This is a genomic window from Paracoccus yibinensis, assembly GCF_030846195.1.
Lineage (GTDB): Bacteria > Pseudomonadota > Alphaproteobacteria > Rhodobacterales > Rhodobacteraceae > Paracoccus > Paracoccus yibinensis.
On sequence record NZ_JAVCWH010000005.1, the window covers coordinates 226,468 to 319,829 of the forward strand.

Here is a 93,362-nt window from a genome sequence, read left to right on the forward strand (position 1 = left end):
TGAAATACCACAGGATCAACCCGACCACGGGCAGAATCGCGATCAGGGCGATCCACAGGATCTTGGTGCCCATGCTGGCATTCGTGTTGATGACGGACGCGATCGCCCAGACATCCAGCACGAAGATGATGATTCCGAAAACATAACCCATGCCAGTCCCCCTTTCGGTGCCAACCCGGAACCGCGCCGGGCGGTTCCTTATAGCACGTAACGTGACAGATCGGTCGACCGCGACAGATCGCCCAGATGGCGTTCGACATAGGCCGCATCGACCTGCACCGTCTCGCCGTCCTTGTCGGGGGCGCTGAAGGACAGTTCCTCGAAGACGCGCTCGATCACGGTATAAAGGCGGCGGGCGCCGATGTTTTCCACCGCCGCGTTCACCTCGGCGGCGATCCGGGCCAAGGCCGCGATGCCGTCGGGGGCAAAGCCCACGGTCACGCCCTCGGTCGCCATCAGCGCCGTGTATTGGCGGGTCAGGGCGTTGTCGGTCTCGGTCAGGATGCGGATGAAGTCGTCCTCGGTCAGGGCGCGCAATTCCACGCGGATCGGCAACCGGCCTTGAAGTTCCGGCAGCAGGTCGCTGGGCTTGGCGACGTGGAAGGCGCCCGAGGCGATGAACAGGATGTGGTCGGTCTTCACCGGCCCGTATTTGGTGGACACCGTCGTCCCTTCGATCAGGGGCAGCAGATCGCGCTGCACGCCCTCGCGGCTGACATCGCCGCCGCGCGCGTCCGAGCGGGCGCAGACCTTGTCGATCTCGTCGATGAAGACGATGCCGTTCTGCTGCACGGCTTCCAGGGCGGCCGCCTTGACCGCGTCGTCATCCAGAAGCTTGTCGGCTTCCTCGGCGATCAGCAGGTCATAGCTTTCGGCCACGCTGACCTTGCGCCGGACGCGCCGCCCGCCAAAGGCCTTCATCAGCCCCGACAGGTCCATCATGCCGCCCAGCGACTGCCCCGGCTGGCCGGGGATCTCCATCGCGCCGAAGGGGTTCGAGGTATCCTGCACCTCAAGCTCGATCACGGTGTCGTCCAGTTCGCCGCGCTTCAGCTTGTCGCGGAACATCTGGCGGGTGCCGTCGCGGGCGTCCTTGCCCGCCAAAGCCTCGATCACCCGGTCCTCGGCGGACTTGTGGGCGCGGGCCTTGACCTCCTCGCGCATGCGCTCGCGGGTGTCGATCATGGCGGCGTCGGTCAGGTCGCGGATGATCTGCTCCACGTCGCGGCCGACATAGCCGACCTCGGTGAACTTGGTCGCCTCGACCTTGATGAAGGGTGCGTTGGCCAGCTTGGCCAGGCGGCGGCTGATCTCGGTCTTGCCGACGCCGGTGGGGCCGATCATCAGGATGTTCTTGGGATACACCTCGTCCCGCAGGTCGTCGCCCAGCTGCTTGCGGCGCCAGCGGTTGCGCAGGGCCACCGCCACGGCGCGCTTGGCCTCTTTCTGGCCGATGATGAAGCGGTCCAGTTCGGATACGATCTCGCGCGGGGTCAGGTCGGTCATGGGTCTGCCTTTCGGTTTGAAGCGGCAGATATAGGCTTGGACCCGCAATTTGAAGGGATGCCTCCGACAGACTGTGCTTGATCGACGGGTCTGCCTGTCGGCATGATGGCGGTCATGACGCCGCCGACCACGCCAGCCTTGTCCTTCAGCCCCCTCACCGCCGCCGATCTTCCCCTGATCGCAGGCTGGATGGAGCAGCCCCATTGGCGCGCATGGTGGTCCAGCGATGTCGAGACAGAGCTTGGCTATCTTCGCGACATCGTCGAAGGGCGTGACAGCACTCGGGCTTTCCTGTTCCATCTGGACGGCAGGCCCACGGGATATATCCAGGTCTGGCGGATCGCTGACGCGCGGGTGGAACCCTGGCTGTCCGATGCGCCCTGGGTGATGGACTTGCCCGACGATGCGGTCGGCGTCGATCTGTCCATCGGACCGCCCGATCTTCTGTCGCGGGGTCTAGGGTCGCGCGTCCTGCGGGCCTTTGTGTCAATGCTGCGGTCGGAAGGGCACGAAACCATCATCATAGACCCGGACGAGACAAACCTGCGGGCGATCCGGGCCTATGGGAAGGCCGGGTTTCGCCCGATCGCGGAACTGGCTGACCGGACAGGGGACTGTCTTCTGATGCGTCACGAGGAACCCCAGGGCGCCACTGGCCTTACGGAACAATCGGGCGGGCGCCACGTTGCCCCCGGCACCCGAACACCGGAGGACAAGACATGCCTACGCCCGACGAACTGAAAGCCCGCCTTTGGAAAGCCCTTCGCTCTGACATGACCGTGATGCTGGGCTTGGTCGGCGGCGAACATGGCCATACCCGGCCCATGACCTCGCAGATCGAGGAAGGGGACAACGGTCCGCTGTGGTTCTTCACGTCGCGCGATAATGCCCTGGTGGAAAAGCTGTCGGGCGGCACGCAGGACGCGGGGGCGCATTTCGTGTCCAAGGGTCACGACCTCTGGGCCTCGATCGAGGGGACGCTGACCGAGGATACCGACCGGGCGGTGGTGGACCGGCTGTGGAACAGCCATGTCGCCGCCTGGTACGAACAGGGCAAGGACGACCCCAAGCTGGTCCTGCTGCGCTTCGATCCCCGAAAGGCCGAGATCTGGCTGGACGCGTCAAGCATCGTCGCAGGGGCCATGGTGGCGCTTGGCATCAGCGATCCCAAGGAAAGCTACAAGGACAACGTGGCGACCGTGCGGTTGTGATGCCCGTCTAGGCGCCCTTCAGCGGCCCTGTATTCCGCAGGGCCAAGGCCAAGGCCGCGCATCGGCGCGGCCTTTTGCCATTGTGCCGGCGGCTCAGCCCTCCAGGGTTTCGACCGTCAGCTTGCCGTTGGTATAGACACAGATGTCGGCGGCAATCGCCATGGCGTGACGCGCCACGCCCTCTGCGTCCAGGTCCGTTTCCATCAGGCCCCGCGCGGCGGCAAGCGCGAAGTTGCCGCCCGACCCGATGGCGGCCACGTCATGTTCGGGTTCCAGCACGTCGCCCGCACCCGTCACGACATAAAGCCCCTGGCCGTCGGTGACGATCAGCATGGCTTCCAGATTGCGCAGGTACTTGTCCATGCGCCAGTCCTTGGCCAGATCGACGCAGGCGCGCTGCAACTGGCCCGGCGCGGCCTCGAGCTTCTTTTCCAGCCGCTCCAGCAAGGTGAAGGCATCGGCGGTCGATCCGGCAAAGCCTACCACGACATCGCGCCCGCCCGGCGACAGGCGGCGCACCTTGCGGGCCGTGCCCTTCATCACCGTCTGGCCGACGCTGACCTGGCCGTCGCCCGCGACCACCACCTTGCCGCCGCGCCGCACCGCCAGGATCGTGGTGCCGTGCCAGCCGGGAAATCTGTCATCCGCCATAAGCTGTTCCTTCCATTTCGGCTTGCAGATATGGGCAGGGCACCGGCCTTGCAACCCATGGCCCCATCGCGACGCCCGTGAGCGGCTGCGGCCATGAAAAAGGGCGGCTGGCCCGCAGGCCGCCGCCCCTGGACTGTCGGGAAGCGATCAGATCGACTCGTCGATCCAGCTTTTCAGCGCGGCCTTGGGGGCGGCGCCCATGCGGTTCGACACGACCTCGCCGCCCTTGAACATGAACAGGGCCGGGATGCCGCGCACGCCAAGGGCTGCGGCCTGTTCCTGGTTTTCGTCGATATTGACCTTCACGATCTTGACCTTGCCCGCATATTCCTCGGACAATTCCTCCAATGCGGGGCCGATCTGCTTGCAGGGTCCGCACCATTCCGCCCAGAAATCCACGATGACGGGGGTATCGGACTGCCGGACTTCGGCGTCGAACTGGCTGTCGGTGACGGGCTGGGTGGCCATGGGAAACGCTCCTTCAAGGATGATGCCGAACGGGATGCGGCAAAAGACTGTCCCTCAACAGCTATGAAGCCAAGGCCCCCCGGTCAAGGGCCGGGGCAAGGGCGGCCATCGTCCGGTCCAGGACCAGATCGGGGATCGTCATCAGGCTGCGCGCGGCGGTCCACAGGATCGCCAGTTCGACGGGCCGGTCCGGCCAGATCATCCGCAGCGCCGCGCGATAGGCCCCCATCTGCCGCAGGATGCCGTCGGGGGTATCCTCGGGGCGGCCGGGGACGACCGCGTTCGACTTGTAGTCCACGGCCAGGATGCGCGCATCGGTCACGATCAGCCGGTCGATGCTGCCATGAACGGTGCCGATGCCCGGCAGGGGCGCGGTCAGTTCCACTTCGGACAAGACCTGCGCAGCAGGATCGGGGGCCATGATCTCGGCCAGGTCGGGGGCGGAGATGACGGCTGCGGCCTCGGCCAGCAGGTCCGCCTGTTCGGCCGCGTCGGGCAGGCCCCCCTCGGCCCCGGCCAGCAGGGCGCGGGCAAGACGCGGCCAGTCGGCGGCGGGATGGTGGGGCAGATGTTCCAAGAGCAGGTGCAGCCGCGTGCCGCGCAGCATGGCGGCGTCGGGGTCGGCACCAGGGGCAGGCGCGCCGATCACCTTGGCCCCGCCCAGGGCGGTCGCGGCGATCGCCAACTGGCGCGGCGGGGCCGGGGGCGCGCGGCGGCCCGCCCATTCCGGGGCCTGCGCGGTCGAGGCCAGCGTCACCTCGGACGCGACCGGCCCCTCGGGCCAGGTGCCGAAGGACAGCCGTTGCGCGCTGCCGATCCCGTCGATTTCGATCGTGCAGCGGTCCAGCGTGCAGCGTTCGACGCCGACCGAGATCATCGAGTGCCAAGACTCCAGCCCCGACCCGCAATCGCCCGCCGCCGCCACGATCAGCCAGCTTTCCGCCCGCGTCATCGCCACATAAAGCAGGCGCCGGCGCTCCTCCTCTTGCCGCTGCTCAAGATCGGCGACGGCGAGCGCGACGGGATCGGGACGGTCGACCGAAAGACCGCGCCATGCGGGGATGTCGCCCAGCCGGATCAGGGGCTGGCCCCGGCCCGGCCTGCGCTTGCGCGTTTCGGGCAGGATCACCACGGGACTTTCCAGGCCCTTGGACCCATGCACGGTCATCACCCGGATCAGCCCGTTCGCGCCGCCCGGCATCTGCCGCTTGATCTGCACGTCGTCGCTGCCCAGCCAGACCAGGAACCCCGTCAGCGACGGCGTTTCCACGCTGTCATAGGCAAGCGCCTGGGACAGAAGCTCGTCGATGCCGTCTTCGGCCTCGGGCCCCAGGCGGGCCAGAAGGGCGGCGCGTCCGCCGTGCCGGACCAGAAGCCGCGAGATCAGGTCATAAGGGCGCAGCACGTCGGCCTGGGTCAACAGGTCGTTGAGGATCTCATAGGCCTCGCGGTGCCGCGAGTTCCGCAGCCTTTGCCAAAGATGCTCTCGCCCCCGGCCCGCAGCCAGGCGATAAAGATCATCCTCGGACAGCCCGAACAGAGGCGATTTCAGCACGGCCGCCAGGCACAGGTCGTCTTCCGGGGTCGAGGCGACCGACAGCGTCGCGGTGATGTCGCGCACGGCCAGTTCGGCGGCCAGCTTCAGCCGGTCAGCCCCCGCCACGGGCAGGCCCGCCGCCTTCAGTTCCCGGATCAGGTCGTCGAACAGCCCCGCCCGCCGCTGGACGAGGATCTGGATGTCGCCCGGCCCGATGGCGCGGACCTGGCCTGTCTTGGCATCGGTGATGGGCGTGCCGATGATCGCCTTGACCTCGCGCGCGACGGCGCGGGCCAGTTGCGTGTCGGCCGCGTTTTCCGCCGGGGCATCGACCGGCGTGGTCCAGTCGCCGTGGTCGGGCTTTTCGGGTTCGGGCAGGGGCGGCCAGATGTCGACGCGGCCCGGCATGGCCCCGCGGAAGGCGATGTGGCGGGGCGGATCGCCCAGGCCCTGGGCCGCGTCGCCCTGGAACACCGTATCCACCAGCGACAGGATCGCGGGCGAGGACCGGAAGGAATGGGCCAGCCCGCGCTGCTGCATGGGCTGGTGCACGGCGTCGAAATCCTGGCGGAAGCGGTCGCGCACGGATTCGAAGACGGCGATGTCCGCCCCCTGGAAGGAATAGATCGACTGCTTGGGATCGCCCACCACGAACAGCGTGCGTGGCCGGTCATGCGCCCCCTGGCCGCTGGTGAATTCATCCGTCAGCCGCCGGATCACGCGCCATTGTTCGGGGCTGGTGTCCTGCGCCTCATCGACCAGGATGTGGTCGATGCCGCCGTCCAGCCGATACAGGACCCATTGCGCCATGCTGGATTCGTCCAGCAGGTCGGCGGTGCGGCGGATCAGGTCGTCGAAATCCAGCCAGCCATGGGTGGCCTTCTCGATGGCAAGGCGCCGGGTGAAATCATGCGCGAAACGGTGCAGGGCCAGCGTCTTTTCCGCCAAGGCCAGGCCCATCGACAGGGACCGGGCATCGGCCACGCGGCTCATCAGCGCCTCGAGATCGGCCATGAAGGCGGCGCAGGCGCCTTCGCGCAGCGCCTTGGTCGGAATGGATCCGATCTTGGGACCGAAGGGCACGCGGGCGGTCGCGCCGAACAGCAGGCATTTGCACAGAAGATGCAGATCGGGCAGGCCGGGGCTGCGCCAGTTGCAGCGCGCCAGCTGTTCGGCCAGCTTGGCGTCCGTCGCCCCGCCGCCCCGCAGGATCGGCACCAGGGCGACGACCAGATCGCCCTCGCCGCCCAGGAAGGTGCGCGACAGCAAGGTGGCCTGGTCCAGGTCGGGCGGCAGGCCCATCGACCGCCAGATCGGCGCGGCTTGGGGTTCGCGCGGGAAATCCGCCTCGGACAGGCCGGCCAGGAAGGCGTCCAGGTTGTCGCCCGTGACCAGGGCGGTCAGGTCGCGGATCGAGGGCGCGCCTTCGGCCGCCATTCCTTCGACGATATCGGCGCGCAGCGCGCGGGCGGACCGGTCGTCCAGTTCCATGAACCCCATGGGCACGCCCGCCTCCAGCGGAAAGCGGCGCAGAAGCGAGGCGCAGAAGCTGTGGATGGTCTGGACCTTCAGCCCGCCCGGCGTCTCGATCGCGCGGGCGAATAGGCGCCGGGCCTCGGCCAGGTCAGGCCCCGGCCCGGATGTCTCGTCCTCGCCCAGTTCCGCCAGTTCGCGCCGCAGGTCGGGTTCGGGCAGCATGGCCCATTGGCCCAGGCGGCGCAGAAGGCGGTTCTGCATCTCGGTCGCGGCGGCCTTGGTATAGGTCAGGCACAGGATGCGTTCGGGCGCGGTCCCCGCCAGCAGCAGGCGCGCCACCCGGTCGGTCAGCACGCGCGTCTTGCCCGATCCGGCATTGGCCGTCAGCCAGGTGGACCGGGCGGGATCGGCCGCCGCGATCTGGTTGAGAGAGGCTTCATCCATGCCCATCGCCCACCTTCGTCAGATGCGGCGCGTCGGCCAGCGACCATTCGCCGTATCGCGCCAGATGATCGTAATCGCCCGCATAGCTGGTCTGTTCGGGCGCCCGCATCGAGGCAAATCCGATCCCCCCCGCCAGATAGGCCGAAACCAGGCGCAGGAAGCCGTCCCAGTTCTCGGCCTCGAGCTGGGGGGAATAGTCGCGGGGATGGGTCTCTCCCTCGCCGCCAAGCTGGATATAGCTGATGCCCGCCACGTCCACCGGGCCAAGCGAATCGAAGCCGCCCCGCCGGGCCATTGCGGCCTCCAGGATCAGTTGCTTGTCAAAGGCCGCGATCTGCTTGTCCGTGGGCGGCTTGCCCGACTTGTAGTCATAGATCACCACCCGCCCGTCGTGCAGAAGGTCGATCCGGTCGGGCCGGGCGGTCAGGGTGAAATCCATCCCCGACAGCGTCACGCGGCCGCGCTTTTCCACCACGACCGGGCGCCCCTGGGACAGCCGGTCCAGTTCGTCCGCGACGATGCGGTCGGCGATGCGTTCCATGCGCGCGGCCCAGAAGGCGCGGGCGGCGGGCCAGGGCACGTCGCGCGCCAGCACGGTTTCCGTCAGGCGCAGGAACTGCGCCTTCAGGACGGCGTGCGGGGTATCGGGCGCGGGCTTCGATTCAAGCAGGGCCTCGACGATGGAATGCAGGGTCTGGCCGCGCAGCGAGGCGTCGGGTTCTGGGCGCAGCGGCGGCAGCGGGCGCAGGCCAAGGACGCGCTTGGCATAGACGGCATAGGGATCGCGGATCAGCAACGACACGTCGGTGACCGGCAATTCCCGGAACGGCAGCGCGGGCGGCACGGGCGAGGGGCGGGGCGCCGGCCTGACTGCGCCCGCGGGATGGGACACGGCGCGGGCGCGCGCCAGCCACAGGTCGCCCCGCGCGCGCATCGCCGCCAGGGCCTGCGGGCCGCGCCGTTCGGGCAGGCCGCCCATCAGGTTCGTCAGCCGGTTCAGCCAGCGCGACGGGATGGTTTCCGCCTCGGCGTCGCGGCGGGCGCGGGTCAGGATCACCTGGGGCAGGCCCATCACCTGCTGGAAGTCGTGGGCAGCCAGCCCGATCACGGTTTCCGGCAGGGGCAGTCCCGCCGCCGACCGCATCTGCCGCGACAACCAGGGATCGGGTTTCAGCGCCTGCGGCCAGCCGCCCTCGTTCAGGCCGGACAGGATGACAAGGCCATCGCCGACGATCCGCGCCTCTCGCGGGCCGCGGATATGCAGGTAATGGGCGTCGCCCTCGACGCGCACGGATTGCTGGCCCATTTCGTCCAGCAGCAGGGCGCAGAACTCGATCGCGCTCAGGCTTGGGCCGTGGCCCGCATGTTCGGCCAGATGGTCGATGGTGGCGCGCAGAAGCGGACCCCCCCGGTCGGTCCACAGCCGGGACGCCGCCGCATCCCCGTCCGGCCCCGCAGCCAGCGCATCCGCCAGCGACAGCAGGTCGCGCAGGCGATCAGGCAGGGGGCGGGGCGCGCGGTCGCGGGCCAGGGGCGTGATGCGGTCCAAGAGATCGGCCAGCCATTCGGCCCAGACCTTGCGCAGCCCGTCGCCTCGGCTGGCCCAGTCGCGCAGGCATTTGCCGTCGGGAAAGGCCGGGCCGTTGTGGCGCAGTTCCAGTTCCAGTTGCCGCGCCAGCAGCCGCGCCTCGTTCGCGCCGACCCTGGGGGATGCGGTGATCGTCATCGGATGCTTCAGCAGCACCAGCAGCCGGTCGATGGTCAGGGGCTGGCCGAACAGCGCCGCGACCTGGCGCAGGAACAGGCCCGGCGCGGTCAGCGTCAGCGGCTGGCCCGCGCTTTCGTCGGGGCGCAGGTGCCAGCGGTCCAGGGCGGCGTTCACGCGCCGGATCAGGTTGCCGTCCGCCGCGATCAGGGTGGCCGAATCGTGGCGTTCGGCGGCGTCGCGCAGGATCAGGGCGATCACCTCGGCTTCGGCCCCCGGCTGGTCGGCCTCGATCAGGGTCAGGCCTTCGGTGGGCGCCATCAGGTCGGGCAGGCGCGGGCCTTCGGCGATCCACTGGTCGGTCACCGGCGCGGGCCGCAGCGCAAGCGAGATCAGGCGGTTGCGCTGCGGCACCGGCGGGATCGTATCGGTCCAGCGTGCTGGGCGGCCCAGGCTGCGGATCAGGGGCGCGAAGCGGGATTGGGGGTGATCCTCGGTCCCCTGGTCCAGGCTGTCCCAGACCGATAGAGGCTGGTCGAAGTCGAAGCCGGGCAGCACCACCGCGCCCTCGGGCAGCCTTGCCACGGCCTCCATGAACAGGCGGGTGGCGCCGTGCGATCCGGTGGATCCGGCGACGATCACCGGACCGTCGGGCAGGTTGATCCCCTGCGCCCAGTCGCGCGCCATGGTTTCCGCCGCGTGCCGCTGGCGCGCCGCGCGGTCCACGGGCGCGCCGTCCAGGTGGAACTGCGCGGCGATGCGCAGGAAGGCCAGGGCGTTCTGCCAGTGCCGGGCGTGATCGCCGGTGTCGATGCCTTCCAGCGCGTCAGGCCCCAGCCCCTCGTATTGCATTTCCTGCATCAAGCCGGCCAGCGATCGCGCCAGGCTGGCGATGGAGTGGCCGGCCGCAAGATCGCGCCGCGCATCCAGAAGCCGGGCCACCAGCCGGGCCAGCTGCAGACGCCGGGCCAGGGGCGCGGCCTCGGCCTGGCCCAGCATCTCGGGGGTTTCCAGGTTCGTGACCGGCAAAAGGCGCGGCAGCAGCAGGGGGCCGCGCTTGTCGAAGGCGCATTTCATCTCGGCCAGGGTGCGCGAGGCATTGGCATAGATGGTGACGCGGGCCATCGCCTCGGGCGGGCGGCCCGCCATGCGGTCCAGAAAGCCGTTGACGAATTCGCGGGCGAAATCGGTGCCGGGCGGCAGCGCGTAAAGGCCGCGGAAGGAAGGTTCAACCATGCAGCACCCCCTCGGCCACGGGGATCGCCTCGGGATAGCCGACGTCGCACCAGCCGCCCTGGTGGATCAGCCCGCAGGCGCGCCCGTCGGCGATCAGCAGATCCCACAGGCGGTTGAGCGAAAACACCCGGTCGGGAATATCCGCCAGCCGGTCAGGGCGGATGATCTGCGCGCCGCCATAGACGTAATCGCCCCGGCGGCTGATGCGGCCGCCTGCATCCAGCGAGAAATCCCCTGCCCCCTGCCGCGCCCTTGCCCGGTCCACCGGCACCAGCATCAGAAGTGCGTCCATGTCGTCGCGCCATGCGGCATCCAGCGCGGCCAGCGGGTTCGGCCCGGTCCAGACCACGTCCGGGTTCAGCGTCATGACCGGCCCCTCGCCCAGCAGCGGCAGCGCCTGGCGCAGCCCGCCCCCGGTATCCAGGATCGTGCCGGACTCGTCGCTGATGGCCACGTCCTGCCCGGCCAGATGGTCGGCGATCTGGCCGCCCAGGTAATGCGTGTTCACCACCACCGGCCCCGCCCCGGCATCGCGGCCCAGATCAAGCGCGCGGTCCAGCAGGGTCCGGCCCGCGACCGGGATCAGCGGTTTCGGCAGGCTGTCGGTCAGGGGCCGCATCCGCGTGCCAAGCCCTGCGGCAAAGATCATCAGCGGGCGCATCGGGCGCGGATCCTTTCGATGACGGCGGCATCGGGCGCGGGCAAGGCGGCGACGGCATCGGCCAAGGGGGCAAGCGCCGGATGGGCCAGGTTGCGCCGGACATAGCGCCAGACGCGCGGCATGAAGTCCAGGTATCGCGGCTTTCCGTCGCGCAGGCACAGCCGGGTGAAGATCCCCAGGATCCGCAGGTTCCGCTGCGCCCCCAGCAGGGCATAGGCTGCCCGGAACCGATCCGGGTTCCGTCCGGTCGCGGCCAGATAGCGGGCGATGCAGGCGGCCTCGATCGCCGGGTCCACGTCGCGGCGCGCGTCCTGCAGGGCGGACACGAGGTCATAGGCCGGGTGACAGGCCACCGCGTCCTGGTAGTCGATCAGCCCCAACGCAGCATCGCCCCGCCAGATCAGGTTTTCCGCGTGGAAGTCCCGCAGGGACAGGACCGGTGGCACATCGGCGGCCAGGTCCGCGTGCAGGCGGGCGATCAGGGGCGCGATCTCCTCGCCGCCACTGCCGCCAGCCGCCTGCGGATACCATTCCGCGAAAAGCCCGACCTGTTCGGCCAGGGCCGGCCCGTCCAGCGGGGCCACGAAAGGGGGAACCGGGTGGCGGTGCAGGTCCACCAGGAAGTCGGTGATCCGGTCATAGATCGGTCCCGCCATCGCCGGGTCGCGTTTCAGCACCCGGGCCACCAGATCGTCACCCAGGTCCTGAACCAGCAACAAGCCCGCCGCCTGGTCCTGCGCCAGGATCGCGGGCGCGCCGAAACCGTGCCCCCTCAACCATTCCGTCATCGCCAGGAACGGCCCGCAGGACCCGCCGGGGTCGTCCATCAGCACCGCGCTGCCCCGCGCGCCCGCCAGCCGGAAATAGCGCCGGGCCGAGGCATCGCCCGCCAGCGGCACCACCCGCGCGTCGGCCCAGCCCGCGCCCGCCACGAAGGCCGCGCGGGCGGCGATCCGGGCGGCGTCGGGCGCGATCAGGGTGATGCTGCGCAGATCGGGATCGGGATGGGACGCGATGGACAGCGTCAGCGCGCCGTCGGGCAGCCGTTCCAGCCGGTCGGGCCATTCGATCAGGCAGATCGCATCCGTCAGCGCCTCGTCCAGGCCCAGTTCGGCCAGCTCCGTCGGATCGGTCAGGCGATACAGGTCGGCGTGCCAGATCTCGGACCCCAGGGGGTCTTCATAGGTCTGGACCAGCGTGAAGGTCGGGCTGGGCACGTCCTCGGCCGCACAGCCCTGGCGGGCGCGGATGAAGGCGCGGGCGAAATGGGTCTTGCCGGCGCCCACCGGCCCGTCCAGCAGGATCGTCTGGCCGGGCCGCATCGTGGCGGCCAGCATCCGCGCCAGGGCGGCGGTCAGGTCTTCGTCGGCAATCAGGCGCGTCGTCATGGCATTGTTCTAGCGGCTTCGTCGGGCGGGGGGAACCATCCGTGAACGGACCCCGTGGCATGTGGCGGCAAAGCCGCTAGACTGTGACCAAGAAAAGGAGTCCCCCGATGTTCCGCACAGCCCTTGCCCTGACGCTTGTCCTTGCCGGTCCTGCCTTCGCCACGCAGGAATACATCCTGCCCACCCTGTTCGACGTGACGGGCGTGGCTTCCGATGACGTCCTGAACATCCGGGCCGCGCCGAACGCCAAGGCCGCCATCATCGGCACCCTGGCGCCTGACGCGACCAGGATCGAGGTGGTCGAGGAACGCCAGGGCTGGGCGCGGGTGAATGCGGGCGAGGGGTCCGGCTGGGTTTCGGCGCGCTATCTGGCCTATCGCACCGATGTCTGGCAGCCAGGGGAGCTGCCGCCCGCCTTCCGATGCCTGGGGACCGAGCCGTTCTGGGACGCCAAGGTGGAAGGGGGCGATCTGGTCCTGCGCAGCCCCGAGGATCAGGCAGGCGACCGCCGCCCTGTGCAGAGCGTGCTGGACAGCGGCATTTTCCGCGATCCGTCGCGCGTGGTCGTGGCGCGCGACATGACGCTGTTTGCCCATCCGCAGATCTGTTCGGACGGCATGTCGGACCGGATCTTCGGGCTGGCGGCAACGCTGGTGCTGCATGGGGAGCAGCCGTCCATGCTGTCGGGGTGCTGCATGATCCAGCCTTGAGGGGGCCTTGGTGGGGTGGAACCCCACCCTACGGGATCTGCCGTGCCCTGTAGGGTGGGTTCCACCCCACCAGACCCGATCTCAATTCAACCCCAGCACGTCCTGCATGTCGTATTCGCCCGGCCCCTTGTCCTGGCCCCAGATCGCCGCGCGGATCGCACCCCGCGCGAAGATCGCCCGGTCGGTCGCCAGATGCCGCAGGACGATCCGTTCGCCCTCGCCCGCGAAGATCACGTCATGCTCGCCCACCACGTCGCCGCCCCGGATGGCCGAAAAGCCGATGCTGCCCGGCTCCCGCGCGCCGGTGATGCCTTCGCGCGCAGGCGTGCGCAGTTCGGCCAGCGTCGCCCCGCGCCCCTCGGCGGCGGCCTCGCCCAGCATCAGGGCGGTGCCGGACGGGGCATCGACCTTGTGCCGGTGATGGGCCTCGACCACGTCGATGTCCCAGTCGGTGCCCAGGGCGGCGGCGACCTTGCGGGTCAGGCCTATCAGCAGGTTCACCCCCAGGCTCATGTTGCCGGCACGGATGATCGGCGCGTGTCGCGCGGCAGCCTTGAGGCAGTCCAGATGCGCCTGTTCCAGCCCCGTGGTGCCGATCACATGGACCGCGCGGGCCTGCGCGGTCAGTTCGGCAAAGGCCACGGTCGCGGCGGGGGCAGTGAAGTCGATCACCGCCTGCGCCTGCGCAATGGTTGCCACCGCATCGTCGCTGACCGTCACGTCCAGGGCCGCGCCGCCCATGGCCTCGCCCACGTCGCGGCCCAGCCAGGGATGGTCAGGTCGTTCCAGCGCGCCCACCAGCCGCACTTCGGGGTGTTCGGCGATCAGGCGGATCAGCATCTGCCCCATCCGGCCCGAGGCGCCGGTGACGACGATCCCCGGCAGGGCGGGCGCGTCCGTGTTCTGCAAATCGCTCATGGGGCCTCCGGTGTTTTCCCGCCTCATATCCCGTTGCGGCGCGGCCCGCGACCCCCTACATCGGGACGCATGGCACAGAACCGCTTTTCCCATGGCTCCGGCCCCTCGCAACGCCAGCTTCGCGTGGGCGAGCTGATCCGCCGCACCTTGTCCGACGTGCTGCTGCGCGCCGACGTGCATGACCCGGACCTGAACCGCCATTCGATCACCGTGGGCGAGGTGCGCACCTCGCCCGACCTCAAGGTCGCCACGGCCTATGTGCTGCCCCTGGGCGGCAACGATGCCGAGGAGGCCTTGGCCGCGCTGCGCCGCAACGCCCCCGAACTGCGCCACCTGGTCGCCAAGGCCATGACGCTGAAATACGCGCCGCAGCTGCGCTTCCAGCTGGACGAGACCTTCGACCGCCTGGACGACACCCGCCGCATGTTCGCCGACGAACGCGTCCGCCGCGATGTCGAGGGGGCGGACGAGGACGGCGATGAGGATTGACCTGCGCCCCCTGGGCGTCGCGGTCGGAATGCTGGTTGCGATGGCCATCCCCGCCGCGGCGGACGGCTGCGGGCGCATGACCCATGACGGCCAGGGCTATGTCGTCTGCGAGGTCTCGGCCGCGCAGGAACCCGCGCTGCGGCTGTGGCAGGACGATGCCACGGGCCAGCCGCTGCGCAACTTCGCCAATGTGCGCGCGACGCTGGGGCAGGGCGAGAGCCTGGCCTTTGCCATGAACGCGGGAATGTATCACGCCGATTACCGTCCCGTGGGCCTGCTGGTCATTGACGGGGTGGAACTGCAGCCCCTCGTCACGGGCGCCAGCAACGACAATTTCGGGATGCTGCCGAACGGGGTCTTCTGCACCGGCGGGGCGCGGCCCTTCCAGGTGGTTGAAAGCCGCGCCTTTGCGCAAGCGCGTCCCGACTGCCGCCTTGCCACGCAATCCGGGCCGATGCTGGTGATCGACGGCGACCTGCACCCGCGCTTCCTGGTCGATTCGGACAGCCGTTATGTGCGGAACGGCGTTGGCGTCTCGCCGGACGGGCAGACGGCCTGGTTCGCGATTTCCGACCGGGCGGTGACCTTCCACGAGTTCGGCCGTCTGTTCCGCGACGGGTTGGGTGTGCGGGATGCCTTGTATTTCGACGGGTCGATCAGCCGACTTTACGCGCCGGGGGTGAACCGGGCGGATTTCGGGCGATCCCTGGGGCCGATCATCGGACTGGTGGACAGCGCCGGTTGACCTTGCGCGGGCGGCTGGCTATGCCGCCGCCTTTGCAAGGCAGGGGTTGGACATGGCACGCAAGAAGGGCCGCGGCATCAATGGCTGGCTGATCGTGGACAAGCCCGCGGGCGTCACCTCGACCGCCGTGGTGGCCAAGGTCCGCTGGGCGCTTGACGCGAAGAAGGCAGGCCACGCGGGCACGCTGGACCCCGATGCCACCGGCGTCCTGGCCGTGGCCCTGGGCGAGGCGACCAAGACCGTCGCCACCGTCACCGACGCACTGAAATGCTATGACTTCACGGTCAACTGGGGCGCCGAGACGACGACCGACGATGCCTCGGGCGAGGTCCTGCGCATCTCGGACGCCCGCCCCGACCGCGCCGCCATCGAGGCTGCGCTGCCTGCCTTTACCGGCAACATCATGCAGGTTCCCCCGGCCTTTTCCGCCGTCAAGGTCGATGGCGAACGCGCCTATGACCTGGCGCGCGAGGGCGAGGAACTGGAGCTGGCCGCCCGTCCGCTGTGGGTCGAAAGCCTAACGGTGCTGGACTGCGACCGCGACAGCGCGCGGCTGGAGATGGTCTGCGGCAAGGGCGGCTATGTCCGCTCCATCGCGCGCGACCTGGGACGGGCGCTTGGCTGCCTGGGCCATGTGGCCCATCTGCGCCGCACCTGGTCCGGCCCGTTCGAGGCCAGCGAAGGCGTGCCCTTCGACAGGATCGACCGCGAGGCGCAGGACTGGCTGGACACCCAGCTTCTGCCGCTGGAGGTCGCGCTGGCCGACCTGCCGATGCTGCGCGCCACGCCCGAAGGCGCGGTGCGGATCCGCAACGGCAATCCGGGACAGGTGACGGGCACAGCGGAATGGGGCGACCTGGTCTGGGTCGCGGATGCCAGGGGGCCGGTCTGCATCGGCAGGTATCAGGGCGGGCTGGTGCAGCCGGAGCGGGTGTTCAACCTGTAGGAAAATGCCCATTCTCGACCGGGCGGGATCAGGAAACGCATGTCGTTTCCCCCGCCCGCGCGCGACAGTGCCGCCAGAAACGTTGCCAACCCGCGACCACGGTAGGCCAGCGCCCGCCGGGGCGGGGCGGGCGCTGGCCGGGCCTTTGGGGCCCGGCGGTGATGGTGGCACCCGCAGCGCGCGGCGAAGGCGATGGCCTTCGCCAATCTCGGGCGCTCACCCCAGATAGGCCCGCAGCCCCGGCGGCGGGTTGTCCAAGAGGGGCCCGGTGGGCACCGGCGGATGCGCCACGCCGCCCTCCACCAGGATCGTCTGCGGCGCGAAGCTGCGGGCATCCTCGGGATCATGCGTGACCATCAGAACCGTGGCCCCGGTCCCATCGGCGATGCGGGCCAGCAGCGCCAGCATTTCCGCCTTCAAGGCCGGGCCAAGCGCCGCGAAGGGTTCGTCCAGCAGCAGCACCGGCCGCGCGCGCAGCAGCACGCGCGCCAGGGCCACGCGGCCTTGCTGGCCGCCCGACAGGTTCGCGGGACGGCGCGCCTCCAGCCCCTCCAGCCCGACCTCCTCCAGCACCTGCGTGACGCGGGCGCGCTGCGGGTCCGACAGGCGTAGGTCGGGGCGCAAGCCAAGGCCCACGTTCTGTGCGACCGTCAGATGCGGAAACAGGTTCTGGTCCTGGAACAGCATCGACACGGGCCGCTGCCCCGGCGGCAGGGCGGTGATGTCCTCGCCGTCTACACGGATACGGCCCCGGTCGGGGGCAAGGAAGCCGCCGACCAGCGACAGCAGCGTGGACTTGCCGGACCCAGAGGGGCCGATCACCGCCACCCGCGCGCCCGTGGGGACGGACAGGTCGGCGGACAGGGTGAAACTGCCGCGCGTGACGCGGATGCCGTCGAACTCAAGCAAGGCGGCCCCCTTGGTCAAAGATCCAGAACAGCCCGAAGCTGATCGCCATCAGCAGCACCGCGCAGGCCGAGGCATCGTCCATCCGATAGGAACTCATCAACTGGTAAAGCTGCAAGGGCAGGGTCGGCCGGTCGCTGGCAAAAAGTGTGATCACACCCAGGTCCCCCATTGCCAAGGCCGCCGCCAACCCCCCCGCAAAGCCCAGCGGCCGGGCCAGGCGCGGCAGGGTCAGGTAACGCAGCCGAGCCCACCCGCGCAAATCCAGCGAATCCGCCAGCCGCCCGTAATCCTGGTGCAGCGTCCGCGCCGCCGGGATCAGCGCCCGCAGCCCGAACGGCAGCGCCATCACCGCATTGATCGCCACCGTCACCGGCAGGGCCAGCGCCTGCGGCGAGAACCAGCCCCGCAACAGGATGAACAGCCCCGTCCCCAGCACCAGGGGCGAGGCGATCAGCGGCAGCATCCCCGCCGTCTCGATCCAGCGCATCCGCCCGCGCGCAAGCGACAGGGCCAGCGTCAGCGACAAGGTCAGCGCCAGCAGGGCCGAGATCAGCGCCATGACCACCGACCGTCCTGCCGCCTGCCAGACCTCGGGCGGAAGGACAGCGATCTGCGGCAGCCCGCGCAGGGTAACAGCCGCCATCGGCCAGATCAGGAACCCAGCCGCGGCTGTGATCACAAACATGTCGCTGATCCGGTGCCAGCCGCCTGGCGCTGCGGGTATATGGTCCGCGTCCAGACCTGCACCGAAGGCCGCCGGAATGGCGACCCACCGCGCCAGGGCCATCGCCGCCACGCAGATGGCGATCTGGACCAATCCCAGGCTCGCCGCCCGGCCCAGGTCGAAATCGAAGCGGAAGGCCTGGTAGATCGCCAGTTCCACCGTGGTCGCGCGCGGCCCGCCGCCAAGCGCCAGGGCCACGGTGAAGCTGGTCAGGCAGACCAGGAACACCGCCAGCCAGACGCCCGGCAGCACCGCACGCAGCATCGGCCGTTCCAGATGCCGCGCCACGTTGCGGGGGGCAAAGCCCAACGATGCGGCCAGCCGAAACCGTTCCGCCGGGATCGCCTGCCAGCCTTGCAGGACCAGCCGCACCGACAAGGGCAGGTTGAAGAACACATGCGCCAGGATCACGCCCTGCCAGCCATAGATGCTGATCTCGGGCAGGCCCGCGAAGCGCAGGACATCGTTGATGGCGCCATTGCGGCCAAAGACCGCGACCAGCCCCATGATCGCCACGATCACCGGCAGGATGAAGGGCGCGCCCAGCAGCGTCACCAGGGCCGACCGTCCCGGAAAACGCCGCCGGGCCAGGGCGCGCGCGACGGGGACCGCCAGTCCCGCCGACAGCGTGGCCGACAAGGCTGCCTGCCACAGCGTGAACCAGACCGCCCGCCAGTCCCAGGGACCAAGCCCCGCCAGTCCCTGCGCCGCCCAGGCCACAGTGGCCAGCGTGCCCAGGATCAGCGCCGACAGGCCGGTGGCGGCGATGGCGCCCCCGGCCTCGGCCCGGGTCAGCCGGAAAAGGCCCGCAGCCATTCGTCCAGCGCGGGCTGACGCAGCGCCTCGGCCTCGTCTTCGGAATAGAACAGGGTCTTTTCGGGGCGCGGCAGGTCGCGCATGACTTGGGGCCATTGGTCTTGCGGCAGTTTCGCAGGCAGCGACCAGTTGGCCAGTGGGATCACGGTCTGGAACTCGGGCGTCAGGATCCAGTCCATGAACTTCTGGGCCAGTTCCGGCTGGTCGGTGGTGCGGAGCTGGGCTGTCACCTCGGCCATGAAGTAGTGGCCTTCGGGGAAGATCGCGGCCTTCTTGGTCCGGTCGTCCTCCTCGGAAATGTGATAGGCGGGCGAGGTGGTGTAGGAGAGCACCATGTCCGCCTCTCCTTCCGTGAACATGCCGTAGGATTCGGACCAGCCCTTGGTCACGGTCAGCACCTTGGGGGCAAGCTTGGCCCAAGCCTGGGGCGCTTCATCGCCATAGACCGACTTCACCCACAAGAGCAGCGCCAGACCCGACACCGACGACCGCGGATCCTGAATCACGATCTTCAGGTCGTCGGGCGCCTCCAGCAGTTCGGCAAAGCTGGCAGGCGGGTTTTCCAGCCGGGTTTCGTCATAGACAAAGGCCGTCTCGCCCCAGTTGTAGGGCAGGAAGATGTCGTCCGTCCATTCGATGGGCAGCGACAAGCCCGTCGTGTCCTGCCCATGCGGGGCGAACAGGCCCGATGCGCGGGCGCGGGCCGTCACGTCGGTGTTCAGGCCGAAGACGATATCGGCTTCAGTCCGTTCGCCCTCCATCAGGATGCGCGACAGTTCGTCCCCGGTGACGAAGCGCAGGTCGCAGGCGCAGAAGGCCTCGAACCCTTCCTCGATCTTGGGGCCAGGCCCCCATTCGCTGGTGATGGATTCGCCCGCATAGACGGTCAGGACGGGCTTGTCCTGCGCGGTGGCGGGGGTGGCGGCCAGAAGGGCCAAAAGCAGGGGGAGTCTCAACGCTGCCTCCTTTCAAAAGGGAAAACGAAAGAAAGGACAGCGTCACCTTCCCTCCGCCGGTGTTAGCCGGATCAGGTTCAACGGGTCCGCTTTCGCGTCTCAGCCAGATGGCCCCCCGAGGTTCCGTTGAATGTAGGGATTTAACCGTGCCGCGCAAGCGGATAGAAACGCCGCCATGACGAAGGACGTGACCGACCAGCCCACCCCGATGATGGCGCAATACCTGGCGATCCGGGACGCCAATCCCGGCGCGCTGCTGTTCTATCGGATGGGCGATTTCTACGAGATGTTCTTCGACGACGCGGTCGCCGCCGCGAGCGCCCTGGACATCGCGCTGACGAAACGCGGCACGCATGCGGGGGAACCCATCCCGATGTGCGGCGTGCCGGTCCATTCCGCGGAAAGCTATCTGCTGACGCTGATCCGCAAGGGGTTCCGCGTGGCCATCGCCGAGCAGATGGAGGATCCGGCCGAGGCGAAGAAGCGCGGGTCGAAATCCGTCGTGGCCCGTGACGTGGTGCGCCTTGTCACGCCCGGCACCCTGACCGAGGAATCGCTGCTGGAGGCGCGGCGCCACAACTATCTGGCGGCATTCGCGCAGGTGCGCGAGGATTGCGCGCTGGCCTGGGTGGACATTTCCACAGGCGCCTTCCAGGTGATGGACTGCGCCCAGGCCCGGCTGGCTGCGGAACTGGCCCGTCTGGCGCCCCGCGAGTTGCTGGCTGCCGACGGGTCGGGGCTGGACGATCTGGCGAATGATGCCGGGGCGGCGCTGACTGACCTGCACGCAAGCGCCTTCGACAGCGCGGCGGGGCAACGGCGGCTTTGTGCGCTGTATGGGGTCGACACGCTGGACGGCTTCGGGTCCTTCACCCGCGCCGAACTGTCGGCCATGGGCGCCATCGTCGATTACCTGGAACTGACGCAGAAGGGCAAGCTGCCCCTGCTGCGCCCGCCGGTCCGCGAACGCGCGGGCGGGGCGATGGGGATTGACGCCGCCACCCGGCGCAACCTGGAACTGACGCAGGCGCTGTCGGGCGGGCGCGAGGGCTCGCTTCTGGCGGCCATCGACCGCACGGTGACGGCAGCGGGCGCGCGGCTGCTGGAACGGCGCATCAGCGCGCCCTCCCGCGATCTGGCGCTGATCCATGCGCGGCAGGATGCGGTGGCGATGCTGGTGGATGACCCGCGCCTGATGGCGGACCTGCGAACGGCCCTGGCGCGGGTGCCCGACATGGACCGGGCCCTGTCGCGGCTGGCGCTGGACCGGGGCGGACCGCGCGATCTGGCCGCGATCCGGGCGGGGCTGGCGCAGGGCGCGGCGATTGCGGCGCGGCTGCCGGGTGACGCCGCGCCGGTGCTGGCGGAGGCCGCGCGCGACCTGACGGGGCATGATGACCTGATCCGGCTGCTGGACGATGCGCTGGTGGCCGAGCCGCCCTTGCTGGCGCGCGACGGCGGCTTTGTTGCCAGCGGCTACGATGACGATCTGGACCAGACCCGGCGCCTGCGCGACGAGGGCCGGGGCGTGATCGCCGGGATGCAGGCGGATTATGCGGCTCTGGCGGGGGTGGGAAGCCTCAAGATCAAGCACAACAACGTGCTGGGCTATTTCATCGAGACGACAGCCACCCATGCCGAACGCATGATGGCCCCGCCCTTGAACGCGACCTTCATCCACCGCCAGACCACCGCCAACCAGATCCGCTTCACTACCGTCGATCTGTCGGAGCTTGAGACGCGGATCCTCAACGCCCGCGACCGCGCGCTGGAGATCGAGCGGGGCATCTTCGATCGCCTCCGCGCGGCGGTGCTGGACCGGGCCGCAGCCATCGGGCAGGCGGCGCGCGCCCTGGCCGAGATCGACCTGGCCGCAGCCTTCGCCGATATCGCCACGGGCGAGGGCTGGACGCGGCCCCTGGTCGATGACAGCCGCGCCTTTGTCATCGAAGGCGGCCGCCATCCGGTTGTGGAACGCGCCTTGAAGCGCAAGGCCGAAAGCTTCGTCGCCAACGACTGCGCGCTGACCGAAGGGCAGACCCCGGCGATCTGGCTGCTGACCGGCCCGAACATGGCCGGCAAATCGACCTTCCTGCGCCAGAACGCGCTGATCGCCGTGCTAGCGCAGGCAGGGGCCTTTGTCCCTGCCCGGCACGCCCATATCGGCCTGGTCAGCCAGCTTTTTTCCCGCGTCGGCGCCGCAGACGACCTGGCGCGGGGCCGGTCCACCTTCATGGTGGAAATGGTGGAAACCGCCGCGATCCTGAACCAGGCCGACGACCGTGCGTTGGTGATCCTGGACGAGATCGGGCGCGGCACCGCCACCTGGGACGGGTTGTCCATCGCCTGGGCGGTGATGGAGCATCTGCATGGCGTGAACCGCTGCCGCGCGCTGTTCGCCACCCATTACCACGAGATGACCGCGCTGTCGGCCAAGCTGGACGGCGTGGAAAACGCCACCGTTGCCGTGCGGGAGTGGGAAGGCGAGGTGATCTTCCTGCATGAGGTCAGGAAGGGCGCGGCCAACCGCAGCTATGGCGTGCAGGTCGCGCGGCTGGCGGGGCTGCCCGCATCCGTCGTGGACCGCGCCCGCGCCGTGCTGGACGCGCTGGAATCGGGCGAACGGGAAGGTCGGATGGGGGGCGCGGCCCGCCCCGCCGCCCTGATCGACGACCTGCCCCTGTTCCGCGCCGTGCCCCCCGCGCCGCCGCTGGCCCGCCCCAAGGAAAGCCTGCTGGAGGCGCGGATGAAGGACATTCACCCCGACGCCCTGACCCCGCGCGAGGCGCTGGATCTGATCTATGACCTCAAAGCCCTGAGCAAGGACACCGCATGAGCTTCAACACCTTCGGCCGCGCGTTCCGGTTCACTACCTGGGGCGAAAGCCACGGCCCCGCACTTGGCGCCACCGTCGATGGCGTGCCCCCCGGCGTGGCCCTGGACGAGGCCTGGATCCAGCAGTTCCTGGACCGCCGCCGCCCCGGCACATCGAAACACACCACGCAGCGCCGCGAACCCGACCAGGTCCGCATCCTGTCGGGCGTCTTCGAGGGCCGCACCACCGGCACGCCCATCCAGCTGATGATCGAGAACACCGACCAGCGGTCCAAGGATTACGGAGAGATCGCGCAGGCCTTCCGCCCTGGCCACGCCGACATCACCTATCACCTGAAATACGGTCACCGCGATTATCGCGGCGGCGGCAGGTCCAGCGCGCGCGAAACGGCGGCACGGGTCGCGGCGGGGGGCGTGGCGCAGGCGGTGCTGCGCGACCTGCTGCCGGACCTGCGGATCACCGGATACATGGTGCAGATGGGGACGCTGCACCTGGACCGCACGCGTTTTGACGCCAATGCCATCGGCGAAAACCCGTTCTTCCTGCCCGATGCCACAGCCGTGGACCAGTGGTCCGACTATCTGGACGCCATCCGCAAGGCGCAGGACAGCGTCGGCGCGGCCATCGAGGTGCTGGTCGAGGGCTGCCCGCCCGGCCTGGGCGCGCCGGTCTATGCGAAGCTGGACACCGATCTGGCGGCGGCGATGATGTCGATCAATGCCGTGAAGGGGGTCGAGATCGGCGAGGGCATGGGTGCCGCCGCCCTAACCGGCACCGACAATGCCGACGAGATCCGCATGGGCAATGACGGCCCGATCTATCTGTCAAACCACGCCGGCGGCATCCTGGGCGGCATCAGCACCGGCCAGCCGATCGTCGTCCGCTTTTCGGTCAAGCCGACCAGTTCGATCACAACTCCGCGCCGCACCATCGACCGCCACGGCAACGACATCGACCTGATCACCAAGGGCCGCCACGACCCCTGCGTGGGGATTCGCGCGGTGCCGGTGGCCGAGGCGATGGCTGCCTGCGTGATCCTGGACCACCTGCTGATGGACCGGGCGCAGACCGGGGGCCAGCGCGGCCTGATCGGCGATATGTCGCAAGACTGACGCGAAACTTTCAAAAACCGGCCGTCTGTCATAAAAGGGTCATGCTTCTTTCGCACAAGCGTCACCTGTGGCGCTTAGGTCACGCACAGCCCCAGCTTGGGCGTGAAGTAACAGGAGAGATCCATGTCCACCGTGAAATTCACCGTCTCGGCCCTGGCCGTGATCGCCGCCTCGGCCACCACTGCGGCCGCCCGCGATCAGGTCCAGGTGTCGGGGTCGTCCACCGTGCTGCCCTATTCGACCATCGTGGCCGAGCTGTTCGGCGAGAACATGGATTTCCCCGTTCCGGTGGTGGAATCCGGCGGCACCGGCGGCGGGCTGCAGAAGTTCTGCGAGGGCGTGGGCGCGAACACCATCGACATCGCCAATGCCAGCCGCCCGATCCGCGACGCGGAACGCGAAACCTGCACCGCCAACGGCGTGACCGACATCATGGAGGTCCGCATCGGCTATGACGGGATCGTCTTCGCCAACGCGGCCAGCGGCCCGGATTTCGCCTATACTCCCGCCGACTGGTTCAACGCCTTGTCCGCCAAGGTCGTGAAAGATGGACAGATAGTCGATAACACTGCCGCGAATTGGTCCGACGTGAACCCGGATCTGCCGCAGCAGGAAATCCTGGCCTTCATTCCCGGCACCAAGCACGGCACCCGCGAGGTCTTCGAGGAAAAGGTCATCCTGGCCGGCTGCGAGGAATCGGGCGCCATGGAAGCCTTTGTCGCCTCGGGCATGGACGAGGACGCGGCCGAGGAAGCCTGCACCACGCTGCGCACTGACGGCCGGGCCGTGGACATCGACGGCGACTACACGGAAACGCTGGCCCGCATCGAATCCTCGCCCAACGGCATCGGCGTGTTCGGCCTGTCCTTTTATGAAAACAACACCGACAAGCTGAAGGTCGGCACCATCGGCGGCGTCACGCCGTCCACCGAAACCATCGCCTCGGGCGAATACCCGGTGTCGCGCCCGCTGTTCTTCTATGTGAAGAAGGCGCATATCGGCGAAATCCAGGGCCTGCAGGAATTTGTCGAATTCTTCGTGTCCGATGAAATCGCCGGTCCCGATGGCCCGCTGGCCGAATACGGGCTGGTGTCCGATCCCGAACTGGCCGCGACCCAGGAAGCCGTCGCCGCCGGAACCACGATGCAGTGATGCCGGGGGGCGGCGCGTGTCTTGCGCGCCGTCCCGACCCTTTCGTTCTTCCCTGAAGGATTGCCCTTTATGCCGCTGTCATGGGCGTTGTTTGCAAGTTTCCTGCTGGCCGCGGCCGGTTACGTCGTCGGCCGCAGCCGCGCCTTTGCCACGGCCGGTCCCGATGTCCGCAGGCTGCACAGCCGCCCCACCTATCACGGGGCCAGCGTCGGATTGGCGGCCCTGCTGCCCGCGCTGGCGGTGATGGCTGCGGGGTCCATCCTTCGCGTGGCCGGCGTTCTGTCGGACCAGACCGGCCCGATCATCGGCATTGTCGCCCTGATCGCGGCCATCGCTGGCCTGGGCTTCGGCGTCATGCGCATCGGTCAGCAATACCAGGCCCGCAATGTGGTCGAACACATGGTCCTGGGCCTGCTGATGCTGTGTTCGCTGATCGCCATCGTGACCACTGCCGGGATCGTGCTGTCCCTGGTCTTCGAAACCGGGCATTTCTTCCGCGTCTATGACTGGAAGACCTTCTTCTTCGGCACCGAATGGACGCCGCGCTTCCAGGGCAATTCGCAACTGGGCATCGTGCCGCTGCTGTGGGGCACGCTCTATGTCTCGGCCATCGCGCTGCTGGTGGCGGTGCCCATCGGGCTGTTCGCCGCCGTCTATATGTCGGAATATGCGTCCCGCCGGGTGCGCGGCTTCGTCAAGCCCGCGATCGAGGTTCTGGCCGGTATCCCCACCATCGTCTATGGCCTGTTCGCCCTGATCACCGTGGGGCCGCTGCTGCGCGATTACTTTGCGCAGCCGCTGGGCCTGGGCAATTCGGGCACCTCGGTCCTGACCGCCGGGCTGGTCATGGGCATCATGCTGATCCCCTTTGTCAGTTCGCTGTCGGATGACATCATCAACGCCGTGCCGCAAAGCTTGCGCGACGGCGCCCTGGGCTTGGGATCGACGCCTTCGGAAACCGTGCGCCAGGTGGTGCTGCCCGCAGCCCTTCCGGGCATCGTCGGTGCGGTCCTGCTGGCCGCCAGCCGCGCCATCGGCGAGACGATGATCGTGGTGCTGGGCGCGGGCGCCGCCGCCCAGATGAGCCTGAACCCGCTGGAGGCGATGACCACCATCACCGTCAAGATCGTCAGCCAGTTGACCGGCGACAGCGACTTCAACTCGCCCGAGACGCTGGTGGCCTTTGCCCTGGGCCTGACGCTGTTCCTCATCACCTTGGCCCTGAACGTGGTCGCGCTCTACATCGTGCGCAAATATCGCGAGCAATACGAATGACCGATATGCCGCTGTCCTCTTCGGTCGCCGCACCCGACCGCAAGCCTGCCTCGCTTCTGGAACAGGATGCGCGCACCAAGGCCCGCAACGCCGCCGAAAGGCGCTTTCGTCTCTATGGCATCGCCGCCATCGCGATTTCCATGATCGCGCTTGTGGTGCTGCTGGCGACGATCCTGACGGGTGGGGCAGGGGCCTTTCGCCAGACCTACCTGAACATCCCGGTCGAACTGGATGCCGCCGTTCTGGACCCCAAAGGCAACCGCGACCCGGCCGAGATGGCCAAGGTGCTGACCCTGTCCTATGGTCGCGTGCTGGACGCCGCGGTCGAGGCGACGGTCGCCCGCCACGGCATCCAGATCGAGGGCCTTTCCGAAGATGACATCGACAACCTGATCTCGAAGGAAGCCTCGGCCCAGGTGCGCAACCGGGTGCTGGCCAATCCCGAGCTGATTGGCCAGACGGTCGAATTCGACGTGCTGACCAGCGGACGCATCGACGGCTTCTTCAAGGGCCGCGTGACCATGGAAAGCGCGGAACGCGACAGCAACACCTCGCCCCAGCAGCTGCAACTGGCGCAGGAACTGGCTGACCGAGGCGAAATCGTCACCCGCTTCAACTGGAACTTCCTGACCAATGCCGACGCGTCCGACCAGCGGCCCGAGGCCGCGGGCGTGGGCGTGGCGATCCTGGGGTCGTTCTACATGATGCTGGTGGTGTTGGTCCTGGCGGTGCCCATCGGCATCGCTGCCAGCATCTATCTGGAGGAATTCGCGCCCAAGAACCGCATCACCGACATCATCGAGGTCAACATCTCGAACCTGGCGGCGGTGCCGTCCATCGTCTTCGGCATCCTGGGGCTGGCGGCCTTCATCAACTTCGCGGGCCTGCCGCAATCGGCGCCCATCGTGGGCGGGCTGGTGCTGACGCTGATGACGCTGCCGCGCATCATCATCCCCACCCGCGCCGCCTTGAAGGCCGTGCCGCCGTCCATCCGCGACGCCGCCCTGGGCGTGGGCGCGTCCAAGATGCAGTCGGTCTTTCACCATGTCCTGCCGCTGGCGACACCGGGCATCCTGACCGGGGTGATTCTGGGTCTGGCACAGGCCCTGGGCGAAACGGCGCCGCTGCTGCTGATCGGCATGGTGGCCTTTATCCGCGACCACCCGGACGGGTTGCCGGGGGGCCTGTTCGACCCGGCATCCGCCCTGCCGGTGCAGGTCTATAACTGGACGCAGCGGTCCGACCCGGCCTTCATCGAGCGGGCCTCGGGGGCGATCATCGTCCTGCTGATCTTCCTGCTCTGCATGAACGTGCTGGCCATCTGGCTGCGCCGCAAGTTCGAACGCCGTTGGTAAACGCCCTGAAGGAGGCCATATGTACGATACGAACCGCCGCCTGGAGAGTGCCGTGACCCAGACAGAAACCAAGATTTCCGCCCGCAAGGTGCAGGTCTATTACGGCGACAAGCACGCGCTGAAGGATGTGGACGTCGATATCCTGGACAAGACCGTGACCGCCTTCATCGGCCCGTCGGGTTGCGGCAAGTCCACCTTCCTGCGCTGCATCAACCGCATGAATGACACCATTCCCATCGCGCGGGTGGAAGGCGAGATCCTGCTGGACGGCGAGGATGTCTATGACCGCCGCGTCGACCCCGTGCAACTGCGCGCCAAGGTGGGAATGGTCTTTCAGAAGCCGAACCCCTTTCCCAAGTCGATCTATGACAATGTGGCCTATGGTCCCCGCATCCACGGGCTTGCGCGCAACCGTGCCGAACTGGACGAGATCGTCGAAAAGGCTCTGCGCGGCGCTGCGCTGTGGAACGAGGTGAAGGATCGCCTGTCCGAACCCGGCACCGGCCTGTCGGGCGGCCAGCAGCAGCGCCTGTGCATCGCCCGCGCGGTGGCCACCAGCCCCGAAGTCCTGCTGATGGACGAGCCGTGCAGCGCGCTTGACCCCATCGCCACCGCCCAGGTCGAGGAACTGATCGAGGAACTGCGCAGCCAGTTTTCCGTGGTGATCGTCACCCATTCCATGCAGCAGGCCGCCCGTGTCAGCCAGAAGACGGCCTTCTTCCACCTGGGCAACCTGGTCGAATACGGCGACACCGACGACATCTTCACCAGGCCGAAGGACAGCCGGACCGAGGCCTATATCTCGGGCCGGATCGGCTGACAGGACAAGGGCAGGAATGATGAACCGCGAAAAGCATATCTCGTCGGCCTTCGACCGCGATCTGGAAACGATCCAGGCCCTTGCCGTCAAGATGGGCGGCATGGTCGAGGCCGCCATCACCGACGCCGCCACTGCCCTGGAAACCAGCGACGTGGAACTGGCCGAACAGGTCCGCCGCCGCGACAAGGCCATCGACGCGCTGGAAATGCAGATCAACGAGGACGCGGCCCGTCTGATCGCCTTGCGCGCCCCCACGGCCACCGACCTGCGCATGGTTCTGGCGGTGATGAAGATCGCGCATTCGCTTGAACGCGTGGGCGATTACGCCAAGAACATGGCCAAGCGCACCCATGTCCTGTCCCAGATGCCGCCCATCGAGGGCGCGGGCCTTGCCCTGCGCCGGATGAGCAATGCGGTGGGCAAGATGGTCCAGGACGCGCTGGACAGCTATATCCGCCGCGACGCGAGCCTTGCCGGGGACGTGCGCCAGCGCGACCTCGAAGTGGACCAGATGTACAACGCGCTGTTCCGCGAATTCCTGACCCACATGATGGAAGACCCGCGCAACATCACCGCCTGCATGCACCTGCATTTCATCGCCAAGAACGTGGAACGCATGGGCGACCTGGCCACCGCCATCGCGGAACAGGTGATCTATCTTGTCACCGGGGAACTGCCCGATGACAGCCGCCCCAAGGACAACAGCGTGCCGGGCATGGAAGCCGACCTGGCAGCAGGGGGCTGAGGGATGGCGCGGCAATCTCCTTGTGTCCTGGTGGTCGAGGATGAGGGCGCGCAGCGTGAGGTGCTGCAATACAACCTCGAAGCCGAGGGCTTCGAGGTCGTGGTCGCCGACAATGGCGAAGACGCGCTGCTGCTGGTCCAGGAGGAACAGCCCGACCTGATGGTCCTGGACTGGATGCTGCCCAAGGTCTCGGGGATCGAGGTCTGCCGCCAGGTCAAGGCCGACCCCGCCACGCGGTCGATCCCGATCATCATGCTGTCCGCCCGCAGCGAGGAAAGCGACCGCGTGCGGGGCCTTGAGACTGGCGCCGACGATTATGTCGTGAAGCCCTATTCCGTGGTCGAGTTGATGGCCCGGCTGCGCACGCAACTGCGCCGCACCCGGCCCGCCAGCATGGGCGAACGGCTGTCCTTCGGCGACATCATCCTGGATGCGGCCGAGCATCGCGTGTTCCGCGCGGGTCAGGCGCTGCACCTGGGGCCGACGGAATTCCGGTTGCTGTCCACGCTGATGGAAAAGCCGGGCCGGGTCTGGACGCGCGAACAGCTGCTGGACCGGGTCTGGGGGCGCGACATCTATGTCGATACGCGCACCATCGACGTGCATGTGGGCCGGTTGCGCAAGGCGCTGATGCAGAACGGCGGCGACAATCCGGTCCGCACCGTGCGGGGAACCGGCTATTCGCTGGGCTAGGTCCGGTTGGCGATGAAGGGAATCACTTCCTCGATCCCCGGAATGGCATCGCCTGCCCCGGGAATCGTGACCTTCAGCGCCGCCGCGCCCGCCGCCAGGCGCAGTGCCGCAGGGACCGCGTCGCCCCGATCCAGGGCTGCCGCGAAATAGCCTGTGAAGGTGTCGCCCGCCCCTGTCGTATCCACCGGATTGACCGGGAACGCCGCCTGGCGATGAACCTCGCCCGTCACCAGATCCCGGTATTCCGCGCCGTCGCCCCCGCGCGTGATCAGCAGGCCCTGCACGGGCAGATCCCCCGGCATGGCCGCGAACAGGGCCTCGGCCTCGCCCGCGTTCATGGCCAGGATCGTCGCATGGGGCAGGATCGCCCGAACCGCGTCGATATCGAAAGGCGCCGCGGAATAGATGACCCGCGCGCCTGCCCGCCGCGCGATCCGGGCTGCCTCGGTCTGGCAGCCGGTTTCGTTCTGGATCAGCAGCATATCCTGCGGCTTCATGGCCGATAACGGCTTTTGCAGCATCGCCGGGGTGATCGCCCGGTTCGCGCCGGGATGGATGACGATGGAATTCTCGGCCTGATCGTCCAGCAGGATGATGGCATGGCCCGTGGCCTGGCCGGGCAGGCGCAGGATATCCGCGGTGCAGACGCCCCGGTCGCGCAGGCGGTCGATCACCCAGTCGTCTTCCGGGCCGATGGCCCCCACATGATGGGTGATCGCGCCCGCACGTGCGGCCGCGATCGACTGGTTCGCGCCCTTGCCGCCCAGACCCTGCGCATAGCTGCGAGAGGCGAGCGTCTCGCCCGGCCTGGGCAGGTGATCCAGCCGGTAGACGTGGTCGATATTGATCGACCCCAGGTTCCAGATCGCCATGAGCTTCCTTTCGATATGCGTCCCGGCCATGGTGGCGGGCGCGCGCGACGATTGTCCAGTAACGAAAAACGCGCCCCGCAAGGGGGCGCGCCTGGATCGCGGGATTGTGGATCAGTGCTTCTTGTGAAGCTTCCGCTTGTGCGGCGCCCACAGCCGCTTGTTCGTCAGATACAGCAGCGAGGTCAGCACGATCAGGAACAGCACCGACACCAGACCAACCGTCTTGCGGTCGGTCAGCTTCGGCTCGGCCGTCCACATCAGGAAGGCCGACACGTCGCGGGCCATCTGATCGACCGTGGCGGGCGTGCCATCCTCATACGTCACCAGATCGTCCGACAGCGGCGGCGGCATGGCGATGTTGCCGCTTGCAAAGGCGGTGTTTTCATAAAGCACCGTGCCCGCCTGCTCGACTTCCTCGCCGGTATAGCTGGTCAGAAGCGCGTGGATGTATTCCGGTCCGCCGATGCCGTTGACCAGCTGGCTGATACCCGTCCCGTAAGGACCATGGAACGCCGCACGGGCCTTGGCCATCAACGACAGATCAGGTCCCATGCCGTCGCCCGTGACCGTGGGGAAGTGGTCCGTCGGAAGACGGGCACGTTCCTCGCCGGTTTCGGGGTCCAGGATCGGGGTCAGGTTCGCGGCATAGGCACGGACCTGGTCCTCGGGCAGGCCGGGGCCGCCGTCATCATGCAGCGTGCGGATCGGCACGAACTTGAGGCCGTGGCAGGCCGCGCAGACCTCAGTATAGACCTGAAGGCCGCGCTGAAGCTGGAACTGGTCGAACTTGCCGAACGGTCCTTCGAAGCTGAAGGCGATGTCCTCGATATGAACCGCGCCGTGGCTGTCGGCATGCTCTTCCTCGCCCTCGATCGCGGTGTGACCCTCGGCTGCGCTGGGATCATCCTCGGGCGTGCCCTCGATGTCGTCATGGCGTTCCTCGGCCACCACCGTGCCGGTGGTTTCCGCCGGGGCTGCTGCTTCGTCGCCCTCGGTCAACTGGGCCGCATCGGCGGCGTCCTGGCCCGCGCCCGGCTCTTGCGCAGCAGCCTCGGCAGCCGGTTCCTCGGCGGACGGGGCGGCTTCCTCGGCAGCCTCGGCCGCAGGTTCTTCCGCAGCCGGTTCCGCCGGTGCCGCTTCTTCCTCGGCCGGGGTTTCGCCATCCGCTGCCGTTGCCGCGGGCGCTTCCGGGGCTTCCATCGGCGTCAGCTCTCCCCCTGCCGGGGTGGAGGTCGGTTCGGACGATTGGGTGGGCGCCGTTGCGGATTCACCGGCAGGGGTTTCCCCCGATCCGGCCTCGACCGGAGCGGCGGGTGCCTCGGCCGGGGCCTGGTCCGGGGCCGTGGCGGGGGCCGCCTGGTCTTCGGTCGCCGGAGGAAGGGCCACAGGCGGGGTCGCCTGCGGGGCCTCGGCCCCTTGCTGGGCCGGGGCAATCGTGACGGCATCCTGCGCAAGCGCGCCGCCGGCAGAGATCGCCAGGGCCAGAGCGGCCGTGAGCGTCTTGGTTCTCAGGGTCATCTTCTGGCTCTCCTTACTCGGCCATGCGCGTGGGCGAATCGTAATGCGCAAGGTAGTCTTCCTCGATTGTGGCGGGCATCGGCTCGGGCTTCTCGATCACGCCCAGCAGCGGCAGGATGACCAGGAAATAGGCGAACCAGTAGGCCGAGGCGATCAGCGAGATCGTGGCATAGGGTTCCTCGGCCGGCATCGCGCCACACCACATCAGCAGCATGAAGTCGAAGGCCAGAAGCCAGAACCACCACTTGAACTGCGGGCGATAGCGCCCCGAGCGCACGCGGCTGGTGTCCAGCCACGGCACCAGCGCCATGACCAGGATCGCGCCGAACATCGCCAGCACGCCGAAGAACTTGGCGTCGATGATGCCGAAGGACAGGAACTGGACGATCTGCACGATCCAGACATCGGCCGTGAAGGCGCGCAGGATCGCGTAGAAGGGCAGGAAATACCATTCCGGCACGATATGGGCGGGCGTCACCAGCGGGTTCGCCTCGATATAGTTGTCGGGGTGGCCCAGATAGTTCGGCATGAAGCCCACGACCGCGAAGAAAACCACCAGAACCACGCCCAGCGCGAACAGGTCCTTCATCACGAAATAGGGCCAGAAGGGCAGGGTGTCCTTTTGGGCGTCTTCCTTGCTGGTGCGGCGCACCTCGACCCCGGTGGGGTTGTTGTTGCCGGTGGTGTGGAAGGCCCAGACGTGGACGATGGCCAGGCCCAGGATCACGAAGGGCAGCAGGTAGTGCAGCGAGAAGAAGCGGTTCAGCGTGGCGTTGTCCACGGCCGGTCCGCCCAGCAGCCATTGCTGGATCGCGCCGCCGACGCCCGGGATCGCGCCGAACAGGCCCGTGATCACCGTGGCGCCCCAGAAGGACATCTGGCCCCAGGGCAGCACATAGCCCATGAACGCGGTCGCCATCATCGCCAGATAGATCAGCATCCCGATGATCCAGGTGACTTCGCGCGGTGCCTTGTAGCTGCCGTAGTAAAGGTTGCGGAAGATGTGCAGATAGACGGCGACGAAGAACAGCGAGGCGCCGTTCGCGTGCAGATAGCGCAGCATATAGCCGCCGTTCACGTTGCGCATGATGTGTTCGACCGACGCAAAGGCCATGTCCACATGCGGCGTGTAGTGCATCACCAGAACGATGCCCGTGACGATCTGCAGAACCAGGCAGAACATCAGCACGATGCCCCAGATCCACATCCAGTTCAGGTTCTTCGGCGTGGGGATCATGATCGTGTCATAGACGATCGCAACGATCGGCAGGCGGCGGTGCAGCCACTTCTCAAAGCCCGTCCTGGGCTCGTAATGGTCGTGCGGAATTCCGGCCATCGAGATTCCTCCTCAGCCCAGCTTGATGGTGGTGTCGTCGAGGAATTCGGCGACGGGAATATGCAGGTTCTGCGGCGCGGGGCCGCGGCGAATGCGTCCGGCGGTGTCGTAATGCGAACCGTGGCAGGGGCAGAACCAGCCGCCGAAGTCGCCCGCGCCGTCGCCGATGGGCACGCAGCCCAGATGGGTGCAGACGCCGATCTGCACCAGCCATTCGCCGGCCTCGTCCAGGGTGCGGTTCTGGTCCGTGGCAGGTTCCACGCCAGCGAGATTGGCGTTCTGCGCCGTGGGGTCGATCAGTTCGCTGATATCGACCGCCCGGCCGGCTTCAATCTCCTCGGGGGTGCGGCGGCGGATGAACACGGGCTTGCCCAGCCATTTGACGGTCAGCTGCGTGCCCTCGGCCACGCCGCTGACATCGACCTGGATCGAGGCAAGCGCCTGCACGTCGGCCGAGGGGTTCATCTGGTTCACAAGCGTCCAGGCGGCGGCACCGGCGGCCACCGTGCCTGCGCCCGCCGTGGCATAGTAGAGGAAATCCCTCCGGGTGCCTACGTGGTCATCTGCGTGGGACACGGGTCATTCTCCAATTCGGGCCGGGGACCGGCCGATACGACAATCCGGGCCGCGCATCGTCGCAGCCTTCGCGGGGGCGGTTCTAGCGTTCAATTATCCTTCAGTCCAGCGGGTAAGCCCGTCTGTCCTGGCCCATTCCCCAGCCGCTGTTGGAAAATTGTCGCGGGCATTTCGTCGCAGGTCCGAAGCAGGCAGGGGGCTTTCAGCCCCCTCGGCCGCTGGCGCGGCGTTCACCCCCTGAGGATATTTGGGCACAGAAGATCACAGCAGGCCCTGGCTGCGGAAGGACAGTTCGCGCGACTTGCCGATGATCAGGTGGTCGTGGATGATGATTCCCATGCTGTCGGCCGCCTGGGCGATACGGGCGGTCATGGTGATGTCGGCATCCGAGGGCGTGGGATCGCCCGAGGGGTGGTTGTGGACCAGGATCAGGGCCGAGGCGTTCAGTTCCAGCGCACGCCGGATGATTTCACGCGGATAGACCGGGACGTGATCGACCGTTCCCCGTGCCTGCTCCTCGTCTGCGATCAGCACGTTCTTGCGGTCGAGATAGAGGACCCGGAACTGCTCGATCTCGCGATGGGCCATCGCGGTGTGGCAGTAATCCAGAAGCGCGTCCCAGCCGGACAGGACGGGTCGGTGCATGACCTTGGCCCGCGCCATGCGCTGTGCCGCAGCCTCGACGATCTTCAGTTCGGTCACGACCGCCGGGCCGACGCCCTCGACCTGTTCCAGCCGGGTGGCGGGGGCGGTCAGGACGCGGTTGAAATCGCCGAAGGTCTCGATCAGGCGGCGGGCAAGGGGCTTCACATCCTGGCGCGGGATGGCGCGGAACAGAACCAGTTCCAGCATCTCGTAATCCGGCATCGCACTGGCGCCGCCCTTCATGAAGCGGTCGCGCAGGCGGGCACGGTGATCGGCCAGATAGGACGGCGCCTTGCCGCCGGGGATCGGGACCAAGGCCGCCTCGTCCTGGGCGGGCTGGAAAAGGGGCAGGGGCATTTCGCCAAAGGTGCGATTCGGGTCCATGGAACCAGCATGGACCCGCAGCGGTGAAGGAAGGGTTAACGCGGGATCAGCCGCGCATCCCCTCCCAGAAGGTCTTGACCTTGTTGAAGAAGCTGTCGGATTGCGGGCTGTTGTCGGCCTGCTCGGCTTCGAATTCGCGCAGCAGTTCGCGCTGGCGGGCGGTCAGGTTCACGGGGGTCTCGACGACCAGCTCGATCAGCATGTCGCCCGGCTCGCCTGCGGCGCCGGGACCGTGACGCAAGGGCGGCATCCCCTTGCCGCGCAGGCGCATCTGACGACCGGACTGGCTGCCTGCGGGCACCTTGACACGGGCGCGGCCTCCGTCGATCGTGGGCACCTCGACCTCGCCACCCAGGGCGGCGGTCGCCATGCTGACCGGCACCTGGCAGGCCAGGACCTTGCCGTCTCGCAGGAAGATCGCGTGATCCTGCACCTCAATGAAGATATACAGGTCACCAGCAGGACCGCCGCGCAGGCCTGCCTCACCCTCGCCCGCCAAGCGGATGCGGGTGCCGGTTTCCACGCCCGCAGGGATGTTGACCGACAAGGTGCGTTCGCGTTCGATGCGGCCGGCACCGTGGCAGGCCTTGCACGGGTTCTTGACGATCTGACCTTGACCGCCGCAGGTGGGGCAGGTGCGTTCGACGGTGAAGAAACCCTGCTGCGCCCGGACCTTGCCCATGCCCGCGCAGGTGGGACAGGCGGCGGGCTGGGTCGCACCTTCGGCCCCGGTGCCGTGGCATTCCTCGCAGGCGATGGAGCCGGGAACGGTGATGGACTTCTTCAGCCCGGCATAGGCGTCCTCCAGGCTGACGCGCAGGTTGTAGCGCAGATCCTGGCCCCGTTGCGCCCGTGACCGGCCCCCGCCGCCGCCACCCCGGCGGCCCATCATGTCGCCGAACAGATCCTCGAACACATCCGCGAAGGCGCTGCCGAAATCGCCCGGATGCGCGCCGCGTCCGTTGAAGCCGCCCATGCCGCCGTCGAAAGCCGCATGGCCAAAGCGGTCGTAGGCCGCCTTCTTCTGGTCGTCCTTGAGGCAGTCATAGGCCTCGTTGGCTTCCTTGAAATGGGCTTCGGCCTGGGGGTTGTCCTTGTTGCGGTCGGGATGAAGTTCCTTCGCCTTCTGGCGATAGGCCTTCTTGATTTCCTCGGCCGATGCCCCGCGCGTCACGCCCAGAACCTCGTAATAGCAACGCTTGGCCATCTTCTGTCCTGTCTGGTTCCCCAACGAAACGGCCGGCCCGCGTCAATGCACGGACCGGCCCCGAAAGGGTGCGGCCCGGATCAGCCGCGCTTCTTGTCTTCGCCGAGATCCTCGAAATCGGCATCCACGATGTCGTCATCCACGTTGCGGGCGCGGTCGCCGTCGTCGTCACCGGCCTCTGGCGAGGCCTGCTGCGACTTGTAGATCGCCTCGCCCAGCTTCATCGACGCATCCATCACGTTCTGGATGCCGCCGCGGATCTTGCCCGCGTCGTCCGATTTCAGCGATTCTTCCAAGGCGCCGATGGCCAGTTCGATCGCCTCGACGGTCGAGCCATCGACCTTGTCGCCATGTTCCTCCAGCGACTTCCTGGTCGAATGGATCAGGCTTTCGGCCTGGTTCCTGGATTCGACCAGTTCGCGGCGCTGCTTGTCGGCATCGGCATTGGCCTCGGCGTCCTTCACCATCCGCTCGATATCCTCGTCGGTCAGGCCGCCCGAGGCCTGGATGGTGATGTTCTGCGTCTTGCCGGTGCCCTTGTCCTTGGCGCTGACTGACACGATGCCGTTGGCGTCGATGTCGAAGGTCACCTCGATCTGCGGCAAGCCGCGCGGCGCGGGTGGGATGTCCTCCAGGTTGAACTGGCCCAGCAGTTTGTTGTCGGCCGCCATTTCCCGTTCGCCCTGGAACACCCGGATCGTCACGGCATTCTGGTTGTCTTCCGCGGTCGAGAAGATCTGCGACTTCTTGGTCGGGATCGTGGTGTTGCGGTCGATCAGGCGGGTGAAGACCCCGCCCAGCGTCTCGATGCCCAGCGACAGCGGCGTCACGTCCAGCAGGACCACGTCCTTCACGTCGCCCTGCAGCACGCCGGCCTGGATGGCCGCGCCAAGCGCCACGACTTCATCGGGGTTCACGCCCTTGTGGGGTTCCTTGCCGAAGAACTCGGTCACGGCCTCGATCACCTTGGGCATCCGGGTCATGCCGCCGACCAGAACGACTTCGTCGATGTCGGACTTGGACACGCCCGCGTCCTTGATCGCATCCGCCACCGGCTTCATGGTGCGCTTGATCAGGTCGGCGACCAGGCTTTCCAGCTTGGCGCGGGTCAGCTTGATGACCAGGTGCAGCGGCGTGCCCGAGTTCTTGTCCATCGAGATGAACGGCTGGTTGATCTCGGTCTGCGAGGACGAGGACAGCTCGATCTTGGCCTTTTCGGCGGCTTCCTTCAGGCGCTGAAGGGCCATCTTGTCCTTGGTCAGATCGACGCCGTGTTCCTTTTTGAACTCGTCCGCGAGATAGTTGACGATGCGCATGTCGAAGTCTTCGCCGCCCAGGAACGTGTCCCCATTGGTCGATTTCACCTCGAACAGGCCGTCGTCGATTTCCAGGATGGTGATGTCGAAGGTGCCGCCGCCGAGGTCATAAACCGCGATGGTCTTGCTGTCCTTCTTGTCCAGGCCGTAAGCCAGGGCCGCAGCAGTCGGTTCGTTGATGATGCGCAGCACTTCAAGGCCCGCGATCTTGCCCGCGTCCTTGGTTGCCTGACGTTGTGCGTCGTTGAAATAGGCGGGAACCGTGATGACAGCCTGCGTCACCGTCTCTCCTAGGTAGCTTTCCGCCGTCTCCTTCATCTTCTGAAGGATCATCGCGCTGACCTGCGCGGGGGAATACTTCTCGCCCCGCACCTCGACCCAGGCGTCGCCATTGCCGCCGTCCACGATGCTGTAGGGGACAAGCTTCTTGTCTTTTTCAACCGCCTCGTCGCCGATGCGGCGGCCGATCAGGCGTTTCACGGCGAAGACGGTGTTGGTGGGGTTCGTGACCGCCTGGCGCTTGGCAGGCTGGCCGACCAGACGCTCGCTTTCCGTGAAGCCCACGATCGAGGGCGTGGTGCGGGCGCCTTCGCTGTTCTCGATGACCTTGGGCTGGCTGCCGTCCATGATCGCGACGCAGCTGTTCGTGGTGCCGAGGTCGATGCCGATGACTTTTGACATGCTTGTTTCCTTCTTGCGGCGATTACACTGGACTTCGGGTCCGTTACGGCCCCCGAGGCCCGATCCCAAATGCGATTCAAGGTCCGGCGGGCCGGACGCTTCGGGGGTGTATATAGGGATGGTTTGAAGCCCCGCAAGCGGCGGATGCGGGCAATTTGCGCAAGCTCAATCAGCCGCGCTCCAGCTGAGGGATTCGTATTTGCGAGTGGTGAAGTTGATCAGAAGGCCGATCATCATCGCCGCCAGCGAAAACCAGAGCGCGTAAAGCGGATCGGTTTTCAGGGGCGTGTAGTTGATGAACAGAAAGCCGCGCTGCTGGTCGATGATGTGGAACAGCGGATTCCAGATGAACCAGGGCAGCAGGGCATTGGGCAGCAGGTTGCCCACGAACATCTTGCCCGAGGCGAACATGTTGATGCGCTGAAAGACCGTAGTGATCAGTCGCGACCCGCGCGGCGACCAGGGCCGGATGCCCAGGAACACCAGCCCGATACAGGCCCCCGAAAACCACGACAGCAGATACATCGCCAGGCATCCCGGCCAGAAGTCGAACCGGATCGGCGCGATCACCACATGATACAGCCACAGGATCGCGATGCAGCTGACCGTCTGCCGATAAAGCACCGCCAGGGCCGCTGAGGCGATCAGGATCGCGGGATTGAGGGGTTCGTGCTTGACCAGCCCGCCCGAGACGGAGTGGCTGCCCGCCACCGCGCCCGAGGCCTGGACATGGACCATGAACATGAAGATGCCCGACATCAGATACAGCATGAAGTCGCCGCGGATAGGCGAATTGCGCACCCCCATGATCAGGTAGATCAGCAGGAAGGCCATCATGAAGATCGCGGATTGCAGGATCGTCAGCAGCAGGCCCATGACCGCGTTGCGGTGATCGTTGCGCAGGTTGTAGACGGTCTGGTGATAGATCAGCCCAAGCGTCGTTCCGCCCGCCTGGATGATGCTGTTGTTCTTTCGCTGGTTGAACAAAGTCCGTGCCTGCCCGCTGCCCTGTCCGACGGGCGCTTGCCCAAGCCGTCTGCCGCGATCATAAGAGGGTCGGGTCCCCCTCACAATCGGCGGGGCCGCGCTGAAAGGGCCGTCAGGGAAGGAAACTAGATGGAATTTGAACGACTGACCGCCCTGATGCGGCATCTGGCCTTGCAGGCCGGGGCGAAGATCATGGAAATCTATCAGGCCGAGGATTTCGAGGTCCGGGCAAAGTCCGACGATTCGCCCGTCACCGCCGCGGACGAGGCCGCCGATGCGCTGATCTCGGCCGGGCTGCGCGAGGCGTTCCCCGACATCCCCCTGATCACCGAGGAGCAGGCCGCGAGCCATGGCCAGGCCGCCCGGACTTTCCTGATCGTCGATCCGCTGGACGGGACCAAGGAATTCGTGCAGCGGCGCGGCGATTTCACCGTCAACATCGCCTATGTCCAGGACGGCGTGCCGCTGCATGGCGTGGTCTATGCCCCGGCCAAGGGGCGGCTGTTCTATACCACCGCCGACGGGCGCTCGGTCGAGGAGCACGGCCCCTTCGGCGAGATTCCGGGCGAAACCGTCCCCATCGGCGTGAACCCGATCCCCGACAACCGCGGGCTGATGGTGGTGGCCTCGAAGTCTCACCGCGACGCCGCGACCGATGATTACATCGCCCAATACGCGGTGCGCGACATGACCAGTGCCGGGTCGTCGCTGAAGTTCTGCCTTGTCGCGACGGGCGAGGCGGATCTCTATCCGCGCCTGGGACGCACGATGGAATGGGACACGGCGGCGGGCGATGCCGTGCTGCGTGGCGCCGGCGGCGAGGTGGTCCGCTTCGACGATCACACCCCTCTGACCTATGGCAAGCCGGGGTTCGAGAACCCGTTCTTCATCGCCTTCGCGCCGGGCGTGCTGCTGGTCCGGGCCTGACATGTCGGTGGTGATCGTCATTCCCGCCCGTCATGCCTCGACGCGCTATCCCGGCAAGCCGCTGGTGGACCTGCGCGGCGCGTCAGGCCAGGCGCGCAGCCTGATCCGGCGCAGCTGGGACGCGGCCATGGCGGTGTCTGGCGTGGATCGCGTGGTGGTGGCCACCGACGACGACCGCATCCGCGACCATGCGCAGGGTTTCGGGGCCGAGGTGGTGATGACCTCGACTTCGTGCCGCAATGGCACCGAACGCTGTGCCGAAGCGGTGGCGAACCTGGCCCTGACGCCCGAGATCGTGGTGAACCTGCAGGGCGACGCGCCCCTGACCCCCGCCTGGTTCGTCGAGGATCTGGTGGCGGGTCTGCGCGCCGATCCCGCCTCCGACGTGGCGACGCCGGTCCTGCGCTGCACGGGCCGGATGCGCGCGGATCTTGTGGCCGACCGCCATGCGGGCCGCGTGGGCGGCACGACGGCGGTCTTCGGTCATGACCGCCAGGCGCTGTATTTTTCCAAGGAAGTCATTCCCTTCGCGGCAGGCGATTTCGGCGAGGAAGACCCCAGCCCGGTCTTTCATCACGTGGGCGTCTATGCCTATCGCCCCCAGGCGCTTGCGGACTATGCGACCTGGGACGAAGGCCGCCTGGAAGGGCTGGAAGGGTTGGAGCAGCTGCGGTTCCTGGAACGCGGCCGCCGGATTCTGTGTGTCGAGGTCCAGTCGCGCGGCCGGCAGTTCTGGGAACTGAACAACCCCCAGGATGTGCCCCGCCTGGAGGGCATGATGCGGGCCATGAATCTGGACTGAACGTCCCCCATCCGTCGATGGATAGCATTTGCTGTAAATCAGGTGCGTTTTTCTGCGATTGCATTGGCGCCAAACTGCTTAGGCCGCTATGATTGCCCTTGAACGATGCAGCCTTTGCGGGTGATTTGGCGTTAAGCTGCGTTCGGCCCCTGGCCGCCCCGAAAAGATCGAAAAGGTGTCAGCACATGACTCGTAAAGTAACCAAGGCCATCTTCCCCGTAGCTGGTCTGGGGACTCGCTTTCTTCCCGCCACGAAAAGCATCCCGAAAGAGATCATGACGCTGGTCGACCGGCCCCTGATCCAGTACGCCATCGACGAGGCGCGGGCGGCGGGCATCACCGAGTTCATCTTCGTCACTTCGCGCGGCAAGGGCGCGCTGGAAGATTACTTCGACCATGCGCATGAACTGGAAAGCAGCCTGAAGAAATCCGGCAAGAACGACCTGCTGGAGATCCTGCGCACCACCAACATGGAATCGGGCGCCATCGCCTATATCCGCCAGCACAAGGCGCTTGGCCTGGGTCATGCGGTCTGGTGCGCGCGCCGCCTTGTGGCCGATGACGAACCCTTCGCGGTGGTGCTGACCGACGACGTGATCATGGGCGACCCGCCCTGCCTGCAGCAGATGATCGAGGCTTATGGCGAAACCGGCGGCAGCATGGTCGCCACGATGGAGGTCGCGCCCGAAAAGGCGCAGGCTTACGGCGTGCTGGATGTGGCCGAGGATATGGGTGCCATTGTCAAGGTGCGCGGCATGGTCGAAAAGCCCCCGCTGGGCACGGCGCCGTCGAACCTGGCGGTGATCGGCCGCTATATCCTGGCGCCATCCGTCATGCAGAACCTGAACAAGCTGAAGGCCGGGTCGGGCGGTGAAATCCAGCTGACCGACGCCATCGCCGACGACATCGCCGCAGGGCGCGACGTCTTCGGCCTGCGCTTCCGCGGCCAGCGTTTCGACTGCGGGTCGAAGGCCGGTTTCCTGCAGGCGACCGTCGCCTTCGGACTGGAACGCGACGAACTGAAGCAGGAATTCGCCGAATACCTGCACGACATCATGTCGTTGCGCCGGGCGGCCGAATAATCCATGTCCCGGACGGTATTGGTGACGGGGGGTGCAGGCTATATCGGCTCGCACGCCTGCAAGGCCCTGGCTGCGGCAGGCTATGTGCCGGTGACGCTGGACAACCTTTCGACCGGCTGGCGCGACGCGGTGAAATTCGGCCCCTTCGTGCAGGCTGACCTGCTGGACCGCGCGTCCCTGGACGCGGCATTCGCCGAACACCAGCCCGCCGCCGTCCTGCATTTTGCGGCGCTAAGCCAGGTGGGCGAGGCGATGGCGGAACCCGGCAAGTACTGGCGCAACAATGTCAGCGGATCGCTGAACCTGATCGAGGCCGCCATTCAGGCGGGCTGTCTGGATTTCGTCTTCAGTTCCACCTGCGCGACCTATGGCGACCGCGACGGCGAGGTTCTGGACGAGGATACCCCCCAGGCGCCGCTGAATGCCTATGGCGCATCCAAGCGCGCGATCGAGGACATGCTGGTCGATTTCGGCGCCTCGCACGGGCTGCGGTCGGTGATCTTCCGCTATTTCAACGTGGCGGGTGCCGATCCCGATGGCGAAGTCGGCGAACATCATCGTCCCGAAACCCATCTGATTCCGCTGATCCTGGACGCGGTCGACGGCAAGCGGGCGGCGCTTACGGTTCATGGAACCGACTATCCAACCCCTGACGGCACCTGCATCCGCGATTACGTCCATGTCATGGATCTGGTCGATGCTCATGTGAGGGGTCTGGAATGGTTGCGCGCCGGCAAAGGCAGCCGGGTTTTCTGCCTGGGCACCGGCGACGGCTTTTCCGTGCGCGAGGTCGTGGACGCCACGCGCCATGTCACCAATCGCCCGGTGCCGATGGTCGATGGCCCTCGCCGGGGTGGCGACGCCATCAAGCTTGTCTGCGGCAGCACGCGGGCCAAGGCTGAACTGGGCTGGCAGCCCCTGCGGTCCACCATGCAGCAGATGATCGGGGATGCCTGGCGGTGGCATCAGAACGGATCCTATCAGGCGTAACCGTCGGTCGGCCCCCGGCGTGGCGCCGGGCCTGGTCGGCCTGGCGCCAGCGCTGGAAGCGTCGGAAGCTGTTGTGGCGCTGCCTGCGGGCCGCCCGCGACCTGACCCCGCTTGCCGACCGCACGGCGGCGATCCGGCCAAGGGCCATCCTGTGCTTTGCCACCGTCCGCAACGAAATGCTGCGCCTGCCGCAGTTTCTGGACCATTACCGCCGTTTGGGCGTCACGGCCTTCCTGATCGTGGACAATGCCAGCACGGATGGCACCGGCGGCTTCCTGAGGGATCAACCGGACGTGTCGCTGTGGCATGCGGCGGGCAGCTACCGGGCGGCGCGATTCGGCATGACCTGGCTGGGCGCGCTGCTTTTCCGATACGGGCATGGGCACTGGTGCCTGACGGTCGATGCCGATGAATTGCTGGTCTATCCCGATTGGGACCGCCGCCCGCTGCCGGAACTGACCGCACATCTGGACGCGGTCGGGCGGCCTGCGATGGGTGCGATGATGCTGGATCTGTATCCGCGAGGGCCACTGGACCGGGCCGAGGCGGGTCCGCAGGCCCCGTTGACCGAACGGCTGCCCTGGTTCGATCCGTCCCCCTATCGCTGCCGCGAGGTTGCCCCGAAGCGCAATCGCATCCTGCATGGCGGCGTCCGGGAACGGGTGTTCTTTCCCCGCGACCCCGACCGGGGACCAACGCTGAACAAGCTGCCGCTGGTGCGCTGGAACCGGCGATACGTTTATGTCAATTCGACCCACTCCCTTCTGCCGCCCAGGCTGAACGACGAATATGACGGCCCCGGCGACCCGCGCCTGTCCGGGGTGCTGCTTCATGGCAAGTTCCTGCCCGACAGCCCTGCCCGCGCGTCCGAGGAACTGGTCAGGCGCCAACATTTCGTTGCCCCACAGGACTATCGCGGTTATCACGCGGCGATCGCCGAGGCCCCAACCCTCTGGCACGAGGGATCGGTCAGGTACGAGGGATGGCGGCAGCTTCTTGATCTGGGGCTGATGGGGGCGGGACAATGGCACCCCGGTGACGGTTGAATCGTTAACGGTCTTTTTACCAAGGGCGTGTATCCGGCATGTCGGTGTGTTTGTGATATGCAGGCGTTACAGGTGGTGACAGGGGCGGGGATCCGAAGAAGGCTGGGGGCGCTTCCGATCATCGGTCGCCTGCGCCGACGCGTGGAACGGCAACGCCTGATTGCGCGGGGCCTGCGCAGCCGCACCGCCTTGCGTGCCATATCCGACCGCACCCGGCTGATCGAACGCGGCGATATCCTGTGCTTCGTCACCTTGCGGGATGAACGGGCGCGGCTGCCCTGGTTCCTGTCCTATTATCGGGCCATGGGGGTGCGGCATTTCCTGATCGTGGACAATGCCAGCCAAGACGGCGGCGGCGATTATCTGCGCGCCCAGCCGGACGTGTCGCTGTGGTGGACCGATCACAGCTACAAGGTTGCGCGCTTCGGGATGGACTGGATGAACTGGCTGCTGCTGAGGCATGGCCGGGGGCACTGGTGCCTGACCGTCGATCCCGACGAATTCCTGGTCTATCCGCATCATGATCAGCGTCCCCTGGCGGCGCTGACCAGTTGGCTGGATGCCATCGGGCGCCGGTCCTTTCCGGCAATGCTTCTGGACATGTATCCCAAAGGCCCGATCGAGGATGCGGTCTGCGTCGAAGGCCAGGATCCCCTCGATATCGCCCGCTGGTTCGACCCGGCCAATTACTCGATCCAGAAGAACGACTATTTCGGCAACCTGTGGATCCAGGGCGGGCCGCGCACGCGGGCCTTCTTTACCCACGATCCCCTGGCCGGACCGGCGCTGAACAAGATCCCGCTGGTGAAGTGGAGCGCGCGCTATGCCTATGTCAGTTCCACGCATATGCTGCTGCCGCGCGGGCTGAACCTGGTCTATGACGAAGATGGGGGCGAACTGATCTCGGGCTGTCTGCTGCACGCCAAGTTCCTGTCCAGCTTCTCCGCCAAGTCGGCCGAGGAACTGGACCGCCGCCAGCATTACGGCGGCAGCCAGGAATATCGCGCCTACCACGCGGGCCTGCATCGCGGCGTCCGGTTGTGGTGCAGCGAATCGCGCGAATATCGCGACTGGCAACAGCTCGAGGATTTGGGCCTGATCTCTCGGGGGAACTGGGCGTGAAGGCGGCGGTGCGCCTTGGCGTGGTGCTGCTGTGCCATGATGATCTGGGTCTGGTGGCGCGGCTGGCGCGGATCTGGACAAGCGGCGGGGCGCGGGTGGCAATCCATGTCGATGCCAAGGTGTCGGCCGCACGGGTCGCCGGGCTGCGCCAGGCGTTGGAGGATTGCGGCCAGATCATCTTCAGCAGGCGCCACCGCTGTTCCTGGGGGCGCTTCAGCCTGGTCCGCGCGACCCAGGATGCCGCCGCCGAACTGCTGCAACGGTTCCCCGACACCACCCATGTCTATCTGGCCTCGGGTGCCTGCCTGCCGCTGCGGCCGATATCGGATCTGACCGCCTATCTGGCGGCCGACCCTGATCGCGATCATATCGAAAGCGTCAGCACCCATGACGTGGGCTGGACCGTCGGCGGCCTGAACCACGAACGCTTCACCCTGTTCTTTCCCTTCGACTGGAAGCGGCGCCGTTGGCTTTTCGACCGCTTCGTCGATTGGCAGCGCAGGCGAGGCATCGGCCGCCGAATGCCCGCCGGGCTGTCCCCGCATCTGGGATCGCAATGGTGGTGCCTGACCGCGCGCACCCTGCGCGCGATCCTCGAGGATCCGCGGCGGGCAGAGTTCGACCGTTTCTTCCGTTTTGTGTGGATACCCGACGAAAGCTATTTCCAGACCCTGGTGCGGCGCCATTCGACGACCGTGGAAAGCTGGTCGCTGACCATGGCCAAGTTCGATCATGCCGGCCGGCCTTATTGCCTTTATGACGACCACGTCGCCATGCTGGCCGAATCGCGCTGCTTCGTTGCGCGCAAGGTCTGGCCCGGCGCCGCGCACCTGCTGTCGCATTTCCCGCTGCCCGACGAAGACCGCCCGCAGGTCGATCCGCCCCAGCCCGCGCGGATTTCCCGCATCATCAACCAGACCGTGCGCCGGCGTGTCCTGGGCAGGCCGGGGCTTTACATGCAAAGCCGCTTTCCCCGCAAGGATGCGGAGAACGGCAAGACCTCGGCCCCCTATGCGGTGATCCACGGGCTGACCGACATCTTTCCCGGCTTCGAGGACTGGCTGCGGGGGCATCTGTCATGTCATGTCCATGGCCACCTGTTCAGCCCCGAGGGGGCCGAATTCGCCGGTCGGCCGTCCATCGGGCCAGGCGCGATCTCGTCGGATCCGCTGGTCCGCGACCGCGATCCCCAGGGCTTTCTGACTTCCCTGATCCGCATCACGGACCGGATGCAGGTGTTCCAGTTCAGCCCGCGCGACAATCAGGCGCTGAACTGGTTCATGGCGACCGACCCCCACGCGCATATGCTGGTCGTCACCGGCGCATGGAAGCTGCCGCTGCTGCATTCGGGGATGCCCTTCGACGACGTGCGGCGCATCTTCGCGCAGTTGCAGCGGATCGAACTGGAACAGCTGGACGTGCTGAATTCCCTTTGGGTCCGGGCCAGGCTGCACCATCACGACCTGGGCGAATTCCTGCTATATCCCCGACCGATCCTTCAGGACTTCCTGTTGCGGATCGATCCTCATTCACCGCCCATCACCACGCTGCCAGCCATGCGCGACCTGACCGGGCTGGACCAGATGCTGCGGCGGCTGCGCAATTCTGGACTGCGCCCGCGCCTGACAGGCGAGGATCTGCCGCCCGTCGAGCTTCTGACCGCCGAAAGGGCGGCCGCCGAATGACCGAAGGCTTCCGCAGCTTCGTGATCTTCGCCGAGATGCGCACCGGGTCCAACCTGCTGGAAGCGACGCTGAACGCCGTCCGTGGCGTCACCTGCTTTGGCGAGGCGTTCAACCCCTATATGATGGGCTGGCCCGACAAGGACGAGATGCTGGGCATCACCCGCGAGGCGCGCGAGGCCGATCCGCTGCCGCTGCTGGCCAAGCTGACCGGCCGGCCAGGGCATCTTCCAGGGTTTCGCTATTTCCACGACCACGATCCCCGTGTGTTGGAACCGATCATCGCGGATCGGCACTGCGCCAAGATCATCCTGACGCGCAATCCGCTGGACAGCTATGTCTCGACGCGGCTGGCCTGGGAAACGAACCAGTGGAAGCTGAACGAGACGGAAACGCCCATCCCCGCCCGCATCACCTATGACGGGGCCGAATTCCGGCAGATGCTGTCGGCCATGGACGAATTCCGCAGCCATGTCGTCAGCCGCCTGCAAACGACGGGCCAGGTGGCTTTTCATCTGGATTATGACGATCTGCGCGATGCAGGCGTGATGACCGGGCTGCTGCACTGGCTGGGCCGGACCGACCTGGACCGGGTGGAGCCTGCCCGCGACCAGGTGCCCCAGAACCCGCAGGAACTGGCGCGGAAGGTCGCGAATTTCGATGCCATGCAGGCCGATCTGCACGACATGGATCCGTTCCTGCTGCACCGCCTGCCGCTGTTCGAACCCCGGCGTGGACCGGCGGTGCCCAGCTTCGTCGCGGCGGATTCGGGGCAGGGGCTGCTGTTCATGCCGGTCAGGGGTGGACCAGAACGGACCATCCGGGACTGGTTGGGCGGGTTGGCCGCGATCCAGGGGGATTTCACCCAATCCACCCTGCGCCAGTGGAAGCGCGCCAGGCCGGGCCACCGCAGCTTTACCGTCCTGCGCCATCCGCTGCTGCGGGCCTGGACAGCCTTCGACATCCTGCTGACGCGCGGCAATCCCGAACAGCGTGAGGTTCTGCGCCGCCTGCACCGTGTCCCCCTGCCGCCCGACGATGCGCTGGCGGATTTGGCGGGGGACGCCCGCATCGCCGTCTTTGCGGACTTCCTCGCTTTCCTGCGCCGAAACCTGAATGGCCAGACATCGCTGCCCACCCAGCCCGCCTGGGCCAGCCAGACCGAGGTTCTGGCGGGCTTTGCCCGCTTCGCCCTGCCCGACATGGTGGTGCGCGAAGATCGGCTGGCCAAGGATCTGGGGCATCTGGCCCGCGCGGCGGGGATCGATGAGACCAGACTGGACGGGGTGGCGGCTGCCCCTGTGCCGGAGGCGCTGCGCGATCCCAGGCTGGCCGAAGCGGCGCAGGCGGCATACCTGCGTGACTACATCACCTTCGGGTTCGACTTGATGCCGTAGGGTAGGGTTTTACCCCACCTTGCCCGGCAAAAGGTGGGGTAGAACCCCACCCTACCCAAGCTGCAATTCAGTCGGGCGACATTGCTACCCCTGCAACAACGCAGCCAATTCCGCCTGCTTTTCGCGGACCAGGGCCGCATTCCCATCCGATTCAAGGTTCAGCCGGACCACCGGTTCCGTGTTCGACTTGCGCAGGTTGAAGCGCCAGTTGCCGAAATCCAGCGACACCCCGTCCAGGTCGTCGCGGCCCTGCGCCTGGGGTTCGTAGCGTTCGATCAACCGCGCGATCGCCGCGTCAGGGTCGTCGATGTGATAGTTCGTCTCGCCCGAGGACGGATAAAGCCGCATCCGCTCCTCCAGCAGCTCGGCCAGTGTCTTGCCCTTGCGCGACAGCAGTTCCACCATCAGCAGCCAGGGGATCATGCCGCTGTCGCAGTAATAGAAGTCGCGGAAGTAATGATGCGCCGACATCTCGCCGCCATAGATGGCGCCCACGTCGCGCATCTTGCGCTTGATGAAGGCATGGCCGGTCTTGCTGACGACCGCCTCGCCGCCGGCCTCCTGGATCATGGCGCGGGTGTTCATGATGACGCGGGGATCGTGGACGATCTTCTCGCCCGGCGATTTCTCCAGGAATGCCGCGCCCAGCAGGCCCACGATGTATTCGCCGGGAATGAAGCGGCCATTTTCGTCGAAGAAGAAGCAGCGGTCGAAATCGCCGTCCCAGGCGACGCCAAGGTCGGCGTTTTCGGATTTCACCTTTTCCACCGTCACCGGCTGGTTCTCGGGCAGCAGCGGGTTCGGAATGCCGTTCGGGAAGCTGCTGTCCACGTTGTGATGCATCCGCACGAAGGTCAGCGGCGCGCCGCGCTTTTCCAGTTCCGCCGCGATGGCGTCGAAAGTCGGGCCTGCCGTGCCGTTCCCGGCGTTCACCACGATCTTCATCGGCTTCAGCACGGACACGTCCACAAAGTCTGCCATGGCACGCGCGTAATCCGCGCGGGCATGGCTGAAGTCGGTGACACTGCCCTTGGTCGCGGGCGCAAAGCTGCCGCTGGTGGCCAGTTCCACGATGGGCGGCAGTTCGGTCGCCGGATCCAGCGGGGCCGATCCGCGCCCCACGATCTTCATGCCGTTGTAGTTGATCGGGTTGTGCGACGCCGTGACCTCGATCCCGCCGTCGGTGTCGTGGAAGCCGGTGTGGAAATACACTTCCTCGGTGCCGGCCAGGCCCAGATCCAGCACGTCGGCGCCGCCGTCCGTCAGCCCCTCGATCAGCGCGGCGGCCAGTTCGGGCGAGGATTCGCGGCTGTCCCGGCCAACGACCACGCGCTTGGCGCCGCGCGCCTGGGCGAAGGCCCGGCCGATCCGATAGGCGACATCAGCATCCAGGTTCTTGCCCAGTTCGCCGCGAACGTCATAGGCCTTGAAACAGGTGATGTCGCGATGGCCGAGATTGCCTTTGTCGCTCATGGGCATGATCCTTGCTGAACAGTCGAACTGACCAAGCGCTAACAGGACGCCTTGGAATTACAAGGCGCATCTGGTCCTTCTGGTCTAGGTGACGCGCAACGCGAAGGGCGTTAGAACCGTTCCCGACGAAGGAGATGCCCATGGATACCAAGACCCTGATCGCCGCCTATTACGACGCCTTCAACGCGGGCCGAACCGACGACATGCTGGCCCTGCTGCATGACGAGGTGGAGCATCACGTCAACGAAGGGGGCATCCGCAAGGGCAAGGCGCTGTTTTCGGACTTCAACCGGCACATGACCGAAAGCTACAAGGAAACGCTGACCGACATGGTGATCTTCGCCAATGAATTGGGCGACCGCGCGGCGGCGGAATTTGTGGTGAACGGCACCTATCTGAAGACCGACGATGGCCTGCCCGAGGCCAGGGGCCAGACCTACCGTCTTCCAGCGGGCACCTTCTTCACCATCCGCGACGGCAAGATCGCCCGCGTCACCACCTATTACAACCTGGCGGACTGGACCCGGCAGGTCAGCCAATGACCGTCACGACGCGCGTCCTGACCGGAGAGGCGCTGGCTGCCGCGCTGGAAGACGTCGCGCGTCTGCGCATCCGCGTGTTCCGCGACTTTCCCTATCTTTACGATGGGGATGCCGATTACGAACGCGATTACCTGCGCGCCTATCAGTCGCCCGGTGCGGTGGTCGTTGCGGCGATGGACGGCAGCCGGGTCATAGGGGCGGCGACCGGCGCCCCCATGGCCGACCATGCCGCCGATTTCGCCGCAGCCTTCGAAGGCAGGCCCGAACCGCTGGACCAGATCTTCTATTGCGCGGAATCGGTGCTGCTGCCGGAATATCGCGGCCAGGGCATCGGCCACGCCTTCTTCGACGCGCGCGAAGCCCATGCCCGCGATCTTGGGCTGACCTTCAGCGCCTTCTGCAGCGTGATCCGGCCTGCCGATCACCCGGCGCGTCCGCCTGATTACCGCCCGCTGGATGATTTCTGGCGCAAGCGGGGCTATCGGCCGCTGCCGGGTGTCATCGCGCAGTTTTCCTGGAAGGATCTGGGGGAAAAGGCCGAAACCGAAAAAGACCTGCAATTCTGGATGCGTTCCCTGTGAAGATCGCCGCCGCCGCCTATCCGATCGACTGGTTCGACAGCTTCGCCGATTACGAGGCCAAGCTTGCCCGATGGGTCGCCGATGCCCAGGGCGCCGACCTGCTGGTGTTCCCCGAATATGGCGCGATGGAGCTTGCCTCTCTGGGGGGGCGCGACGCGGCGGGCGATCTCGAGGCATCTCTGCACGAGGTGGCAAAGCATTGGGCCGCCGTGCAAGAGCTGCACCTGCGGCTGGCGGCAAGGCACGGCTGCCATATCCTTGGCGCGTCCGGCCCTGTTTTCGACGGGCGGCGCCCGGTCAACCGCGCGATCCTGTATGGTCCCGGGGGCATCATCGGCCACCAGGACAAGCAGATCATGACCCGGTTCGAGCGTGAGGACTGGGACGTGACCGGGGCGCCCGGCCTGCGGGTCTTCGACACGGCCCTGGGCCGGATCGGCATCCTGATCTGCTATGACAGCGAATTTCCCTTGCTGGGCCGCGCCCTGGCCCGGGCCGGGGTGGAACTGCTTCTGGTGCCAAGCTGCACCGACACGGTGGCCGGTTTCAACCGCGTGCGCATCGGCGCCATGGCGCGCGCGCTGGAAAGCCAATGCGTCGTGGTCCAATCGCCCACCGTCGGAGCCTGCGACTGGATGCCCGCTCTGGACGAGAACCGGGGCCGCGCGGCGATCTATGGGCCGCCCGACGGGTTCTGGCCGGAAACCGGGGTCATCGCAGAAGGCGTGATGGACCAGCCGGGCTGGGTCATGGCCGAGGTCGATCTGTCCCGTGTCGCGGAAAGCCGCCGGAATGGCGCGGTGCTGCCCTTTGCCCATTGGCCGGAAAGCGAAGGCGCAGAAACCATTTCTTAACCGCTCGCGTTTTATGAACGACCGAGGCTGTTCGCGGCCTCATTCCGTGCCATATCCTGCGGCCATGCTGCATATCAACGACACCATCACCATCGAGGAGTGGGAACTGACCGAACAGTTCACCAGATCCCAGGGGCCGGGCGGGCAGAACGTCAACAAGGTCGAAACCGCGGTCGAACTGCGGTTCGAGGCTGCGCGATCCCCGAACCTGTCGGATGCCGTGAAGCGTCGTCTGGAGCGGCTGGCAGGGCGGCGATGGACCCGCGATGGCGCGGTGGTGATCCTGTCCCAGGAAACCCGCAGCCAGGCCCGCAACCGAGAGATTGCGCGCGAACGGCTGGCGGAACTGATCGGCCGTGCCGCCGAACCCGTCAAGCGCCGGGTCGCCACCAAGCCGACCTGGGGCAGCCAGTTGCGCCGCCTGAAGGCCAAGACCGCGCGGGGCGAGGTCAAGGCGATGCGCGGCAAGGTGGGGGAAGGCGAATGACCGCCCTGCTGCGGTCCCTGGGAATGCTGTTCGGGCGGCGTCCCCCTTCGATGCAGGTGGGCGCCGTCTGCCGCTGCGTCAGGACGGGCGAGGTGGTCCTGATCACCAGCCGGGGCACGGGCCGCTGGGTGATCCCGAAGGGCTGGCCGATGGAGGGCAAGAGCCTGCCCGCCGCCGCCGCGACAGAAGCCTGGGAGGAAGCGGGCGTCGAGGGACGGATGCATGAATCCGAACTGGGCCGCTATCGCTATGACAAGGAACAGGACCGGGGCTATTCCGTCCCGGTCGAGGTCCGGGTCTTCCTGATGGATGCGGATCGCGAACGGGCTGATTTTCCCGAATCCAGGCAGCGCCGGCGCCGCTGGTTCGCGCCCCAGGATGCTGCGCGCCTGGTGGCCGAACCGGGACTGCAGGAAATCCTGCTTGCATTGCCCAAGGTGTCCGGCTGACATCGGGGCATGACGCCACCTGACCGCCGATATGACGTTCTGGACAAGGATTTGCGGCGGATCACCGTTGCGGAATCGGCCCAGTTTCATGCCGTACGTCCCGTCCTGCGGCTGGGTGCCGCCATCCTGCTGGGGGTGGCGCTGATCTTTCTGGCCCTTGGCGTTACCGGACAGCAGCCCGGCCTGATCGCCACCGGCGTGGGGTTCGTGGTGGCGGGCTGGCTGGGCCTGTCGATCGGGGCAAACGACATCGCCAATTCGCTTGGTCCGGCCGTGGGCGCGGGGGCAATCGCCATCGGGCCGGGACTGGTCCTGATCGGGTTGGCCGAAATCGCCGGGGCGGCGCTTGCGGGCCACGCGGTCACGCATCGGCTGGCCGAGGGGATCGTCGATGCCGCCGTCCTGGAAAGCGGGGCGCGGGGCCAGGTCATGATGCTGGCCGCGCTGATCGGGGCCGCCGCCTGGATCACCATCGCCACCGGAGCCAGCCTGCCGGTCTCGACCTCTCATTCCATCGTCGGGGCGATTGCGGGGGCAGGGCTGGTTGCGGCGGGGGCATCGGCCCTGTCCTGGGGCGGGATTCTGGCGATGGCGCTTGCCTGGGTGATGACGCCTTTTGCGGCGGCGGTGTTGGCAGGCGCCCTGCTGGCCCTGCTGCGCATCCGCGTGGCCGAGGCGCAGGACCGCGCGCGTGCCGCGAAGGCATGGCTGCCGCCGCTGATCGGCACGATGGTCGGCCTGTTCGTCGCCTATGTCGCGACCCTGCTGCCCGCCCTGTCCCTGCGCCTGCCCCTGGCGCTTCTGCCGGGTGCGGGGGCGGGCCTTGCCGTGGCGTTGCTGATGCGCCGCCGCCTGATGCAGACGCTGTCCGAGGGGGGCGAAAAGCCCGGCATGAAGCGCATCCTGGGCCAGCCCCTGCTGTTTGCCGCAGTGATGATGGGCTTTGCCCATGGCGCGGGCGATGCGGGCAATGTGGCGGGGCCACTGTTGGTGATCCTGACCCCATCGCAGACAGGGGCATTGCAGGTGCCGCTGCTGATGCTGGTGATCGCGGGCGCGACCATCGCGCTTGGCGCGCTGCTGTTCGGCCGCCGTCTGGTCGGCATGGTCAGCGAGGGGATCACCCGCCTGAACGCCGTCCGGGCCTTCTGCATCACGCTGGCCACCGCGATGATCGTGCTGTTCGCGTCGGGCTTGGGCTTGCCGGTGTCATCGACCCATGTGGCCGTGGGCGGCGTCTTCGGCGTGGGCTTCGTGCGCGAGATGCTGGACCGGCGCAGCAACACCAAGCGCGCCGCCCCCCTTCCGGCCGAGGAACGGCGCCGCCGGATGCTGATCCGCCGCAGCCATGTGGCCACGATCACGGTGGCTTGGGTGGTCACGGTGCCGATCACCGCCGCCCTGGGTGCGCTGTGCTGCCTGGGGATGCTGTGGGTGACGGGGGTCTGAGGCGTCAGACGACCACATCCATCCGGGATTGCTGTCCCACGCCGAAGACCCGGCGATAACGTGCGATTTCATCCACCGGACCGGTCGCCTTGGCAGGGTTGTCGGACAGCTTGACCGTGGGGCGGCCATTGGCCGAAACGGCCTTGCAGACCAGGCTGAAGGGCGCCAGACCGTCGCCTGCGACAAGCCCCCGAAAATCGTTGGTCAGCAAGGTGCCCCAGCCGAAGCTGACCTTGACGCGCCCGTGGAACCGGTGATGCAATTCCACGATTTTCTGGACGTCCAGCCCGTCCGAGAAGATCACCAGCTTCTTCTTCGGATCCTCGCCCCTGTCCTGCCACCAGCGGATCGCGGTTTCTGCCCCCTGAGCGGGGTCGCCGCTGTCGATGCGGATGCCCGTCCAGCCCGCCAGCCAGTCGGGCGCCCCTTTCAGGAAAACGTCCGTGCCATAGGTATCGGGCAGGATCATGCGCAGGTTGCCGTCATGTTCTTCATGCCAGTCGGCCAGAACCTCATAAGGGGCCTGGCGCAGTTCCTGATCCGTGTTTGCCAGCGCGGCATAGACCATGGGCAGTTCGTGGGCATTGGTGCCGATCGCCTCGATGTCGCGCCGCATGGCGATCAGACAGTTCGAGGTGCCGGTGAAGCCTTCGCCCAAGCCCTCGATCATGGCCTGCACGGCCCAGTCCTGCCACAGGAAGCTGTGGCGGCGGCGCGTGCCGAAATCGGCGATGCGCAGGTCGGGCAGGGTGCGCAGCACCTCGATCTTTTCCCACAGCCGGGTCATGGCGCGGGCGTAAAGCACCTGCAATTCGAAGCGCCCCAGGGTTTCCAGGACGGCACGGGACCGAAGCTCCATCAGGATGGCCAGCGCGGGGATTTCCCACAGCATCACCTCGGGCCATCTGCCCTCGAAGGTCAGCTCGTATTGGCCGTCGCGCTTTTCCAGGTGATAGGGGGGCAGGCGCAGGTTCTCAAGGAACTCCATGAAATCGGGGCGGAACATCTGCCGCTTGCCATAGAAGGTGTTGCCGCGCAGCCAGGTGGATTCGCCGCGCGTCAGTCGCAGGCCGCGCACATGGTCCAGCTGTTCGCGCAATTCGCCTTCGTCGATCAGGTCGGCCAGCCGGATGGATGTGGAACGGTTGATCAACTGGAACCGAACCACCGTGTCGGGCCGGTTGCGAAAGATCGACTGACACATCAACAGCTTGTAGAAGTCGGTGTCGATCAGCGACCGCACGATCGGGTCGATCTTCCATTTATGGTTATAGACGCGGGTGGCGATATCGACCATCGGCTTACTCCAGTCTGACGCCGGCGGCGGCCATGTCGGCGCGGGCACGGTCGCGGCTGCCGTCCAGGTCGATGGCACGGGTGGCGGATTCGATCACGGTGGCGGTGAAGCCCAGCTTCGCGGCGTCGATCGCGCTCCAGGCGACGCAGAAGTCATGGGCCAGACCCACGAAGGTCAGGTCCGACAGCCCCCGGTCGCGCAGGTATCCGGCAAGGCCCGTTGGGGTCGCGTGGTCGTTTTCGAAGAATGCGGAATAGCTGTCGATCCCCGGGCGGAACCCCTTGCGGATCACCAGGTCTGCACGGTCCCGGTCCAGGCCGGGGTGGAAATCCGCGCCTTTCGTGCCGATCACGCAATGGGCGGGCCACAGCACCTGCGGGCCGTAAGGCATCTGCACCAGGCTGAACGGATCCGCGCCCGGGTGGTTGGCGGCAAAGCTGGCGTGATCGGCAGGATGCCAGTCCTGGGTCAGCACCACGGCGTCGAAATCGGCCATCAGCGCGTTGATGGGACCGACGATCCCATCCCCGCCCGCCACCGCCAGGGCACCGCCGGGGCAGAAGTCGATCTGCATGTCGATGACGATCAGGGCGCGCGGCATCGGTTCCCCCTTTCCCAGGATGATCATGCCTAGGAACTGCGCGCCCTGGGGTCAATGGCTTGCAAGACCGGGCATTGCTGGCTAAGGCCGCGCCCATGCTGACCGTTGCCGCGCTGTATCACTTTACCCGTTTTGAGGATCCCGCCGCCCTGAAGGGCCCGCTGGCCAAGGTGGCTTGCGCCCATGGCGTGCGCGGCACGCTGCTGCTGGCGGCTGAAGGCATCAACGGCACCATCGCCGGCACGCGCGAGGGGGTGGACGCGGTGCTGGCCCATATCCGCGCCCTGCCGGGCTGCGCGGGGCTGGAGTGGAAGGAAAGCACGGCCCCCGCGATGCCCTTCGGCAAGATGAAGGTGCGGCTCAAGCGCGAGATCGTGACCATGGGCCAGCCCGATGTCGATCCGCGCGCCGGTGTGGGCCATTACGTCGATCCCGCCGACTGGAACGCCCTGATCAGCGCGCCCGACGTGGCGGTGATCGACACCCGCAACGACTACGAGGTCGAAATCGGCACCTTCGCCGGGGCGATCGACCCGGGGACCCGCAGTTTCCGCGACTTTCCCGCATGGTGGCAGGCCAATCGCGACCGCTTCGCAGGCAAGCGCGTGGCAATGTTCTGCACCGGCGGTATCCGCTGCGAGAAATCGACGAATTACCTGCTGTCGCAGGGCGTCGGCGAGGTCTTCCACCTGAAGGGCGGCATCCTGAAATATCTGGAGGACGTGCCTGAAGAGAGCAGCCTGTGGCAGGGCGAATGCTTCGTCTTCGATCAGCGCGTCAGCCTGACCCACGGCCTGCAGCCCGGCCGCCACGGCCTCTGCCATGCTTGCCGCCGCCCCCTGGCGCCCGAGGATCGCGACCGCCCCGAATACGAGGAAGGCGTCAGCTGTCACCGCTGCGCGGGCGAATACGACGAAGCCGACCGCAGGAGGTTCCGCGAACGACAGCGGCAGATTGCGGCCGGAGAGCTAAAATTCGAAGGAAATTCCCACTCGTCAGAGGGATGAGCCCGGCGTAACCAAGGGATTGCTATGTCAATCCGGGTCCACGATGGCGATTGTTTACAACGGCACTGCGTCGGCCGACCGGCTGAATGCCAAGAGCGTCTTTCCCTATCGCGACATCATTCAGATGCAGGGCCATGCGGGGCATGACGAATTGTCGGGCGGCTTTCTCAACCCGAACCGGATCTTCGGCGGGGCGGGGGATGACACGCTTCATGGCGGGGCGGATATCAATCTGCTGGACGGCGGGGACGGCAACGACGTCCTGAATGCATGGCAGGGGGATCATTCGATCCTTCGCGGCGGTGCCGGGAACGACCAGATCACCGCGGGGTGGGGCGGTGCGGTTCTGGATGGCGGGACCGGGGTGGATCTGATGACCGGCGGCGATGGCGGCGATATCTATGTCGTCGATCATCGGCGCGACGTGGTGGTGGAACAGTATCGGCCGCGTTACCACAACGATCCCAACCCCGCCGATCAGGTCAAGACGACGGTGGACTGGATCCTGGGCGCAAATCTGGAACATCTGGTCCTGCAAGGAAGCGGGTCGATCAACGGCACCGGGAACGCGCTGTCCAATGCGATCGTCGGCAATGCGGGGAACAACATCCTGGCAGGCGCCCGGGGCGCGGACACGCTGGACGGCGGGATGGGCAATGACATCCTGGACGGGGGCGAAGGGGTGGACACGGCAAGGTTCACCACGGCCGCGGCGATTTCCGTCAATCTGGGAACGGTTCTGGCGCAGAACACCGGTGCGGGAACGGACATCATCCGCCATGTGGAAAACGTGATCACGGGCGCGGGGAACGACCGCCTTTTGGGAAATGCCTGGGCCAACGGCATCGTCGCGGGATCGGGCAATGACGTGCTGTCCGCGATGGGGGGCAATGACCGGCTTGCGGGGCAGGCGGGCAACGACCGCCTGCAAGGCGGGGCAGGGAACGATATTCTGACCGGCGGGGATGGGGCCGATCATTTCCTGTTTTCCAGGAACGGCGGCACTGACAGGATCACGGATTTCACCGATCGCATTGACCGCATCGTTATCGACAGCGGGGCCGAGACATTTGCGCAGGTCAGGATCGCTGACCTGGGTGCAGATGCCCGCATCACCTTCGGCGACGTGATCGTCATTCTGTCCAATGTCGATCACGCCCTTCTGGGGATCGCGGATTTCAGCTTTGTCTGACAGCCCTCAGCGGGCGTTCCCCAGCCCGCCCGCCGAAATGGCGGCCATGTTCAGGATGTCGTTCACCGTCGAGGTGGTGGAACAGATCTGGATGGGCTGCGGCACCCCGGTCAGGATGGGACCGATCACCGTAGCCCCCGCCATTTCCTGCATCAGCTTCACGCTGATGGAGGCCGAATGGCGCGCGGGCACCACCAGCACATTGGCAGGACCCGTCAGGCGGCTGAAGGGATAGCGCGCGGCCGAGTCCATGTTCAGCGCCACATCCACGGTCATCTCGCCCTCGTATTCGAAATCGACGCCGCGCCGGTCCAGGACCTCGGTGGCCTTCGCCATCTTCACGGCCCGCTCGCTGACCGGATAGCCGAAGTTCGAAAACGACAGGAAGGCCACCCGGGGTTCAAGTCCCAACCCGCGCGCCACGCCCGCGCCGCGCGTGGCGATGTCGGCCAGATCCTCGGCTTCGGGCCATTCATGGACCAGCGTATCGCCGATCAGCACGATCCGGCCCTTGTGCAGCACGGCGGTGATGCCCACCGCGCCATCCTGCGGGCGCAGGTCAAAGACCTTGCCCAGTTGCGCAAGCACCGGAGCGTTCTTGCGCGTGGCCCCCGTCACAAGCCCGTCGCCATGGCCATGCGCCAGCATCAGGGCGGCAAAGACATGGCGGTCGCGGTTGGCCAACTTGTGCGCGTCTTCCCGGTCCACGCCCTTGCGTTGCAGGCGGGCGTAAAGAAATTCGTGATAGGCATCCAGATGCCGGGAATTGGCCGCGTTCACCACGGTCAGTTCGCGCACCGCGTCGCCAAGGCCCACCGTTTCCAGCTTTTCCTTCACATCGGCCTCGCGCCCCACGACCAGGGCCTGGCCCATGCCCCCGCGCTGCCAGGCGACGGCGGCGCGCAGGACGCGGGGATCGTCGCCCTCGGCGAAGATCATGCGCGCCTGGCTCTGGCGGGCGCGGGCGTGGATGCCTTGCAGTATCGCGGCGGTCGGATCCATGCGGTTCTTCAGCGACTGGACATAGCCGTCCATGTCGATGATCGGGCGGCGGGCGACGCCGGTGTCCATGCCTGCGCGCGCCACCGCAGGGGGGACGACATGGATCAGGCGCGGATCGAAGGGCGTCGGGATGATGTAGTCGCGCCCGAATTGCAGCTTGCGCCCATAGGCCACGGCGACCTCATCGGGGACATCCTCGCGCGCCAGTTTAGCCAGAGCCTCGGCGCAGGCGATCTTCATCTCGTCATTGATGGCGCGGGCGTGGATGTCCAGCGCGCCGCGGAACAGGTAGGGAAAGCCCAGGACGTTGTTCACCTGGTTCGGATAGTCGGAGCGCCCGGTGGCGACGATGGCGTCGGGGCGGACGGCATGGGCGTCCTCGGGCGTGATCTCGGGGTCGGGGTTGGCCATGGCGAAGATCACCGGGTTGTCGGCCATGCTTTCGACCATGGCCTGCGTCACCGCGCCCTTGGCGCTGACACCCAGGAACACGTCGGCGCCCTTCATCGCGTCCTCCAGCGTGCGCGCCGAAGTCGCGACCGCATGGGCCGATTTCCACTGGTTCATGCCCTCGGTCCGGCCTTGGTAGATGACCCCCTTGGTGTCGGCCATGATGCAGTTTTCATGTCGCGCACCCATGGATTTCAACAGTTCCAGGCAGGCGATCCCGGCCGCGCCCGCGCCGTTCAGGACGATTTTCACGTCCTCGATCTTCTTGCCGGACAGCTCCAGCGCGTTCAGCAGCCCCGCCGCGCAGATCACGGCCGTGCCGTGCTGGTCGTCGTGGAAGACGGGGATGTCCATCATCTCCTTCAGGCGCTGCTCGATGATGAAGCATTCGGGCGCCTTGATGTCTTCCAGGTTGATGCCGCCGAAGGTCGGCCCCATCAGGCGCACGGCGTTGATGAATTCGTCCGCGTCCTCGGTATCCAGTTCGATGTCGATGGCGTTCACGTCGGCGAAGCGCTTGAACAGCACCGCCTTGCCTTCCATCACCGGCTTCGAGGCCAGCGCGCCCAGGTTCCCCATTCCCAGGATGGCGGTGCCATTGGAAATCACCGCGACCATGTTGCCCTTGGTGGTATAGTCATAGGCCGTCTCGGGCCGGTCGGCGATGGCCTGAACGGGAACGGCGACGCCCGGCGAATAGGCCAGCGACAGGTCGCGCTGCGTGGTCATGGGGGTGGACGCGACCACGTCGAATTTCCCCGGGCGCGGCTCCATGTGATAGGCCAGCGCCTCCTCGGGGGTGATGCGGGCGCGGTTGCTGGTCTTTTCGCTCATGGGATCCTCCGAGGGTGGTGGTCCCGTTTAACGTTACGTCACGTCCGGCTCAACATGGATCAGCGACAAATCTGTGTTGCCGCAGGGCGCAGAATTCAGATCGTGACCCTGACGAAGCTGTCGCGCAGGGCGGCGGACCAGGCCGCGCTCATCCGCGCGAAGTCGGCATCGCCGTCTTCGATACGGCGGCGGTGCGTGATGGCGCAGGCGCCTTCCTCGATGATCGCCAGATCCAGCGGCATGCCCACGGACAGGTTCGATCGCAACGTTGAATCCATCGACAGCAGCACCGCCTTCTGCGCATCGGCCAGGCTGGTCGCGGGCGTCACCACGCGGTCCAGGATCGGCTTGCCGTATTTGTGTTCGCCGATCTGCAGGAAGGGCGTGTCCTCCGTCGCCTCGATGAAATTGCCCTCGGGATAGATCAGATACATGCGCATGTCGCCGCCCTGGCGCTGGCCCGCGACGATCATGCTGGCGGATGCCTGCTGGCGCAGGTCGCGGCATTGTTCGGCGATCTCGCGCCGTGTGCGCGACAACGTGTCGCCGATGATCGTGGCGACCTGCAACATCGTCTGCGCCTTCATGATCGAGGTCGTCTCGTCCGCCATATCGTCATGGATGGCCTCGTTCAGGCGGGCAAGCGTCGTCTGCGTGACCGACAGCGACCCGGCCGTCATCACCACGATGGCGCGTTCGCCCGGCTGTTCGAAGAAGAACATCTTGCGATAGCAGGCGATGTTGTCCAGGCCCGCATTCGTGCGCGTGTCCGACAGCAGCACAAGTCCGGCATTCAGCTTCAAGCCGACGCAATAGGTCATGGCTGCGTCTTCCCCGTCATGATGGCCGCAATCTAAAGGCGACAGGGGTAGGCCGCAATCCGTCCTTTCCATTCACTTTGGCTCAAATATCCGCCGGGGTGAATTGGCCAAAGGCCAAGAGGGGTCGGCAGACCCCTTAGCTTTGCGTCTGGCTTTGGCTTTGGGTCTGGAAACGCTCCACCTCCTCGACATTCACGGCGACATCCAGGGTCTCGATCCCCTGGCCTGCCGCGATTCCCCGGATCGGGGCTGCGTCCGACGCGTCCAGTCCCGAACCCAGCCGGACATAGCGTTCGTCCGGGCAACATCTGTTGGCGGGATCGAAGCCGACCCAGCCCAGGCCCTGCACATGAATCTCGGCCCAGGCATGGGCTGCCTCGTGCGGCTCTCCCTCTGTGGTGCTGTGCAGATAGCCCGAGACATAGCGGGCGGGCAGGTCACGCAGGCGCGCCACGGCGATCAGCGCATGGGCATGGTCCTGGCACACGCCTTGCCCCTGCGCCAACGCCTCGGCGGCGGTGGTATGGAATTCCGTCTGGCCGGGGGCATAGGCGATCGCCTCCGACACACCGGCCGACAGCCGATGCGCGAGATCCAGGAAATCGGTCGTGTCTGTCACGGAACCTGCCAGATCGCGCAGCCCTTCGTCCGGTTTCGTGGCCACGGTGTCGCGCAGATAGGCAAGCGGATGGATCAACTCGCGATATCCGCGCAGGACGCCTGCCGTGTCGCGCGTCTCGACCCGGCCAGTGACGGTGACGGTCACTTCCTCGGTCGGGCCGCGCACGGTCCAGCCTTCGATCCAGTCGCCCGCCCCGTCGCGGAAACCGGGGCCGCGGGTGCCCCCCGACACGCTGATCGCCCAGTCATGCGTGCGCTGCCCTTCGAACACAGAAGGCGTCAGGCGCAGGCTTTGCACCAGGTTCCTGACCGGCCGGTCATAGCGATAAACGGTCTGATGAAAGATCCGCAGCTTCATCACGATCCCCCCAGCAGGTAATCTTCATGGACCAGGGTCGAGATGGTGCCGATTTCCCCGATGAACCAGGTCAGGAATTCGTGCAGCCCCTCGTCGAAGACCATGTCGATGTCATGGGCCTGCAAGCGGCTCAGCACCTCGCGCGCCTTGTCGCGGGCATTGGTCGGCACCGTTTCGCCATACCGCTTGGCAAGCCCTTCCAGATTCCACACTGCCTCGTAAAGCGATGTGATCAGCGACCGCGGGCTTTCCCCGTTCAGGATCAGGAAATCCGCGACCCGTCCCGCCGTGATGTCGCCGCCGTAAGCCCAGTGATAGGCCCGATGCGCCGAAAGCGCCCTCAGGATCACCTGCCATTGATAGGTGTCCAGACCCGATCCCACGAATTCGATCCGGGGCAGAAGGACGTAATACTTCACGTCCAGCAGCCGCGCCGTCGCATCCGCGCGTTCCAGGCCATAGCCCAGGTTCATGAAATGCCAGCCGTCATTGCGAAGCTGCGTGGCATTGATCGCGCCCCTCACGGTCGAGGTGTGGCTGGTCGTGAAGTCCGTCAGCGAGGCCGTGTCGATCTTGTCGCGCGGCGTCTTCTCGATCCGGCGTAGATCCTGATAGGCCACGTTCAACGCGTCCCAGACCTGGCTGGTCAGCGCGGTGCGCACGATTCGGCCCGACTCTCGCGCACGCTCGATGCAGGACATGACGGATGACGGATTGTCGCGGTCGAAGAAGATAAATTCCTCGATGTTTTCCTGGCTGATCTCGCCGTATTTCTCGGCGAACAGGCTGGCTGTGCCCGAGGCCTGCAGCAGGGAGTTCCATTCGTTCTGATAGCCCGAGGCGGTGTTGGGCAGAAGCGTGATCCGCTGGCCCACGTCCAGCAGGCGCGCGGCGGTGTCGGCGCGTTCCAGGTGGCGGCCCATCCAGAACAGGTTGGCGGCGGTGCGGCTGAGCATCTCTGACCCCCTTATTCCGACAGGACCCAGGTGTCCTTGACGCCCCCGCCCTGCGACGAGTTCACGACAAGGCTGCCTTCGCGCAGCGCCACCCGCGTCAGCCCGCCCGGCACCAGTTCGATCCGGTCGCCGCACAGGCAATAGGGGCGCAGGTCCACATGGCGCGGCGCCAGCCCTTCGGCGACGAAGGTGGGGCAGGTGGACAGGGCCAGCGTCGGCTGGGCGATGTAATTGCCGGGATCGGCCTCGATCTTCCTGCGGAAGGTCTCGATCTCCTCCTTCGTGGACTTCGGGCCGACCAGCATCCCATAGCCGCCCGATCCATGAACTTCCTTTACCACCAGGTCCGGCAGGTGTTCCATGACGTATCGGTAATCGTCGTCCTTCCACAGCGTCCAGGTCTGGACGTTCTGCAACATCGGCTCCTCGCCCAGATAGAAGCGGACCATTTCCGGCACGAAGGTATAGATCGCCTTGTCATCGGCCACGCCCGCGCCCGGCGCCGAACAGATCGACACGCCCCCGGACCGATAGACATCCATCAGCCCCGGCACGCCCAGCATCGAATCCGGGCGGAAGCACAGTGGATCCAGGAACGGATCGTCGATCCGTCGATAGATGACATCGACCCGCTTTGGTCCCTGAGTGGTGCGCATATAGACGAATTCGCCGTCCACGAACAGATCGGCGCCTTCGACCAGTTCGACGCCCATCAGGTTCGCCAGGAAGCTGTGTTCGTAATAGGCGCTGTTGAAATGGCCCGGTGTCAGGACCACGCAGGTGGGCCGGTCGTGGCATTTGGCGGGCGCGACGGATTCCAGCGTGCGGCGCAGAAGGTCGGGATACTGGTCCACCGGCTCGATCCGGTTGCCGCGAAACAGGCCGGGGAACATCCGCATCATGATTTCGCGGTTTTCCAGCATGTAGCTGACACCCGAGGGGGTGCGGCAGTTGTCCTCCAGCACGAAGAACTCGTCCTTGGACGTGCGCACCAGGTCGATGCCGATGATGTGGGAATAAACCCCGCGCGGCGGCACGACGCCGACCACGGCCTTCTCATAGGCCTCGTTCTGATAGACCAGCCGGGCGGGGATGCGGCCCGCGCGCACGATCTCGGCCCGGCCATAGACGTCGCGCAGAAAGGCGTTCAGCGCGCGCGCCCGCTGCTTGATGCCGCGTTCCAGCTTGCGCCATTCTGACTGTTCGAAAACGCGGGGCATCATGTCGAAGGGGATCAGCCGGTCCGGGTCGCCCCCCTCGCCATAGACGGCGAAGGTGATGCCGATTCGCCGGAACAGGGCCTCGGCCTCGGCCTGCTTCATCTGCCGAAAATCGGCGGGCATCGTCTCGACCCATTGGCTGAGCCGGGCATAGGGTTCGCGAACCCGCGACCCTTCATACATTTCGTTGTAATAGCTCATTCGTCCACCCGCTGACCCCGGACCCTTTGCGGGCCTTCTTCCGCTGATGATCGGAGACGGTTTTTCCCAAGTCCACAGAGGAATAGCGGTTCCTGCGCGAAAGTTCCGCAGGCCAAGTCCGCGTTTTAGGCAGCAAGGGATCCTGCACGCGGCCGCTGCCGTGATTTTGGGCAATGTGAAGGCGCCGGTCCTGCCATTCCTGATATGTCGTGGCGCTTACCGGATCGTAACCTTTTGCCCTTAAGGCTGGTGCCAGGAAGCGCAGGGGAACGACATGCCGACACTGATCGTCAACGAAACCGAAACGCAGTTGACCGTGATCGTGGAAGAAGCGCGCATCGACGCCGCCATTGCCACCCGGTTCAAGGACCGGCTGCGGGAAATCGTGCTGCGCGGTCGCAAGCCTGTCCGTCTGGACATGCGGCGTGTCGATTTCATGGACAGTTCGGGATTGGGTGCGATGATCGCGGTCCGAAAGGCCCTGCCCGAATCCCTTCCGCTGGTCCTGGAAGGACTGACCCCCAACGTGGAGCGCGTGTTCAGGCTGACCCGGATGGACAGTGTTTTCGACATACGACCGGCCACCACCTTACAGGAGTAGTTGTTTATGAGTTCCAGCGAACGGCAGAATGCCGGACCCAAACCCCGTCCCGCGACCCGGACGCAGCCGATGTTTCACCGTGTGCTGCAAGCCGAACCCCAGGACGTGCGGCAGACGTTGGAGGATTTGCGCATCCGCTTCGCCAAGGAGGTGAGCGCCGATGCAATGGGGCGGCTGGAACTGGTCCTGGCCGAGGTGATGAACAACGTGGCCGAACATGCAAGCGACACGGCCACGCCAGCGACGGACGCCCGGTCGATGCATTTGTGCGTGGTCATGCACGACAACGGGTTGTCATGCGCCATCACAGACGATGGCGGCATGCTGCCCGCCGATTGCCTGCTGCCGCGCACCCTGCCGGCCCTTGATCCGCTCGACTTGCCCGAAGGCGGGTTCGGCTGGTGCCTGATCCAGGGGCTGACGCAATCTCTGTGCTATTACCGTGAAGGCCAGCGGAACTGCTTGGCATTCACGGTACCCTATCACGGCTAGTTCAGCGGACCCATCAGCGGATAGCGCCCGTCCTCGAAGTCACCGAACATCTCGAACATGTCGGGGTGGTTCAGGGGTTCGCCGGACTGGTCCGGGACCAGGTTCTGTTCCGAGACATAGGCGACGTAATAGGTCGCCTCTGTTTCGGCATAAAGGTGATAGAAAGGCTGGTCCTTGGCAGGACGCGCATCTTCAGGGATGGAATCGTACCATTCCTGGGTATTGGCGAATTCGGGATCCACATCGAAGATCACGCCGCGAAACGGACGGTTCCGATGGCGGACGACCTGACCCAGGCTGAATTTGGCAATTCGGTTGTTCAGCTGCATGAATGGTCCACTGCTTCGGATCTGGCGGCTGTTTTAACCCCGCAGCGCGATTCTGTCCACCAGATCACCAGCATTTGCACGATTTCCGCAGCTGCCGCGGTCCGGCGGCATCTGGCAGAAGGGATCAATTCGCACCTGGCCCGCTTGTGGTGTCGGGTGGCAGGGGCACCGTGGACATCGACATCTTGGCCGATCCTTCGCTCAACTCGCTCGCATGGGCCAGATAGATCAGCACCCGGTTCTTCGCGTCATAGATCCGCTTGACGCGCAGGGACTTGAACAGAAGCGAGCGGCCTTCGCTGAACACGTCCTCGGGACGGCCGGGCCGCAGCGTGCTGACATCGACCGAACCCGTCATCGCACACTGAATGGCGCTGTTCGAGGGATCCTCGAACCAGTTGCCCTGACTGAGACGGTCCAGAACGGACCGTTCGAAATAGGCCAGGTGACAGGTGACGCCGCCCACGACCGGATCGGCGACCGCCTCGATGACGATGTCGTTGCCGACCCAGTCGACGCCGACCTGGGCGATCTCCTCGGCCCCAGCCAGGGCGGGCATCAGCAGAAAAGCAAGCGCGGTCAATCGCATGGCAGGTTCTCCGGTTCCAAGGGCAGGCGGCCGTCGTCGGCCAGCAGATGCACGCCATCCCTTTCGATGACGACCGCGCAAAGAGGGCGCCCATAGGCCGCGCCGCCATCGACATTCAGGCGGTTGCCGTAATGGGTGGCGGTCTGGATCGCGGTATGGCCATGGACGACCAGCGGCCCATGATCCACGGGGCTGTTCAGGAAGTCCTGCCGGATCCATACCAGATCCTCCTCGGTCTGGTCCTGCAGATCGACGCCCGGCCGGATGCCCGCGTGAACGACCAGGGCCAGCGGATGCAGAAAATACAGCGGCAGAGAGGCAAGATAGGCCGCATGGACACCAGGCACCGCCCGCTTGGCCTCGGCCAGCATCCGATCCGGGGCCAGGGTGGGATCGACGCCATAGGACCGCAGCGTTTCGGGCGCGCCCAGCCCGGAATGCAACGTCCAGTGCAGCCGGGAACTGAGGTCCGGATCGACCCAGTCAGGCTGCATCACATATTGCGGCAGAAAGCGGTCGTGATTGCCACGCGTCACCGTCCATGGCCGCCCTTCGGCCTGGCCGGTCATCAGGTATTCGACGACACCGCGCGAATCCGGTCCCCGGTCGATCAAGTCGCCCACATGGGCAATCACGGCATCCCGCCCGCCATCGCGAAAGACGCGGTCATGCGCGGCCTTGAGCTTGTCCAGATGCCCATGGACATCGCCAATGACATAAAGCCGCATCACCGCCTCGCTGCATCAAAAGCCGCGCCCCCTGCCTAAGGCGACGCGGCGGGATCGTCAAACCTCGAACTGCAAGCGGCGGGCCTGCAGGAACTTGCCGGTCTTCTGCAGCGTGGCCAGGGCCTCGTCGCTGATCGGCTCGTCCAGGTACAGGATCGCAATGGCATCGTTGCCCTGGGCCGAGCGGCCCAGCGTGAAGTTCGCGATGTTCACGCCCAGATCGCCCAAGGTCATGCCAAGCGCCCCGATCACGCCCGGCACGTCCTTGTTGCGGGTATAGAGCATGTGCTGCCCCACCTCGGCGTCGATGTTGATGCCGCGAATCTGGATGAAGCGCGGCTTGCCGTCGCTGAAGACGGTGCCCGCGATGGACCGTTCGCGCGTGTCGGTGACGACGGTCAGCTTGATATAGCCCTCGAAAACGCCGGCCTTGTCCTGCGTGGTGGTGGCCACCTGCACGCCGCGTTCCTTGGCCATCACCGGGGCGGAAACCATGTTCACGTCCGGATTGGTGGCCTTCATGACGCCCGCAATCACCGCCGCATTCAGCGCATTCAGGTTCATGGTCGCGGCAACGCCGTCATACAGGACGTTGATCGCCTTGATCGGTTCGTCCGTCATCTGGCCCACGAAGGCGCCCAGATGGCCCGCCAGCTTGATCCAGGGACCCATGACCGCGGCCTCCTCGGCCGTGACGGATGGCATGTTCAGCGCGTTCTGCACCGCGCCGGTCAGCAGGTAATCCGACATCTGCTCGGCCACTTGAAGGGCCACGTTCTCCTGCGCCTCGGTGGTGGATGCGCCCAGGTGCGGGGTCACGACCACGTTCGGCAGGTTGAACAGCGGGCTTTCGGTGGCAGGCTCGACCGCGAAGACGTCGAATGCGGCGCCGGCGACGCGGCCGTCCTTCAGCGCCTCGGCCAAGGCTTCCTCATCCACCAGCCCGCCGCGGGCGCAGTTGATGACGCGGACGCCCGGCTTCAGCTTGGCAATGGCCTCGCGCGACAGGATGTTGCGGGTCTTTTCCGTCAGCGGCACGTGGAAGGTGATGAAGTCGGACTTGCCCAGCAGTTCGTCCAGTTCGACCTTGGTCGCGCCGATTTCCTTGGCGCGCTCGGGCGACAGGAAGGGATCATAGGCCAGCACCTTCATGTGCAGCCCCAACGCGCGGTCGATGACGATCGACCCGATATTGCCCGCGCCAATCACGCCCAGGGTCTTGTTGAACAGCTCGACACCCATGAAGCGATTCTTTTCCCACTTGCCCGCATGGGTGCTGGCGCTGGCCTCCGGCAGTTGCCGGGCCACCGCGAACATCATGGCGATGGCGTGTTCGGCGGTGGTGACGCTGTTGCCGAAGGGCGTGTTCATCACGATCACGCCCTTTTTCGACGCCGCCGGAATGTCCACATTGTCCACCCCGATCCCGGCGCGGCCGATCACCTTGAGGTTGGCGGCGTTCTGCAACAGCTTTTCCGTCACCTTGGTCGCCGACCGGATGGCAAGGCCGTCATACTGGCCGATCACCTCGGCCAGCTTTTCCTTGTCCTTGCCCAGATCGGGCAGGTAATCGACCTCGACCCCGCGATCGCGGAAGATCTGGACGGCGGTTTCCGACAGTTTGTCGGACACGAGAACCTTCGGCATGTCACTCATCCTTCTATGCGGCATCCGGGCAAAGCCTCGCGGATGCCATGTTCATTCTGGTGGAAATATCCTGGGGGTCCGGGGGCAACGCCCCCGGCCTGTTTACGCTTGCGCGGCCAGTTCGGCGCGATAGGCCCATTCGATCCAGGGCATCAGCGCCGCGACATCGCTGGCCTCAACCGTCGAGCCGCACCAGATCCGCAGGCCCGCCGGCGCATCCCGATAGGCTCCCGCATCCAGCGCCACGCCTTCCTTCTCCAGCCGTTTCGCAACAGCCTTGGCGAAGGCCGCGCCGTCTTTGATGGCCGGATCGGTAAAGCGCAGGCAGACGCTGGTGTTGGACGCGGTGGCCGGATCCTCGGCCAGGTCGGCGATCCAGTCCTTGCCGGCGATGAAGTCGCGCACGGCGGCGGCATTGGCATCGGCGCGTGCGATCAGCGCCTTCACGCCGCCCAGCGACTGTGCCCATTTCAGCGCGACCAGGTAATCCTCGACCGCCAGCATGGAGGGCGTGTTGATCGTCTCGCCCTTGAAGATGCCCTCGATCAGCTTGCCGCCCTTGGTCATGCGGAAGATCTTGGGCAGCGGCCAGGCCGGGGTATAGGTTTCCAGCCGTTCCACCGCGCGCGGCGACAGGATCAGCATCCCGTGCGCGCCTTCGCCGCCCAGAACCTTCTGCCAACTGAAGGTCACGACATCCAGCTTGTCGAAAGGCAGGTCCATTGCAAAGGCGGCCGAGGTCGCGTCGCAGATGGTCAGGCCCGCGCGGTCAGCGGGGATCGCATCGCCGTTCGGCACGCGCACGCCGCTGGTGGTGCCGTTCCAGGTGAAGACCACGTCCTTGTCGAAATCGACTTCCGCGAAATCGACGATCTTGCCATAGTCGGCCTTGCGGACGGTCGCGTCCAGCTTCAACTGCTTGACGGCATCCGTGACCCAGCCTTCGCCAAAGCTTTCCCAGGCCAGCATCTCGACCGGGCGGGCACCCAGCAGGGACCACATTGCCATCTCGACCGCGCCGGTGTCGGATCCCGGGACGATGCCGATGCGGTAATCGGCGGGAACGCCCAGGACCTCGCGCGTGAGGTCGATCGCCTCGGCCAGCTTCGCCTTGCCGATGGCGGCACGGTGCGAGCGGCCCAGCGGAGCATCCGCCAGCAGGTCCAGGGTGTAATGGGGGATCTTGGCGCAGGGGCCAGAGGAGAAGCGCGGATTGACCGGGCGCGCAGCCGGGATCGTCAGATCCTTCATGTCAGCCTTCCAGCTAAAAGCCCTTCGTTGGGGAAGGGTGTCCCGCCGCCGGAGATACGCGGGACCATGCCGTTTCGCAAGTAGAATCTAGCCGTAGTCGCGTGCGCCAAAGATGGCCGATCCCACGCGCACATGGGTCGCGCCCTCGGCAATTGCCGTTTCGAAGTCCGCGCTCATCCCCATCGACAGGTTTGGCAGGCCGTGATCCTGGGCCAGGCGGCGCAACAGGCGGAAATGGGGCAAGGGATCCTGGTCCTCGGGCGGGATGCACATCAGGCCTTGCGGCGACAGGCCAAAGTCGCGGCAGGAGGACAGGAACACCGGCAACTCGTCGGCGAGGATCCCCGCCTTCTGCGGCTCGTCCCCGGTGTTGATCTGGATGAACAGCTGCGGGCTGCGGCCACCCTGGCCGATCTGCTGCGCGAGCTTGCGGGCCAGTGTCATGCGGTCCAGCGTGTGGATAGCGTCGAACAGTTCGACCGCCGCCTTGGCCTTGTTGGATTGCAGGGGGCCGATCATGTGCAGGTCCACCCCCGGGTATCGGTCGCGCCAGCCGGGCCATTTGCCCTGCGCTTCCTGCACGTAGTTTTCGCCAAAGACGCGGTGGCCCGCATTCAGCACGGCGGTCACGCGGTCTTCCGGCTGCACCTTGCTGACGGCGATCAGCGTGACGCTGCCGGGCGCGCGCCCGGCCCGTTCCTCGGCCGCAGCGATGCGGCGCTTGATGTCATCCAGTCCCATGATGCGACAAGACAAAAAGAAAAGAGCGGGCGCAAGGCCCGCTCCTCAAGTTTGACGTCCGATCCGGGGATCAGAAGTCGAAGCGCACGCCCATGTCGGCGGTCACGTTTTCGTCATAGTCGCGGTGCAGCGAGGCACCCAGACGGGCGCCGCCCAGGTCGTAGTTGACGCCGATACCGAACGCATTGTCGGTTTCCTTGTCGTCCAGGTCGTTGTTGGTGATATAGGCTTCGATGTTGGTCAGACCATCGGCCAGGGTGTAGTCGCCGTAAAGGGCGATCGAGTTACCGGCGTCAGCGACCGAGTCGTTGCTGGCGTCGACATAGTTCAGGCCGATGCGGGCGTTCTCCATAACCGCATACCGGGCGCCGATGAAGAAGATGTCGTTGTCTTCGAAACCAGCACCGTCGGTGACATAGGCTGCCGACAGTTCCAGACGCTCGTTCCAGGTGTAGTCGACCGAGAGGCTGAACTCTTCGTTGTCGCCCACGAACGCCGTGGAGTCGGTCTGGTCGGGGTCGACATAAGACGCGCGGACGGTAGCACCGGCGATCGAGTACTCGGCGGCAACGCCCAGGCGGCCAGCGTCGTCATAAGCGTCCGAGTCATAGGCGAAGAAGGCGCCCTGCAGGAAGCCAACCTGACGGTCATACGAGCCCAGTTCGTTTGCATAGAGCAGACCGGCCGAGTCGAAGGCGGTGTCGACGTTACCGACTTCAACGGTCAGGCCGCTGGAGGTCACGTACAGTTTGCCGGCGTTCAGTTTGCCGTTGTCGTCCTGGTTCTGGTCCCACTGGATGCGGAAACGAGCACCGAAGTCCACGCCCTGGTCGGTCGAGGTCGCGGCGTCGATGTTCATCCGCAGGCGCGAGATCACCTGGGTTTCGTTTTCATCCGTGTCGTTTTCGTAATAGATGACGCCGGTGCGGCCGTAGCCCGAGATGGTCACGTCGGCGGCGGCGATGCCGGCGGTCAGGACCAGCGCGGTGGAGGCGATAAGAGCCTTTTTCATGGTCAAGTTCCCTCTTGTCTCTCTGATGCCCAAACCGGCATTACCGCCTTGGGTATGCTGCTTGTTTCCCCCGTCCGCACCCGCGATGCAACGGAATCGCGCGGCTGCCCCGGCTACGGCGGATTCTGTGATGCACAAGGGCCACACCTTTGCGTGATCCCCTCCGCCGTCCGTCCGAAGGTCACGGGCCAAGGCGCTTGTGGGGCAGGGGTGATCCGCGCTAAAGCGTGGCCTGACGCGAAAAACGGGGGACCGCATGAACATTGCACGCGCCGCACGCCTGGTGATCGCAGCATCGCTTTGCGCCGCATTGGCTGCTTGCGGCGGGGGCGGGCGCAATGCCGGACCCATGGACAGCGCCGACATGAGCCCCGAGGTGCGGACCACGACGATCTGGGATGTCTTCGAGGGATCGGAAAACCCGAACACCAGCGTCGGCGTGAACAAGTACCTGTGGAACGCCAGCCTGGAAGTGCTGAACTTCCTGCCGGTGCAGACGGTCGATCCCTTCACCGGGGTGATCCAGACGGGCTATGGCACGCCGCCGGGCGGGGGCCGGTCCTATCGCGCCACCATCAAGATCGCCGACCCGGCGCTGGACGCGCGCAGCCTGAAGCTGTCGCTGCAAGGGCCGGGGGGTGCGGCGGTGGAACCCGGCACCGTGCGCGCGGTGGAAGACGCGATCCTGACCCGCGCGCGGCAGTTGCGCATCCAGGACGGGCGGTTGTGACCGGGGTGGGGTAGAACCCCGCCCTACAGGCTGGACCCGCCAAGTCGTGCCGTATAAACCCGGCGGCGACGAATGACGCCAAAGGTCCGCACGATGCCCTATGATCCCTCCAGCAGCGAATCCCGGTGGCAGCAGGCCTGGTCCGACGCCGGCAGCTTCACCGCCACGCGCGATAGCCGGCCCAAGTATTACGTGCTGGAGATGTTCCCCTATCCGTCCGGGCGCATCCACATGGGCCATGTGCGCAACTACACCATGGGCGACGTGGTGGCCCGCTTCAAGCGCGCCCAAGGGTTTTCCGTGCTGCACCCGATGGGGTGGGACGCCTTCGGGATGCCCGCCGAGAACGCCGCGATGGAGCAGGGCGGCCATCCGCGCGACTGGACCTATGCCAACATCGCCACCATGCGCGAGCAGTTGAAGCCGCTGGGCCTGTCCATCGACTGGAGCCGCGAATTCGCCACCTGCGACGACGCTTACGTCCACCAGCAGCAGGCCATGTTCCTGGACATGCTGGAGGCCGGGCTGATCACCCGCAAGTCGGCCCAGGTGAACTGGGATCCGGTGGACATGACGGTTCTGGCCAACGAACAGGTGATCGACGGCAAGGGCTGGCGGTCCGGCGCTACGGTGGAACGGCGCGAACTGACGCAGTGGTTCTTCCGCATCTCGGATTATTCGGACGAGCTTCTGTCGGCGCTGGACGGGCTGACCGGCTGGCCCGACAAGGTGCGGCTGATGCAGGCCAACTGGATCGGCAAGTCGCGTGGCTTGCAGTTCCGCTTCCAGACGGTCGATGCGCCGGAGGGCTTCGAGGCGATCGAGGTCTATACCACCCGCCCCGACACGCTGATGGGGGCCAGCTTCGTGGCGCTGTCGCCCGATCACCCGCTGGTGCGCGACCTGGCGGCGGCGGATCCGAAGGTCGCGGCCTTTGTCGAGGACTGCCGCAAGATCGGCACGACCGAGGAGGCCATCGAGACCGCGCCCAAGCTGGGCTTCGACACCGGGTTGACCGTGAAGCATCCGCTGGACGAAGGCTGGCAGTTGCCGATCTGGATCGCAAATTTCGTGCTGATGGATTACGGCACCGGCGCGATTTTCGGATCTCCGGCGCATGACGAGCGCGACCACGAGTTCGCGACGAAATACGGCCTGCCGATCCGCGCGACCTTTGGCGAACGCGGCATGTCGCTGGAGCAGGCGGATGCCCTGGTCGCCAAGGTGCCATATGTGCCCCTGAAATCGGAAATTGTCACCTATGTGCGCGGCTTCTCGGGTCAGGCCGAGCAGACCGGAGAGGCGGCGGTGGACGCCGCAATCGCCCATGCCGAGGCCCATGGCTATGGCGAGGGCGTCACCAAGTTCCGGCTTCGTGACTGGGGCATTTCCCGTCAGCGCTATTGGGGCTGCCCGATCCCGGTCCTGCATTGCGAAAAATGTGGCACGGTGCCCGAGGCCAAGGAGAACCTGCCCGTCCTGCTGCCGCAGGATGTCACCTTCGACGTGCCGGGCAACCCGCTGGACCGCCACCCGACCTGGCGGCAGGCGGTGTGTCCGTCCTGCGGCGGCGCGGCGCTGCGCGAAACGGACACGATGGACACCTTCGTCGATTCGTCCTGGTATTATGCGCGCTTCACCTCGCCCCATGCGGCCACGCCCACCGACCGGGCGGATGCCGATTACTGGATGAACGTGGACCAGTATATCGGCGGGATCGAACACGCGATCCTGCACCTGCTCTATTCGCGCTTCTTCGCGCGGGCGATGGTCAAGACCGGGCACCTGCCGGAAAGCGCCAAGGAGCCGTTCGACGCGCTGTTCACGCAGGGGATGGTGACGCACGAGATCTACATGACCCGCGACGAGCGGGGCCGTCCGGTCTATCACCTGCCCGAGGATGTTTATCGACTTCATCTAAAAGGAAACGAAGTTGCTGTCCTGAAACGTGAAGGCTTCGACGACCTCAGTGATGAAGAAGCAATCGAATATGCTGAGGCATTCGCAGGTGAGATAGAAATTATCCCATCGGCGAAGATGTCGAAGTCGAAGAAGAACGTAGTTGATCCAGTCAACATCGTCCAAAGCTTCGGTGCTGATACCGCACGTTGGTTCATGTTGTCGGACAGTCCGCCGGAGCGAGATGTTGAATGGACGGCTGTAGGGGCTATAGGCGCCAATAGGTTCCTGGCACGCGTTTGGCACTTGGCAAGTCTTGATATTCAGGAGGCCGAGGATCCTGACCTGACCCGCGCCGCGCATCGCGCCATCGCCGATGTGACGAAGGCCATCGAGGGCTTCGCCTTCAACAAGGCGGTCGCCAAGATCTATGAACTGGCGAACGCGGTCGGCAAGTCGAAGGCCGGGGGCGAGGCCCGCCGCGCCGTGCTGCGGATCATGGCGCAACTGATGGGGCCGATGGTGCCGCATCTGGCCGAGGATGTCTGGGCCATGGCTGGGGGGCAGGGCCTGCTGGTCGATGCGCCCTGGCCCAAGGCGGATCCCGCGCTGCTGGAGGATGACACGGTCGTCCTGCCGATCCAGATCAACGGCAAGCGCCGGGCCGAGATCAGCGTCGCCAAGGACATGCCCAAGGACCAGATCGAGGCCATGGTGCTGGCCGACGAAACCGTCCGCCGCTTCCTGGAGGGTGCCGCGCCCAAGAAGCTGATCGTGGTGCCGGGGCGGATCGTCAATGTGGTCGCCTGACCGGCGGACTGCCCTGCTGGGATTGCTGGCGGTGACCGGCTGCGGGTTGACGCCCGTCTATGGCCCGAACGGTGCCGGGCAGCGGCTGTTCGGCAAGGTCCGCCCGCGCGATCCCCAGACCTATCAGGACTTTGCCTTCAACCGCCGCCTGGGCGAACGGCTGGGCGGCGAAGGGACGGATTACGACCTGGACTATCGCATCAATGTGGGTGTCGTGCCGCAGGCCATCACCACGGACGAGGTGACGAACCGCTATTCGCTGAACGGCACCGCCGATTTCGCGCTGACCGACCGGACGGGCCGGGTTCTGGCGCAGGGGCGGGTCAGCAACTTCACCTCCTATTCCACCACCGGCACGACCATCGCCACCCTGTCCGCCGAAGGCGATGCCAGGTCGCGGCTGGCCGAGATGCTGGCCGACCAGGTCGTCACGCGGCTGCTGGCGGCGTCAAGCCAACTGCCGGAATGATCCTGAAGGGCGCGGAAATCGCGCGCTATCTGGCGCGGCCCGATCCCTCGCGTCCGGCGCTGCTGATCTATGGCCAGGACGCGATGCGCGTCGCGATGAAGCGTGCCGAGGCGGTCAAGGCCCTGGTCGGCGAAAAGGCGGACGAGGAGATGCGCCTGACCCGCCTGCCGGGCGCGGCACTGCGCAAGGAGCCCGCGCAACTGCTGGATGCGGTCAAGGAGGTGGGGTTCTTTCCCGGCCAGCGGGTCGTGCTGGTCGAGGATGCGCCCGACGCGGCGGCCGACGCGATCCGCGAGGCGCTGTCGGAGTGGAAGCCGGGCGATGCGGCCGTGGTCGTGACTGCCGGAGGCCTTGGCAAGGCCTCGGCCCTGCGCAAGCTGTTCGAGCCGCATCCGGCGGCGGTGACCGCGCCCATCTATGACGATCCGCCGGGCGAGGAGGAAGTGGCGCGGTGGCTGGCGGATGCCGGGCTGCGCCACGTGCCACAGGCTGCGATGAAGGAGATGATGGTGCTGGCGCGCGCCTTGGACCCGGGCGACCTGCGCCAGACGATCGAGAAGATCGGCCTTTACAAGCATGGCGACGACACCCCCCTGACACCCGAGGAAATCGCTCTGATGGCCCCCGCCACCATCGAGGCCGATTTGGACGAGCTGATCCACATCGTGGCCGAACGACGCGAGGGCGAGTTCGGCACAATGATGCGGCGGATCGAAGGGCAGGGGGTGAATCCCGTGACGCTCTGCATCGCCGCGCTTCGCCATTTCCGCGCGCTGCATGGGGCCGCGGCCGACCCCGCCGGCCCGGGGGTGGCGCTGTCGCGGATGCGCCCGCCGGTCTTCGGCCCCCGCCGCGACCGCATGGCCCGGCAGGCGCAGGCTTGGGGCATGGGGCCACTGGAGGAGGCGGTGCGGTCGCTACTGGACTGCGACCTTTCCTTGCGCAGTTCCACCCGTGCGCCGCAGATGGCCCTGGTCGAACGCGCGCTGATCCGCCTGGCGATGACCAGGGGCCGACGGTGAGCGAGCCGGTTGACGCGCTGATCGTCGGCGCGGGACCGGCCGGGCTGATGGCGGCCGAGGCACTGATGGCGCCGGGGCGCCGCGTCGTGGTGGCCGAGGCGATGCCCACGCCCGCGCGCAAGTTCCTGATGGCGGGAAAGTCGGGCCTGAACCTGACCAAGGACGAGCCGTTTCAGGCATACGCGCGAAGGCTCACCCTTGGCAGCGGGGGCTGTCTGCCCCCGCACCCCCGAGGATATTTCGGTGAAGAAGAAGGCGTGTTCGGTCCTGCCGAGATGATGGCTTGGGCTCGCGGCTTGGGGATCGAACTGTTCACCGGATCGACGGGGCGGGTGTTTCCGGTGGGCATGAAGGCCTCGCCCTTGCTGCGGGCCTGGCTGGCGCGGCTGCGGGATGGCGGGGTCGAGCTGCGGACCCGCTGGCGCTGGATCGGCGGCGGGTTCCGGTTCGAGACGCCCGAGGGGCTGCGGAGAGTCCAGCCGCGCGTGGCTGTGCTGGCGCTTGGGGGCGCAAGTTGGCCTCGGCTGGGATCGGACGCGGCTTGGGTGCCCTGGCTGGAGGGGGCAGGGGTGACGGTGGCGCCCTTCCGACCTGCCAACATGGGGTTTCGCGTGGCCTGGTCGCCACCCATGGCGCGGCATTTTGGGGCGGCGGTCAAGGGGACCGCGCTGCGGGCAGGCGATCTGGCCAGCCGGGGCGAATGGATCATCGGCCGCCAAGGGATAGAGGGCGGGGGCATCTACGAAATTTCCGCCGCGTTGAGGGATGGAGCGCCGGGTCATGTGGATTTGGCGCCGGACCTGGATACCACAGTGCTGGCCAGGCGATTCGAGAGGCCGCGCGGCAAGCTGTCGCTGGGCAACTGGTTGCGGCGGGTGCTGGACGATCCGGTCAAGGTGGCGCTGCTGCTGGAATGGGGTCAGCCCTTGCCCGGGGATCCTGCCGGGTGGGCCGGCTTGGCGAAGGCGCTGCCTATCCGCCATGGGGGGGCGATGGCGATTGAGACGGCGATTTCCTCGGCCGGGGGTGTGACCTGGGAAGCGTTGACCGAAGGCCAGGAGCTGCGTGCCATGCCCAATGTCTTTGCCGCGGGCGAGATGCTGGACTGGGAGGCGCCGACCGGCGGCTATCTTCTGACCGCCTGCCTGGGCAGCGGGTTGCATGCCGGACAGGCAGCCGCTGCGCGGCTTGCCGCGATGGGCGCAGGCTGACCCCCAGGGCGCTTGACGGCGTGGGGGGCCTGATCCATCCTGGCCGACGGGAGGAAGCCACCTATTGCCATGGAAAGGGTTTCCGATGGCCTACACGATCACCCATTTCGCGCCCGAGACGCGGGGCCGCATCGACGCCTTCTTCAACCGCCTTGGCCAGGGCGTGAACGTCTATCTTGAAGCGCGGGCGCGATCCGCGCAGATCGATGCGCTGGAGGCGAAGACCGACGCCGAACTGGCCTGCATGGGGTTGACCCGCGACCGGATCGTGGCGCATGTGTTTCGCGACACCTATTGGGTTTGACCGGATCTAATCCTTCCAGTCGATCACCACTTGCGTCTGCGTGACGATGGCTGCGGCCTTGCCGTCGCCGCGGGTGATGGTGGTCTGCCAGATCTGCGTGGTCCGGCCGATATGCAGGGGCAGGCTGACGGCGCGGGCCACGTCGCCCAGCCGGATCGGGCGCAGGAAGTTGGTCTTGCTTTCCAGCGTGGTGGTGGTCTTGCCCTTGGGCAGGTTCAGGAAAGTGCCGGTGCCGCCCGCATTGTCGGCCAGACCCATGATCGCGCCGCCATGCAGCACGCCGTTGCGATTGGCCAGAACTTGCGTCACCGGCATCTCGAACTCGACCCGTTCGGGCGTGGCGCTGACCAGCCGGGCGCCGATATGGATGGCGAATTCGGGCTGGTCCTCGGCCTCGCGCCTGATCTGTTCGTCCATGGGATGTCCTTCCGCTGCCCGGCCATATCAACCGGGCAGCGGGGGAAGGGCAAGGGTCACGCCTTGCGGCAGGACACCAGTTGCGCCCGATACATCTGCGCCCGCTGGCCGACCTGGTTCGCGACCCGCACCAGCCAGGGCTTGCCAAGATAGGACTGGCGCGCAAATCCCGACCGGCCTTCGTGATAGGCCAGGTATTGCCCTGTCGCGTCCCATTTGGAGATGCCAAGCCGGCGCGAGGAATTGTGCATGTACCAGCCCATGAAATCCGTCGCATGGCGGATGTTGTCGCGCTTGGCGCGGCGGTTGCCGGTCTCCTTCTGGTATTCCTCCCACGTGCCGTCGAGCGCCTGGGAATAACCATAGGCACTGGACTGGCGGCCGATGGGAATCACGCCAAGCGCGTATTGATGCGGCGTGCGGGCATCGCCGATGAACTTCGATTCCTGGTGGATCGCCGCCATCTGCACATGGATCGGGATGCCCCATTTGCGTTCCGACGCCTTCATGGCTCGGTAATAGGCGGGCCGTTCCGCCACGATGGCGCAGGCGTTGTCCAGTTGCCGGGGCGCCGAATAGTTGCCGCCGCCGCATGACGCGACCAGCCCGACAATCGCGAGTTTCAGAAGCCTGCTCATCCTGCCCTCTTGTCGTTTTCCGGCGATCTTACGGAAATTCACGCAGGGGTGAAATCACAAAGCCGGAAGATCACACCGACAGGACTGCCTGCACCGCCCTTTGCCAAGCGGAATAGCGCCGATCTCGGTCATCGGGCGACATCCCGGGCTCGAACCGGCGGTCAAGCTGCCAGGCTTGCGCATAGTCGTCGGGCGCCGGGCACAGACCTGCGCGATAGCCCGCCAGCCAGGCCGCGCCCTGGGCGGTCGTTTCCGTGTTCTTCGGACGGTCAACCGGCGCGCCCAGGATGTCGGACAGGAACTGCATCGCCGGTTCGCTGGCGGTCATGCCGCCATCGACGCGAAGCACCGCGTCACCCGCCTGCGGCCAGTCGGCCCGCATGGCTTCCAGCAGGTCGCGGGTCTGGAAGCCCACGCTTTCCAGGGCGGCGCGGGCGAATTCGGCGGGTCCTGTGTTGCGGGTCAGGCCGAAGACCGCGCCGCGCGCCTTGGGCGCCCAATGGGGCGCGCCGAGGCCGGTGAAGGCTGGGACCATGATGACCTGCTGGCTGTCATCGGCCTGTGCGGACAGGCCTTGCGTTTCTTTCGCCTCGCGGATCAGCTTCAGCCCGTCGCGCAGCCATTGGACCACCGCGCCGGCGATGAAGATCGACCCTTCCAGGGCATAGGTGGTCCTGCCGTCCAGGCGATAGGCGATGGTCGTCAGCAGCCGGTTCTTCGACCGGACCGCCTGGTCGCCCGTGTTCAGCAGCGCGAAGCAGCCGGTGCCATAGGTCGATTTCATCATGCCGGGCCGGAAGCAGGCCTGACCCACGGTCGCCGCCTGCTGGTCGCCCGCCACGCCCGTGATCGGGATCTCGCGCCCGAACAGGTCGGCGCGCGTGGTGCCGAAATCGTCGGCGCTGTCACGGACCTCGGGCAGCAATTCGCGGGGCACGCCGAACAGGCGGCACATGTCGTCGGACCAGTCGCCCTTGCGGATGTCATACAGAAGCGTCCGGCTGGCATTGGTGGCGTCGGTGACATGGGACCGTCCGCCCGTCAGCTTCCAGATCAGGAAGCTGTCGATGGTCCCGAAGGCCAGTTCGCCCGCCTGTGCGCGGTCCCGCGCGCCGTCCACATGATCCAGCAGCCAGCCGATCTTGGTGGCGCTGAAATAGGGGTCCAGCAGCAGGCCGGTGGTGTCTGTCACCTGATCCTCGGCCCCCTCGTCGCGCAGGCGGTTGCAGATGTCGGCGGTGCGGCGGTCCTGCCAGACGATGGCGCGGTGGATCGGTTCCCCGGTCTTGCGGTCCCAGATCACCACGGTTTCTCGCTGATTGGTGATGCCGATGGCGTCGATGCGGGGGGCGCCCGCCTTCTCGATGGCGGCGCGGGCGGTTCCGGCGCTGCTGGTCCAGATGTCGCCGGGTTCGTGTTCCACCCAGCCCGAGCGCGGAAAGTGCTGAGGAAACTCGTGCTGGGCCGTGGCCTGCACCGTCAGGTCGTCGCGAAACACAAGCGCGCGGGACGAGGTGGTCCCCTGATCCATCGCCAGTATCGTCATGGTTCCTCCGTTTTCATCAGGGCGCCGATGGCGGCAAGGTCGGCCGCCCCCTTGTCGCGCAAAAGCCGCTCAAGCGATTCATAATGGTGCAGGACCGCCTGGCCGGTGGGCGTGACCGTCGCCCCGCCGCCGCCTGCCCCGCCCCGGTTGCTGTCCACCAGCGGGGCGGCAAAGGCCGCGTTCATTTCCTCGACCAGGGACCAGGCGCGCTTATAGCTCATCCCCATCTGCCGTCCTGCGGCCGAGATCGAGCCATGCTGCCCGATCAGCCGCAGAAGCTGCGCCTTGCCCGGCCCCAGCACCAGCGGCGCGTCGTATTCCAGCCGCAGCTTGATCCGGGGTCCGTCCCTGTCCATGCGATTCGGTTCCTGTCTTTGCAGCAGGTTAGCCGCAGCGTCCGCGCGACGCCACGGCGCGCTTGGCCGAAGGGGCGGGCTGGGCCTATGCTGTCCCGGCAACCAAGGGAAGGGGTTCACCATGTCCACCGAGATCGTCATCCTGTCCGGCGCGCGCACTGCCATCGGCACCTTCGGCGGCAGCCTTGCCGCCATTCCGCCCATCCAGCTGGCGACCATCGTGACCCGCGCCGCGATGGAGCGGGCAGGGGTTGCGCCCGAGAAGATCGGGCAGGTGGTCTTTGGCCATGTCATCAACACGGAACCCCGCGACATGTACCTGTCCCGCGTGGCGATGCTGGAGGCGGGCATTCCCGACACAACGCCCGCGATGAACGTGAACCGGCTTTGCGGGTCGGGCGCGCAGGCCATCGTCTCGGCGGCGCAGGCACTTATGCTGGGCGACGCGGATTTCGCCGTGGCGGGCGGCGCCGAAAGCATGAGCCGCGCGCCCTATGCTGTCAGTTCCGCACGATTCGGCGCCAAGATGGGCGACCAGAAGATGATGGACATGATGACCGGCGCGCTGACCTGCCCGATGGGCACGGGCCACATGGGCGTGACGGCGGAAAACGTCGCGGGCGAACATGACATCAGCCGCCAGGCCCAGGACGAATTCGCGATGGAATCGCAGCGTCGCGCGGCGGCGGCCATTGCGGCGGGGTATTTCCGCGACCAGATCGTGCCGGTCGAGGTGAAGGGCCGCAAGGGGCCGGTGACATTCGACACGGACGAGCATCCCAAGGAAACCAGTCTGGACAAGCTGGCAGGGCTGAAGGCGGTCTTCAAGAAGGACGGCAGCGTCACGGCGGGCAATGCCAGCGGCATCAACGACGGTGCAGCGGCCCTGGTGCTGGCGCGGGCGGACGCGGCGCAGGCGGCGGGCCTGACGCCCCGCGCGCGGATCCTGGGCTATGCCGTGGCGGGCGTGCGCCCCGAAGTGATGGGCATCGGCCCGGTCCCTGCAGTGCAGAAGCTGCTGGAGAAGACGGGCCTGTCGGCGGGCGATTTCGACGTGATCGAATCGAACGAGGCCTTCGCCGCGCAGGCCCTGGCGGTGAACAAGGGCCTGGGCCTGGATCCTGCCCGCGTGAATCCCAATGGCGGGGCCATCGCGCTGGGCCATCCGGTCGGCGCGACAGGCGCGATCATCACCGTCAAGGCACTGCATGAGCTGGAACGCACCGGAGGCCGTAAGGCATTGATAACCATGTGCATCGGGGGAGGTCAGGGGATTGCCATCGCCATCGAAAGGACCTGACGCCCGATCCCTTTCCAGAAGCTGACTGGTCAAGTTTTTTTACCAAAACTCTTGACCAGCTAGGCTTCGCCTTCAATTGTGCCCTGCATTAGAAGGGAGGATATTCTGATGCAGGGACTGATGTTCTTTGCCGCCTTGCTGCCTGTGCTTGCGGTATTTGTCTTGCTGGTCGTCATGCGGAAATCGGCGAAGCTGTCGATGCTGGTGGCCTATCTTGCCACCGTCGTGCTGGCCTTGCTGGTCTGGGGGGCGCCTTGGGAACGCGTCGCGGGGGCCACCGTGAACGGCCTGGTGACGGCGATCACGCTGCTCTACATCGTGTTCGGGGCGATCCTGCTGCTTTACACCGTGCAAGAATCGGGGGCGATCCGGGCGATCCGGCGCGGGTTTACCGATATCTCGCCCGACCGGCGCATCCAGGCGATCATCATCGCCTGGATGTTCGGGTCGCTGATCGAAGGGGCTTCCGGCTTCGGCACGCCTGCTGCGGTGGCGGCGCCCCTGCTGGTGGCGATCGGCTTTCCCGCCATGGCGGCGGTCATGGTCACGCTGATCATCCAGTCCACGCCGGTGTCGTTCGGCGCGGTCGGCACGCCCATGCTTGTGGGCCTGGGCACCGGGCTGTCGAACAGCGAGGAGGTGGCGACCGCCATCAGCCCTGCGGCCCTGGATCAGTATGTTCCGGTCGTGGCGGCGAACGTGGCGCTGATCCACACGATGATCGGCTTCCTGATTCCCCTGCTGATGGTGGGGATGCTGACGCGGTTCTTTGGCCGCAGCCGCAGCTTCGCCGAAGGCTTCCGCGCCTGGAAGTTCGCGCTGTTCGCGGGCCTCGCCTTCACGCTGCCCTATCTGCTGGTGGCGCGGGTTCTGGGGCCAGAATTCCCGTCGCTTCTGGGCGGGCTGATCGGCCTGATGATCGTCGTTCCGGCCGCGCGCGCGGGATGGTTCATGCCCGCTGACCGCTTCGATTTCCCGCCTCGCGCGGAATGGGAGCGGGATTGGCAGGGCTCGGTCGAGGCGGCCGACGCCGATGCCGAGCTTTCCCCGCATAGCGCGGCGCCCCGGCGCGAGATCTCGCTGCTCAGCGCCTGGATGCCCTATGTGATCGTGGCGGCTCTCCTGGTGCTCACCCGCACCATCGAACCGCTGAAGGCCTGGCTGACAGGGCCGTCCACGACACTGGCGTTGCGCGACATGTTCGGGTCGGGGATCAACGCCTCGGCGCAGTTCCTGTATTCGCCGGGAACGGTGATGATCATTGCCTCGCTGATCTCGGTCGCGCTGTTCCGCATGCGCGGGTCGGATTACGGCCGGGCCTGGGCGATCTCGGGCAGGACGATGCTGGCCGCCGCCCCCGCGCTGCTGCTGGCGGTGCCGATGGTGCAGGTCTTCATCAATTCGGGATCCGAGGACACGGCCTCGATGCCGATCATGCTGGCGCAGGGCATGGCCGCTGCGACGGGCGATGCCTGGCCGCTGTTCGCCCCCATCGTCGGCGCGCTCGGCGCCTTCATCGCCGGGTCGAACACGGTGTCCAACATGATGTTCTCGCTGTTCCAGTTCTCGACCGCGCAGGGTATCGGGCTGGACCTGGCGGGCATCACCATCGTGGTGGCCTTGCAGGCTGTCGGCGGCGCGGCAGGCAACATGATCTGCGTGCACAACGTGGTCGCGGCCTCGGCAACGGTGGGTCTGACGGACCGCGAGGGCGACCTGATCCGCAAGACGCTGATCACCATGGCCTATTACGTGGTGCAGGCCGGCCTGATCGGCATGGGCCTGATCCAGGGCGGCCTGTGGTGGCCGGCGGCCGTTGTCTGGGCGCTGGTGGTGATCGGCGGGATGGGCACGAACCGGGGCGAGGCGCAGCTGCGTCCCGCGCGCTGATCCGCTGGGCGGGGGGGCTTCGCGCCCCCCCATTGCTGCAGGCACGACGAAGACCGGATGCAGCATCCAGAAAAGGAACGGGCCGCCTCAGATCAAGGCGGCCCGCGAGATCCACGGAGATGGTCCGGTTAGGGATGGCGGATGTTCCGGTCCCAACCAGGGTTTACGACCCTCGGGGCTGCCCTCAGGCCACGGCCCCCCTGACTGTTCCGACACCTCTCTCCAATATCACTCTCGACACTGGACCACCTCCTTTCAATTGGTTGCCGTATAAGGAAAGCGTGCCACAGATCGGACCTGTGTCAATCAGATTGTTCGTTCAGTTCGCAACAAATTGCGCACGATGATGCGGAAGGGCACAAGGGCAAGTATGGCCAGACTCATCTTGACCAGCCAGTCGGCAGTTGCCAACGAAACCCACAGGGCGGTGACCGGTCCTTGACCAAGAAGCGGAACAGCCTCGTTCGCCCAGGCTGTGTTGGCGTCATGCGGCAAGGCGGCGGTGAAGGCGACCGTGAAGAAGATGGCCGTGTCCAGGACCGAACCCACCGACGACGACATCAGCGGCGCGACCCACCAGCGGCGTTTGCGCAACAGGTTGAAGACGACGATATCGACAAGCTGCGCGACCAGGAAGGCCGCGCCCGACCCCACGGCGATTCGCAGCGTGGTCTTGTCCATGCCTGCAGCAACGACCGAGGACAGCACGCCTACCACGAAGCCCGCCAGCACCACCCGGCGGGCGGCGGCGGGACCATAGACGCGGTTCATGATCTCGGTCACGAGGAAGGCGAAGGGATAGGTGAAGGCGCCCCAGGTCAGCCATGCGCCGACGGTGAATTGCACCAGGATGTTCGAGGCCACGACGATGATGGCCATGGCAAGGATGCCGGGCAGATAGCGGGTCATTGATCTTTTCCGTTTTACAAGGTCGCGGAACAACTCGGCCCCGCGTCTTGCGGGACAGCGCGCCTTAGGCGGTGGGGCGGGCCGTTGTCAATCGCGCAGCCGGTATTCGACCAGTTCGGTGCGCTGCAGGGCCAGGAAATTGTCGTCCGAGATCATGGTCAGCCGGATCCCCTGTCCATCGTGCCAGACGGCCAGCCCTTCCAGGTTGTCGTATTGCAGGGCGCGGGTGGTCAGCAGGATTTCCTCGTCCACGGGGCCGTCTTCGGTCAACTGCATCCGCCTGATACGCGAGGCAAAACCGAGGATACCGCGAAAGTCGCGTTCCAGAAGGTAGAACCATCCATCCGGCCCGAAATCGGCCCCGACCGCCAGCCAGCGCGGGTCGCGCCGGATTTCCCCGGCCTGCCCCCACTGGTTGTCGCGGAAGGTCAGGATCGGGAAGGGATCGCCTTCGCGCCCGGATCGTTCGGGCACGGCGATGACCGTGTCGCCGCGAATCGCGATCGCCTCCATCCCCGAATTGATCCGCATCCAGGGCAGCTTGGGCGGCAGGCGCCGGCGGGTGGGCACCGCATCGGGGTCTTCGTAAAGCGCGATGCGGTTCAGCCCCTCGAAGCTGATCCAGATCCGGCCGTCCTCGCCGATAGCCAGCCCTTCGCTGTCGCCGTGATAGCCGGGTTGGAGAGGGACGCCCTCGCGGTCCTTCAGATGCGCCCGCCCGCCGATGTTCATGGCGCGGATGACGCCCTGCGAATCGCGGTCGATGCTGCCCCAGTAAAGATGGGCGCGGTCGGTCAGGGCGTGAAAGCCGGTGCCGTCGGGGCTGATCTCGATTCCCGAAAAGCCGCCGAAGCTGTCGTCATCGCCGGTCCAGACGAAGGTGCCGACATAGTCCAACGATGCCGCCGGCGCGGGAACGCCGGCGGCAATCAGGAACAGGGCTGACAGGATCGTTAGGGCGCGCCGGCGACGGTTCGGCATTGGCGGGGCAGTTCGGAAAGGCGGAAGGTCCGGGGATGGCGATAGTTCGGGTCGGGCGGCGTGGGTTCCACCCGGCTGGGGTCGATGCGGTTCCTGATCCATTCGGCCGCCTCGGCGCAGCCATCGCCGGGGGGAGGCGGATCCTGGCGGTCGCAGATCGACCCGCGCGGGCAGGCCAACCGGACGTGGAAGTGATAGTTGTGGGCGTTGATCGGCCGCACCTTGCGCAACCAGGACCGGTCGCCGCGCTCCATCTGGCACATGGCGACCTTGGCGACCGGATCGACCAGGATGCGTTCGACGCGCGGGTCGCGGGCGGCGGCGCGCATGATCGACATGTGCCCGCCGTTCCACGCGCTGGTCAGCGCCACGCCCCTCCGGTCGGTGATCGAGACCGAGGACAGGCTTTCGCGCTGCGCGGGCGACAGGTTCAGGGACGAGGGCGGCAGCATCCAGATGTCGGCGTCCAGCCCCAACTGGTGGCTGGCGTGTCCCGAGGTCATGGGCCCGCCGCGTGGCTGGCTCATGTCGCCGATGTAAAGGCCGCGCCAGCCCGCCTGCTGGGCGGCCTGCGACAGGCCGATCAGGAAGTTGACCAGTTCGGGATGGCCCCAGTTGCGGTTCCTGGACAAACGCATGGCCTGCCAGCTTGGCCCGCTTTCGGGCAGTTGCACGAATCCCTGTCCGCAGCCCTTGGAATAGAAGCCGATGGACACGGCCGGTCCCTGCGAGGCGCTTCGGAAGCTGCCGAAGACATCCTTGGCCAGCGGATCGGCCGATGCGGGCATGACAAGGCCAGCCACGATGGCGGCGGCGGTCAGGAACTTGCGGATCACTGCTCTACCTCTCCTTCGGGTTTGACCCAGACTAGCAGAACAACCGACAGGATAAACAGCGCGATCAGCGGAGAGATGCCCAGACGCTGGTTCCCGCTGATGTCGGTGACGACGGCGATCAGGAAGGGCGCCAGGAAGGCCGTGGCCTTGCCGGACAAGGCGTAAAGGCCAAAGCCTTCCGTGGCGCGGGCTTCGGTCGTGTGGCGGACCATCAGGGTTCGGCTTGCCGCCTGCATCGCGCCGCCCGCACCGCCGATCAGCGCGCCGCAGAGGAAGAACACCAGATCCGGCACGTAGAAGCGCCCGAAGACGGGGTTGTCGGGGACAGCCATGCCGAACAGCGTTTCGCGGTCCATGCCGACGACCACGATGCAAACGCCGTTCAGGATCAGGATGGTGGCGATGATGACGGGTTTTGGCCCGTAAGCGCGGTCGGCGCGGCCCCCCAGCCAACTGACTATGGCCGCGGCGATGGCGCTGACCACGCCGAAGACGCCCGCCAGAAAGACCGGCCAGCCCAGCACCGTCCCCGCATAGACCCCGCCAAAGCCGTAAAGCGCATTCAGCGCGTCGCGCGACAGCATGGACGATGCCAGCCAGGCCGCCAGGCTGTGACGGTGGCGCAGGCTGCGGATCAGCGCCCAGAGGTCGCGCAGGGCCGGACCGACGCGGACCGGCTGGCCCGGGCCGCGCGGTTCGCGCACCCACAGGAAAAACGGAATCATGAAGACGACATACCAGATCGCGACGAAGGGGCCGACGAAGCGCGTCCCCTCTCTGGCGGCGGGGTCCAGCCCGAACAGGGGATCAAGGCCGATCAGCGTCTTGCCCGAAGGCGTTTCCTGGAACAGCGCCAGCATGATTGCCAGCGACACGACGCCGCCCAGATAACCGAAGGCATAGCCGGACCCCGACAGGCGCCCGATCTCGTCCCTTGGGGCAAGGCCCGGCAGCAGGGCGTTGGTGAAGATCGTCGCGAACTCGACCCCGATCAGGCCGATGCCGAACAGCACCACCGCCTGAACCAGGGCAGGCTGCTGCGGCATCAGGAACCACAGCCCGGCGGAACCGACGATATAGAGGATCGAGAAGAACCGGATCCAGGGCATCCGCCGCCCCGAGGTGTCGGCTATGGCCCCCAGAATGGGTGCGCCCAGGGCGATGATGATGCCCGCGACCGACAGCCCGTAGCCCCACAGCGCCTGCGCCTGCGCGCCCGCCAGCCGCAGGTCGCCGCCGATTGCCAGGAAGTGGCGCTGCGCGACCTCGGCGAAATAGACCGAAAAGACGAAGGTCAGCAGAAGCGTATGAAAAGGCTGGCTGGCCCAGTCGAAAAACCACCAGCCCCAGATCCGTTTGCGGTCCATCCGCCCCTCGTGCGCCGTTCGCGCGCCATAAGGCCGAAGCCGCGTCAGGCTGGCAAGTGGGCTTTTGCGTCAGGGGGAAGCACGGGTGGCCAGGGACGCTGTCCGTCCGCTTCGATCCAGGCGGCGATCCAGTCGGGCAGGGGCGGGCTTTCGGGGGCTGCGCCAAGCGCGGCCATCACCTTGGCCGGGGGCACGATCCCCTGGGCCGATGTGATGGCCGACCGGATCAGGACCTGGTTGCAGCAATCGGCACCCTTCCACATCGACTGGTCCATGTAGATGAAGCGGTTGTCCCAGCCCACGACGCGAGAGATCATCGTGAAGCGTTCAAAGGCGCGGATGCGGCGGCGATAGCGGACCGAACTGCCCGCGACGGTGATGCCCCATTTGCGTTCGCGCAGGATCGGGATCAGCCCGCTGCGCTGCGCCATGGGGATGCGGCCCAGGTCGAACAGGGTCAGGGTGCGGCCGTTGTTCAGCTCGACCCACGGATCCAGGTCCCAGGGCCAGCAGACATGGGTCGAGACATGCGTCCCCGTCACCCCCAGCAGCGGGGCATTGCGGAACTTGACCATCTCCTTGGCGAAGCGGAACAGGGGATACATCGCGGGTCCTTCGGTTGTCTGGCCACGGGCGTGGCCCCGGCCCACGCGATCGTCAACGGGGGACGCTGCGGCAACTTGCTTGCGAAGCACCGCCCGCATCCCCATAACAAGCCCGAACACGAAAAGAGGGGCATGATGGGAACGCTTTACGAGGCCTTGCAACTGATCCTGCAGGTGGTGTGGTTCGTGATGATCGTCCATATCATCATGTCCTGGCTGATCAATTTCCAGGTGCTGAACCTGCGCCAGCCGCTGGTCGCGCAGCTTTGGGACGGGTTGAACCGCCTGCTGGAGCCTATCTATCGCCCGATCCGCAACGTGCTGCCGAATACCGGCGGGCTGGATCTGGCGCCCCTGGTCCTGTTCATCATCATCATCATCCTGCAGCGCGCCCTGGCGAACAACGCGGGCTTCTTCTACGGATTCTGATGACCGTCCCTGATCCATCTGGCGACCTGCTGCGACAGGTCTGGGGCTTCGATGGCTTCCGCCCCGGCCAGCAAGAGATCGTCGAAGCGGTGGCCCAGGGCCGCGACGTGCTGGCGATCATGCCCACGGGCGGCGGCAAGTCGCTGTGCTTCCAACTTCCCGCCTTGATGCGCGACGGGGTGACGGTGGTGATATCCCCGCTGATCGCGCTGATGCGCGATCAGGTCCGCGCGCTGCGCGAGGCGGGCGTGGCAGCGGGCGCGCTGACCAGCGGCAACACGGACGAGGAAACGGATACGGTTTTCCAGGCCCTGTCGCGGGGCGAGTTGAAACTCCTGTATATGGCGCCGGAACGGCTGGCCTCGGGTGGGACGCTGTCCCTGCTGCGCCGCGCCGGCGTGACCGCCATTGCGGTGGACGAGGCGCATTGCGTCAGCCAGTGGGGCCACGACTTCCGCCCCGACTACCTGCGCATCGGCGACCTGAAGCGCGCGCTGGACGTGCCGCTGGCGGCCTTCACCGCCACGGCGGACGTGGAAACACGGGCCGAGATCGTCTCGCGGCTGTTCGACGGGCGGGAGCCGGTCACCTTCCTGCGTGGCTTCGACCGCCCGAACATCCGCCTGGCCTTCCAGCCCAAGGACAGCCCGCGCCGCCAGGTTCTGGCCTATATCGCCGCGCGGCGTGGCCAATCCGGCATTGTCTATTGCGGCGCCCGCGCCCGGACCGAGACCCTGGCCCAGGCGCTGCGCGAGGCGGGCCACCCGGCCATCGCCTATCACGCGGGCCTTGATCCCGATGCCCGGCGCGAGGCCGAGGCCCGCTTCCAGCGAGAGGACGGCCTGATCGTCGTGGCCACCGTGGCCTTCGGCATGGGCATCGACAAGCCCGACATCCGCTGGGTGCTGCACGCCGACCTGCCCAAGACCATCGAGGGCTACTACCAGGAAATCGGCCGCGCGGGCCGCGATGGCGATCCGGCCGATACGCTGACGCTTTACGGCCCCGACGACATCCGGTTGCGCCGCACCCAGATCGACGAAGGCTTGGCCGAACCCGCCCGCAAGGCCGCCGACCATGCCCGGCTGAACGCGCTGTTGGGCTTGGCCGAGGCGACCGGCTGCCGCCGCCGCAAGCTGCTGGCCTATTTCGGCGAGGATCTGGCCGAGGATTGCGGGAACTGCGACCTGTGCATCGCGCCGCCCAAGCTGTTCGACGCCACGCAGCCCGTGCGAAAGGCGCTGTCGGCCATCGTTCGGACCGGCGAATGGTTCGGTGCCACGCATCTGATCGACATCCTGACCGGCAACAACACGGAAAAGGTGCGCGAACGCGGCCATGACCGGTTGCCGACCTTCGGCGTCGGGCGCGACCACAGCCGCGCGCAATGGCAGGCGATCTTCCGGCAGATGATGGGCCGTGATCTTTGCCGCCCCGATCCCGAGCGCCACGGCGCCCTGCACCTGACCGAGGCCGCCCATCCCGTCCTGCGCGGCGAGGAGAGCGTGACCCTGCGCCAGGACATCACCGCGACCAAGCCCGCCACGGTCCTGCGCACCCAGGTCAGCGAGGAGGACGAGCCGCTGCTGTCCGCGCTGAAGGCCAAGCGCCGCGCCCTGGCCGAGGCCGCGCGCGTGCCCGCCTATGTCATCTTCCCCGACCGCACCCTGATCGAGATGGCCGAAAGGCGCCCGCAGACCCTGGACCAGATGGCCCAGGTCGGCGGGGTAGGGGCCAAGAAGCTGGAAAGCTATGGCCGCGACTTCCTGTCGGTGATTGCGGGCGAGGTGCCCGATATGCACCCTCAGCGCCGCAAGCTGGCGGGCCGCCCCGAGGGCGCGCTGTTCGACCGGCTGGTCGCAGTGCAGGCCGATCTGCTGCGCGGGCCGGACGGGACGGAAAAACCGCTGTCCTGTTCCACCGCCCAGATCCGCCGCATCGCCGAGGCCCGTCCCGGCGACGAGGCCGGGCTGGCCCGCCACCTGGACCAGGCGCGTCTGGACCGTTTCGGCGCTGCCTTCCTGCGCGAAATCGCAGCGGCTTGATGGAACTGTCAGTGTAAAGTGAACGTGATGCCCTGCCCGGGGCGTTTCTGCGTCAGTATCCTGATGCGGCATCCTTGGGAGAGAGTCATGAAACTTCGCTGGTCCGACGTCACCCCGAAAGCCGACTATCTCAACCGCCGCGCCTTTATCGCGGCGGGCGCCGTGGCGATGGCCGCGCCCGCCTGGGCCTTGACCGGCAAGCCGTCGGCCTTTTCGACCGTCCAGAAGCCGAACACGCTGGAAGAGATCACCAACTACAACAACTTCTATGAATTCGGCATGGATAAGACCGATCCCGCGCGCTACGCGGGCGCCATGACCACCGACCCCTGGTCGGTGGAAATCGGCGGCCTTGTCGATCGCCCCGGCAGCTATGGCGTGGACGACCTTGCCCCCGCCAATGCGCTGGAAGAACGCATCTATCGCCTGCGCTGTGTCGAGGCATGGTCGATGGTGATCCCCTGGATCGGCGTGCCGCTGTCAGGCGTGCTGGAAAAGGCGGGCGTCCAGCCCGGCGCCAAGTTCGTGGCCTTCGAGACGCTGTATCGCCCCGAGGAAATGCGCGGCCAGTCGCGCCCGATCCTCGACTGGCCCTACAAGGAAGGCCTGCGCTTGGACGAGGCGATGCATCCGCTGACGATCCTGGCCACAGGCCTTTACGGCGACGTGCTGCCCAACCAGAACGGCGCGCCGATCCGTTTGGTCGTGCCGTGGAAGTATGGCTTCAAGTCGATCAAGTCGATCGTCAAGATCACGCTGACCGACCGCCAACCGGTATCCACCTGGCAGGCGATGCAGCCGTCCGAATACGGCTTTTATGCGAACGTGAACCCGCAGGTGGATCACCCCCGTTGGAGCCAGGCCACCGAACGCCGCATCGGCGCGGGCCTGTTCGGCGGGCGCGAGGAGACGCAGATGTTCAACGGCTATGGCGACCAGGTGGCCTCGCTTTATGCCGGGATGGATCTGGCAAGGGATTATTGATGCGCGCCGCCGCGAACGGATGGCTGCGGGCCATCCCGGTCTGGGCGCTGTGGCTGGGCGGGCTGGTGCCGCTGGCGCTGCTGGTCTGGGACACGCTGAACGGCGGGCTGGGGATCGATCCGATCCGCGACATCGAGCATCGGCTGGGACGCACCGCGCTGTACTTCCTGGTCGCCAGCCTGGCGGTGACGCCGATCCTGCGCATCACCGGGATCAGCTTCATCCGCTTCCGCCGCGCGCTTGGACTTTTGTGCTTCACCTATGCGGGACTGCACGTGCTGTCCTGGGCGGTGATGGACATGGCGCTGCTATGGGGCGCGATGGCGCGCGACGTGGTCAAGCGGCCCTACCTCGTCTTCGGCATGGCGGCCTTCCTGATGCTGCTGGCGCTTGCCCTCACCTCGAACAACGCCTCGATCCGCAGGATGGGCAGTGCGGCGTGGCGCAGGCTGCACAAGCTGGCCTATGTCGCCGCACCCTTGGTGACGCTGCACTGGATCTGGGCGCTGAAGACCTTCCCCTTGGAACCTGTCCTGTGGCTGTCGGCGATTCTGGTTCTTCTGGGCCTGCGAGTCGCCGTCCCCCGGCCCATCCGCTGGGACCAGGCCGCGGCGGTAAAATAAATATCCTTCAAAAACATATGGTTGCGTGAAATATGGCAGTTCTGCGAAAAAACTTCGCCTGACCCTCTTGCCCTCCTCATCTTGTCTCCGTAAATACCGCTTCACCGAAGGCGGGAACGCTGGCGGGGCGGAACGGGAAGCGGGATTGCTGA

At 66.5% G+C, this 93,362-nt stretch carries 88 protein-coding genes and 1 riboswitch (1 of these 89 running past the window's edge); of the genes, 44 read left to right on the forward strand and 44 right to left on the reverse strand.

The genetic code is table 11. From position 1 onward, the window contains the following. Together RAH32_RS13195 and hslU are read right to left on the reverse strand one after the other, a co-directional pair. A protein-coding gene (locus tag RAH32_RS13195; protein ID WP_306608400.1) for a PLD nuclease N-terminal domain-containing protein crosses the window boundary here: on the reverse strand, positions 1-151 show its 5' portion. 35 nt of this gene lie to the left of the window's left edge; the window shows 151 of its 186 coding nt (coding positions 1-151); it begins with the start codon at positions 149-151; the stop codon falls past the left edge of the window. A 47-nt stretch (positions 152-198) separates the two neighbouring features. After that, positions 199-1,506: an ATP-dependent protease ATPase subunit HslU gene (hslU, locus tag RAH32_RS13200; protein ID WP_306608401.1), complete on the reverse strand. Its 1,308-nt coding sequence runs from the start codon at positions 1,504-1,506 to the stop codon at positions 199-201. A gap of 114 nt (positions 1,507-1,620) precedes the next feature. Between hslU and RAH32_RS13205 the strand changes: the two genes are divergently transcribed. Beyond that, on the forward strand, positions 1,621-2,247 hold the full coding sequence (locus tag RAH32_RS13205; protein ID WP_306608402.1) for a GNAT family N-acetyltransferase: 627 nt from the start codon (positions 1,621-1,623) through the stop codon (positions 2,245-2,247). Continuing rightward, entirely contained in the window at positions 2,226-2,717 is a 492-nt protein-coding gene (locus RAH32_RS13210; protein ID WP_306608403.1) for a pyridoxamine 5'-phosphate oxidase family protein, read from the forward strand. The genes RAH32_RS13205 and RAH32_RS13210 overlap by 22 nt, the downstream gene beginning before the upstream one ends. 93 nt (positions 2,718-2,810) lie before the next feature. Here the strand turns inward: RAH32_RS13210 and hslV are convergent, their stop codons facing one another. From hslV to tsaE, 6 genes are all read right to left on the reverse strand, one after another. Further along, the gene (hslV, locus tag RAH32_RS13215) at positions 2,811-3,368 is read right to left on the reverse strand and encodes an ATP-dependent protease subunit HslV (protein ID WP_306608404.1); all 558 of its coding nucleotides are present in this window, start codon (positions 3,366-3,368) and stop codon (positions 2,811-2,813) included. A gap of 147 nt (positions 3,369-3,515) precedes the next feature. Continuing rightward, positions 3,516-3,836 carry a thioredoxin gene (gene trxA / locus RAH32_RS13220; RefSeq protein ID WP_103172010.1) on the reverse strand — a complete coding sequence of 107 codons (321 nt, stop codon included), beginning with the start codon at positions 3,834-3,836 and terminating at the stop codon, positions 3,516-3,518. 61 nt (positions 3,837-3,897) lie between these two features. After that, on the reverse strand, positions 3,898-7,299 hold the full coding sequence (gene addA / locus RAH32_RS13225; protein WP_306608405.1) for a double-strand break repair helicase AddA: 3,402 nt from the start codon (positions 7,297-7,299) through the stop codon (positions 3,898-3,900). Then, positions 7,286-10,234, reverse strand: a complete 2,949-nt coding sequence (addB, locus tag RAH32_RS13230) for a double-strand break repair protein AddB (protein WP_306608406.1) — start codon at positions 10,232-10,234, stop codon at positions 7,286-7,288. The genes addA and addB overlap by 14 nt, the downstream gene beginning before the upstream one ends. Continuing rightward, complete coding sequence (locus tag RAH32_RS13235; protein ID WP_306608407.1) at positions 10,227-10,895, reverse strand: nucleotidyltransferase family protein; 669 nt, start codon at positions 10,893-10,895, stop codon at positions 10,227-10,229. The genes addB and RAH32_RS13235 overlap by 8 nt, the downstream gene beginning before the upstream one ends. Next, the gene (tsaE, locus tag RAH32_RS13240; protein ID WP_306608408.1) at positions 10,883-12,283 is read right to left on the reverse strand and encodes a tRNA (adenosine(37)-N6)-threonylcarbamoyltransferase complex ATPase subunit type 1 TsaE; all 1,401 of its coding nucleotides are present in this window, start codon (positions 12,281-12,283) and stop codon (positions 10,883-10,885) included. Before tsaE ends, RAH32_RS13235 begins: the two co-directional genes overlap by 13 nt. Positions 12,284-12,390: 107 nt before the next feature. On the opposite strand from tsaE, the gene RAH32_RS13245 reads away from it, so the two are divergent. Further along, entirely contained in the window at positions 12,391-12,993 is a 603-nt protein-coding gene (locus tag RAH32_RS13245; protein WP_306608409.1) for a COG3650 family protein, read from the forward strand. An 81-nt stretch (positions 12,994-13,074) separates the two neighbouring features. Here the strand turns inward: RAH32_RS13245 and dapB are convergent, their stop codons facing one another. Continuing rightward, positions 13,075-13,911: a 4-hydroxy-tetrahydrodipicolinate reductase gene (gene dapB, locus RAH32_RS13250; RefSeq protein WP_306608410.1), complete on the reverse strand. Its 837-nt coding sequence runs from the start codon at positions 13,909-13,911 to the stop codon at positions 13,075-13,077. Between the two features lie 69 nt (positions 13,912-13,980). On the opposite strand from dapB, the gene rbfA reads away from it, so the two are divergent. The 3 genes from rbfA to truB are packed head-to-tail and all read left to right on the forward strand — an operon-like array spanning position 13,981 to position 16,091. Then, complete coding sequence (gene rbfA / locus RAH32_RS13255; protein ID WP_306608411.1) at positions 13,981-14,400, forward strand: 30S ribosome-binding factor RbfA; 420 nt, start codon at positions 13,981-13,983, stop codon at positions 14,398-14,400. Beyond that, positions 14,390-15,145, forward strand: a complete 756-nt coding sequence (locus tag RAH32_RS13260) for a phosphodiester glycosidase family protein (protein ID WP_306608412.1) — start codon at positions 14,390-14,392, stop codon at positions 15,143-15,145. Before rbfA ends, RAH32_RS13260 begins: the two co-directional genes overlap by 11 nt. A gap of 52 nt (positions 15,146-15,197) precedes the next feature. Next, positions 15,198-16,091, forward strand: a complete 894-nt coding sequence (gene truB, locus RAH32_RS13265) for a tRNA pseudouridine(55) synthase TruB (RefSeq protein WP_306608413.1) — start codon at positions 15,198-15,200, stop codon at positions 16,089-16,091. A gap of 216 nt (positions 16,092-16,307) precedes the next feature. Here the strand turns inward: truB and thiQ are convergent, their stop codons facing one another. The 3 genes from thiQ to RAH32_RS13280 are packed head-to-tail and all read right to left on the reverse strand — an operon-like array spanning position 16,308 to position 19,496. Beyond that, positions 16,308-17,000, reverse strand: a complete 693-nt coding sequence (gene thiQ / locus RAH32_RS13270) for a thiamine ABC transporter ATP-binding protein (RefSeq protein ID WP_306608414.1) — start codon at positions 16,998-17,000, stop codon at positions 16,308-16,310. Beyond that, on the reverse strand, positions 16,993-18,540 hold the full coding sequence (locus tag RAH32_RS13275) for a thiamine/thiamine pyrophosphate ABC transporter permease ThiP (RefSeq protein WP_306608415.1): 1,548 nt from the start codon (positions 18,538-18,540) through the stop codon (positions 16,993-16,995). The genes thiQ and RAH32_RS13275 overlap by 8 nt, the downstream gene beginning before the upstream one ends. Beyond that, positions 18,516-19,496, reverse strand: coding sequence for a thiamine ABC transporter substrate-binding protein (locus RAH32_RS13280; RefSeq protein WP_306608416.1), 981 nt, complete (start codon positions 19,494-19,496; stop codon positions 18,516-18,518). The genes RAH32_RS13275 and RAH32_RS13280 overlap by 25 nt, the downstream gene beginning before the upstream one ends. Positions 19,497-19,527: 31 nt before the next feature. Then, positions 19,528-19,624: riboswitch (TPP riboswitch) on the reverse strand. A gap of 47 nt (positions 19,625-19,671) precedes the next feature. Between RAH32_RS13280 and mutS the strand changes: the two genes are divergently transcribed. From mutS to phoB, 8 genes are all read left to right on the forward strand, one after another. Beyond that, complete coding sequence (gene mutS, locus RAH32_RS13285; protein ID WP_306608417.1) at positions 19,672-22,332, forward strand: DNA mismatch repair protein MutS; 2,661 nt, start codon at positions 19,672-19,674, stop codon at positions 22,330-22,332. Further along, complete coding sequence (gene aroC, locus RAH32_RS13290) at positions 22,329-23,444, forward strand: chorismate synthase (protein ID WP_306608418.1); 1,116 nt, start codon at positions 22,329-22,331, stop codon at positions 23,442-23,444. The genes mutS and aroC overlap by 4 nt, the downstream gene beginning before the upstream one ends. 123 nt (positions 23,445-23,567) lie before the next feature. After that, positions 23,568-24,596, forward strand: a complete 1,029-nt coding sequence (locus RAH32_RS13295; RefSeq protein WP_306608419.1) for a substrate-binding domain-containing protein — start codon at positions 23,568-23,570, stop codon at positions 24,594-24,596. Between the two features lie 69 nt (positions 24,597-24,665). Then, positions 24,666-25,871 carry a phosphate ABC transporter permease subunit PstC gene (pstC, locus tag RAH32_RS13300; protein WP_306608420.1) on the forward strand — a complete coding sequence of 402 codons (1,206 nt, stop codon included), beginning with the start codon at positions 24,666-24,668 and terminating at the stop codon, positions 25,869-25,871. Beyond that, entirely contained in the window at positions 25,868-27,226 is a 1,359-nt protein-coding gene (gene pstA, locus RAH32_RS13305; protein WP_373429711.1) for a phosphate ABC transporter permease PstA, read from the forward strand. Before pstC ends, pstA begins: the two co-directional genes overlap by 4 nt. 19 nt (positions 27,227-27,245) lie before the next feature. Further along, positions 27,246-28,046 carry a phosphate ABC transporter ATP-binding protein PstB gene (gene pstB / locus RAH32_RS13310; protein WP_306608421.1) on the forward strand — a complete coding sequence of 267 codons (801 nt, stop codon included), beginning with the start codon at positions 27,246-27,248 and terminating at the stop codon, positions 28,044-28,046. A gap of 19 nt (positions 28,047-28,065) precedes the next feature. Then, positions 28,066-28,791: a phosphate signaling complex protein PhoU gene (phoU, locus tag RAH32_RS13315; protein WP_306608493.1), complete on the forward strand. Its 726-nt coding sequence runs from the start codon at positions 28,066-28,068 to the stop codon at positions 28,789-28,791. Between the two features lie 3 nt (positions 28,792-28,794). Then, positions 28,795-29,484, forward strand: a complete 690-nt coding sequence (gene phoB / locus RAH32_RS13320) for a phosphate regulon transcriptional regulator PhoB (protein WP_306608422.1) — start codon at positions 28,795-28,797, stop codon at positions 29,482-29,484. Here the strand turns inward: phoB and RAH32_RS13325 are convergent. From RAH32_RS13325 to RAH32_RS13360, 8 genes are all read right to left on the reverse strand, one after another. Beyond that, the gene (locus RAH32_RS13325) at positions 29,481-30,356 is read right to left on the reverse strand and encodes a ribokinase (RefSeq protein WP_306608423.1); all 876 of its coding nucleotides are present in this window, start codon (positions 30,354-30,356) and stop codon (positions 29,481-29,483) included. The genes phoB and RAH32_RS13325 overlap by 4 nt on opposite strands. 111 nt (positions 30,357-30,467) lie before the next feature. Next, on the reverse strand, positions 30,468-31,229 hold the full coding sequence (locus RAH32_RS13330) for a cytochrome c1 (RefSeq protein WP_306608494.1): 762 nt from the start codon (positions 31,227-31,229) through the stop codon (positions 30,468-30,470). Positions 31,230-31,887: 658 nt separating this feature from the next. Next, entirely contained in the window at positions 31,888-33,210 is a 1,323-nt protein-coding gene (gene petB, locus RAH32_RS13335; RefSeq protein ID WP_306608424.1) for a cytochrome b, read from the reverse strand. Positions 33,211-33,222: 12 nt separating this feature from the next. Then, the gene (gene petA / locus RAH32_RS13340; RefSeq protein ID WP_306608425.1) at positions 33,223-33,786 is read right to left on the reverse strand and encodes a ubiquinol-cytochrome c reductase iron-sulfur subunit; all 564 of its coding nucleotides are present in this window, start codon (positions 33,784-33,786) and stop codon (positions 33,223-33,225) included. A 261-nt stretch (positions 33,787-34,047) separates the two neighbouring features. Continuing rightward, on the reverse strand, positions 34,048-34,815 hold the full coding sequence (gene radC / locus RAH32_RS13345) for a RadC family protein (protein ID WP_306608426.1): 768 nt from the start codon (positions 34,813-34,815) through the stop codon (positions 34,048-34,050). 46 nt (positions 34,816-34,861) lie between these two features. Further along, on the reverse strand, positions 34,862-36,022 hold the full coding sequence (gene dnaJ / locus RAH32_RS13350; RefSeq protein WP_306608427.1) for a molecular chaperone DnaJ: 1,161 nt from the start codon (positions 36,020-36,022) through the stop codon (positions 34,862-34,864). 80 nt (positions 36,023-36,102) lie between these two features. Next, complete coding sequence (dnaK, locus tag RAH32_RS13355; protein ID WP_306608428.1) at positions 36,103-38,019, reverse strand: molecular chaperone DnaK; 1,917 nt, start codon at positions 38,017-38,019, stop codon at positions 36,103-36,105. A 165-nt stretch (positions 38,020-38,184) separates the two neighbouring features. Then, entirely contained in the window at positions 38,185-39,006 is an 822-nt protein-coding gene (locus tag RAH32_RS13360; RefSeq protein ID WP_306608429.1) for an ABC transporter permease, read from the reverse strand. A 129-nt stretch (positions 39,007-39,135) separates the two neighbouring features. Between RAH32_RS13360 and cysQ the strand changes: the two genes are divergently transcribed. The 8 genes from cysQ (at position 39,136) to RAH32_RS13400 (ending at position 48,054) form a co-directional block, all read left to right on the forward strand. After that, on the forward strand, positions 39,136-39,933 hold the full coding sequence (cysQ, locus tag RAH32_RS13365; RefSeq protein ID WP_306608430.1) for a 3'(2'),5'-bisphosphate nucleotidase CysQ: 798 nt from the start codon (positions 39,136-39,138) through the stop codon (positions 39,931-39,933). Between the two features lies 1 nt (position 39,934). After that, positions 39,935-40,735, forward strand: coding sequence for a 3-deoxy-manno-octulosonate cytidylyltransferase (kdsB, locus tag RAH32_RS13370; RefSeq protein WP_306608431.1), 801 nt, complete (start codon positions 39,935-39,937; stop codon positions 40,733-40,735). A gap of 185 nt (positions 40,736-40,920) precedes the next feature. Then, the gene (locus tag RAH32_RS13375) at positions 40,921-41,817 is read left to right on the forward strand and encodes a UTP--glucose-1-phosphate uridylyltransferase (protein ID WP_306608432.1); all 897 of its coding nucleotides are present in this window, start codon (positions 40,921-40,923) and stop codon (positions 41,815-41,817) included. Positions 41,818-41,820: 3 nt separating this feature from the next. Then, a complete protein-coding gene (gene galE / locus RAH32_RS13380) occupies positions 41,821-42,807 on the forward strand; it encodes a UDP-glucose 4-epimerase GalE (protein ID WP_306608433.1) in 987 nt (328 codons plus the stop codon). A 71-nt stretch (positions 42,808-42,878) separates the two neighbouring features. After that, a complete protein-coding gene (locus RAH32_RS13385; protein WP_306608434.1) occupies positions 42,879-43,853 on the forward strand; it encodes a glycosyltransferase family 2 protein in 975 nt (324 codons plus the stop codon). A 72-nt stretch (positions 43,854-43,925) separates the two neighbouring features. After that, the gene (locus RAH32_RS13390) at positions 43,926-44,975 is read left to right on the forward strand and encodes a glycosyltransferase family 2 protein (protein ID WP_373429712.1); all 1,050 of its coding nucleotides are present in this window, start codon (positions 43,926-43,928) and stop codon (positions 44,973-44,975) included. After that, on the forward strand, positions 44,972-46,660 hold the full coding sequence (locus RAH32_RS13395) for a DUF5927 domain-containing protein (protein WP_306608435.1): 1,689 nt from the start codon (positions 44,972-44,974) through the stop codon (positions 46,658-46,660). Before RAH32_RS13390 ends, RAH32_RS13395 begins: the two co-directional genes overlap by 4 nt. Continuing rightward, complete coding sequence (locus RAH32_RS13400; RefSeq protein ID WP_306608436.1) at positions 46,657-48,054, forward strand: hypothetical protein; 1,398 nt, start codon at positions 46,657-46,659, stop codon at positions 48,052-48,054. Before RAH32_RS13395 ends, RAH32_RS13400 begins: the two co-directional genes overlap by 4 nt. An 84-nt stretch (positions 48,055-48,138) precedes the next feature. On the opposite strand, the gene RAH32_RS13405 is transcribed toward RAH32_RS13400, so the two are convergent. After that, entirely contained in the window at positions 48,139-49,527 is a 1,389-nt protein-coding gene (locus tag RAH32_RS13405; RefSeq protein WP_306608437.1) for a phosphohexomutase domain-containing protein, read from the reverse strand. A gap of 140 nt (positions 49,528-49,667) precedes the next feature. Here RAH32_RS13405 and RAH32_RS13410 point away from each other — a divergent pair, with 140 nt between their 5' ends. The 6 genes from RAH32_RS13410 to RAH32_RS13435 all read left to right on the forward strand — a co-directional run bounded on the left by RAH32_RS13410 (position 49,668) and on the right by RAH32_RS13435 (position 53,889). Further along, positions 49,668-50,069, forward strand: coding sequence for a ketosteroid isomerase-related protein (locus RAH32_RS13410; protein WP_306608438.1), 402 nt, complete (start codon positions 49,668-49,670; stop codon positions 50,067-50,069). Further along, positions 50,066-50,650, forward strand: coding sequence for a GNAT family N-acetyltransferase (locus tag RAH32_RS13415; RefSeq protein WP_306608439.1), 585 nt, complete (start codon positions 50,066-50,068; stop codon positions 50,648-50,650). The genes RAH32_RS13410 and RAH32_RS13415 overlap by 4 nt, the downstream gene beginning before the upstream one ends. Further along, positions 50,647-51,504 (forward strand): carbon-nitrogen hydrolase family protein, encoded by an 858-nt coding sequence (locus RAH32_RS13420; RefSeq protein ID WP_306608440.1) that lies wholly within the window; start codon positions 50,647-50,649, stop codon positions 51,502-51,504. Before RAH32_RS13415 ends, RAH32_RS13420 begins: the two co-directional genes overlap by 4 nt. A 64-nt stretch (positions 51,505-51,568) precedes the next feature. Then, positions 51,569-51,991, forward strand: coding sequence for an alternative ribosome rescue aminoacyl-tRNA hydrolase ArfB (gene arfB / locus RAH32_RS13425; RefSeq protein WP_306608441.1), 423 nt, complete (start codon positions 51,569-51,571; stop codon positions 51,989-51,991). Further along, on the forward strand, positions 51,988-52,440 hold the full coding sequence (locus RAH32_RS13430) for an NUDIX hydrolase (RefSeq protein ID WP_306608442.1): 453 nt from the start codon (positions 51,988-51,990) through the stop codon (positions 52,438-52,440). Before arfB ends, RAH32_RS13430 begins: the two co-directional genes overlap by 4 nt. A gap of 9 nt (positions 52,441-52,449) precedes the next feature. After that, complete coding sequence (locus RAH32_RS13435; RefSeq protein ID WP_306608443.1) at positions 52,450-53,889, forward strand: inorganic phosphate transporter; 1,440 nt, start codon at positions 52,450-52,452, stop codon at positions 53,887-53,889. 4 nt (positions 53,890-53,893) lie between these two features. On the opposite strand, the gene pncB is transcribed toward RAH32_RS13435, so the two are convergent. Both pncB and pncA read right to left on the reverse strand, forming a co-directional pair. Next, a complete protein-coding gene (pncB, locus tag RAH32_RS13440) occupies positions 53,894-55,186 on the reverse strand; it encodes a nicotinate phosphoribosyltransferase (protein ID WP_306608444.1) in 1,293 nt (430 codons plus the stop codon). A gap of 4 nt (positions 55,187-55,190) precedes the next feature. Continuing rightward, entirely contained in the window at positions 55,191-55,787 is a 597-nt protein-coding gene (pncA, locus tag RAH32_RS13445; RefSeq protein ID WP_306608445.1) for a bifunctional nicotinamidase/pyrazinamidase, read from the reverse strand. A 95-nt stretch (positions 55,788-55,882) separates the two neighbouring features. On the opposite strand from pncA, the gene trhO reads away from it, so the two are divergent. Together trhO and RAH32_RS13455 are read left to right on the forward strand one after the other, a co-directional pair. Beyond that, entirely contained in the window at positions 55,883-56,794 is a 912-nt protein-coding gene (gene trhO / locus RAH32_RS13450) for an oxygen-dependent tRNA uridine(34) hydroxylase TrhO (protein WP_306608446.1), read from the forward strand. A gap of 43 nt (positions 56,795-56,837) precedes the next feature. Continuing rightward, positions 56,838-57,986 carry a calcium-binding protein gene (locus RAH32_RS13455; protein ID WP_306608447.1) on the forward strand — a complete coding sequence of 383 codons (1,149 nt, stop codon included), beginning with the start codon at positions 56,838-56,840 and terminating at the stop codon, positions 57,984-57,986. A 6-nt stretch (positions 57,987-57,992) separates the two neighbouring features. Here RAH32_RS13455 and RAH32_RS13460 read toward each other — a convergent pair whose 3' ends face one another. The 5 genes from RAH32_RS13460 to RAH32_RS13480 all read right to left on the reverse strand — a co-directional run bounded on the left by RAH32_RS13460 (position 57,993) and on the right by RAH32_RS13480 (position 64,449). Further along, a complete protein-coding gene (locus tag RAH32_RS13460; protein WP_306608448.1) occupies positions 57,993-60,272 on the reverse strand; it encodes an NADP-dependent malic enzyme in 2,280 nt (759 codons plus the stop codon). Between the two features lie 95 nt (positions 60,273-60,367). Beyond that, a complete protein-coding gene (locus RAH32_RS13465; protein WP_306608449.1) occupies positions 60,368-61,093 on the reverse strand; it encodes a proteasome-type protease in 726 nt (241 codons plus the stop codon). 136 nt (positions 61,094-61,229) lie between these two features. Then, a complete protein-coding gene (locus RAH32_RS13470; RefSeq protein ID WP_306608450.1) occupies positions 61,230-62,072 on the reverse strand; it encodes a transglutaminase family protein in 843 nt (280 codons plus the stop codon). Continuing rightward, positions 62,072-63,028: an alpha-E domain-containing protein gene (locus tag RAH32_RS13475; protein ID WP_306608451.1), complete on the reverse strand. Its 957-nt coding sequence runs from the start codon at positions 63,026-63,028 to the stop codon at positions 62,072-62,074. The genes RAH32_RS13470 and RAH32_RS13475 overlap by 1 nt, the downstream gene beginning before the upstream one ends. A gap of 11 nt (positions 63,029-63,039) precedes the next feature. Further along, the gene (locus RAH32_RS13480; protein WP_306608452.1) at positions 63,040-64,449 is read right to left on the reverse strand and encodes a circularly permuted type 2 ATP-grasp protein; all 1,410 of its coding nucleotides are present in this window, start codon (positions 64,447-64,449) and stop codon (positions 63,040-63,042) included. A 274-nt stretch (positions 64,450-64,723) separates the two neighbouring features. Between RAH32_RS13480 and RAH32_RS13485 the strand changes: the two genes are divergently transcribed. Both RAH32_RS13485 and RAH32_RS13490 read left to right on the forward strand, forming a co-directional pair. Beyond that, entirely contained in the window at positions 64,724-65,050 is a 327-nt protein-coding gene (locus RAH32_RS13485) for an STAS domain-containing protein (RefSeq protein WP_306608453.1), read from the forward strand. A gap of 6 nt (positions 65,051-65,056) precedes the next feature. After that, entirely contained in the window at positions 65,057-65,542 is a 486-nt protein-coding gene (locus tag RAH32_RS13490; protein WP_306608454.1) for an ATP-binding protein, read from the forward strand. On the opposite strand, the gene hspQ is transcribed toward RAH32_RS13490, so the two are convergent. The 7 genes from hspQ to RAH32_RS13525 all read right to left on the reverse strand — a co-directional run bounded on the left by hspQ (position 65,539) and on the right by RAH32_RS13525 (position 71,839). Then, entirely contained in the window at positions 65,539-65,871 is a 333-nt protein-coding gene (gene hspQ, locus RAH32_RS13495) for a heat shock protein HspQ (RefSeq protein WP_306608455.1), read from the reverse strand. The genes RAH32_RS13490 and hspQ overlap by 4 nt on opposite strands. Before the next feature lie 124 nt (positions 65,872-65,995). After that, on the reverse strand, positions 65,996-66,460 hold the full coding sequence (locus RAH32_RS13500; protein ID WP_306608456.1) for a CreA family protein: 465 nt from the start codon (positions 66,458-66,460) through the stop codon (positions 65,996-65,998). Then, complete coding sequence (locus RAH32_RS13505) at positions 66,451-67,188, reverse strand: metallophosphoesterase (RefSeq protein WP_306608457.1); 738 nt, start codon at positions 67,186-67,188, stop codon at positions 66,451-66,453. The genes RAH32_RS13500 and RAH32_RS13505 overlap by 10 nt, the downstream gene beginning before the upstream one ends. A gap of 57 nt (positions 67,189-67,245) precedes the next feature. Next, complete coding sequence (serA, locus tag RAH32_RS13510) at positions 67,246-68,835, reverse strand: phosphoglycerate dehydrogenase (protein WP_306608458.1); 1,590 nt, start codon at positions 68,833-68,835, stop codon at positions 67,246-67,248. A 102-nt stretch (positions 68,836-68,937) separates the two neighbouring features. Then, positions 68,938-70,086: a phosphoserine transaminase gene (locus tag RAH32_RS13515; RefSeq protein ID WP_306608459.1), complete on the reverse strand. Its 1,149-nt coding sequence runs from the start codon at positions 70,084-70,086 to the stop codon at positions 68,938-68,940. 87 nt (positions 70,087-70,173) lie between these two features. Next, complete coding sequence (locus tag RAH32_RS13520; RefSeq protein WP_306608460.1) at positions 70,174-70,827, reverse strand: YggS family pyridoxal phosphate-dependent enzyme; 654 nt, start codon at positions 70,825-70,827, stop codon at positions 70,174-70,176. A 70-nt stretch (positions 70,828-70,897) separates the two neighbouring features. After that, positions 70,898-71,839, reverse strand: a complete 942-nt coding sequence (locus RAH32_RS13525; protein WP_306608461.1) for a porin — start codon at positions 71,837-71,839, stop codon at positions 70,898-70,900. 256 nt (positions 71,840-72,095) lie between these two features. Here RAH32_RS13525 and RAH32_RS13530 point away from each other — a divergent pair, with 256 nt between their 5' ends. From RAH32_RS13530 to RAH32_RS13555, 6 genes are all read left to right on the forward strand, one after another. Then, the gene (locus RAH32_RS13530; RefSeq protein WP_306608462.1) at positions 72,096-72,569 is read left to right on the forward strand and encodes a DUF3576 domain-containing protein; all 474 of its coding nucleotides are present in this window, start codon (positions 72,096-72,098) and stop codon (positions 72,567-72,569) included. A gap of 93 nt (positions 72,570-72,662) precedes the next feature. Further along, positions 72,663-75,278 (forward strand): leucine--tRNA ligase, encoded by a 2,616-nt coding sequence (leuS, locus tag RAH32_RS13535; RefSeq protein ID WP_306608463.1) that lies wholly within the window; start codon positions 72,663-72,665, stop codon positions 75,276-75,278. Continuing rightward, complete coding sequence (lptE, locus tag RAH32_RS13540) at positions 75,265-75,747, forward strand: LPS assembly lipoprotein LptE (RefSeq protein WP_306608464.1); 483 nt, start codon at positions 75,265-75,267, stop codon at positions 75,745-75,747. Before leuS ends, lptE begins: the two co-directional genes overlap by 14 nt. Then, on the forward strand, positions 75,744-76,769 hold the full coding sequence (gene holA, locus RAH32_RS13545) for a DNA polymerase III subunit delta (RefSeq protein ID WP_306608465.1): 1,026 nt from the start codon (positions 75,744-75,746) through the stop codon (positions 76,767-76,769). Before lptE ends, holA begins: the two co-directional genes overlap by 4 nt. Beyond that, complete coding sequence (locus tag RAH32_RS13550; RefSeq protein ID WP_306608466.1) at positions 76,766-77,980, forward strand: BaiN/RdsA family NAD(P)/FAD-dependent oxidoreductase; 1,215 nt, start codon at positions 76,766-76,768, stop codon at positions 77,978-77,980. Before holA ends, RAH32_RS13550 begins: the two co-directional genes overlap by 4 nt. An 85-nt stretch (positions 77,981-78,065) precedes the next feature. Next, positions 78,066-78,284 carry a hypothetical protein gene (locus RAH32_RS13555; RefSeq protein ID WP_306608467.1) on the forward strand — a complete coding sequence of 73 codons (219 nt, stop codon included), beginning with the start codon at positions 78,066-78,068 and terminating at the stop codon, positions 78,282-78,284. Between the two features lie 6 nt (positions 78,285-78,290). On the opposite strand, the gene RAH32_RS13560 is transcribed toward RAH32_RS13555, so the two are convergent. The 4 genes from RAH32_RS13560 to RAH32_RS13575 all read right to left on the reverse strand — a co-directional run bounded on the left by RAH32_RS13560 (position 78,291) and on the right by RAH32_RS13575 (position 81,241). Continuing rightward, complete coding sequence (locus RAH32_RS13560; protein ID WP_306608468.1) at positions 78,291-78,701, reverse strand: PaaI family thioesterase; 411 nt, start codon at positions 78,699-78,701, stop codon at positions 78,291-78,293. 56 nt (positions 78,702-78,757) lie between these two features. Then, entirely contained in the window at positions 78,758-79,339 is a 582-nt protein-coding gene (locus tag RAH32_RS13565; RefSeq protein WP_103171949.1) for a transglycosylase SLT domain-containing protein, read from the reverse strand. A 70-nt stretch (positions 79,340-79,409) separates the two neighbouring features. Continuing rightward, entirely contained in the window at positions 79,410-80,885 is a 1,476-nt protein-coding gene (gene glpK, locus RAH32_RS13570; RefSeq protein ID WP_306608469.1) for a glycerol kinase GlpK, read from the reverse strand. After that, positions 80,882-81,241 carry a winged helix-turn-helix domain-containing protein gene (locus RAH32_RS13575; RefSeq protein WP_306608470.1) on the reverse strand — a complete coding sequence of 120 codons (360 nt, stop codon included), beginning with the start codon at positions 81,239-81,241 and terminating at the stop codon, positions 80,882-80,884. Before RAH32_RS13575 ends, glpK begins: the two co-directional genes overlap by 4 nt. A gap of 121 nt (positions 81,242-81,362) precedes the next feature. Here RAH32_RS13575 and RAH32_RS13580 point away from each other — a divergent pair, with 121 nt between their 5' ends. Both RAH32_RS13580 and RAH32_RS13585 read left to right on the forward strand, forming a co-directional pair. Further along, a complete protein-coding gene (locus RAH32_RS13580; protein ID WP_306608471.1) occupies positions 81,363-82,541 on the forward strand; it encodes an acetyl-CoA C-acyltransferase family protein in 1,179 nt (392 codons plus the stop codon). 108 nt (positions 82,542-82,649) lie between these two features. Next, positions 82,650-84,431 (forward strand): L-lactate permease, encoded by a 1,782-nt coding sequence (locus tag RAH32_RS13585; RefSeq protein ID WP_306608472.1) that lies wholly within the window; start codon positions 82,650-82,652, stop codon positions 84,429-84,431. 306 nt (positions 84,432-84,737) lie between these two features. Here the strand turns inward: RAH32_RS13585 and RAH32_RS13590 are convergent, their stop codons facing one another. From RAH32_RS13590 to RAH32_RS13610, 5 genes are all read right to left on the reverse strand, one after another. After that, positions 84,738-85,340: a queuosine precursor transporter gene (locus RAH32_RS13590; protein ID WP_306608473.1), complete on the reverse strand. Its 603-nt coding sequence runs from the start codon at positions 85,338-85,340 to the stop codon at positions 84,738-84,740. Between the two features lie 87 nt (positions 85,341-85,427). Beyond that, entirely contained in the window at positions 85,428-86,321 is an 894-nt protein-coding gene (locus RAH32_RS13595; protein WP_306608474.1) for an esterase-like activity of phytase family protein, read from the reverse strand. Further along, on the reverse strand, positions 86,294-87,157 hold the full coding sequence (mepA, locus tag RAH32_RS13600) for a penicillin-insensitive murein endopeptidase (protein ID WP_306608475.1): 864 nt from the start codon (positions 87,155-87,157) through the stop codon (positions 86,294-86,296). The genes RAH32_RS13595 and mepA overlap by 28 nt, the downstream gene beginning before the upstream one ends. Then, on the reverse strand, positions 87,154-88,524 hold the full coding sequence (locus RAH32_RS13605) for an MFS transporter (protein WP_306608476.1): 1,371 nt from the start codon (positions 88,522-88,524) through the stop codon (positions 87,154-87,156). The genes mepA and RAH32_RS13605 overlap by 4 nt, the downstream gene beginning before the upstream one ends. A gap of 44 nt (positions 88,525-88,568) precedes the next feature. Next, entirely contained in the window at positions 88,569-89,129 is a 561-nt protein-coding gene (locus tag RAH32_RS13610) for an acyl-CoA thioesterase (protein ID WP_306608477.1), read from the reverse strand. Positions 89,130-89,264: 135 nt separating this feature from the next. Here RAH32_RS13610 and RAH32_RS13615 point away from each other — a divergent pair, with 135 nt between their 5' ends. The 4 genes from RAH32_RS13615 to msrQ all read left to right on the forward strand — a co-directional run bounded on the left by RAH32_RS13615 (position 89,265) and on the right by msrQ (position 93,210). Next, positions 89,265-89,558 carry a YggT family protein gene (locus RAH32_RS13615; protein WP_306608496.1) on the forward strand — a complete coding sequence of 98 codons (294 nt, stop codon included), beginning with the start codon at positions 89,265-89,267 and terminating at the stop codon, positions 89,556-89,558. Next, the gene (recQ, locus tag RAH32_RS13620; RefSeq protein WP_306608478.1) at positions 89,558-91,603 is read left to right on the forward strand and encodes a DNA helicase RecQ; all 2,046 of its coding nucleotides are present in this window, start codon (positions 89,558-89,560) and stop codon (positions 91,601-91,603) included. The genes RAH32_RS13615 and recQ overlap by 1 nt, the downstream gene beginning before the upstream one ends. A gap of 87 nt (positions 91,604-91,690) precedes the next feature. Next, a complete protein-coding gene (gene msrP / locus RAH32_RS13625; protein ID WP_306608479.1) occupies positions 91,691-92,587 on the forward strand; it encodes a protein-methionine-sulfoxide reductase catalytic subunit MsrP in 897 nt (298 codons plus the stop codon). Beyond that, positions 92,587-93,210 carry a protein-methionine-sulfoxide reductase heme-binding subunit MsrQ gene (msrQ, locus tag RAH32_RS13630; RefSeq protein WP_306608480.1) on the forward strand — a complete coding sequence of 208 codons (624 nt, stop codon included), beginning with the start codon at positions 92,587-92,589 and terminating at the stop codon, positions 93,208-93,210. Before msrP ends, msrQ begins: the two co-directional genes overlap by 1 nt. Positions 93,211-93,362 lie beyond the last annotated feature (152 nt).

What these genes read in the sequence shown, in the direction of transcription:
- hslU (WP_306608401.1), bottom strand. Translation starts at nt 1,506, where the DNA reads ATGACCGACCTGACCCCGCGCGAGATCGTATCCGAACTGGACCGCTTC.
- RAH32_RS13205 (WP_306608402.1), top strand. Translation starts at nt 1,621, where the DNA reads ATGACGCCGCCGACCACGCCAGCCTTGTCCTTCAGCCCCCTCACCGCC.
- RAH32_RS13210 (WP_306608403.1), top strand. Translation starts at nt 2,226, where the DNA reads ATGCCTACGCCCGACGAACTGAAAGCCCGCCTTTGGAAAGCCCTTCGC.
- hslV (WP_306608404.1), bottom strand. Translation starts at nt 3,368, where the DNA reads ATGGCGGATGACAGATTTCCCGGCTGGCACGGCACCACGATCCTGGCG.
- trxA (WP_103172010.1), bottom strand. Translation starts at nt 3,836, where the DNA reads ATGGCCACCCAGCCCGTCACCGACAGCCAGTTCGACGCCGAAGTCCGG.
- addA (WP_306608405.1), bottom strand. Translation starts at nt 7,299, where the DNA reads ATGGGCATGGATGAAGCCTCTCTCAACCAGATCGCGGCGGCCGATCCC.
- addB (WP_306608406.1), bottom strand. Translation starts at nt 10,234, where the DNA reads ATGGTTGAACCTTCCTTCCGCGGCCTTTACGCGCTGCCGCCCGGCACC.
- RAH32_RS13235 (WP_306608407.1), bottom strand. Translation starts at nt 10,895, where the DNA reads ATGCGCCCGCTGATGATCTTTGCCGCAGGGCTTGGCACGCGGATGCGG.
- tsaE (WP_306608408.1), bottom strand. Translation starts at nt 12,283, where the DNA reads ATGACGACGCGCCTGATTGCCGACGAAGACCTGACCGCCGCCCTGGCG.
- RAH32_RS13245 (WP_306608409.1), top strand. Translation starts at nt 12,391, where the DNA reads ATGTTCCGCACAGCCCTTGCCCTGACGCTTGTCCTTGCCGGTCCTGCC.
- dapB (WP_306608410.1), bottom strand. Translation starts at nt 13,911, where the DNA reads ATGAGCGATTTGCAGAACACGGACGCGCCCGCCCTGCCGGGGATCGTC.
- rbfA (WP_306608411.1), top strand. Translation starts at nt 13,981, where the DNA reads ATGGCACAGAACCGCTTTTCCCATGGCTCCGGCCCCTCGCAACGCCAG.
- RAH32_RS13260 (WP_306608412.1), top strand. Translation starts at nt 14,390, where the DNA reads ATGAGGATTGACCTGCGCCCCCTGGGCGTCGCGGTCGGAATGCTGGTT.
- truB (WP_306608413.1), top strand. Translation starts at nt 15,198, where the DNA reads ATGGCACGCAAGAAGGGCCGCGGCATCAATGGCTGGCTGATCGTGGAC.
- RAH32_RS13275 (WP_306608415.1), bottom strand. Translation starts at nt 18,540, where the DNA reads ATGGCTGCGGGCCTTTTCCGGCTGACCCGGGCCGAGGCCGGGGGCGCC.
- mutS (WP_306608417.1), top strand. Translation starts at nt 19,672, where the DNA reads ATGACGAAGGACGTGACCGACCAGCCCACCCCGATGATGGCGCAATAC.
- aroC (WP_306608418.1), top strand. Translation starts at nt 22,329, where the DNA reads ATGAGCTTCAACACCTTCGGCCGCGCGTTCCGGTTCACTACCTGGGGC.
- RAH32_RS13295 (WP_306608419.1), top strand. Translation starts at nt 23,568, where the DNA reads ATGTCCACCGTGAAATTCACCGTCTCGGCCCTGGCCGTGATCGCCGCC.
- pstC (WP_306608420.1), top strand. Translation starts at nt 24,666, where the DNA reads ATGCCGCTGTCATGGGCGTTGTTTGCAAGTTTCCTGCTGGCCGCGGCC.
- pstA (WP_373429711.1), top strand. Translation starts at nt 25,868, where the DNA reads ATGACCGATATGCCGCTGTCCTCTTCGGTCGCCGCACCCGACCGCAAG.
- pstB (WP_306608421.1), top strand. Translation starts at nt 27,246, where the DNA reads ATGTACGATACGAACCGCCGCCTGGAGAGTGCCGTGACCCAGACAGAA.
- phoU (WP_306608493.1), top strand. Translation starts at nt 28,066, where the DNA reads ATGAACCGCGAAAAGCATATCTCGTCGGCCTTCGACCGCGATCTGGAA.
- phoB (WP_306608422.1), top strand. Translation starts at nt 28,795, where the DNA reads ATGGCGCGGCAATCTCCTTGTGTCCTGGTGGTCGAGGATGAGGGCGCG.
- RAH32_RS13325 (WP_306608423.1), bottom strand. Translation starts at nt 30,356, where the DNA reads ATGGCGATCTGGAACCTGGGGTCGATCAATATCGACCACGTCTACCGG.
- petB (WP_306608424.1), bottom strand. Translation starts at nt 33,210, where the DNA reads ATGGCCGGAATTCCGCACGACCATTACGAGCCCAGGACGGGCTTTGAG.
- radC (WP_306608426.1), bottom strand. Translation starts at nt 34,815, where the DNA reads ATGGACCCGAATCGCACCTTTGGCGAAATGCCCCTGCCCCTTTTCCAG.
- dnaJ (WP_306608427.1), bottom strand. Translation starts at nt 36,022, where the DNA reads ATGGCCAAGCGTTGCTATTACGAGGTTCTGGGCGTGACGCGCGGGGCA.
- dnaK (WP_306608428.1), bottom strand. Translation starts at nt 38,019, where the DNA reads ATGTCAAAAGTCATCGGCATCGACCTCGGCACCACGAACAGCTGCGTC.
- cysQ (WP_306608430.1), top strand. Translation starts at nt 39,136, where the DNA reads ATGGAATTTGAACGACTGACCGCCCTGATGCGGCATCTGGCCTTGCAG.
- kdsB (WP_306608431.1), top strand. Translation starts at nt 39,935, where the DNA reads ATGTCGGTGGTGATCGTCATTCCCGCCCGTCATGCCTCGACGCGCTAT.
- RAH32_RS13375 (WP_306608432.1), top strand. Translation starts at nt 40,921, where the DNA reads ATGACTCGTAAAGTAACCAAGGCCATCTTCCCCGTAGCTGGTCTGGGG.
- galE (WP_306608433.1), top strand. Translation starts at nt 41,821, where the DNA reads ATGTCCCGGACGGTATTGGTGACGGGGGGTGCAGGCTATATCGGCTCG.
- RAH32_RS13400 (WP_306608436.1), top strand. Translation starts at nt 46,657, where the DNA reads ATGACCGAAGGCTTCCGCAGCTTCGTGATCTTCGCCGAGATGCGCACC.
- RAH32_RS13405 (WP_306608437.1), bottom strand. Translation starts at nt 49,527, where the DNA reads ATGAGCGACAAAGGCAATCTCGGCCATCGCGACATCACCTGTTTCAAG.
- RAH32_RS13410 (WP_306608438.1), top strand. Translation starts at nt 49,668, where the DNA reads ATGGATACCAAGACCCTGATCGCCGCCTATTACGACGCCTTCAACGCG.
- RAH32_RS13415 (WP_306608439.1), top strand. Translation starts at nt 50,066, where the DNA reads ATGACCGTCACGACGCGCGTCCTGACCGGAGAGGCGCTGGCTGCCGCG.
- arfB (WP_306608441.1), top strand. Translation starts at nt 51,569, where the DNA reads ATGCTGCATATCAACGACACCATCACCATCGAGGAGTGGGAACTGACC.
- RAH32_RS13430 (WP_306608442.1), top strand. Translation starts at nt 51,988, where the DNA reads ATGACCGCCCTGCTGCGGTCCCTGGGAATGCTGTTCGGGCGGCGTCCC.
- RAH32_RS13435 (WP_306608443.1), top strand. Translation starts at nt 52,450, where the DNA reads ATGACGCCACCTGACCGCCGATATGACGTTCTGGACAAGGATTTGCGG.
- pncB (WP_306608444.1), bottom strand. Translation starts at nt 55,186, where the DNA reads ATGGTCGATATCGCCACCCGCGTCTATAACCATAAATGGAAGATCGAC.
- pncA (WP_306608445.1), bottom strand. Translation starts at nt 55,787, where the DNA reads ATGCCGCGCGCCCTGATCGTCATCGACATGCAGATCGACTTCTGCCCC.
- trhO (WP_306608446.1), top strand. Translation starts at nt 55,883, where the DNA reads ATGCTGACCGTTGCCGCGCTGTATCACTTTACCCGTTTTGAGGATCCC.
- RAH32_RS13455 (WP_306608447.1), top strand. Translation starts at nt 56,838, where the DNA reads ATGGCGATTGTTTACAACGGCACTGCGTCGGCCGACCGGCTGAATGCC.
- RAH32_RS13460 (WP_306608448.1), bottom strand. Translation starts at nt 60,272, where the DNA reads ATGAGCGAAAAGACCAGCAACCGCGCCCGCATCACCCCCGAGGAGGCG.
- RAH32_RS13465 (WP_306608449.1), bottom strand. Translation starts at nt 61,093, where the DNA reads ATGACCTATTGCGTCGGCTTGAAGCTGAATGCCGGACTTGTGCTGCTG.
- RAH32_RS13470 (WP_306608450.1), bottom strand. Translation starts at nt 62,072, where the DNA reads ATGAAGCTGCGGATCTTTCATCAGACCGTTTATCGCTATGACCGGCCG.
- RAH32_RS13475 (WP_306608451.1), bottom strand. Translation starts at nt 63,028, where the DNA reads ATGCTCAGCCGCACCGCCGCCAACCTGTTCTGGATGGGCCGCCACCTG.
- RAH32_RS13480 (WP_306608452.1), bottom strand. Translation starts at nt 64,449, where the DNA reads ATGAGCTATTACAACGAAATGTATGAAGGGTCGCGGGTTCGCGAACCC.
- RAH32_RS13485 (WP_306608453.1), top strand. Translation starts at nt 64,724, where the DNA reads ATGCCGACACTGATCGTCAACGAAACCGAAACGCAGTTGACCGTGATC.
- RAH32_RS13490 (WP_306608454.1), top strand. Translation starts at nt 65,057, where the DNA reads ATGAGTTCCAGCGAACGGCAGAATGCCGGACCCAAACCCCGTCCCGCG.
- hspQ (WP_306608455.1), bottom strand. Translation starts at nt 65,871, where the DNA reads ATGCAGCTGAACAACCGAATTGCCAAATTCAGCCTGGGTCAGGTCGTC.
- RAH32_RS13500 (WP_306608456.1), bottom strand. Translation starts at nt 66,460, where the DNA reads ATGCGATTGACCGCGCTTGCTTTTCTGCTGATGCCCGCCCTGGCTGGG.
- RAH32_RS13505 (WP_306608457.1), bottom strand. Translation starts at nt 67,188, where the DNA reads ATGCGGCTTTATGTCATTGGCGATGTCCATGGGCATCTGGACAAGCTC.
- serA (WP_306608458.1), bottom strand. Translation starts at nt 68,835, where the DNA reads ATGCCGAAGGTTCTCGTGTCCGACAAACTGTCGGAAACCGCCGTCCAG.
- RAH32_RS13515 (WP_306608459.1), bottom strand. Translation starts at nt 70,086, where the DNA reads ATGAAGGATCTGACGATCCCGGCTGCGCGCCCGGTCAATCCGCGCTTC.
- RAH32_RS13520 (WP_306608460.1), bottom strand. Translation starts at nt 70,827, where the DNA reads ATGGGACTGGATGACATCAAGCGCCGCATCGCTGCGGCCGAGGAACGG.
- RAH32_RS13525 (WP_306608461.1), bottom strand. Translation starts at nt 71,839, where the DNA reads ATGAAAAAGGCTCTTATCGCCTCCACCGCGCTGGTCCTGACCGCCGGC.
- RAH32_RS13530 (WP_306608462.1), top strand. Translation starts at nt 72,096, where the DNA reads ATGAACATTGCACGCGCCGCACGCCTGGTGATCGCAGCATCGCTTTGC.
- leuS (WP_306608463.1), top strand. Translation starts at nt 72,663, where the DNA reads ATGCCCTATGATCCCTCCAGCAGCGAATCCCGGTGGCAGCAGGCCTGG.
- lptE (WP_306608464.1), top strand. Translation starts at nt 75,265, where the DNA reads ATGTGGTCGCCTGACCGGCGGACTGCCCTGCTGGGATTGCTGGCGGTG.
- holA (WP_306608465.1), top strand. Translation starts at nt 75,744, where the DNA reads ATGATCCTGAAGGGCGCGGAAATCGCGCGCTATCTGGCGCGGCCCGAT.
- RAH32_RS13555 (WP_306608467.1), top strand. Translation starts at nt 78,066, where the DNA reads ATGGCCTACACGATCACCCATTTCGCGCCCGAGACGCGGGGCCGCATC.
- RAH32_RS13560 (WP_306608468.1), bottom strand. Translation starts at nt 78,701, where the DNA reads ATGGACGAACAGATCAGGCGCGAGGCCGAGGACCAGCCCGAATTCGCC.
- RAH32_RS13565 (WP_103171949.1), bottom strand. Translation starts at nt 79,339, where the DNA reads ATGAGCAGGCTTCTGAAACTCGCGATTGTCGGGCTGGTCGCGTCATGC.
- glpK (WP_306608469.1), bottom strand. Translation starts at nt 80,885, where the DNA reads ATGACGATACTGGCGATGGATCAGGGGACCACCTCGTCCCGCGCGCTT.
- RAH32_RS13575 (WP_306608470.1), bottom strand. Translation starts at nt 81,241, where the DNA reads ATGGACAGGGACGGACCCCGGATCAAGCTGCGGCTGGAATACGACGCG.
- RAH32_RS13580 (WP_306608471.1), top strand. Translation starts at nt 81,363, where the DNA reads ATGTCCACCGAGATCGTCATCCTGTCCGGCGCGCGCACTGCCATCGGC.
- RAH32_RS13585 (WP_306608472.1), top strand. Translation starts at nt 82,650, where the DNA reads ATGCAGGGACTGATGTTCTTTGCCGCCTTGCTGCCTGTGCTTGCGGTA.
- RAH32_RS13590 (WP_306608473.1), bottom strand. Translation starts at nt 85,340, where the DNA reads ATGACCCGCTATCTGCCCGGCATCCTTGCCATGGCCATCATCGTCGTG.
- RAH32_RS13595 (WP_306608474.1), bottom strand. Translation starts at nt 86,321, where the DNA reads ATGCCGAACCGTCGCCGGCGCGCCCTAACGATCCTGTCAGCCCTGTTC.
- RAH32_RS13605 (WP_306608476.1), bottom strand. Translation starts at nt 88,524, where the DNA reads ATGGACCGCAAACGGATCTGGGGCTGGTGGTTTTTCGACTGGGCCAGC.
- RAH32_RS13610 (WP_306608477.1), bottom strand. Translation starts at nt 89,129, where the DNA reads ATGTATCCCCTGTTCCGCTTCGCCAAGGAGATGGTCAAGTTCCGCAAT.
- RAH32_RS13615 (WP_306608496.1), top strand. Translation starts at nt 89,265, where the DNA reads ATGGGAACGCTTTACGAGGCCTTGCAACTGATCCTGCAGGTGGTGTGG.
- recQ (WP_306608478.1), top strand. Translation starts at nt 89,558, where the DNA reads ATGACCGTCCCTGATCCATCTGGCGACCTGCTGCGACAGGTCTGGGGC.
- msrP (WP_306608479.1), top strand. Translation starts at nt 91,691, where the DNA reads ATGAAACTTCGCTGGTCCGACGTCACCCCGAAAGCCGACTATCTCAAC.
- msrQ (WP_306608480.1), top strand. Translation starts at nt 92,587, where the DNA reads ATGCGCGCCGCCGCGAACGGATGGCTGCGGGCCATCCCGGTCTGGGCG.